This window comes from Vibrio sp. 10N.261.54.E10 (genome assembly GCF_002877735.2).
GTDB classification, from domain to species: domain Bacteria; phylum Pseudomonadota; class Gammaproteobacteria; order Enterobacterales; family Vibrionaceae; genus Vibrio; species Vibrio crassostreae_C.
Map to the genome: position 1 here is coordinate 1,499,004 of NZ_MCXE02000002.1, position 115,343 is coordinate 1,614,346.

Genomic DNA, 115,343 nt, shown 5'->3' on the forward strand with positions numbered 1-115,343 from the left:
AACGTGCTACTAACATTAGCGCCATTATTGTGGTTACACACCTGTTAAAAATGGAACATAAGATTAACCAAATGAGAATGCGTGTAACTTGAAAAACAGACCCAACTGCACTTATCTTCTTAACCGCGTTTATCGCAACTAACCGTATTTATCGCAACTAACAGCATTTATCGTAACCAACCTTACTTATCGTAAATAGCGTCCATAAAAAAACGCTGCACAATGGCAGCGTTAAAGTTGAGATAGGTTGAAGATTGCTTAGCTGTTTTCTAAGCCAACAATCTTGCGTGCAGACATCACTGCACTATCCAAATCGGTCAATCTACCAGCACTTGCTGGACCAAGAACTGATGAATACAAAGCCAACTGCTTCTCAAATGATAAATCTAATTGGTTATATAGATTTTGGCGGATTTGAGCGTGTTGCTGTGGCTTTGCGCTCGATAGGCCTTCCAACGTATCGTAGATGAGTGTAGTTGTATCCATAACTGTCCTTAGTACATCTTTAGAAAATTTTGCATATTATGCACTTGGTATCATCTTTGTTCTGCGAGATTGATCGCATTATGTGCAGCTCTGCTTAATTGTGTAATCAGTTAGTTACAATTGTGTTGTACGGCAAAGTGTCGGAACTCGGGTTTGGGCAAAAGAAAAGGAGACACAGTGGTCTCCTTTTGGCTTGTTAGCAAAGATAAAAGTTACGTGCTGTTCGCTGTTTATTGAGCCAATCGGCTACGCACAGCTACAGCGCCTATCGTATGTTAATGTTCTTATCTCGATTTTCGTACATTTCAGGTGTGGTGTGTAATCCACCTGCATAGCCTGCTGCTTCAAGTGTTTCTCTTACCTCTCGAACATGCTCAGCCGTGACCGGTTCATTTCTGTCGCCAAGGTTTAAACGCACAAACGTGATTAACTCAGCTAAGCGTTGATCCGACAGTACATCCTCAAAACTTGCCATTGGCATGAAATTTCTGTCTTTGTCGAGATAGGTGGGTTGCAAGCCGCGCACCGTTACCGCAATGGTATTGAATGGGTCGCTGTGCATGATAATACCGTTGTTCAACAGAGTAGGGGCGATTGGATCGCGACCTTTACCATCGTCACCATGACAGGCCCCACAGGTTTGACGATACGTGGTGTAGATTTCACTGGCATACGCAGCTTCATCAAACCCTTTAGGCTGTAACTGAACGGCATCACTGGCAATGGTGTTGTTGATGTCCCCACTGAGTAGGTAATAGGACATCGACTCAATATCTTCACGCGTCATCAAGCTTAGGCTGTTTTTCACTACATCAGCCATACCCGCAAAAGCGGTGCCTTTGTCTGAATGTCCTGTGTGTAAAAAGTCTGTGAGTGTTGCTTCATCCCAGCCATCGATATAGAGCTCATTGGCTGTAATATCAGGCGCGTTCCAACCGTCGATCAAGTTACCTTGGAAAATACGTTCTGGTATCAGTGCTTGGGCAATATTTCGAGGTGTATGGCACTCCGAACAGTGACCAAGTCCTGCGACCCAATATTTGCCTTGTTGCCACTTATCGACATTCTCAATTTCTCCTTTGAGTTCCTCTGGCACTTCATAATCAATAGGGTCGGTATCCATGAATACGATGTTCCAGCCAAGCAAACCTAAGCGAATATTGGATGGAAACATCATGCTGTTGTCATCATTGCGTCGCGGCACGGCGGTGATTGACTGCATGTATTCCCATAAATCCACCATGTCTTGGTCGGTGAGGTATTGATAGGAGGTGTAAGGCATTGCAGGGTACAGGTAACCATTCTTGCCTTTACCTGCGACTAACGCCGCTCGGAAATCATCGAAGTCATAAGTCCCAATACCTTCGGTAGTGTGTGGCGTTATGTTGGTTGAATACACGGTGCCGAAGGGGGTGACAAAGGGTAGGCCGCCAGCAAAGGGTTCGCCACCTTCTGCACTATGACAAGCCACACAGTCACCGGCATAAGCGAGATATTCTCCGCGCTCAACAGATGATGCTTTCAAACTCGCGAGCCGTTGTTGCTCTACGTCACCAGCGTGTCGGATATAAGCCCCAAGCGCGAGTATCTCGTTCTCACTGAGCTGCTCATCAAACGCAGGCATTAGGTTGTTCAAACCGTAATTGATGGTGTGCTGAATCTCTTCAATACTCCCTCCGTGAAGCCAGATATCATCGGAAAGATCAGGTACGCCAATCGCTGGGTTAGCGACAGCACCATCGGCATGACAAGACGAACAGTATTGGACGAACAAGGTTTTACCGAGCTCGACTTTAATCTCCGGCACATCGGTATGACGTTGGTTGAGGGAGGCTAGATAGTAGGAGACTTTTGCCACCTCGTCTGGGCGCATGATTTCACTCCAACCCGGCATCGCTCCATTTCGCCCTTTGGCAATCGAATGGATCACAGCTTCATCACTGCCGCCGTATAACCATTCTTGGTCGATAAGATTAGGGAAGTGTTTCTGACCTTGTGCATTATCTCGGTGACAAGCGGCACAGTGAGTTTGGAATAGAATCCTACCGCTGTTCACGATCTCTGGGACAGCAGCTAATCCCTCTAACGTGGTTTCGCTGGTTTGTGCAAATTGCTCATTGAGAGTGGTGGATGGTGAACTGAGCTTATCGTCGCTTTGTTCCCAATCGACTAAGCCTTCCCATTCTCCAAGCCCGGGGTAGAGCACCAAATAACCCGCAGACAAAAGAAATGCCACTGCATAACTGATAAATAACAGCTTAGGTGGAGGCGCATCTTTCTCTTCAATACCATCAAAGGTGCCAATGGTGTGGTCGTGATCGGCCTTGTGATTGCTACGCCAGTATTTAACGACAACAGACACCATCAGAACAAAGAATATTAAGGTTAAGAGTACCGCCCATAGATTCCAGAATGTGCTCATTGTGATACCTCCTGTGACGTATCTTTACCCAGGCTTTGTAAATAGCGAATCAGAGCTTCACCTTTGGTTTTGCCTCTTACTTGCAAACGGGCATCACCAATTTCTTGATCGGTATAAGGCACACCTAAGGTACGTAACACTTCCATTTTGGCGCTAATATCATCGCCAGTCAGAGTCTGCTCAAATAGCCACGGGTAAGAGGGCATGATCGAGGTCGGTACGACTTTTCGAGGGTCAATTAAGTGAATAGCATGCCATTGGTCAGAATACTTTCTACCTAAGTTAGTGAGGTCAGGACCAGTACGTTTAGAGCCCCACAAGTTAGGAAACTCATAGATATCGTCTGCTTCTTGGTTCGGGCGACCATTACGCTTCACTTCTGGCTCTAGAGGGCGAACCATTTGTGTGTGACAAACATGGCAGCCTTCACTGATGTATATGTCTCGGCCTGCTAACTCAATCGGTGTGAGAGGCATCGCTAAGCTGCCTTTGGCAATATCATCGCCACGGACAATGCTTGGCACTACCCAGACCAATAAAGAGAAGGAGGCCACGACAACAGTGGTCAAAATTAAAATGACGATTGAATGTGTAAAGTCTTTACTCATCATTTAAGCTCCTTCATTAACAGTGTGTTTAGCATCATTTGTTACGGGCATACGAACCGTTTTGTACAAGTTGAAAGCCATTAAGAACAATCCAAGTACAAACAGCGCGCCACCAAAGAAACGCATGAATAGCCAAGGTGCTTTAAAGTCCATAGCTTCTACAAAACTGTAAATCAGTTCGCCATTTTCATTTTGAGCGAGCCACATATATCCCTCGCCGATGCCTGCGATCCAAAGTGCTATCGCATAGATGGCTACGCCAGCATGAGCGAGCCAAAAGTGCCATTTAATCAGTCGTCGTGACCAAAGATCGGTTTGGCCCCACAAGCGTGGAATGAAATAGTAAAAAACCGCTATCCCTGACATTCCAACCCACCCAAGAGCTGCGGAATGTACGTGACCGATGATCCATTCGGTGTTGTGTGCCACCATGTTGAACCAGCGGATAGCGAGTAGCGGACCTTCGAATGTTGCCAAGCAGTAGTAAAGAATCGCTGAGAAAAAGAATAAAAGAATGTAGTCGGACTTCAGCTTTTCTTTGTTTTGTAGGAGGGTCATTGCGCTATTAAACGCACCGGCCCAAGAAGGGAGCCACAGGATCAAAGACATTACGATGCCGATGTTCTGAATCCAGATAGGAACGGAAGAGTAAACCAAATGGTGCGTTCCGGCCCACGTGTAAAAGCCGACCAAGCCCCAGAAATGGATCACAGACAAACGGTACGAGTAGATAGGTCGATCCGCTGCTTTGGGTATGAAATAGTAATTCATACCAATCACACCAGCAGTCAGCAAGAAGCCGACGGCATTATGTCCCCACCACCACTGAACAATCGCATCTTGAGCGCCTGCAAACACAGAGTAAGACTTCATAGCCAACACAGGCATCGCGAGGTTGTTCACGATGAAAATCATTGCAACGACGATGATGAAAGCAGCAAAGAACCAGTTAGCCACGAAGATATGGCTGACCTTACGCTTAGCAAGGGTGCCAAAGAACAACACCGCATACAGCACCCAAACCAACACAATCATCAAGTCGATTGGCCACTCAAGCTCCGCATACTCTTTTGAGCTGGTGTGTCCTGCGGGTAAGGAAATGACCGCAAGTAACAAGATGAATTGCCAGCCCCAAAATACCATCCATGAAAGGCTTTTGTTGAACAAGTCACAATGGCCCGTTCGTTGGGCAATGTACAAAGACGTCCCCATCAAGATATTCACGACGAAGCCGTAAATTACTCCAGAGGTATGTAGCGGACGCAGTCGACCAAATTGGAAATATTGAGAATCAAAGTTTAAGACTGGCCAATATAATTGCGCGGCGAGAATCACGCCGATGATCATACCTACAATCGCCCACACTAAGGAGGCGATGATGAAGTACTTCACGACCTTAATGCTGTATTGCGTTGTCACTTGTTCCATAACAAGGCTCCTTGCCTAGATATTTTGATTCGCTGACTTAATTTGAATCGCTGAGCGAGCTTGCTTCGTTGCCGAGCACTGAATAGAAATAGGAAATATCACGAATGTCTTGGTCCGAGAGCGTGTCGGCTTGTTGTTGCATGAGAATCGCTAAGCCACTGGTTCTTTCTCGAGTCTGGTAATCTTTCAATGAAGAGATGAGATAACCCACTTTTTGACCGCGAAGGTTCGGGTAGGGGTCTTGTGTTGAGATGCCATCAGCGCCATGACAGGTCATACACACTTTGGCTTTTTGTTTACCTAACTCGAATTGTTCTTGGTTAACTTCGGCAGAAACAGGAAACATGACCAGCGTCATTACCAGGGTAGAAAGTGTGGCCATGGGGTTAAATTTTTTTATATTCAAACTCATTCTCGATTCCCTTGATTATGAAATGAGTAAGCTTTCTAAGATCAATACACGAGATCAACTGGTGAAGTAGAAACGACTGGAACTCGTTATTAAGTCTCTTAAAGCTGCTTACGTTCGATTAAAGGTTATGCAGCAACCAGCATTTTCGCTACTGACTTACTCATATTTATTGTTAATTTTGTTGTTTCATACGTATTCATAGGGCTTATTGGTTTACTTACGCAGAGTAAAATACGAGTTTTTGTTACTAGACGGTTGAGAAGGAATACGTCAAGCGGGTAGGGAGTGCTGAACGAGAGCGGTGATGGAAGAGACAGAGAAACGGCGAAGTTATTGAAAAACAGCGAGGTGTAGGGGCATTAGGGATAAAGCGATACCAATCAATCTGAGTGGTATCGGTACAAGTTAAATGGTCAATTTATACTAGACTCAAATTAGTGACCTTTTTAAATGGAGTTTAGAATGAGAACTGTATTCTTGTTGATGCTTTGGCTTTGCTCGTTTTCGATTTTTGCAGCCTCAGAGTTAACGGTTTTCGACCACTCCGGGCAAAAGCATGGTTTTAGTAGAGAGCAACTCCTGTCACTTCCTCAAAAAGAAATTACTACCACCTTGCCTTGGGTCGAGGGTCTGACCGTTTATAGTGGTGTGACGTTACAAACGGTGCTTGAAAATATGGATCTACCGATATCATCACAAGTCACTTTCGTAGCATTGAATGACTATAAAATTGCGGTGCCCAAAGAAGATTTTGATACCTATGAACCCATCATTGCGATTAAAAAGAATGGGGAGTTTATGTCTGTGAGAGAGAAAGGCCCGTTTTGGTTGATTTACCCAATCTCTGCGAACCCTGAAACCAATACCCCTGATTTCCATGCCAAGATGATTTGGCAGATTCGTGATATTCACCTGTAGAGGCTAATTATGAAGAAGCTGTTGTCTATGGCCGCAATCAAAGTCGTTGTTTTGTCTTTGGCCGTGGTTGTTCTATCCGTCAATATCTACAGTGTCACTCGAATTAATGACATCAACAAGAGCTTTTCTAACCGCCAAAATGAGGCCACTTGGTTTGTTTTTCAACTCGTCAAAGAGTATGCAAACTTCTTGATGGTTAGCCATGCAAAGACGATTGATTATGATGAACTTTGGTTGGCATATGACATTACTTGGAGTCGTTTTGATATTCTGATCAACAGCACTGAATCGTCCAATTTTATTCGCTCAGCAAACTTTAAACCGTACTTTACCGCAGAGTTTGAAAAGTTTAAGTCGTTAGAATCCTCAATTAAGTTGGTGAATCAAGGCGCTTTGCCTAAGGAATCACTGCAGAAGAAAATTGATATTTGTTACAACACGCTGGTCGAATTTATTAACGAAAAGTTTCGACTTCAAAGCCCGGTTATTGAAGAAAACACCACAATGGTCGACAAGTTGGTGATGATGCATCAGTTAAGCAGCGTATTTCTGGTGTTGCTACTGCTTGTGACAGGAGCGATTTTTTACGTCGACTTTGCAATCAAACGAAAACTTCATTCTACCGACTTCATTACTGGCTTTCGCAATCGAGTCTCGCTCATGCAGTTTGTTAAGAACAGCTATCCAACAAACGGTAATTTCGACCTTTACTTTGTAAGAATCAGAAACCTTAGTGAGATAAACCAAAAGTATGGACTTGAATATGGAGACTTGGTGGTGAGTTCAGCTGCTAAGTCCCTGACGGCAAAGGTACCGGAAAGTACTATCTCGTTTCGTAGTAGTGGCAGTCAGTTTCTATTCTTCATTCCTGAGCAATTGTACACAAGTGATGAGATACAGGAAAAATTCAATGACGTGCTTAAGGATTATATCTCTGCGGGGAATTTAGAATTGATGATTGACGCTGTAGTCAGGCATAAGAAGAACATCAGCTCTAAAGATATGATGGAGCTACTAACGACAATGCAGAGTTAATCCCCGCATCAGCGATAAGTTAGATCATTAGGTTTTGTTGACTGTACGCTCACCATTCTCCCGCTTCACTATCATGGCTTTTGCCATTCTTTATTTGCCTCCTCATTCAATGTGCAGCCAATAGAGAGCTCCTGCTCTGATGAAGATAGTTCTACTACTAGTTATAGCTATAGTGGCTTTCCGCGCTTGAATAGGAAGAGAGGCTTTGAGGTTTAGGTTTAAGGTTACTGCTTTTGAGTGAGTGCAACGATTCGCTCGTTAGATCTCGAACTGCTAACAGACTGCGGGTTTAAAATTGCTTGCGGGTTATGGTTTCGAACAAACTCGATGAATTCCAGATAAGTGAGTGGCTGACTGAAGAAGTAGCCTTGTATTAGGTTACAGTTGGCTTTTCTGAGGTAATGATACTGTTCTATCGACTCAACACCTTCTCCGACGACTAGCGTGTCACAAGAGTGGCCTAAGTTAACCATAGATTCGACCATCTTGCGGTCGGCCTTGTCGTCTACCATGTTATCGATAAAGCTCTTATCAATTTTGAGCTCATCCACAGGGTAGTGGAGAAGTTGGTTAAACGCTGTGTAGCCCGTACCAAAATCGTCAAGGGAGACCTTTAAACCTAAGCTTCTGAGGCTCTCGATAGTCTGCACCGTAAGCTTGGTACTTTTCACGTAACTGGTCTCGGTAATCTCTATAATAATGTTGCCAGGTGGCACTTGATAACGTTCGAGTACTTTACGGATGTTGTCGGCAAAATTACGGTTGTAGAGCTCCATCGCCGAGATATTAATTGACAGAGTGCCCTTGTATTTATGAAGTTCTGAAAGCTCTTTATAGCTTTTGATCGCGGTGCCAATGACCCACATGTCGAGCCTGGCAATAAGGTTACTCTTTTCTGCAACTGGGATAAATTCTTCTGGTCCCGCATCGATATCGAATAAGGCTGGGCAACGAATCAGGCACTCCGCGCCATCTATCTGAAGTGTCTTGGCGTTAAAAATAGGCATAAAGCGAAGTTCAAAGTTGTCACTTTCGCAGCACTCTAAGAGTCTTTTCTCTACAACGTCATGGCGTTCCAAGGTATGTAACAACTCTTCGCCATAAACAATACGACTTTCGCCATCACTATGAGACTTCGCATTAGCTAACATTTCATCGATGCATCGGTGCCAAATCTCATCGAACTTTGGCGTGTCGAGCGGTAAAACACCTGTTGCGAGTGATAATCGAAACCCATAGTAGTCAAGGAAGGTGGTGCCGGTCAGCGTATTGTTGATGTTCTCAATTTCTTCGTTTATCACTTGGTTCTTACCCATCTCCAAGATCGCGATAAACTGATTCCCTCCCAGTCTGGCTAAAGAGTAATCACTGCAACTAAAGCCCAAAGAGGCTTGTTGGTTTTGTAGTGTCTCTTTCAGTGCTTGAGCTAAGCTTATCAGTACATTATCACCAACTTTTGCCCCGTAGAGATCGTTAATTTTACGAAAATCGATGATGTCCCAACAAACCACATAGCAGTGTGGGCTCATCGAGCTTTTTAGTCGTACATCAAGGTGTCTGATGAAAGAGCGTCGGTTAGCTAGCTTGGTGAGTTGGTCGAATTCGGCTTCGAACTTCAACTCTGTTAATGAGTCTATGTACGCGTTCTTTAAACCATCAACTTCACTTTGCCCTGATGAGCGTTTGAAGTATCTAAGTTTGAGCCCGCCGATCGATATCTCTTGCAGTAAGTCTTTAAGCGGGCGCACGAGTTGGTAACGTACCACTAAATGTACGATCAACATGATCGTAAAGAGAGTACCAAAGCCACCTAACAAGGTTTGTTTAGCGATGATGGCTTTCTCATGGTTGAACTTTTGTTCTCGAATATTTACTTGCGCGATGAGATGTCGGCTGGTCATCTGCACATTGATATTATCTTGGGTTTGCTCAATTGATTTGATAACGAATTGGGTATTTTCAATGTTGGCAGCGTCTGAGGATGGCTCGATTAAGAACTGAATATTGTCATCGTCATTGTATTTGATTAGCAGGCTAGAGAGTTGCATCAGAGGCCCGTCAGCAATCAAGATGTAGCGATTTAAACTGTTACTTGCACGTTTGTCTTGAGGAAGGAGGTAAGGGTCAATTGCTGCAACATACGAGTATCTGAGCTCTCCACTGATCGAGATATAAGAGAAGCCTTCGTAGGAGAGTTCATTTTTGCTGATTAACGAGGTGTATATATCGAAGACTCTTTCGTAAATCTTGTCAGGGATCTTTAGCCCCTCGAAAGGATCGGCTCTGAGAGTCGAAAGCGTTAATTTGAACTTAGGGTCCACGATATAAACATTGCGTTGCCCAAATTGATAGACGTGATTCTGGCTTAATACTCGGAGTACTCGTTTTTCCAATAGCGATAGAGTCGTGTAGTCGCCAGGATTTTGAATGTAGCGGAGGAACTGCAACGAAGAACCGATATCTTTAACTAGTAAGGACAAGCCGAGCTGCTCGTATTCCGCCGCGACTAAAGCGGTGTTCACATCAGATTGCACCTTGTCCAAATACATGTGCTTAGCATGATTTGATGCGAAGTTGTACATCACGATTCCTGCTATCAGGAGCACAAATGTCAGCGTTGGTAAAAGTACAAAATAGAGCTTCTTCAATACTGGCATGAGTTATCTCAAACTGTCGACAATACGATTGCGAATTTGAATGCTACTCGGTTCTAACGGCTGATAAAGGTAGCTGCGATCTAATACTTCTTTATTCGGGAAAAGCTCGGGATCGTTTTGATACTCCTGAGAAGTGAGTGCTTTTGCTTTTGAACTTGGCGTTGCAAACCATGAATCCATTGCGTTTTGAGCGGCGATTTCGGGTTGCGATAAGAAGGAGAGAATCGTGGTTGCCTGTGGAGATCGCTCTCCGTTGTTAATTGCAGCCATACACTCTAACCATAAGGTTGTTCCTTCTAGAGGCACTGTGTAGGCCCAAGATGCCTCAGGTTCGGCATCATTAAGCACATAGCTGTCACCAGAGTATCCGTAGGCGAGGTCGATATTGGCTAGGCGCTCAAGCTGGTGGATGTGGTCGATGACATACTCATTGCTTTCAAGATGTGGCTTCTGCAGTTGTAGCGTTTTGTAAGCAACACGAAGTTCTTGTTCATTGTTGGTAAATGGGTCAAATTGATTGACCAATAACGCAGTACTTACCAAGTCGGTGGGGTCGTAGTACATACTTATACGGCCACTGACTTTGGAGTCGGGCTCAAGAATGGCCATCCAAGATTCTGGGGCGGAGATTTTATCACTGCGATATAGGATACCGGATGTTCCCCAAGCGTAAGGAATACCATATTCACCGCATCCATCCGCCCACCTGGGATCAAAATTGCTTTCAATGGATTGTTGTAAGTCACTTAGGTTATGGAACAGGTTTTGCTTGGCTAATGCCTTAAGTTTTACGCTTTCGACGATGACCAGTTCAAAAGCGCCTCGACGTTCGCTTAATAGAACCTCATCCCTTATTGACTCATCAGAGAAGAATTGTTGCTTTAGTGATATGCCGTAGGTATCACTCAACTGGGTAACGACGCTGTCAGATAAAAATTCATCCCAATTGTAGAGATAAATATCATGCTGCTGGCCAAATACAGGGCTAGCCAAAAAGGATGTTGACGCGAGAATTGATACACAAAACGCTTTCACTGACGGATTCCCTTTCGTACGTGATAACTAAATCGTAGCCCAAAATCTGCGACATGATTCAAATTTAGGCACTTAATTTAACTTCAACTTCAACTTCATGCATTTCATGCAAATAGCAACTTGCTACTCCTACTTGATACCGAACCTTTATCGTGTGAGGCAAGGATGACTCCGTCGTATCGTATTCAACACAAGTACGTATTCCAGTTTATTGTCCGTGAATGGATTATTTAAATTAATATTCATCATAATATCCATTCTTAGAAGTTATTATGCAAATATTAAGCATTAAATAATGATGCGGTGATTACCTTTTTCGGGTTTTCGCTCGCATTAATCGTCGTTATTCCTTTGTTTTGCCATCGCGATTTACTCTTATGTTCAATGTTCTTTTATCCCTAAAAACACTTCTATAACGTTTTGTTTATCATTTGTTTCGTTTCTCAATAAGTATCGATAAAGTTGTTGCTAAAGACTTGTAGCACAAGGTGATTGTGCTTATTGTGGGCAGCAATATCTAGGTTATGTCCCAACGAGCCATGATTGCCGGTTTGGGAAATGTTGTGCATTTAGGAGCCATTGTGGATTTAGAGATATATCAAGTAGATTCGTTTACAACTCAAGCGTTTAAAGGGAACCCTGCCGGGGTCTGTATCTCCAAAGAGCCGTTGGATGAGTCGTTAATGTTTTCAATCGCTGAAGAGATGGCGGTATCTGAAACGGCTTTTCTCGCGCTTAACACTATGACGCTTAAATGGTTCACTCCCGAAGTCGAAGTGAAGCTGTGTGGACATGGCACACTGGCAACGGTTCATGTGATGAAAGAACAAGGACTGCTTGAGACAGGTGATAAGGTCGTGTTTAACACCTTATCTGGGGAATTATCTGCCGCCGTTTGTGAATCGTCTATCGAGCTTGATTTTCCTAGTACACAGCTATCATTGCGTTCTGAACCCAACCTCACGCTGCTTGAACACCTAGGTTTAGATCCGCATCAAGTAGTTTCATTCAGAGAATTTGACTCTAAGCAGTTAATCGAAGTTTCCAACGAACAAGTGTTATTGGAGCTTTCACCAAACTTTGATGCGTTAAAAGGTATTCAAGGGCGAGGTGTAGTGGTGACAGCATTGGCAGCAAATACGGAACTTGATTTTGTTTCTCGCTACTTTGCACCTTGGGTTGGGGTTAATGAAGATCCTGTGACTGGCTCGGCACATTGCGCATTGACGCAACACTGGGCAGAAAAGCTCAACAAAAGCAGTTTCAGTGCTTATCAGGCGTCTCGTCGTGGTGGCTATATGTCGACTGAATTATTGGCTAATGGGCGAATAAAGTTAATCGGCTCTGCGACCACTGTGATTAGTGGTGTGTTGAAGCTTTAGATTTTTATAGAAGCTTTAGAGCGCTGTTTGCTCTGTTTTGTTGTAACCGCCTAGTATGTTTTATTCGATTATTCACCGTGAAAGAAGCGGCTAGGGCGGAATGTTATTATTGAAGGAATCACCGTGTCTGCCTTTTATCTTTCCCAAGTATTAGTCGCGATAGCCATTTGTTTTGATCTTCTGTCATTCCAATTCAAGGAAAGGAAGAAAATCGTCACTTGTCTGTTCTTTGCTGGCGTTCTTATTTCGAGTCACTTTATCCTTCTTGAACAATGGACAGCGGCGAGCTTAATGACGATTGCCACGATTCGCTATTTGACGAGCGTATTTTCTACCTCGTCTAAGTTTAAATATTTGTTTTCTTCGATGTCGGTGGTCGCAACCGCAGTGACTTACTCAGGGCTGACCAGCATATTGAGTTGCTTTGCCTCCGTATTTCAGACCTTTGCAGCCTTCAATAAAGATGACCGTCGATTAAGAGAATTGATGATCATCGGAACCAGCTTTTGGTTGGTTCACAATTATTTAGTTGGTTCGCCAACAGCGGTTGTTATGGAGGCGCTGTTTATCTGCAGTAACTTGGTGGGCTATTACCGTTTTTACTTCAAAAAGAGTGCCGCTGCTTAGGTTTACAGTACAGCTAAGGCCCAAGTTGTTAATCAATTCAATGCTAGCTAGGAGAGCTTGATGCCAAACATTTACAATGATGTTCCTTCATCAATACCCAATGAAATATTCAATGACCTGATTGCCAACGACAACATTCGAATCGAGAGAATACTCTCATATGGTCACAGTTCACCAGACGAGGGTTGGTATGATCAAGATGAGAATGAATGGGTAATGGTGATCGATGGGCAAGGGGTGATTGAGTTTGAAGATGGTCGCATTGTTACCTTGTCTAAAGGGGATTATCTCAATATTTCCGCAGGTGAAAAACACAAGGTGCTGAGGACGGATAAAGATGCGGTGACGATCTGGCTCGCTGTGTTTTATCGTTGATATCTTGCTCTAAAGCTGAGGCTGTTAGGTTATAAAGCTTGCTGATTCAGCTGTTTATTTTCACCTCAGAAAGGACTTAAGACAAAAAGGAGTATGTTGTGATTAGAATTCGAAACTATCAAGCGAATGATGACAAAGCACTGTGGGAGATCTTCTTTCATACGGTACGTAACGTGAATGTTCGAGATTATTCTCAACAGCAAGTCGAAGCTTGGGCACCCAGTAGCTTTGACTTTGCGTTATGGCAAAAGCGTATGAATGGGTTACAACCCTTTGTGGCTGAACTCGATGGTTGCGTAGTTGGCTATACTGACCTGCAACCAAGTGGCTTGATTGATCACTTTTTCTGTCACCACGAATATCAAGGGAAGGGGGTAGGGAAAGCGTTGATGGAACATGTTTTCACTGTGGGTCGAGTTCGTGGTATATCGAGATATTTCTCTGAAGTAAGTATTACCGCAAGGCCTTTCTATGAGCATCTTGGTTTTAAGGTGGTGAATGAACAGGAAGTCGAAATGCGTGGTGTAAAGCTGACCAATTACGTGATGGAAAAGGTAGTTGAAGATAGAAAAGTCAGTTGAATAGGCGGGCTAGTGTTCGTAGGGATACAGAAACCGAGTTTGAAATATTAATGAACCTTTTTAAGGATAACTTTTCCTGATCTATTGATATTGTCGATGAGTTCAAATTGTGTGCAAGATAATTTGTCTAATCTAAACATTGAATGAATACAAGGAGTGTTGTTCATGAGTCATGTGAGTAGATCTAAACTATATACATTGGTGTCGATGTTGTCCTTCGCTGTTGGCGTTCTTGCCTTAGATGCTGGGGTGTCGGGGCTATTTCCTCTCTTTGTTGTCGTCATCTCATTCTTTTCATTTGTCATCAACTCGTTTCTTTGTTTGTTCGGAGGTAAACGCGAAGATGGCTTTGATGCCTATCAAAAAGCAAATCAGACTCGGTCGCGAGCACTGGTCAAAGGCTTAGAAGACTCGAACAAATAAACCTATGCCTTCAGACGAACGGTAATCTCATTTTTGACACAGTTTTCACCTGCTTTTTGTTCTCTTATTCAAGAAAAATCATCACTTTAGCGATAATATTCACTGCAACTAATTTGAGTGAAGGAAGTAACGTGGGAATTGAAGCTTTAGTGTTTGTGATGGACGCATTAATCACCGCATGTTGTATGTACATCGCCTCTAAAATGTCTTTCGTGGTCGCAGATTTTAAATCCCTTCTTACTATTGCTGTTATCGTTGCTCTAGTGTCATTGATTCCAACAGTAGGCTGGGTGTTAGGGTTGATTCTGTTTGTGTTCTTACTCGGGAAAGCGACGCACTCTAGTATTGGTGACTGCATCTGGGTGGTGGTCTTCACGAAGGTGGTATCGATGGCGGCCTTTCTGATATTCGGGCGCTTGTTTATGTAATCCGGGTTCTTGCTTATATCAAGGCAGGCTTGGCTAGTTTGATACCGATCTTAACTTGGTATTTAAACGTCAAAAGGGTGTGAGCCTGTCACACCCTCTAAGAACCTTTGATTTGTGTTCATCTTTATTATTTAGGCAGTAATACAGCATCAATCACATGGATAACACCATTGCTTGCTTCAACATCTGCCATCACGACCTGCGCTTTGTTGACCATCACGTTGCCGTGATCAATTCCTACCATTACCGCTTCGCCTTGCACTGTTACGGCACTATCAAGTTTCATCACTTCAGACGCCATTATTTTCCCTGGCACCACATGATAGGTCAGTACTGCAATCAGCTTGTCTTTGTTTTCTGGCTTCAACAGCATATCAACCGTTCCTTCTGGTAGCGCAGCGAACGCTTCATCCGTTGGCGCAAACACTGTGAAGGGACCGTCACCTTTCAATGTTTCAACTAAGCCTGCCGCTTTTACCGCTGCTACCAAGGTGTTGAAAGAGCCGTTTTCAGCCGCCACGTCAACGATATCTTTCTTCATTCCGTGGTGATCAGCGTGAGCAAAAGCCGTAAAAAGAAGCGTCGCAACTAGCACTGACATGGTTTTGATTAATTTATTAAACATATTGTCTTCCTTTGAGTTTTGTCCGTTATTTTCGAGAGGTATTACGAAAGCCCAATCGTGATAGATCAATTTGTTGTGTCTTTGAGTGAATGGTTAATTGCGTTTGAGATCGGTTATCGATATCAACTTTCTGGTGGCACCATATTGGATTTTTCTGTTATTCCTACGCTTATCTCGGGTAAGGCTTGGACGGATCCGTATGCTGTTGGCGTTAATCGAAATGAAACGGATGTGAAAGGTAATGTAGGACGACTGCAGCTCACTAATATCGGTGGAACTGGTTTTCGAACGGATCTCGCATTTGGGCAATCAGATGTTGATGAAGAGCTATCTGGTAGCCAAGGCTTATCTCCGGAAGATACTGTGCTGCTGGATAGGGAAAGAACCTATGTGTACGCCAAAGCAGGATACCGCTTTATCTTACCAAACCACGCAGGTCTATTTGTTCCTTCAATGGTGTATTTCCACTCAGACGCAGAAGGAGGAGCACTCAGCTTCGATAGTTATGGTATTGAATTAAACTACGCGAAGAGAATCGGTCGTCATGGTTTTGTTGTCACCCTAGATGCAAGTGATCGTGAATATGATGAGTCGAATCCAATTTACGGGCAAGTACGTGAAGAGAATGAATTCGGTGCATTCTTAGCTTATGAGTTTGGTGGTTTGATGGGCTATAAAGATTGGGCGTTCATTACTTTACTGGGTTTAAGAAGCATAGATTCTAATATCGATTTCTATAACTCCGAGCAAGTATTAGCGAGTGTGGGTGTGGATTATAAATTCTGATATTCACACTATTTTAAAAATACTCATCAAAGCAGAAGTTTAAGTTCAGTCTTACTATTTGTTTAATTATTTCGGTCACTTACACCTTTAAAGGTTGTAGGTTCCCGTTGCTATCCGTAATATGAAAATTAGCTTATGGATAGAAATAATAGGATAAGGAAACGCTTTGGAAATACAAATTAGACATTTAGAAGCAACGGATAGCCAAGATATTTTCGATATTTATCGCCGCCCTTCAGTTTCAGAAAACACCTCACAAAAGCCTTATCTTAGTTCTGAACAAGTGGAGCGACTGTTTGGTCATTCAGACCATTTCACTCTGGTTGCGGAAGTCTCCGGCAAAGTAGTGGGTCACATTACTTTATTCATGACCACCAAGGTAAGAGACAGGCACTGCGCTGGTCTTGGTATTGCTATTCACCCGGATATGCATGGTAAAGGGGTCGGTAAGGCGTTAATGCAAGAAGCGATCAATCAGGCGGATAACTGGCTTAATCTCGTGCGTCTTGAGTTAGAGGTTCATGCCGATAACCACGCCGCTATTGCTTTGTATGAACGTGTAGGCTTTCAGTTAGAAGGCACAAAAAGACTCAGTACGTTCAAAGCGGGTAAGTACATCGATATGTTGCTGATGTCGAGAATACGACCAGATTACCGTTGAGATCGATCCAAACAGGTTCCTGCTTTAGAAATCGGTTAATGAGCAATTGATTAGTGAAATTCCCATTAAACTCTGTATAGTAGCAACCGTTTGCTTCGTATAACCCCAATGATATGGTTTGGGGGTCTCTACCAGCACCCGCAAAGTGCTGATTACGAAGGGTTTAGATCACAATTGTGTTCTTACTCTTTGTAATGGCGTTCAAGAAAACCTCCTGTCTATTATTCAGAGTAAGTGCACACCTAAAATCCATAGTAGGTGAAATATGAACGCATTTATTCAAGGGCTCCCAAAAGTAGAGTTGCATTTACACATTGAAGGTTCGCTCGAACCTGAGTTACTTTTCCAGCTTGCTCAACGCAATGGCATTGAGCTGCCTTATTCATCCCCAGAGCAACTAAGACGCGCATACGAATTTGATGATTTACAGTCATTTCTGGATATCTATTATCAAGGTGCTGATGCACTGCGCACAGAACAGGATTTCTACGACTTAACATGGGCTTATCTAGAACGCTGTAAAGCCGACAATGTTATCCATACTGAGATTTTCTTTGATCCTCAGACACATACCGATCGTGGCATTGCATTCGACACCGCTATTAACGGCATTCATCGTGCGCTTGAACAGGGTCATAAAGAGTTGGGCATTACCTCTCAAATCATCGCATGTTTTCTGCGCCATTTATCTGAAGAGAGCGCCATTCAAACGTTCGCAGAGGTATTGAAGCATCAAGATAAGATCGTCGGGGTTGGACTGGACTCTTCTGAATTAGGACACCCACCAGAGAAGTTCAAGCGTGTATTCCAACAAGCAAAACAAGCGGGCTTCTTGACGGTGGCGCATGCAGGAGAAGAAGGGCCGGCTCAAAACATTGTCGATGCGATTGAAATGCTCAGCGTGAGTCGAGTGGATCATGGTGTCCAGTGCATGACAGACGAAGCTCTAATCGAAGAGCTGATTGAAACCAAAATGCCACTGACGGTGTGCCCACTGTCGAATATTAAATTGCGTGTATTCGATGTGATGGAAGACCACAACATTGTCGAACTGCTCAGAAAGGGTGTGGCTGTAACGATTAACTCGGATGACCCTGCTTATTTTGGTGGTTACATGTCGGATAACTTTAATGCGGTGAGCAAAGCTCATGAGATGACGCATCAGGAGTTAGCGCTGTTTAGTTTGAATGCGATAGACGCGAGCTTTATTGAAGCGCCATTGAAGCAGCAATATCGAGAGCTTGTTCAAGGTTACTTAGCTAAAGCTGGTTCTGACCAGAATTTCTAGCCGCTGTGCCCATTTACTAGCAGCTGAGTATAAAGCGCTAGGATGGCCAACTAAAGTGGATGGTAAAGTGTTATCGACTGAGTCTGCTTAATCTCTATAAGCCTAAATCATCTAGATGAAGACAAAAAAGAAGCTGGCAGTTTGCCAGCTTCTTTCATTTCTAAATTAAGCTCATTGAGCTACTTGTTCACGTAGTCTTTGAATTTCTGCTTGGTTTCAGCATCCGCTTTTTCGTACCAGAAATAGAGCATCTCTTCAGCTGTATTTGCTGCATTTCCGTCAATCTTTGTTGGAAGCGTTACCGGTTGTGCGACAGCAGCTGCTACGCCCGCGCTAGAACCTACTGTAAGTGCAGCGATGCCGCCTTTCTGGTTGTACTCCTTCGCTTCTTGCGGGTACTTACGACCAATCTGCATGCCATCTTTGATAAGTTTGTCTTGCTTAACACTGATTGCATTTTGGTTTTCATCAACCAGTTTCCAATCTAAGTTTTGAAGGCCTTTTTTCGCTTCGTTGGTGTTACGGAACTTAGGCATGTCAAACGTCAATGCTGTGTCTGTCGCATCAAAAGTAGCAATAATGGTATCGCTATCGACAAACTCTCGGTCGTTACCTTGGCTGAAAGCCAGTTGATATTTGAAAACGATTTGGTTTACGCCATCTGGAACGGTGATCGTTTTGCTCGAAGAGAAGAAACCACCGTCGAGATCAGGTTTAGCCTCATTAACAGCTAAGACTTCGACTAAAGCATCTGCGCTAGAAGGAACTTCAATTGTTACGTCAGCTAACACTTGTGGTGCTGCGATAATTGTGGAAAGCAGCGCGATGGATTTTAATGTTTTCATAATCATACAGTTGTTTATGGGCAGTTGAACTACAATCGCATGGTAAGAACTCCAATTCAAGTCATGTCATAAGGATTTGAAAAAATTTGCGAAATCTTAACGCAACGGTCATATATTAAGGTTCACATTGACTAGTGTGAGTTTTTATTTTTGAAAAATGAGAGGGTAGGTTGGGTGTGAATTGTACTAGTTGGCGGTTCGCGTCTTATGTTATTTGTATTGGATACTAAAAAGCCGCGGTCACTGCATTCAGTCACCACGGCTTCGTTATTACATTTTTAATCTAGAGTAGCTTATTTAGCTTGTGCTGCGGCTGCTTCTAGTTGCTTAAGTTTACCTTGAAGCATGTATGCATTCTGGTTGAAGTTACCTGGGTTCAGTACTTGGCTATTCTGCATAGGGTAATCTGGTAGCGTCGTCATAAACTCTTGAACCTGATTTCCTACTGGAACGAATAACCACATGTTGTCTGCCATCCAGCGTAGGTACATACCAGACTCGTGCGGTGCTTTCTCGAATGGGTCAGCACGTAGGTGAACAACTTGAGGCCAGTTTGGTTGGAAACGAACTGCATCCACAATGTTACCATCCATCACAGCAAACGAAATCTTGAAGTCATTCCAACGTACTGCGTTTAGCTCAGCGTTAGCAGAGAAGTAAAGCATGCTGTCACGAGGGCCTTTCTCTTCTTTACCTTGGAAGTAAGGCAGGAAGTTGTAACCATCTAGGTGTACGCGCCAGTTTTTACCGTTGTAAGTTGCACCTTTGTCAGATGCTAGCTTCTCAACCACTTTATCATCACCAGCGGCTGCTAGTAGAGTAGGAATCCAGTCTTGGTGGCCCATGATATCGTTGATTTTAGTTCCAGGTTTGATAGTCCCAGGCCAGCGAACTAGCTGAGGCACACGCATACCACCTTCGTAAGTTGTACCTTTCTCACCGTGGAAGTAAGTTGCGCCGCCATCAGGCCAAGAAACCGTTTCAGCACCGTTATCGGTAGAGTAAATTACGATAGTGTTGTCAGCGATTTTTAGTTCATCCAGCTTGTCTAGAAGCACACCAACATGGTCATCATGCTCTAACATACCATCAGCATAAATACTGATACCTGACTTACCTTGGTATTTCTCTTGTAGGCGAGTCCACACGTGCATACGAGTGGTGTTGTGCCAGATGAAGAATGGTTTGTCAGCTTTTACCGCTTTTTCCATGAATGCTAGAGATTCTTCTAGGAACTCTTCATCCGCATGCTCCATACGCTTACGCGTCATTGGGCCAGTATCTTCAATCTTACCGTCAGCAGTAGACTTGATTACACCACGAGGGCCGTAGTTCTTACGGAACTCTGGGTCTTTAGGGTAGTAATATGTTTCTGGCTCTTCTTCGGCGTTTAGGTGGTACAGGTTACCGAAGAACTGGTCAAAACCGTGGTTCGTTGGAAGGTGTTTGTCTTGGTCACCCATGTGGTTCTTACCGAACTGAGCTGTCATGTAGCCTTGTTCTTTAAGAAGGTCTGCGATCGTTGGAGCCCAATCAGGGATACCGTGGTCCGAACCTGGCATGCCGATAGTCAATAGACCAGTACGGAAAGGTTCTTGACCTGTTAGGAATGCAGCACGACCAGCAGTACACGATTGTTGACCGTAGTGGTCAGTAAATAGTGCGCCTTCGTTAGCAATGCGGTCGATGTTAGGTGTTTCGTAACCCATCATACCGTTGTTGTATGCACTGATGTTGAATACACCAATGTCATCACCCCAGATAGCAAGAATGTTTGGTTTTTCTGCTGCTGTTGCCGCTGAAGAAGCTGCTAATAAGCCAACACCTAATGCTAGTTTATTAATTTTAGTACCCATAAGGACTCCGATTCACTTTTAAGATTAATGCGTTAGAACAACGCATCGATGAGCAAATGTTATTCTCAAAATTCCGTTACGTCCTTTTATAGTGCTTATAACCAATCGTTATGATGCTTAGGTAACCTATTGATTAATATCAGCTCCAGTGGGTACGTAGAATAAAGCCTTAGTTTGTATGTGTGATCCTTATCATGTTTGTTGGCGTAAACCTTATCGATGATTTCTGTATCCGTATCTCAATAAAAATGACAAAAAGATTAATAGCTTAGGGTATCTCGCGCATGTGTAAAAAATGGACTATACGTTGTAGGGCAGGATGCAAATAACTTACGAAGAGGTTTCTATGACAGCGAAATATGGCGCTAAACGTCGATTAGCGATTTTGGGTACAGCGATGATGGCCGCGTCCAGCGCCACTTTTGCGGCTGAAAAGCCAAATATATTGGTTATTTGGGGGGACGATATTGGTCAATCCAATGTGAGTGCATACACCTTCGGTCTCATGGGTTACAAAACCCCGAATATTGATAGCATCGCGAAAGAAGGGATGATGTTTACGGACTATTACGCAGAGCAATCTTGTACTGCGGGTCGCTCTACCTTTATCACGGGACAAAGTGTATTACGAACGGGTTTGAGTAAAGTAGGTTTGCCGGGCGCAGACATTGGCTTACAAGCAGAAGACGCGACAATCGCAGAAATGCTGAAACCTATGGGTTACATGACAGGTCAATTTGGTAAAAACCACCTTGGCGATAAAGATGAATTCCTTCCAACAGCACACGGGTTTGACGAATTTTTTGGCAACCTTTACCACCTAAATGCTGAAGAAGAACCAGAGAATGAAGATTACCCAACCGATCCTGAGTTTCGTAAGAAATTTGGCCCTCGTGGTGTCATTAAGTCATTCGCTGATGGCAAGATTGAAGATACCGGTCCACTGACGCGTAAGCGTATGGAAACGGTTGATGAAGAAACACTAGACGCGGCACTTGATTTTATGGATCGCGCAGTGAAAGCGGACAAACCATTCTTCGTGTGGTGGAACGCAACACGAATGCACTTTAGAACGCACGTGCAGCCAGATAGCAAAGGTGTAACCGGCATCAGTAACTACGCTGATGGTATGGTTGAGCACGATCGACACGTTGGGCAACTATTGAAGCAAGTGGATGAGTTGGGTATCAAAGACAACACGATTGTTTTCTACTCAACGGATAACGGCCCTCACATGAACTCTTGGCCTGATGCGGGTACAACCCCGTTCCGTGGTGAGAAAAACACCAACTGGGAAGGCGCATACCGTGTACCAGCAATGGTTCGTTGGCCTGGTAAGATTGAACCAGGAACCGTATCTAACGAAATCATGCACCATATGGACTGGATGCCAACCTTCGTTGCCGCCGCTGGTGATGACCAAATCAAAGAGAAACTACTCAAAGGTCATACTGCCGGTGATAAAACGTTTAAGGTTCACTTAGATGGTTACAACTTCCTTCCTTACCTAACGGGTGAAGAAGAGAAAGGCCGTCGTTCGGAGATCTTCTACTTTACCGATGATGGTGATTTAGCGGCGCTTCGTTACAACCAATGGAAAGCGGTGTTCATGGAGCAGCGTGCAACGGGTACCATGCAAATTTGGGCTGAACCGTTCGTGACGTTACGTCTTCCTAAGCTGTTTAACCTGCGTATGGACCCATACGAAAACGCAGACATTACATCGAACACATATTACGACTGGTTGTTAGACCATGCTTATATGTTCGTTCCAGCACAAGCGTATGTGGGCAAGTTCCTAGAAACCTTTGCTGAATATCCGCCACGCCAAAAAGCCGCGAGCTTTAGCTTGGATCAGGTAATGGAAAAACTTCAGGAATCTCATAACAAATAAGTAATTGTTTGAGTGAAACTGAACAGATTGAAGAGCTCTTAGGAGCTCTTTTTTTATGCGCATATCGATGAGTAAATCCCGGTCGTGAATACGAATCACAACAATCGAGCTCATTGCCACTAAATAATTGTAAATTCGTTGTTTTTACGTCTACCTTATTAAGCATAAGGATGTATAAAAACAAGGAATGTTATGTCTGCATGGTTGTGCTCACTGGTAAACGGATTGAAACACCAGCGAGTCGCAGTATTATCCGCAATCTTGTCTTCACTGATGTTGTCGCTGTTCAGTCTGAACGCCTATGCCAACGAGCAAGATCCTAATATCAACTCTGATATTTCAAAGGCCAACTCTGTAGCGTCACCCTTTAGCTCTGACGCTTTACCTATCGGTTCTAAAGCCAGCTATGTCGGTTCGGAAGCATGTGTTGATTGTCATAGTGAAGAAGTCGCAGCGTGGGAGGGCTCTCATCATGATATGGCGATGAAGCACGCTACAGACGAATCTGTATTAGGCGATTTCAACGATCAAACATTCACTCATGACGGTAAACCCAACCGATTTTTCCGCAAGGGCGAAGAGTTCTGGGTCAATATTGAAGGGCAAGACGGCCACTTTAAAGATTACAAAATCAGCTATACCTTTGCCTTTGAACCACTACAACAATACATGGTTGAATTTGAAGACGGCCGTGTACAGTTGATTCCTTTCGCTTGGGATTCTCGCACTGAGGGCGAAGGCGGTCAACGCTGGTTTCACCTCTATCCTGATACCACCAACACCGATGAATTCTACTGGACCAATAGCGGTCAAAACTGGAACTTCATGTGTGCTGATTGCCATTCAACGAACCTAGAGAAAAACTACGACAGCGCGAGTAATACCTACAACACTACTTGGTCTGAGATTAATGTCGGTTGTGAAGCGTGTCATGGCCCTGCAAGCGAGCACGTTGAACAGGCCTTGTTAGCAAATAAACAGAAAGCAAAAGCTAACGGTGGAAAGGATGCTCCAGTCTCGGCGCATTATGGTTTTGACCGCGACTTGTCGAAGTCGGTCAAAGAGTGGATCTATCAAGAGGGTAATTCAACCCTGCAACCAAAAGACATCATCCATACCAATCAAGTTCAAACCTGTGCTCAATGCCACAGCCGTCGTACTCAGTTAAATGAAACGGGTGATCACGTTAACGGGTCTTTCTTTGATAAGTATCGCTTGAGCTTGATTACCCCAGAGCTTTACCACAACGATGGTCAAATCTACGATGAAGATTACGTTTACGGATCTTTCCTTCAATCCGTGATGGCTGAAAAAGGCGTCACATGTACTAACTGCCACGATCCTCATACCGCTGAACTAAAAATTGCGGAAGAAGCCGTGTGTAGCCAATGTCATATTGCATCAGAATACACGCCTGAAAAGCACACATTCCACGAAGCGAATACTGAAGCTTCACAATGCACGACTTGTCACATGCCAGAGACGACTTACATGGAGGTCGACCCAAGGCGTGACCACAGTTGGCATATTCCACGTCCTGATATTAGCCAACACATTAAAACGCCGAACGTGTGCACTAGCTGTCATGCAGATCAAACCGACCAGTGGGCAGATAAGCAAATCGGTGAGTGGTTCCCAGATTCTAAGTATCGTAATCAGCAGCACTTTGCCGTTGCCTTTTATGCTGACTCGATAGGGCACAGAGGTGCAGAGGATGCGTTGGCATACTCGGCTCAGGACTCTAGCTTAAGCAATATCATTCGTGCATCGAGCTTAGAACGTTTGGGCGGTAATACGGGTAAGAATACGCTTATTTCGCTGGCAAGAGCGGTGAAACATGATGATGAAATGATCCGTTTGGGTGTGGTACAAGGCTCGTCTGGTTTCCCATTCACTGACCGTTGGCAAATTCTAGAGCCGCTACTGAAAGACCCTGTATTGTCGATTCGTTCAGAAACCGCAGGTGCATTGGTACGTTATTGGGGAGAAATGAACCCTCTGCAGAAAGATCAAATCAAGCCTGCATTGGAAGAGTACATTGAGATACAGCAATTTAATGCCGATAGAGGATTTGGACGAACTAACCTAGGCAACGTTTACCGCGATCTAGGTCAGCACGATAAAGCGATTGAGTTCTATCAAGGTGCTATCGAGATTGAGCCTTACTTCGAAAACAGCTACGCCAACTTGGCGGATTTGTATCGAGCGCAAGGTAACGAAGCAAAAGCGTTGTCGACCTTGAAGCAAGGTATTGAAGCTCAGCCTAAATCGAGTGTTTTGCCATACAGCACAGGATTGTCTCTGCTTCGTGTGAAAGATTACGAACAAGCAACGGACTACCTTAAACAAGCCGCTGAAACTGCGCAAACCGACCCTCAATATTGGTATGTGTACGGATTGGCTTTGGAAAAATCGGATGTGCTTGCGGCAAGTCAATCACTGCATAAGGCTTACCAATTTAGCCGCAACCCACAGCACCTGTATGCCCAGTGTGAAGTGTTGGCGCGAAACAGCCATATACCAGGCGTACCAAAGGCGTTTGAGCAATGTATTTCATCATTGAGCAAAGTGGCACCGCCGGAAGCCATTAACCAATTGAAAGCTAGGTTTAAATAAAGCGATGAGGTGAGCTTGGCTATCGAGCTTGCTGCTTATTCCGCTTGTAACCAATTATCGCGTTTATAACTAATAGTTATGGAGCTTGTGAGTAGGATGTACGCAGCCAGATTGAATTAAGGGAAGACCTATGAACCATGCGCAACAAGCAATTAACCAACTGATTGAACAAACAGAGAAAAGTGTTATCGGTCAGAGCCACGTCGTTCGGGCTCTGGTGATAGGGTTATTGACTAATGGGCATGTGCTTTTAGAGGGACTTCCCGGTACAGCGAAAACTCGTTCAGTGAAATCGCTGGCGAACCTACTGAACACCAGTTTTGGTCGAATTCAGTTTACGCCTGACCTGCTGCCATCAGATGTAACCGGTACAGAAGTGTATCAAGAGCTTGATGGAAAGCCTCAGTTGCACTTTCAACCGGGTCCTATTTTCAACAGTATTGTTTTAGCCGATGAAGTGAACCGTGCTCCTGCAAAGGTACAAGCGGCTCTGCTTGAAGCCATGGCGGAAGGAACGATTACGGTGGGTGGTCAAACTCATATCCTACCTGATCTATTCATGGTGCTCGCTACGCAAAACCCAGTCGAGCAAGAAGGTACGTATCCACTGCCTGAAGCACAGATGGACCGTTTCATTATGAAAGTCACGGTCGACTATCCAGAAGATGAAGCTGAACGCGACATCATTCGACTTGTGCGCAGTGAGGAACTCGGTAGCGAGACCAGTTCAGAATTAGTCACGCCACAACATATTGAACCTGAGTTGGTACTTGAAGCTCGGCGCCAACTTCCAGACATTGCCGTTTCTGATTTAGTTGAGAACTACATTGTGGCCTTGGTGATGGCAACTCGTAAGCCAGAGCGTTACCCAGAATCAAACTTGTCTAAATGGATTGAGATTGGTTCAAGTCCGCGTGCTTCCATCGCGTTGGATAAATGTGCTCGCGCTTATGCATGGTTGCAAGGACGTGACCATGTCACGTTGGACGATGTGCGTGCCATGTTACCAACCGTATTAGGTCACCGATTCTCGTTGTCTTACGACGCATTGGCCGATGGTGTTGACCATCAAAGAGTGGTTGAAGAACTGCTCGATAATGTTGAGATTGGATAACTAGGGGGCGTCATGGCGAAGCCAACACAAGCTCCCAAATCGCAAGGCCTTGATCCACGACTGTATTGTGATTATTCAAGGTTAGTGCGAATTCAGGCTCAAGCTGAGTCGTTTTCACTGTTACCTCATTTAAAAGCGGGCAGCGTACTTTCAGGCAGACATAACTCTTTGTTCCGTGGTCGTGGTTTGAACTTCGAAGAATTACGTCATTACCAATTGGGTGATGATATCCGTAATCTCGATTGGAAAGTTACGATGCGAACGGGTAAGCCTCATGTTCGTAGCTATACCGAAGAGAAAGACCGTAATGTGATGATCTGTGTCGATCAGCGCAGTTCGATGTTCTTTGCGTCTCAAAACACCATGAAATCTGTTGTGGCTGCCGAAGTGGCGGCATTGTGTGGATGGCGAGTGCTGAAAGATGGTGATCGAGTTGGTTTCGTTTTGGCGTCGCACCAAAAGCTCTTTCATACCAAAGCGCAGCGTTCTCAATCGGACTTATTGGCTCAGTTAAAACATCTTACCAAGGCTAATCAAAGCTTAGGTGTCAGTGTGAGCGATAGCGAAGGTGTTGGATTTAGCCAGTGGATTGAACTGATAAAACGAATGAGATTAAAGCAATCGACCTTAATCTTTATTAGTGATTGGCGAGATTGCCAAGAGCAACATCTTGACCGACTAAAGCAACTGCAACAACACAACGACATCTTAGCCATTATGGTCACCGATCCATTAGAACAATCATTGCCTCAAGATCTGGCAAGCGCAAACTGGGTGGTGGGTGATGGTCGCTTTCAACTTAATCTGGATAGCCAATCTAAGGTTAACCTCGCAAGTGAAAGCCTTGCCCAAAAAGCGGCACTTCAGAAACTGTCCCTTGCTAAATTGATGGCGATGAAAAACCTCCCTTATATAGAATTAGACACGTCGGGCAATCACATATCACAGCTGCAGAAACTAGTGGGAGGGCGCTAAATGGCTGTTGAACATGCTCCCCCAAGTACCTATATCCTCCGCGAACTGCACGATGTAGCGATTCCTGACATTGTGAGCTGGGCTCCTCAAACGATCGGCTGGAAGATCCTTGGCGTTATTCTGTTATTGGTCGCTATCTATCTGGCTTATCGCTTGGCGTTAAGGTGGTGGAATAACCGTTATCGCAAAGAAGCGCTTCAAGAACTCATGGTACTGGATGCAAGAGACAAGAACTCAACCGAACGAACCTTTAAAGTCCTCAAAGTGGTGCTTCGTTACCTAGACAGCAGTAATGCCAAGTTGTTTGGCCAAGCTTATGTGAACCGTTTGAACGCTTATCTGCCTGTTAGCGCCAACACGAGTGAAAACAGCAATGCGTTCTTTGCCGATGAAGTTTCGGAATTATGGATGCAAAGCCTAATTGACTCTAATGTGCGTTTGAGCTTTGAACAGCGTTTAGAGGTAATTCAAACCGCGATGATGTGGCTAAAACTTCACAAGCCGAATGTACAGGTAACGGTTGAGGGGCAAGACAATGTTTGATGTTTTATCTGCCAGTTTTGAATTTGCGCATCCGCTGTGGTTTATTGCGCTGCCTTTACCGTTGTTGGTCTACTTTGCGGTGCCAGCTTATCGAACTAAGCAAATGGCGATTAAGGTGCCATTTTTTCGAGAATTGGTAGAAGCGATTGGGGAAGCACCGTCAGAAGGTGCAAGCCAGTTAACTCCAAGCTGGTGGCAACGAACCACGCTCATTATTACTTGGGTACTCGTGGTTTGCGCGTTAGCTAAACCAACCATCTTAGGTGAGCCACAAGTTCGTGAACAATTAGGCCGCGATGTGATGGTGGTGGTCGATTTGTCTGGCTCAATGGCGGAGCAAGATTTCACTTCTAAACAAGGCGATAAAATCTCTCGTTTAGATGCGACCAAAGAGGTGCTGGCTGATTTTGCGAAAACCAGAAAAGGTGACCGACTCGGTTTGATCTTGTTTGGTGATGCAGCGTTTGTACAAACGCCATTTACCGCGGACCAAGATGTATGGCTTGAACTGCTTAATCAAACCGATGTCGCGATGGCAGGGCAAAGTACGCACTTGGGCGATGCAATTGGCTTGGCGATCAAGGTGTTTGAACAAAGTGAAAAGCAAAGTGCTGCCGTTCAAGATTCAAACGTCGACACCAACGAAAAAGAGAAAGTCGTGATCGTATTAACAGACGGTAATGATACAGGAAGTTTTGTTGAGCCTATCGATGCCGCAAAAGTCGCCAAGGCTAAAGGCGTTCGAATTCACGTTATTGCGATGGGCGATCCGCAAACCGTTGGAGAGGTTGCTCTGGATATGGAAACCATCAAGCGTGTCGCTCAAGAGTCAGGTGGCGAAGCCTTTGAAGCACTTAACCGCGACGAACTGACCAAAGCCTATGCTCAGATTGGTGAGCTTGAACCTCAGTTATATGAAAGTACCACTTATCGCCCTAAACAGGGGCTGCACCACTATTTGATGGCGATTGTTGTAGTGATGTATTTGACCGCATTCAGCTTAGCAACGATACGCCGAAGATCGCTGCTCGCTTCTTCTGTTAAGAATTTGAAAGGAGAGAGTGATGCCTGATTCTCTCACGATACAACAGTTTTTTACCCAGTTTCATTTTATCCGACCATTGTGGTTGTTGGCCTTTATTCCAATGTTTTTCCTGTTATGGGTTCGTTGGAGAGAAGAGACCAAACCAACGTGGAAAGACATTATACCTGCACATTTACGTGATGCATTGACGATTGGCGAAACAGGCTGGCGCAAGCAACTGCCGTTGAAGCTATTGGTGGTAATTGTGACTATCGCCATCATTATCTGTTCTGACCCAACATGGCAACGTGAAGCATCGCCTTTTGGTGAAGACAAAGCGTCGATGTTGGTTGTGCTTGATAATAGTGAATCTATGCTTGCTAAAGATTTGCCTCCAAGTCGCTTGGAACGATCTAAGCAGAAAATTAGAGACTTATTGGCAGCTCGCAAAGGCGGTAATACGGGCTTAGTGGTTTATGCAGGCAGCGCACACGTGGCGATGCCCGTCACGCAAGACAGCAAGGTGTTTGAACCGTTTCTAGCGGCTATCACACCCGATATCATGCCTGTTTCAGGTAAGTCAGCAGAGGAAGCACTGCCACTGATTAATCAGCAACTGTCTGGTGAGTTAGGCTCTTCTGTACTGTTGGTATCAGATGGTGTAAACCCAAGCACCATTAGGGCGTACGAGAGTTTCTTTAACGACAATCCGTATCAGTTGCTCATTCTCGCCGCAGGAAACAGTAATGTGGTGAGCGATAACCCTGTCGACCTAGATTCACTGCGTAACTTAGCGAGTAAGACGGGTGGACGAGTGATTGAAGTGACCGTTGATGATTCGGATATCCAACAACTGAACAGAGCGGTTGAAAGAAACATGCAGCTCAACGGCGAATCTTCAATGCCTTGGAAAGACATGGGCTATGGACTGCTTATTCCAATGGCTTTCATTATGTTGCTATGGTTCAGAAAAGGGTGGTTGGTGCAGTGGTGTGTTGTTAGCCTAGTTATTTCAGGCAGTATTTATTCACCAAGCACTTTGGCGAAAACAGTCAACTTAACTGCTGAGAAACCCGTTGTGGTGGAGTCGTTTACAGCTTTGGATAAGACCACTCAATGGTGGTGGGACTTATGGCTAACGCCCGACCAACAAGGTCAACGTTTGTTGAACCAGAAAGAGTACCTTCAAGCTGCCAAACATTTTACTGACCCAATGCGAAAGGGCGCGGCTTATTACTATGCTCGTGATTTTAAGCTCGCTCACAGTGCGTTTTTGCAAACCAAAACTGACCTTGGTTTGTACAATGCAGCGAGTGCGTTAGCTAGGCAGCGTGAATACCTTGCCGCACGAGACCTCTTGAAATCATTAAGTGAGAAAGAGGATCTGTCACCAGAACTAAGAACGGATGTGGAGAACAATCTTGCTGTGCTTAGTGGAATTGTCGAAGAGGTAAACCGAACCAGTGAAAGCCAGTCTGGAACCACAGATGGCCCTGAAGAATCTTTAGAACTCGAAGACGATCAGCCGCGAACGGGTGATGGCGCTGAAGAAGAAACGGTAGCGGAATTGATGCTTAAGGAAACACTTAACGCCAATGAAATCTTGGGCAGCCAAGAGCTTGCCGACAAGTGGTTAAAGCGAGTAGAAGCCGATCCTAAGTTCTTCTTGAAATCCAAATTCCAAATTCAGTTAAGAGATCCTGCGCCTTCTATCGAACAGACACCAAAACAGGAACAGGCATCAAAACAGGAGCAAACGCAATGAGTCGATATGATTTAGCTCTTGAATCGATTCAAGTAAAGGTAGGGCGCTCAGAGTCCTTTAAACTAACCAAGACCTTGCTTGTGTCGATGGTTCTATTGATTAGCACTGTTTTCCCTACTTTTGTTTCTGCTGCAGATATCTTCGATCTCCAAAAAAGTGGTGACGTTGAGCTTATCGCTTGGGTAGGGGAAAAGCCAAAGTCAGGCGATAAGATAACGCCGGGCAAAGTCAGCGTAAATGAGCAGGTCATTCTGAACATTGAGGTGGCGACACCGCGCTGGTTAACGGGCGGCACTCGAATCGGCAGTATCGAAATCCCTAACGTTATCGCTAAGCAGCGTAACCAACTCGCGACGAACTACACAGAAAGAGTCGGTGGTACTACATGGTCACGTCAGCGTTGGGAAGTGACGCTTTATCCGATGACTTCCGGTGAGTTTGTTATTCCAACCGTACCGGTTCGTATCCAAGTTTCTGCTCCTGATGGTTCAAACGTGGGCGGTACGCTTTACACGCAGCCGATTAAGTTTGAAGCTTCGTTGCCTTCAGGTTTACTCGATAATGAAACGCCTTGGTTTTCTGCGACAGAAGTAGATATAGAGCAGCAATGGCAACGCTCAAGTGAAGAGCTAAAAGTTGGCGATGCTATTACTCGAACTATCACGATTAAGGCAAAAGACAGCTTTTCTGTGTTGCTGCCAGATGTGTTGAACAATGAATCGACCCAGCAGTACCAAGCTTACCCGCAACCTAATCGTTTAGATGATACTCAAGATCGTGGTAACTACCGTTCCAGTCGAATTGAGGAGACGGTTTATGTTATTCAGCAGGGCGGTGAATTTACGCTGCCAGAGTTTTCATTTCAGTGGTGGGACAGCAAAAATCAACGCCTTGAAACCGTGGTGATAAAAGGGAATCTGTTTGAAGCCAAACACACAGTCCAATCTTTCATCAAGGCTTACATGTCAGTGTTTATTAGCGTTGGTCTGGCACTGTTGTTCAGTGTGGCGTGCTTTGTTTCGGTTAAACGTTATTATGCGAACCGCCCAACACCAGGTTGGTTGGTACTACGTCGTTTACTCAAGCAAGGTAATTGGGCTGCATTAAGAACCTTTATCTACCGTCAATTGCGAAACGAAACCTCTCAGTTAGAACTGAATAAAGCGCAACATGATAAAGCGAAAAATGGTAAATCAAATGGGCAAAAGCGTTGGCTAGAGGATAGCGAAGCCCTTCAACAAGGATGTGAAGATAAAAACGTATTCACTCGTTTATGGAAAGGGTTACGTAACTTGCCCAACGAGAAATCAAGCCAGAGTCAATCTCGTTCAATTGCCGCTCGCTTGAAAATCCCTAAAGCCTTGCCAAACTTAAAAGATAGAACTAAGTAGCAAACTTTAGTTATTCGCATCGAACATAATCGGCAGGTTCTCTACTATGGGGAACCTGCTTCTTTAATATGGAACTGTATGAAAAGTACCGAACTAAATCTAATTCCTATATTTGTTGCTATCTATGAAGAGCAGAACTTATCTAGAGCTGCTAATCGCATGGATATAAGCCAACCAGCAGTGAGTAAAGCACTTGCAAGGTTGAGAGATATCTATGATGAGCCACTGTTTCATCGCACCACATCAGGCGTAGAGCCAACCACATTCGCTATTGATATCTATCCTGCAATGGCCGCTGCACTTAAAAACTTTACTTCTACCTTATCCGCATCAAGAGACTTCGATCCTAAAACCTCAGGCCGCGTGTTTTCCATTGCCTGCGTCTCGGCGGCGAGCTACGAAATGATGCCAAAAGTCATGCGGTTAATCAGCCAAGTCGCACCAGGTATCGCGTTAGAGGTTCATCCTCTGTTTACCGAAGACTATGAGTCTGATTTAAGGCTGCAAAGACACGACGTGATTGTTGATATGACGCCTAAAGGAAGAACCATGCTTAAGCACGAGGTGATTTCTACAGAAGAGCTGGTCGTGGTGTGTAGTAGTGATCATCCTACGGTTGGCGATACCATCGATATGGAACAGTTCTTAGCACTCGAGCATGTGGTGGTCTCTAGGTGGCATGCGCGCAAAAGCTTATTAAGCTCTGAGCACTATAGTGACCTTGAGAAACGTAGAATCGTGTATCGCGCAGCGGGCGTTGTAGAGATGCTTCCTGTTATCGAAGGCTCTGAGTACATCGGAGTAATGCCTATTTCATCAGTGCGTTGTTTTGCTGAAAAGTACGCGGTAAAAACACTACCATTACCCTTCGAGTTGGAAGACCTCGATATGTGTATGATTTGGCATCCAAGCCGTACTAATGAACCAAGCCATAAGTGGTTACGAGCTAAGATCAAAGCGGCAGCAAAAGAGTTATCAAGTTAGCCTATACAAGGACATAGCCATGGACAGCATTCGCGTGATTTTAAACGGAAAGAAAGCCAATATCCCGGAATTAAGGCAAGCCACCTTTGCGGCGAGGGACAATGATATTGACCTGCAAGTTAGAGTGACTTGGGAATCGTCGGACATGTTTCGTTTGGTAAGCGAGGCAATATGCGATGATGTTAAGCGTCTGATTGTTGTCGGTGGCGATGGAACGGTGAATGAAGCCGTTAACGCGCTCAACCTGCTCCGTGCCAGTGAAAGACCACAACTGGCGCTTGTCCCAATGGGCACTGCGAATGATTTTGCTACCGCAACGGGAATACCTAACGATATTTCGGGTGCTTTTGAACTAGCGCTGGAAGGCAAGGCGTTTGCGGTGGATAGCGCGCGTGCGAATGACCGCTATTTTATGAATGTCGCTGCGGCGGGTTTTGGTGCTGAAGTCACAGCTGAAACGCCAGTCGAGCTTAAAGATTTTCTCGGTGGCGGTGCGTATACACTAACAGGTGTGGTGAAAGCACTTGGCTTTAAGCCCTACAGTGGCACGTTGCCCATAGACAAAGGCAGCTTTACCGGCGAGATCCTTGTTGGTGCTTTTTGTAATGGTCGCTTAGCGGGTGGAGGACAAGAGTTAGCACCCAATGCATTGATTGATGATCGCTGTTTACCCAGTCGGGTATCGAGCTATCACGCGCCACCATGGCAAGGTGGGTTATCCAAGTCAGTGAGAAGTTCGCCCCGCTGTATGTGGCCTTGAAGGAGAACCTACTTCAACAAGTGGTGGTTCAGGCGGATGAAACGCCGCTCAATGTGCTCAAAGAAGAGAAGCAGTGTTATATGTGGCTTTACTGCTCAGGCGCTGACTCGCCCGAAGCGGCACTGCCGAATGTGAAAAAATCGCCTTGTACGACTATCAAAACAGTCGCGCGAGGGTGTGCCCCGTGGACTTTTTAGGTGACTACAACGGTTATCTACAAACCGATGGCTACACGGCTTATCATGGTCTGCATCACGTCACTAATGTGGGGTGCTTAACGCAAGTTCATGGACGCGAAGAAGCTTCAAGGGGAAGGTAAATCGGGCAAGGCTGATAAAGTGCTGGCTAAACCCCAAAAGCTCTACGGGATAGAATCACGCTTAAAAGGTGCGCCTGCCGAAGAACGCAAAGCAGAGCGTTAAGCGTATGCCAAGCCGATACTGGATGAGCTTTACCAATGGATGACAACCCAGAAGGTGATAGGCTCTAGCCCACTAGGCAAAGCAATAAAGTACTAGCTCGGGCAATGGCCTAAACTCATTCGTTATATCGACGATGGTCACTTATCTATCGATAATAATCGCGCTGAACGCGCAATTAAACCGCTGGTTATTGGCAGGAAAAATTGGCTATTCTCCAACACACCAAACGGTGCTGATGCGAGCGCGATGCTTTACAGCATCATCGAGACCGCGAAAGCCAACGGTCTTATCCTCTAAGACTACATGGTCAAGTGCATGAAAGAGCTGGCGAAAGCAGAGCCTGATATCGACGCACTTCTATCTTGGACCTCTTCGGGTCAAGTCAAAACAGACCTCAACAATATTGGCTTTGGCCTCGAAACTTACGTTTGGTGCTAGCTATGCCATCAGACTCTAATAACATATTTGGGTTCTTTGATGAGTTTGAAGCTTCAGAAGGAGAGTCACAGCAACCCCCTATAGAGCTGTTTCAAGAACCCGTTGAAATTTTATCAACCCTAGATAGTCAGCCAAATAAGGTACAACAATAAGTCTTTGTGATAAATAAAAAGCGACATCCACTCACGGTAGTGAATATATGTAGGGTCACGTCCTGCATAAGCGATTTATTCAAATTTAAAGAGTGAATTAATATCGCACCATAAAGAAAAAATACTTCAAATACTCCAGAAATGAGCATGGCTGAGCATAGGGATTCTCAGGTTTGATGATACCAATATCAGGTCAGATGGCCGAACACATTTATGGGTACAACCATGAATTTAACGCATCGCTCACTCATGGTTATCGCTATCACTGTTGCTCTTTCTGCGTGGGGTAGTGATGAAACCAGCTCACGTCCTATTAAGCCAGAACCGCTTCAGACATTACCAACAGAGCAGGTTTCAGTATCCATCGGGGACGCGACTCTTTTCGCAAATAGAGAGTCTGTTGTGATCAATACCTTAGCAGGTGACGAGCAACGCGTATCCATTGAAGCGTTTAAAGGAATCACTTACGCCGATCAACAACGTTTTCAGCACAGTCACTCCGTCAATTAGAAGACAATGCTGATAGCGCTATAGATGCGACACAATTTGGCGTCGTGTGCCCACAGCTTAAAATAACCCAGCAAGAGCAATCTGAAGATTGCTTGAATCTTAATATTTGGCGTCCTTCGGAGATCAATGGTTCAGAGTCATTACCCGTGTATGTCTTTATTCATGGTGGGGACTTTGAATATGGCGCAGGTTCTGATACCGACATTAACGGTGATACCGTCGGGGCTAAAAGATACCATTCGATATACGGGTGGCGTTGGCGCTGGAAAGGCGAACCTCGATATTTTCAAAGAGTTCAGTATAGGTGCGTCGTACAACAAAACGATTCAATTCGGCACAAAAAACTCGGGAGTCGCTGCGCTTCAGCAGCTCCAGTTTCGAGTGGCAAACACACCATTGATGCTGGGTGTGAAACAGATTATTGGCCAGAGCTCGGTAGAGTTTGAGACCAGTAATGAAGATGTGAATAACGCTATCAATGGCGTTATTCAATATTTTATGGGCGAAAGCTCGGTGACCTCTGGGCTGGGTGTTGTCGCGGAATACGATAATGCGATTGATAATCGTTGGACCGTTTCTGCGTTTTATGGCCTGGGTAAAGCGACAGTAGAGGGCAGTCTGTCAGACGATGAAAGTGTCGATGCGTATGGTGCTGGATTTCGCTATCAGATAGCTTGCCGATATGGGTTACACATGGGGGTAGACCTCGCTTTTAGTGACGTTGACAGCGCGTTTTATATAACGGTTGGCAGTGGATTCTAATGATGGAAAGGTGGGTGTTAGTCAATCGATTGATTTTTCTACATGCAGCATAGTTTTCATAGCAATCATGAACTAGTATTTTTTTACAACAAACATAACAGGTATCAATATGAAAAATTACGACCCAAATGAATTGGACGCTACGCAAGTATTACTTGATGGTGTCGATACAGATAAACGTTCGACTTTGACTAAGTTAGCGGTTGGGGCTGCGGCACTGCCTTTTGCCTCTGTTTTACATGCAGCCCCTGAAAAACTGGTTGGCCAAAACATCAAACTGATGCCTAACGAGAAAGGGCCATTTGATATCGTTATCGAAAATGGCCGTGTTGTTGATCCTGAAACTGGACTCGACGCAATTCGTCACGTCGGTATTAAAGGTAAGCGTATTGCTGCAATCTCAGACAAAAAGCTGCAAGGCAAAACAATCATCGATGCTGAAGGTCTCGTGGTTGCACCTGGCTTTATCGATATGCACGCTCACGGACAACAACTTCCTGCTGCCCGTGCTCAAGCATTCGATGGCGTAACCACCGCTCTTGAGATGGAATCTGGTCTATTCCCAATCGGAACGTACTACGATATTACTGCTGCTGAAGGTCGCCCGATTAATTACGGCGCTTCTGTAGCATGGACTTACGCTCGTATTCAAGCAAAAGAACCTACGATGCCTGCTCCTGATGGTACGATTGTTTGGTTCCAGAAAGCTTTTTCTAAAAACAATTGGCAAAATACCCTAGCAACCCCAGATGAATTAAAACAAATTCTGGGCTCGGTTGAGCAAGGTCTTAAAGAGGGGGGCTTAGGCATTGGTATTAACGCGGGTTACGCACCAGGTTATGGCCACAAAGAGTACTATGATCTTGCTAAACTAGCAAAACGCTATGAAGTACCAACCTACACTCACGTTCGTTACCTAAACAGCGCAGAGCCACAATCAAGCTTTGAAGCATACCAAGAACTCATTAGCCTGTCGGCGACAACGGGTGCACACATGCACATTTGTCACCTCAACAGCACGTCAGTACAAGATATCGAAGATTGTGCCGATTTAGTTCAATCCGCCATTGATCAAGGTTTAGCCGTTACTACTGAAGCTTATCCTTATGGTGCTGGCTCTTCCGTTATTGGCGCAGAAGTTTTCCGTGGTGACGATTGGTTACAACGTTGGGGTGTACCAAGCGCTAGCTACATGGAAGCGAATGGTAAAGCACTAAACCAAGAAAAAGTCACTGAACTACAAGCATCAGCGCCCGGTACCGTGGTTGTCATGCACTTCTTAAAACCCGATGAGAACAAAGAAGATCGCGCTAAAATGGACCGTTCAGTATTGTTCCCAGGTGCAGCTATCGCTTCAGATGCAATGCCTTGGATGGATGATAAAGGCGTATTAATTGAAGGTGATGTATGGCCACTTCCAAGCAACGCAATAGCTCACCCTCGCTCACTTGCTTGTTTCTCTCGTTTTATTGAAAAATATGTCGAGGAATACAAAGCGGTAACACTAGTAGAAGCGATGGAAAGAACTAGCTTAAACGCATGTCGTATTCTTGAGGATGCTGTGCCACAAATGGCAAATAAAGGTCGTATTCAAGTAGGTAAAGATGCTGATTTAGCTATTTTCAAACTTGATGAAGTAAAAGCCGTTGCAACATTTGATAAACCAAATGCCCTTTCTACAGGCATGAAATACGTACTTGTAAACGGGACACCTATCATTGAAGCTGGTGAAATGTTGTTAGATTCAAACCCAGGTGAAGCGGTTCGCAACAAAGTTACTGGCTAAGTTATCCTGACTTAAAAGGTTGGGCATTAGCTCAACCTTTTTTATTGCTTACCGAGTAAATATAGACAACGAAAATCGAAAGAGAGCATGCTATGAGCAAGAAGCCTATTCCAGTAACAATTTTAGCCGGATTTTTAGGAGCAGGGAAAACGACCCTACTAAACCATATATTAACCAATGCAAATGGAATGCGCATGGCTGTGATCGTCAATGATTTTGGATCAATCAATGTTGATGCGGAGTTAGTTAAATCTGAAAGTGAAAATATGATCAGCCTAGAGAATGGCTGTATCTGTTGTAACCTTGCAGAAGGACTAGTCGTTTCGGTAATGCGTTTACTCGCATTGGAGGAACGCCCAGACCATATTATTGTTGAAACTTCAGGTATCGCAGAACCCAAAGAAGTGGCACTTCAATTTGAAGATCCGGAACTGCAAGCACACGCACCTTTAAATGCAATCGTGACGACGATCGATGCGGAAAACATTTTAGGGCTAGAAGGCCCAATGGAGACGTTGTCGAAGCAGCAAATTCAAGTGGCTGACATTGTTCTGGTTAATAAAGTTGACCTAGTCGATGCTGATAAACTAGAGCAAGTCAAAGCATGGTGCCGAGTACAAGCTCCGTTTGCTAAATTGATTGATATTTCATTCGGCGAAGTGGATTTACCTATCTTATTTGATGCCCCTGAAAGTACGCGCTTTGTCACTAACAAAATAGCGGCTGATCAAAGGGAATGCCAGCACCATGATTGTCATGATGAGCACTGTCATCACGTGAACCATGATTTCGAAACATTCAGCTTTGAAACTGATCAACCGCTTAATCTACAAAGTTTGTATCCTCTACTGCAACAGTTTTCAATTGATGCTTATCGCATGAAAGGTATTTTAAATTTAACCGATCGTCCTGATCATCGCTGTGTATTTCAGTGCACGGGCCAGCGAGCCAATGTGACGGTTGGAGATGCATGGGAAGATGATGAATCTCGTTCGTCACGGTTAGTCTTCATTGGACCTAAAGGTGGCCTTGATAAAGAGAGTATGCGTAAAAAACTGAACGCACTGGTGGCGTAGTTAGAGCGGAAATGGAGTAGATGGCAAGCCTATCAACCTAGCGCTTGCCTATACCTAGCTTACCTCTGCCTACTTTGCATTGACTCATCCTAAGCATCCTTATCTTATTGAATTATTGGCTACTTTCGATTCTATTCGGTTTTTCCAAATCCATATTGCTCATTCCCCTCGCCATCTGAAACAAAATAGTCTTATCGATTTTCGAGACTCTGTTCATCAGTACCTTCTCAGAATCGGTTAACGTCAAAAAGCAGATAAAGACTCAATCGTGGGTTATTGGGGCGTGTTGATCAGCGATTGTTAGCTCGATGGTTAGTCCTCAATGATGGAATCAAAATGACGACTAAATATAGAATAAACCATGATTTGTCCCGCCATAATCGCGCCAAACATCAGCAAGGCGGACAGACCAATATTCGGAATGGGTAAAATGGAGGTCGCAAAGAAGGACTCACTTGCTCCGACAATGATTCGACTACCGGGGACAAGAATGATGATCCCTTGAATAATGTATATGAGTGGTGGAACGTGACGCAATTTTCCCATCCCCAACCCGTAAAGCGTAATGAGTATTGTGCTTACCCATGTACCTAGAACCCAATCGGAAGTAAACCAATGTGGCCCCCACATGCCAATTGCCGCGACAGGAAGGCCTAAGAGAATTTCTGTCATACTTGCGTTGAAAATAAGGCCAATAGCGACAGAAATCCCGATCAGTGCGGTGACATGAAGAACGAATGGGATTTCATCAATAAATACCGGTACCGATAATGGTTGATTGATTATGTTGGCTAAGCCTAACCCCATAACAATGCCGATGAATATTTTCATTACTATGAGTGCGCTTTGTGCAAGCAGTTCGATACCTGACCGAAAGTCATTGAGAGCAAGACTGGCTAAGCCGTTGGTGACGGTTAACCCAGGAATAAAAAGGACAATGGAAGAAATGCACAGTGCCAATGTTGGTAAGCCGGGAACCTGTGCCGCTATCATACCGGTTAAAAAACTGGCTACTAAGGCGACAAAGAACTCGACAAGAATGCTTCTTGGCCCAGTCAGGAAAATTTGTGCTAGCCAGGCTATAGCGCCCAGAATAATGGATAAACCGACCGCCAGATAAGTACTGCCAACTAACATTAAATAACATGGCGGAAGCAATAAATTGGCAAAGCACAAGGTACGATTCGAGTAGGTTTCTGAACCTTCGTAATGGGAATGAGTCGAAAACCCTTTAAGCGTTGCGACTAAATCACGTAAGTTAACCGAGGGTGGTTTTTTGTTTTCCATCACGACTTTTTGCGTGGGTTGCTCAAAAATAGTGATGACTTTTGTCGGGGTCACATCAATAGAGACATCAATGTTCTGGCGTTTTGCATAAGCTTGAGTGTATTGAGCTACCGAGTAAGGCGCACAACCAGATTGATGTAATCGGTCCGAAAAGCTCAAAATTTCTTGCTGGCATTGTTCGATATGATTTGTTTGTTTCATTCTGTTTGTTTCTCAATCACCAAGGCGATATATGTTTGAGGGGCATTCTAATTCAATAGTATCCTCATTCAAGCGTAACCAATAGTCGTGTATAGAGGACGGGCCCCTACAAACGAACAAGGCAATGGTTAAAAAGATAGGATTCATTGAATGAGAGGTTATCAGTTTATCGTTGAGGTAAATCAGTCATTGTTGAAGCTGCAACCTCAAAAATAGATCCGCTCACGCAGCTATTTGAAGGCGTAAAACTCCAAATCCATGAGGTGATTGATTTAACTCTGAGGCTTTTAGAAAAGCTCGGTAATGAGTAAAGGAAACTAATATTTAGGAAATGGAAGCCTAAATAAGATTGATGATGAGCGTTAGAATCACAACTAGAATGGAACCGACATAAGCAATTTCAATAATGTTTGAATCAATCCAGTTGCAGTATGCTTGAATTGCTAAACTCAGTTTGTTTTTCATAATGGCCTTTGGAAAATTAACCGAAATCTACTGTAAATAATAGCTTATTATGAGTGAGCTTTGATGACGGTTTCAAAGGTTCCTTAGCGCTAACAGTGTGATTGCGGCGCTCACGTATTAACAATATCGTCCCGTGGGTTCATGGGGCGGATACAGTCGATAAGGTTTAAGAGCAGAAAGTTGGGCTAAAAAAGAGCCGCTTATTTGTGGTTCATCGCGGCTTTCCAAGAAGTAGTCGGTATCTCGATACCCATATCCCATTCGCTTGATTAGCTTTATCTTGTTGTTTATCCCTTCTAGGGTGCAGGTGTTTAGCGGATAACTTGCCGATGCGATAATACCGTGAAGATAAGGACTCAGTTTTCGTGCGAACTCTTTCAATGGCTTAATTCCACTCTCTTGTACTTGTGCCCACCACGCCTCCCAGAGCCCTTTAGCATGTGCTTCTGATTCACAATACCAAAGCTCTTTGAGCTGTGCCCCGAGTATATAAGTGGTCATTAAGTCCTTATTGATATTCAATATTTCTGTAAGATAGCTGTCTTGCCGTGGATTTAAGTTGCCTCTATTTTTCAACAACACCCAGCGTGAGCGCTTGACCCATTGCCTCGCTTTTTTATCTTGCTTGAGCTTGTTGGCTTGGTCGACTCTGACTCTATCCATGACCTCACGACCGAACTTAGCGACAACATGGAATAAGTCGTAAACGATTTTTGCGTTCGGGCAATGCGCTTGAACTTCAAGGTCAAAAGCCGTATTCATGTCCATCGCGACCGCTTCGATATTATTGCCATGCTTGCCTAACAGCTCGAAGAACGGTCGTATGTCCTTGCGGCTACGGCCTAACCCTATCCAAATAACTTGGTGAGTCTTAGCGTCAGCGATGACCGTGGCATACCGATGTCCTTTAAAGATAGCGAACTCGTCCATGACGAGTTGCCTTAGCCCCTCCCATTTCACTGACGGCACCACTTGTCGAAGTCGGCGTTTATCTATCTCTTTAATGGTGTGCCAATGTACGCTCGTTAACTGGGAGATATGCTTAATGGGAAGAAGAGGCAGCAGTTGTTCTATATAACTTTTTAGGCGCTTCGTTATACGAGCATAAGGCTCTAACCAAGATAGAGACTCTGTTTTGATGCCGCAGTCACGACACTTAATTCTTCGTGTTTGAACGGAAAGTTCAACAGGAACACCGAGCAACATGGCTTCTTTCACATGACGCCATTGATACTCATGAATAGCCTCGGCCTCGAGACCACAAAGGCACTTAGCCTCAGAGTTAGGTTTAAGAGTCAGGGTAATAAGTGATGCTGTCTGGTGAGACTTTACTATTTGAAAGCCTTCCCAGAATGAAGATAGGAAAGTATGATTCGGCATGAAAACGGTAGTTTGTGTATGATTTTTGTTTGGCGACTAAACCATGTCACTTACTACCGTTTTTGTTTTTAGTTCCCGCTAATGCGCGATGAACCTTATTTGTTTCGACCTAGTGAGTCAGAAACAGATAAACGGCTCTTTTATTGAGTGGGTGCTGGATTCGAAATCTAGCTCACGAAACCTTAGAGATTGAGTCTACTCAGTGATCTCTTGCAGCACTTCTCCGATTGACCCGCTTGGTTGGGTGATACCCAGTTTGTTCGAAAGCGTTGGCGCAATGTCATATGGCGTCACTGGTCGCGATACCTTCTTAGCTTCAACGTCGTAGCCTGCAAAGATCACAGGCACATGAGTGTCGTATTTCCACGGAGAACCATGTGTAGAGGCAATTTGGAGGCCTTCCATGTCGTTAATGTAGCTGCGCGGTGCAAATACTACGTACACGTCGCCAGAACGAGCAGGGTGGTAGTTGTTTTTAATTAGCTGCATCACATGCGTATCCGGTACTCGGTTAGCCGCAATGTCACTACTTGATACAGCAAACGCAACACCTTTCACTTTTGCAATTTCATCCGCAATAGCTTCTTGGACCTTAGCCAGATCAAGCTTCTTCTCAGCGATCAGATCATGATTCAGATAGATGTAAGGTTGTGCGTACAAGCGAATCGCGTCTTTGGTTAAACCAAATTCATCCTTCAATCGTTTCTCAACACCACTCGAGAGTAGTGTGTCTTTATTGAAGTATTGAGCTTGATTGAAACCAAGCGCATTTGCCGCAGGTGAAGATTCAGGTACACCGTGGTCGGCAGACAGCACAATCAATGTGTTTTCTAGCCCGACTTGGTTATCCACGGTTTTGAAAAGCTTAGCGAGAGTCTTATCAAGTCGGATAAGGTTGTCTTCTGTTTCTAGGCTTTCAGGGCCGTAAAGGTGCACCACGTAGTCATTTGATGAGAAACTCACTGACAGATAATCGGTCACGTCGCCTTGGCCAAGCTTCTCTTGCATCAACAAGGTGCTAGCGAAGTTTTCCGTGATTTCGTCACCCGCAGGGCTGACGGTTAGCGTTGTGCTGTAGTACTTGTAACTTGCCGGGCCATAAGGATGAGGGAAGGTGCGTTGGAAGTCACCGAGTTTCACTTTGTGTTCGGTATCGTGTTCTTGCAACGTGTATTTATCACGCGGTAATGAGAGCTCCCATTTCTGTTTGGAATACTGAGCAGCAATCGCTTTCTCGTTCCAGCGTGATACCCAATCTGGATACTCGTCATAGTAATAGTTACTGGTGACAAACTCCGATTGTGCTTTGGAGAACCAGAAGGCTTTACCACTGTGTCCTGCCAATGAGATTGCGCCGCGGTCTTTCACTGATACACCGAATACTTTTGATTTGCCACTATTGGAAATCGTCAGTTCGTCACCAAACGTGGTGGAGAGTATTGGCTCTGGAGAGCGGCCATCGCCTTGTGCTGTCTTCTGCGTTGGGTCGATCTCTGTTGCTTTATCGACACCTGCACCAGAGGTCAGCATTTGGTAGTTACCGTCTTCTACGTTATACACCAAACGTTCTTCGCTACGGTCATACCAAACGTTACCTACCATGCCGTGTACGCTCGGTGGAGCACCTGTTGCAAGCGACACATGGCCCACGATCGTTTCCGTGTTGCCATGTTGGTAGTTTGCGTTGGTGTAGTAGGTACCATCATCCATTAAGTACCGGAAACCGCCTTCACCGAAGTTGTGCTTATATCGTTCGATTAGATCTGCGCGCAGGCCATCTACCGTGATTTGAAGGACTAGATTTGGCTTTTCCTCAGCTGAAGCTGGGAGAGCGCAGAGTAACGCGAGGGTTAGTCCTGAAAGCTTGGTGTATTGCATAGAGTTTCCTTATTCACAGTTGCCGCTGAGTTCTAATGTTTGGTCAGGTTTCCAACGTTTGGCCAGATTTGTAACGTGTGTGCAGTGCGAATCGTATTTTTAGTATTGTTGGTGACGATTAGTGAACCATAACCTTCGGCATCTTTAGTTAGTTCGCTTCGTTAGCTAGTTCACATCCTTAACTAAACGCAGCCCCATATCTGACATAGTGATCGATTGGCTTGCGAAGTCACGACGGTAACTTTCAGATTCATTTTCGTCATAAGCAAAGCTGCCACCGCGAACCGATTTGTGTGATAAACCGACGTCGCTGTGTTTTGCGTTGTTAGGGTTGTCTGTTGGACCGAATCGGTAGAAGGTGTCATCGAAGGCATCGATAACAAACTCGCCCACGTTTCCTGTCATGTCATATAAGCCTAGTTCATTTGGTTTCTTTAGCCCGACTGGATGTGCGCTATTTTTAGAATTTGCTGAGTACCACGCAACATCATCTAAGTTATTGGAACCACTGTAAGTATAGCCTTTACTTTTATTGCCACCTTTGGCTGCAAATTCCCATTCAGCTTCAGTAGGCAGACGGTATTCTTCACCCGTTAATTCATTCAACTGCTCAACAAAATAGTTTGCTTGCTGCCAACTAAGGTTATTGACCGGAACTTGTGGGTTTTGGAAATAACTGAGAGATGAACCCATCACCGATTCGAACAATTCTTGAGTCACCTCAAACTTCGCAATATAGAAACTATCTACAGTTACATTACGTGCAGGACGCTCTGCTTTGGTCGCTTCTGGACCGTTCGACCCCATGGTGAATGTGCCGCCTTCAACCAACACCATCTCTTGGTCAATTTGTTGGGCGATGGGGTGTGTAGGCACGCTTGCACAGCCACTCAGAAGGATAGTCATGGTGACGCTGCTAATTGTTGCTAACTGTTTGTAATTAAGAAATTTCATCACGTGCCTCAGATGTTCGAAATAGGGTCTAATTCTAACGTTTAAGGTCATTCCTATTGGTTATAAAGGGTATAACATGTCACCTGATCGAATAGGAATTATGATGGGTCCAGAATACTAAAATAGGTAGGTAAATCATGCATATTACTCAAGGTCCACAATATAACGGTAAAGCGTCTAAGCGCTTGCATGTCATGGCTAAGCCGATTGGCGCAGCATGCAACATTGACTGTAAATATTGTTACTACCTAAGTAAGCAAGATTTGTTGGAGTACAAGAAAGGCAGTTCTCCAAGAATGGATGATGAGACGTTAGAAACCTACATCCGACAATACATCGAAGGTCAAAACACGCCAGAAATTATCTTCTCATGGCAGGGCGGTGAACCGACAATGCTAGGTTTGGCGTATTTTGAACGCGTGGTTGAGCTACAGAAAAAGTACCAACCTGAAGGTGTATTGATTTCAAACGATTTACAAACCAATGGTACCTTGCTGAATGATGATTGGGCGGAGTTTCTTGTGAAGAACAACTTCCTGATCGGTTTGAGTATTGATGGTCCCGAAATGCTGCACAATGCCTATCGTGTTAACAGAGCTGGCCGTGGCACATTTAAACAAGTGATGGCGGCTGTGGAGCTGCTGCACAAACACCAAGTGAAGTTCGCAACGCTTACCTGTGTGAATAACCTCACCAGTCAAAATGCACTTGAGGTCTATCGCTTCCTACGTGATGTTGTGAAGTCACCGCAAATGCAGTTTATTCCTATCGTTGAACAGAAAACGTTCCGAACGGTTGCACCACAAACATCCCAAGTGAGCGAACAGCTCAAACAAGGCGACAAACGCCTGATCCCCGGCCATAAAGATTCGATCATGGAATCGTGGTGTGTGTCGGATTTGGCTTGGGGTAACTTCTTGATTTCTGTATTTGATGAGTGGGCTAAGAACGACATCGGTAAGGTGTTTGTTCAGTATTTTGAAGCAAGTTTAGAAACGTGGATTGGGCGTCCGAACCCATTGTGTACCTTGAACGAGATATGCGGAAAGGGTTTGGCAATGGAGCCAAATGGCGATGTTTTCTCATGCGACCACTATGTTTACCCTGAGTACAAAATTGGCAATATTCATCACGAGAAACTTGATGATTTGGCGTACAGCGCACCACAGCAAAAATTTGGTTTTGCTAAATCCCACACACTGACCAGTCAATGTCAGCAGTGTGATTACAAGTTCGCTTGTCATGGTGAGTGCCCTAAGAACCGCTTTATCAAAACTCGTGCAGGCGAACCGGGCTTGAACTACTTATGTGCAGGTTGGCATAAGTTCTTTTCTCATGTCGATAAGTCGATGGCGTACATCGCTCGCGCGATGGGGCATCCGGTTGCTCATGGTAAATTCAGCGACTCAGTATTGATGGCGCATCGAGCAAAACAGGCGCAACAAGCTACGTTCGAGACCAAGTTTTAACTCGTTCTTTGGATCAACAGGTCCAAGATAAATTTAATCAGATACGAGTCTAAGGACAGGCTAAGTTCTCCAGTTTAAGGTAATACTATGATGAAGAAGAGTTTAGCGACGGCTGTTGCTTTATTGATTTCAACGTCCGCATTAATTTCAACGTCTGCGATGGCTGCGAATAGCGTACAACAAACGGTTGACGCGCCAGCACAAAATATCAATCAAGTGCTTGAAATGACGGACACTCAAACCCGCATTCAACAGTTGTCTTACATGGCACAAGATCAGAATCAATCTGTTGAAAATCGTACTGGTGCACTGCAAGAGCTTGCTTCATATCCAAGCCAAAATGCGCTGGTGGCGGTGGCAAGAGGCTTAAAAGATCAAAACCCTGAAGTTCGTGAAGCGGCGGTTATCGGTTCTGAACCTTACCAACTTGAACATCGCTGGGCGTTAGTTTCACCCTTGCTAAAAGACAGCGATACCATGGTTCGCCATACGGCAACGTCAAACCTAGTCCGTGACTTCAATGCATTGGATGACGAGCAGAAAGCACAAATTGAACCACCAGTCATAGAGCTTATTAGCTTCTTGGAAACGCAAGAATCTGAAAAGTACCAATTACTGTTTGCTGATGTGCTTCGTTGGCACAATGACTGGGATAAGGCGGAAACGGTTTATCTAGAGCTGATCAATACGCATCCAAAAGAAGCGCAAGTTTGGTTGAGCTACGCAGATAATTTTCGAGCTCAGAACAAAGATAAGCAAGCAGTCGAAGTATTAGATCGTGGTTTGGAGAGCGTGCCAAACAACGCCGCTCTGCATTATTCGAAATCGTTGACTCTGGTTCGCCTTGAAGACAAAACTGCGGCAGCCAAAGAGATTGAAGTGGCAGCGAAGCTAGCGAAAGATAACAGCTACTACTGGTACCTAAATGGGGTATTACAAGAAGAGTTGGATATCGACAAGTCGACTAAATCGTTCGAGAAAGCATATTTGATCTCTGGTTCTCCAGAGCAGCTATACGCGGTATGCGATATCTATGTGCGCTACGGAAATGAAAAGACCGATGATTGCTTAGGTGAGCTAGGTAAAGTAGCTCCTGACTATGTTATTGATCAGTTGAAAGATAAACGAGTAGCGCCAAGCTCATAATCTTTAGATGGGTTAATGGTAAGCTGATAAACCGTTATTGAGAAAGCCAGTCGAATATTCGACTGGCTTTTTTGGATCTTAATTGCTGCAAGTGACCATCGATTTGAATTCGAGCTAAAAAACAAAACTCAACATGATGGTGTAGAGCAATGCATCTTTATCGGTTTTAGGGGCGTCAATAAAGGCACCGTTTGACCTACGAGCTTCGAAGAATTGCATTTCACCATTGATAGATATATTTGACATCAAGTCGTAATCTACACCAACTAAGTAGCTACTCCCTTCTAAGTGCTCATTGGCGTTAAATTGCGCGCCGTATACTACGTAAGGTGTGAATACTCCTAAATGGTAACCTAGGCTGGCGTACATGGATGAAGAAACGTCACTGATTTGACCTTCGCTCGCCAATACCGCTTGGCCAAATTCATATTCAGCGCCTAGCGACCAAAGTTGGATGTGTTGGTTGTCTGCTGTTGGAAGCGTGCCAACGTTTTCAATTTTTGTCGTTTGATCGAAATTTGAATCAAGGAAAGATAAGTTCCAACGATAGTTATCACCACTTAATTGAAGGTTTGCACCGAACATTCGGTTGGTTTCAAATTCCAGTTTTGTAGTCGAGTTGAAATCTACGTCATTTTTATCTTTTATGCCGATAAACGGAGTAAGTAAAAGAGTAGCTTCGTCACTGACATCATGAGTCCAGCTCACTTTTATACCGTTGAAAGCTGTGACTCCGAGAACGCTGTTATACACCTCTGTCGGTGGCCTTGCTGTCATATAGGCTTGGCCCACATAGTAGTACTCAGAGGCAAGGAATAATGGTAGTCGTAATCGACCAATGCTGACATCAAAGTCATTAAATTCATAACCTAAGTAAGCCCACTCTAGCTGCGGCTCACTCCAATCATATTGGGGTGGCTTAACAACTTGCACGGAAGCTTTGAATGAGTTGTAGAAGTAATCGAGTTGAACACCAAATGTGGTATCACAGTCGTAACAGCTCTCATCAGTAAAACCGCGGTTGATGATTAATGGATTATCGTTATCCGATGTTGCCCAAGACGTTGAGCCAAAGCCACTCAAGGATAAATTATCGGTAAGTTCGATATTCGCAAAAGCCGGAGAGGCCATTGAAGCACATAACACTGACGTAATTATTCTTTTCATATTATTTCTCCGAACTTATAACGTAGAGAACGTTGGCATTTTGAGGAACCGAAGAGAGTGGGGAGTAACCAATACGGTTTGGTTTGTCATCAAGCCAGTCGACTAAGCTGTCGGTTGACGCCGTTTTGATTTCTCTTGGATAACGCGCTTTTCCTGAAAAAGATAAACCAGCCCAGTGTGCATTCATTTGAGCGGCATTTTTTCCAAGCAAAAGCTGATAAAAGTCCTCTCTTTCGGCACTGTTCTCAGGCCAATCAGACAGTTCAACACGTTTGCCATTGAGGTGCTTAGTTTTCCCTCTATAGAGCTTTCGCGCTTTGTTTATTGATATCTCTTCAAATCCGGAGTCTAAAGAAAATATGGCATAATCTTCAGCGGCATGAGCGGGGCTGAGAAGAAGTAAGCTTCCTAACAACCCTATCACTGCGGGTAGCAGCGCTCTGCACGAGAGTGTTTTAATTGTTTTGATCCAATCCATTGGTTTCTCCTAACAAGTCGCACTTTCTATTTGGTGGAACAGTTTTTCTTTTCTTACGGGCTTCGCTACGTACCCATCCATTCCGGAATCAAAGCACTTTTGAATATCATCATCGATAACACTAGCGGTTAACGCGATAATAGGAGTTTTGCTTAAGCCTTGGTTTTTCTCGTGTTCTCGAATCTCCTTAGTTGCCGTGAAACCGTCCATAACAGGCATCATGCAATCCATCAAAATAATGTCGAAGCTACTGTCGTTCTGGTACATATCAACGGCAATTTGTCCGTTGTCTGCAATTTCAAAGGCATATCCGGCCTTCTTCAGCATGATAGAAGCTACTTTTTGATTGACGCGGTTGTCTTCGACTAGCAAGATTCTCTCTGATTTGCTCGGAATTGCGTTTTGTTCCGCTTCTTCAGGCAAAGTACGTTTGGTCGCAGCCCCGTTGATAATTGGAGTGACAGTTGCAGGTTGTTTCTTAGGTTGAGCTTTATAGGAAGCTGGTAGTGGCATAGCTTCTACCGCGGTGAGTACTTTCTCTTTAAGCATTTCGAACTTGAATGGTTTTGGTACATAGTCATCCATACCAACGTCGAAACACCTCTGAATATCGTCATCGATGACACTGGCGGTCAATGCAATGATAGGGATGCGTCGCGTCGCTTCCGTTTCTTTTTCAATTCTTCGGATGTTGCTTGTTGCATCAAAGCCATCCATAACCGGCATCATGCAGTCCATGAGTATCGCCGCGTAATGAGGATTAGCGGTGAACATGTCCACAGCTTCTTGACCATTATTAGCGAACTCGAATTCAAAACCACTTTTACCGACATGAAGACCAGCAATTTTTTGGTTGATCTTGTTGTCTTCAACGATGAGGATTTTGTGTTGGATCTCGACTGATGTCTGGCTTGCTTCTGATAGTTCCGCCAAACCTCGAGTATCACAAAGCTCAATAGCTTTAATTAAACGCAAGCCGAGTAGGGGCTGTGCGACTTGTGCAGTAACGCTGTCACCAAGATCCGCTGGCTCACTTAAGAAGGAACGTATCAAACAGATAGTGATGCCGTTTTGGTGCAGCTTTTCTAAGTTATCTGCGTGGGTATTAGCTAGGAATGCGTCATCTTCGGCGAAAACAACAGTAATAGGTTTAGTGTGTTTTTGAGTGGAGAGCTGCTCTGTAATTGCCGTTATATCATTCGTTTTATCGGTAACCTTCAAACCATAAAGGTTAAGGTCGGACTCTATTCGCTCGGAGAGCATGTTTTCGTTACCCAGCACATAAATATCAGCCGTTGCTGTACTTGGTTTTGGCAGTATCAAGTCAACAGGCAATACCAAGTCGAAGTAGAAACAGCTTCCTTCACCTTTGACGGAGTCGAGTTGAATTTGACCACCCATCAGCTCTACCAACTGTGTACTGATGGCTAGGCCAAGACCGGTACCACCGAATTGTCTGGTTGTTGAATCATCCTCTTGAGCGAAGGGTTCAAATATTTGTTTTTGTTGCTTTGAATCGATACCAATACCTGTGTCGCGAACGGCAAATCGAATGGTGACATTATCGTCAGATTGTTCGAGCGTTTGGATTGATAATGTGACGCCACCTTCTGCCGTAAACTTCACTGCATTCGACATAAAGTTCATTAGGATTTGTCTTAAGCGGTGATCGTCGATCATCACGCGAGCTGGTGTATCTGGGCTGATATCAACGTTAATCGATATTCTTTGTTCTTTCGCTTTTGGTGCCACAATAGAGGCGATGTCGTATATCGACTCTCTAATCGATGCAGAATGCGGGCTGATTAATAGCATGCCAGACTCAATTTTAGAGAAGTCTAAGATATCGTTGATTAAGCTAAGGAGCAGTTGGGATGAAGTTTCGATCGTATCAACATAGTCACGTTGTGTCGGTGTAAGCGGCGTATCTGCGAGGATTTCCGAAATACCAATAACACCATTGAGCGGGGTGCGAATTTCATGAGACATGTTGGCCAAGAAGCTACTTTTTGCTTTGCTGGCTTGTATTGCGTGGTCTTTCGCGTGTTCGGCATCCTCTTTGGCTCTCTCTGCGTCTTCTTTTGCTACCGTCAATCTCTCTTTCGCGAGCTCTCGTTCGATGGTCAATCGTTCAACTTGCTGAGCAAACAGACTGAGTTCATCTTTACCTTGGATTAATTTATCTAAAGAAGGGCGCGTGTCATCATTTTCGCTTTTTAAGAAAGCTAACACCAAATTAAGGTTGTTAGTGACTTGTCTCGCCAAGCTAAGAGTTAAACCCATAACAATCGCAGCCAGCAAAGCGACGATTGAAATAAACAGGGTTCGTTGTATTTGCGCGTCATAGATGGCTTGCTCAACTTCTTGTTGAAACTCTTGCTTGATTACGCCGCCAAGGCTTTGTAATAAGTTGAGCCGTGCGCTCATCGCTTCTAAGCCGACAGACACTTCTTGTGGCGTCAGTTGGCTGATTGTATTTAGGTCGAGTAGCGCGCTTCTTATCTCTTGGCTTTGAGCAAACACATCATTTCGAAACACTTCAACCATCAAAGAAACTTGATGTTCGTTGGCGTTCAATGAAACAAAGCGCTCTAAGAACAATTGCTGTCTTTCACTCAAGGTTTTGATCTGTTCGGCGAGTTCTGGGTCGTACTCTTGGCTGATTTGGAAGATCTCAATCAGTGAACTACCAAGCTTGAACTCTTCGTTCGACCAAAACATCAACCACTCAAGTTGTTGAAGGGCAGTGAGGTGCTGTTGAATTTCACGTTTAGTGTTTTCAAAAGGGACTTTCTCTACTTCAAGTAACAGTTGCTTGTATAAATCGCTCTGCCATTCGAGGGCATCCAATTTATCGTAAGTGTCAGTCACTTGCATCGTCGATAAGGTCGCTTCGCTGAAATCGGCAACAAGTTGATTCATTTCATCAGATGCGTCTAAAAAAATGATGGGAGACAGGTTTTTAAGTTCTGCCTTTACTTGGTTGCTTTGAGTAGCAAACTCTTCAGGGCTAGAGGCTAAGGTACTTCTATACAAAATAGAAATATCTTGAAGATAGACAGATAACTGATTGGTTCGTTCAAAATCGGTTAACTGAGTCGTTAATATATAAGCCTGTCTACCTGCTAGGAAGAGTAATAATGAAATGGGAAGTAGAACTAAGCCAAAGAGTTTATGTTTGACTGAAAGGTTATTCCAAACCGTAATCGCCATATAAGGATCCATCCAACTGTCGTTATATAAAAACAGTAGAATAAAAATGCCGATATGGAAACTTTGAAACGGTAAATTTTACGTAAGTGTGGGAGAGGTATAAGTTCTTGTGATTCCAGAGCTTATTTGGAAATGCGTTCTTTTATTAGTAATTTATAGCGTTTGGCAGTTTGTTTAATTTTATGCTTATTGATGAATCACTTAAAAAGCTTACTAATGAGGACGATTGTTATCGAGGCTTAATTCGAAAAGAAGTTGCTCTAATACGGTTTTTGCAGAGGGTTCTAATGTCCAAATACCGAGCATTCTGTTAAGTGCGGCGCGATACACTCTGTTTTTTAGTAGGAAGGCGAGTGTGCTCGTATCATTGCTGAATACGTGCATTTGTACGATGGTGAGCTCTGCTTTGTTCTCAATGTCTATTTTCTGAAGATTGAAAGCGGGTAGGAAGGCAGACTCATACCAAACCTCAACGATCTCTCGAAGCTCCATCTCTTCTTCAGGTACATCGCACTCCTGAAGTTGGTGGTTTTCAGGAATTGCGGATAAGTAAGCTACATCAAGCTTGTCTGCAACGAATGTGTACATATTCTTCCTTGTTACCTGTGGTATTGGGGCGAATCATCCCTCTCGCTTATGAATTTGTCAATTATATCCATTTCCCTAAATAGCGAATTGTGATTAAGCGTTGAGGTTTTAGCTTAAGCTGTTTAAGTATTTGTCTGTTAAGCCAAAATATTTCAAATTTCCATCCGGCTCTAACACTAAACTCATGTTTGATGTTGCGATCAAACCAGGGTCGTTGGTCGAAAAAATGACTGTTTTATTCAGCAACTTATCGCTGAACAAACGGTTAAAGTACTGCGCATTTTCATTTTCTGCACCATTGAATGGCTCATCAATAATAATCAGAGATTGCTCACAGTTACCTAAGCCGAGTGCCAGACGCAATTTTTGTTGAATTCCATTCGGAAGACTTTTGCATTTATCCACGCTTAACTGAGTAGCCAAGCCTTCCGGAAGCCATTCATCTAATTCGAAGAAGCTGATCATCTCTTGCATCTTGTCTGTTGGAATCAGTCCGTTGTGTAAAATGAAGTTGGTCTCAAGTGAGCCTTCAAAAATATGCAAATTGAAAGGGATGTAGTTAATCGACGTGCGATAACGGTAGCTATTGAACTGTTTAATGTTGTAACCATCGACAGATACAGCGCCTTGATAGCGGTCTTCTAACCCAGCAATGATTGAAATTAAGGTGGTTTTACCGCAGCCCGTAGGGCCACAAATGACCACTTTGGCACTGGGTGGGATTTTGAACCCCAAGTTAGTTAAACCCGTTGCGGCTCCTGCATATCGGTGACTGACTCCGCTGCCCACAATGCTTCCTTGGAACAGGCGAATAGGTGGGCTTTTTTCTAAGGTCAATTTGTCGTCATTCATCGACATCAGGTTGTTTATCTGTGCTGATGAAGCCTTGATCGATTGGAACTTGGAAATTGAGTTATAGATACCCATGATTGGGCCTAACGCTTTCCAAACCAAAATAACGGTTGCGAGCATGGCACCCGCATCAGAAGTACCTTCCATCACGCCGATTACCGCGGTCACGATACTTGCTGTACCAATCACTTGAATCAAACTGCCACCAGCGGCCTGAATCTTACTGTTAGTCACGGCAACGTTCTCTGCATCGCTGGTGCTTTGCATATGCGATGCACTGAATCGAGATTGAACGACACGAAGTAAAGGCAGGCCTTGGATTGTTTTGATACCACGAAGGATTTCGTTCCATTGATACGAGACCATCGCATTGGCGCGCGAACTTTTGGATGTGGCTTGCGAGTAGATATAGCGAGAGTAAATACAGAACACTAACATCAGGATTAAACCACCCATCACCACTAATGCCGCTGTACCAGACATCAGAGCAATGGCGATGATAAATACGATCACAAACGGCATATCAAAATAGCTGAGCGTCGATTCGGCAGTCACCAAGCGTCGGAAGGTATCGATATCTTTCAAACGTGCTAGCTGAGAAGAGACCCCAGCAGTAGATGTCATCGCATAGGGTAGCCAAAGCAACTTAGATATAACGGCTTGCGAGATGTGCACGGCGAGGTCTTTACCGGAAGTGGCAATGATGTTGACCCGCATTTTCTTAAAGAAGTATTCAGAGAAGCCGACAATAATGGCGAATAAGGTTAGCCAATAGAGTGTGGCTTCGGAGCTCGAAGTCAGTGCGAAGTTATATACACTCATAATAAAGAATGGCTGCAATGCACCGAGAATACTGATGACGAAGCTGAGAATGATCAGGCTTTTAAGTTCATTGTTATAACGATAGAAAGCGTATTTAATCCAATTGCTTCTGTCTTGCGATTCCGGAGGTGGCTCGCGGAACAGACGAGAATATTCGCTAATCGCAATCAGCAAACAGGGCTTTTTGCACATTGGGTATTCAATGGTGTTGTTGTTCGTGTAATCAAACAGCAGCAACTTTCCATCTTTGGTGCCTAAGAAAATCGCACTTAGATTCTCTATTTCAATAAAGCATGGCTGAGGGTGTTTATCTATATTCTCGAGTGTCTTTAATTTGGTCACATCACAGCGATACCCAAGACGCTCTATGGTTGCTGTAAAGCTGTCGCTGTCTTTGTGTTTCGGAATAAAAGCATCGCTGAGTATCGCGGGTGTGCCTTCCCATTCGAGTGCTATCAAGGTGTAGGCCAAACCGCGGATAAGTGGCGATTGACTGTAACGTTCGTCGTATCCGCTGGATTCAAAATCCAAGACACGTTGCGGTATATTATTGAAGTCGACTAAGATACTCATTGGTCACCTCCGGTAAGTTTTACGCGTTTGAGGCGATGGTTAAGCTTGTCCATTTTATTACTGGCGATGATCAAGATTTTGTCGTTGGCTCGATAAGCCGTACTGGTGAGAACCATTCGTGCAAATTCCTCATCAAACACACAGTCGATGTCATCAAATATCAATACGCGCTTACTGGCGAGCAGGGCGCGAACTAATAATAGGGCGTAGCCAACTTGGCGTGAGAATGGGTTACGCATATGGCCTTTGAGTTCTGTATAAAAACCGGCAGGAAGCCCATCAATTTGAGCTTTGATGTTCATGGTTTCACACAGTGCAAACGCCGTGTTATTCAAGCTTGGGCGGAAACAGGTGAGGTTATCGATAATCGTCCCTTCTACGAACGAACTGGTCTTATCAACCATCAGAACACTGTTACGCCAAACGTTGTAATTGACGTCATCCAAAGGCGTGTCGTTAATCATGATATCTAGTTTGCTATCACTGTTCTGACGCGTAATACAGTTAGCGAGGTGGGTCTTACCTGAACCACTTTTCCCTGTCAGCAAATAGGCTTGTCCGAGTTCGAACTCGATACGCTGCTTTTCAGAATACTTAACCGAGATACGTTCTACTTCTGTTGTTTCATGTTGGTGTTCAACAGAGGCGGCCAATTCAAGGAGGTCAACGATACGCTGAATATGGAGTTTGTTTAACTCCCAACGGCTCGCGGTGCGCATCACTTGTTGGTAAGGCGCAAAATAACGGTTGGTTAGCATGATGATCGCGGCCATGATGCCTTGGCTAGATTCCATATTGATAACGGCCGTTGCCAGTACCACAACAACACAAGCTATAGAAAGCTGTTGGATGAGCGCCAATATTAGGCTGAAGTTAGATTCAATCTGCTCATATTTGATGTTCTCAACTTCGCGCTCTTCGACCATTTGTGTCATCAGGCTTTCAACGCGGTATTCCATATTTCGAGCTTTGATATCAAGCGGGCTAGAGATGATCTCAATGATTTTGGAGGTAGTTAACCCTTCGATGTCTGACTTATTCTGCAAGCTACCAATTTTCTGTTTGGAAAGGCTCCACGCGAAAATAGCCAAGATGACAGAGGCAATCAGAAGTGTAATACCAGCCCATATGTTGATGAGCCCTATGATGAGGATAGTGATCACGCTGACGGCAAGGTTGATCAGTGCTCGAACCGACTCTCCACCAAAGAAAGTCTTAAGTTCAGGAATGGTTGAGATTCGTTCTAGGTATTCGCCCGGTTCTAAACGGCGGAATTTAGAGATCTCAGCCAAACAGATGGATTGAAATACCTTGTTGGTTAAGTTGGTCTCAAACTGCCTCATGATGACAGAGGATATCTTCTCTTCCTGATTTTTCAGATGATAGTCGAGGAAGATGGAAATCAAGATAATCGCGAACAATAAGAACAGAGTATCTTGTGCTTGGTTGGGTAACACTCGGTCAAAAATGATCAGAATGGAGAAGGGCAGTACCAAACCAAACAGGGTCGATATTATCGTTGAGAAAGTCAGATAACACTTATCTGCCATGTTGATCTTTTGCGAAAACTGCTCAGTTTGCATTGCGACCTCCTTTCCTCAACGACTCCGTTGAGAGAAGATGTTTAGGCACCAAATCTTGATTGTCTCGTCCCTCAATATCGCTCATTAATTGCATCACGCTTTCGATAGATTGAATTGAGAGTATTCCCTTAATTTGCTCAAGCTTGATGGTCTCGATGATGTAGTCGTATCGTGCGCTTTCGTAGTCTCTTAAGGCGCTGAATAGTTTACTTTCCGCCGCCAGCAAGTCGGTGATAGTACGCGTGCCCAATTGGTAGGCTCTTTGGATCCCTTTATAAGACGCGTAGTTGGCGCGAATGATGTTTTCGTAACTGCTTATAGACTGCGAGAAATCGTTAATGTTGAGCACGGAGGTATTCACACTGTTACGTGTGGTGTAAAGCGAATCTTGGTAAAGCAGCTCAGTACGTTCGATGGCCGTCGATGATTTTTGATAGCCGTAGTAATCAGAGCCACCAGACAAGATAGGAACTGCTAGGTTTAACCCAACACTGGTTGAGTTACTTTCGCCTGTCGCTGTAATGTCGGTTTTGTCGAAGTTATTGGCGTCATCGTGTCGATAGCTGGCTGAAAGCGATACGGTCGGTAAGAAGTTCGAACCGCTCTCTTTTAAGCTTCTGCGGCTTCTCTCGACGTTTTTCTTAGCCACTAACAAGTCGTTGTTGAGCTTTAACGCTTGATCCATGATTGATCGTTGTTCGGTTTCGTTTATCTCTTTTAAAGGCACACTTTCGTAGATATCTTGAGACGGAGTGATAGGGTATTGAATTTGAATAGAGAGCCCGTTGAGAATGACGCGACGATCTTTCTGCAAGGTTCTTAATCGGTTCGACACACCTTCTTTCTGAGCTATTACTTCGTACAGCTCACTAGCGGCTGTATTGCCGAGCTCCACATTGCGTCGCATCTGATGTTCACGCGTCTCAGACGATTTAAGTTCGACCTTAGTCGCTTTTATCTGTGCGTTGTTTTTCAAATACTCAAAGTACTGTGAGCCAATTTCAGAGATGGTGCTTTGGATTTTGTTCTCGTGTTTAATCTCTTCGATATTGAAGTCGAGCTTTGCTGTCCCATATTTGAAAATGTCACCAAGGTTGAATATGGATTGCGATAACGAAAGGCTGTAGCTGTTTGAGTTATAGCTAGAGGTTTCATCGGGTACGCTCGATAGCAAGGTTTCATTCTCGTTCCATGTGGTATCGGCAGCACCATTGAGTGAAGGCAGAAACTTAGAGCGACTGATACCAATGTTGTACTCGTTTTCTTCCACGCCCTTATCACTAGCGCGAAGAGACAGGCTGTTTTGCAGGCCGAGCTCTACCGCTTCAAGCAGGGTAGTCGCCGATGCTGAAGGTGTCGTGCTTAATACAAGCGCAGCCATGATGCTGCTAGTTAAGTTTTTGTACCGCCACATACTTGTTGATCACCTTGATGATTTGGTCGCTTTTATAAGGTTTGCTGATCACGTAATCCATTCCGGCCTCAATACAAGCCTGGTGTTCGTTACTGCTGGTCAATGCGGTTGCACCTATGATGGTACAAGGGTTTTTCTCGTTTTGTTGTTCGAATTGGCGAATACGTTTTGTTGCTTCGATGCCGCCCATCCCCGGCATGATGCAATCCATGAAGATGATGTCAGAGCGCTTATTCATGAAGTGCTTCACAGCATCGGCGCCATCGCCAACCATGTCGGGTTCGTATTCTTGCTTGGTCAAGATTCGTTTCAGTAAAATCTGCTGAACTCGGTCATCCTCTACGATCAGGAATGAGCTGTTCTCCATCTGTTCTTCCGATGCTTCCGCTTCCATAATGGTGAGTAGGTTTGGAATGAACTCATAAGGGATAGCAGGGGCGTTGATGATTTTGTCGACGAAGCTATGACACTCTTGTGCTTGCTGAGTGTTGGTCACTGACAACAGTAACTTGGTATTTGGGTGGTTCTTAAGCTGAGATTTCACAGTCTTACTTAGTGAGGGCAGTTTGTTGGGTTCAAAGGTATCGGTGAGCATAATCGCATCGTAATCACCGAACGTTTTCGCCGCTGAGAAAAGCTCATTTGCAGTGCGAATCTCGGTGATATCAAGCCCCAAGTTACTGAGCATTTTCTTCATCACATCGATGCGAACTTGAGTATTAGCACACAAGAGTAAACGCTTGCCATCAAAGCGAGTTTTCTCTGTGTGGAAGTTTTTAGCCTTAAGATCAAGCTCGATCTGAAAACGTTCCTGAGCCCCTGACTGGAACCAGTGGCTCTCGTAATATCCGTAATCCTTCAGAACGCTTTTCGCTAAGTCATCTGTGCTGGCTGTATGGTCTTTGTGTGCGCTCCAATGGAGTTTATTGAGCTTGGCTACAGAGACATCTAACGTTGAAAGGAAGTTTAGATTGATGGTAACTCGGGTATTTTCCATGTCTGAAGCCGCCCCAGATTCAATCGTCACAAATAGTTTCTTATTTGATTTGAGTTGAATGGCATTGGAAAGCTGCAGGAACAATATCCAGAACAAGCTGGTGGATTGGCCTTCTACGCGATTGGGTAAGTTGTCGGAAATAAAGCAGTCCAGTTGGCTTTCATTACGTTGTACTTTGGCACTGATATGAATCATTAATTCAGATAACACGCTCAGCAGAGAAAACTCTTTCGACTTGCTTTCCGTACCCTGTGAAATCAATCGATTATAGTTTTCTGCTAGCTCAGATAGGGTGCTACATGCAGAGGTAATATCCTTCGCCATCAATACGCCATTTTCATCGGTTTCTTGAACCAGATATTGGACACCACCGTTGATGGTGTTTGTAATTCCGCGAATCTCATAACCGATCAGCGCATACAACTGTTTGTAGAGATCGTTATTGCGCTTTTGGTCTTCTAATTTACTGAAAATAAGTTTGAGATGAGAGTAAATCTGACGCTGCTTGGGGTTGATGCTAACTTCATTAAGAAGCTCTTCAAGACGTTGTAAATCTAGCTGCTTCAGCTCTTGATACAGGGCATCGAATTCATAGTCGATTTCGCGTTCGTTAGAACTGGATTTCTTTAGCTTCAACATAGCAACTGAGTTGGATAGAATCGTAATCACAGCCAATATCACGACCACCATAAACAACCAGATAAAGAACTCGTTTTTTTCTGACATTAAGTCATTTGCATGGTTGTTAAACATGGTGCGATAGTTGTCGTCCATCTGCAGATAGTTATTGGTCAATGAAAGGTACAAGCCTAATACGTCGTTACGTGTTTTTGCGCTATCGGAGAAACGATTAATCGCCAATTCCAGTTGTGTGTATTCAGTTGCCCCAACCAAGCTGAACTCGGTTTTGTTCAACGAGGCTAAAGAGCGAAATTCATCAATTTCAAGCTTCAAGTTAACCAGGTTGAATTCGTTAGTGCCGCAAGTGTTGGTACTTAAACACTGTTGCAGAGTTTGAATATCTTGTTCTATGGTCTGATTAAGCTTCTGGGCTTGTATGAGCAGTGGGGCGCTTTGCACTTGTGCGACTGAATCTATTTTTGACCAAGAACAGTATAAATAGAAAGCGAGCGCAGCCAATACCACGCTAAATAGTATGCTTAGACGTAGGGCGGGTATGGAAATATTGTACGAAGGTTTACCGCTCATTGATTATCTCTCATCGAAAGCATCCTCGATGGCTGACATCACCGGTTTCGCAGCGTATTCGATCACGCGACGCGAGCCTGTTTTCACATCAGCGGTAAACTCCATGTAAGGTGATAACTTGTATTGAGTGCCTCCTCGTTCAAGAAAGTTTCGGTCAATTTCAATCTCAGCTAAATAGAATTCAGCGTCTTCTTCTTCGTATGATGAACGGCTGATTGAGGCGATGGTTCCCTCAACAAACCCGTATTTTGCAAAGTTATAGGTATCCATTTTTACTTTCACTGCCTGACCAATTTCGACAAATCCCATGTCTTTACGTGGGATCTTCGCTTCACCGTGTAACGAATTATTTATTGGGGCAATATCGGCGATACTTTCTCCTGGCGGAATCACAGCAGAACGGAAATTGAAGTGAAGTTTATCGACCACACCATCGACTGGCGAGTAGACGACTAGGCGATCAACCTTGTCGGAATGCTGCGGTTGTAAGATTCGCTTTAGCTTGAGGTCTTTGTTCGCTTGAATGATTTGTGCTTGGTACTCAGAGTTTCGATTCTCAACCAAGTCACGGTGTTGCTTTTCCAGTTTGTCGAGTTGGAAACGCTCATTCATCACAGATTCGTCAAGGTTCTCAATCTCACGCACCATATTCGACTCTTGTACTTTCATGTTAAGAACGTCGACATAAGACGCCATCTCTTCTTTATAGAGGGTGTTTTTGATGTTGAGCTGCTTACGTATCAGAGAGAGTTGATTCTCTGAACTTTTGCGACGCTTTAACATTGAACTGATCAACGAGTTCTTGTGCTTAATATCGTGTGTAATGAGTTCTTCATTTGAACGGTTTTTAGAGAATTCTTGTCTCCAGGTATTCATGTTGACCTGAACTTGCTCAGGGTATTTCTCAATGAAAGCGTCGAAGTTAGGCTCTATCATGTCGCGTAAGCTTTCATAACGAATCTTATCGAGCTCTATCTGAATAATTTCAGTATTGACGGTATCAAGTTGAGTGTTACGGTCAAGTGAGCGTATTCGAGCGATAGGTTGGCCCTCATAAACGACTTCCCCTTTTCTGACTAACAATTCTTCTAATATCCCGCCTTCTAAATGCTGAACTTTCTCAACATCCGATTCCAATAGCAGTTCGCCACGTACAGAAACAACAATATCGATACGTGCTTGTGACGCCACCGCAATAGCGACCAAAGCGAGCAAGAATATAATGAGCAACGTTTTGTGAACGCTGGTCATGGCACTAGCAAGCACAATAGTGTCATCAGCTGTGACCTTAGAAGCCTCGTTATTGGAAACGAGTGCTTTTCTGAGGTGATGTTCTATTTGGTTATTGCTCATGACTGACCTCGGTTACTTGCCATCTATTACTTCCTTAATATCCAACAAGTGGTTGATTTGTCGATTGACGTTGTGCAATTCAGTTTTTACATCCTCTATTAGATCTTCCGGCGCAGGAAACTCGTGTCTACTCAAGTGTTCCAATTTGGCCATTTTTGGCGGAAGGTCTTGGTCGCAGAGCAACGTTAAGATGGTCTTCAATCGTTTTGAGTAACTATTGAGTTCATCAAAATGATTACCGTTATGAAGCGCTTCTATATTTAGGGCTGCGTCAGAAAAGTCATTGTAAAAGTCGCCTAATAGCAATTGCAGCCCTTTGTGGTTGTTGTCGACCGAGCGCAACAAATTCGTCATGTCTATCATCGCTCCACTGCCTTAATTGCTTTAATCACAATAACTAAGGATCTTTAAAGGCAGTTTTCAAATTTTTTTTGATTCTTTCTCTTTAAAAAGAAATTATGAAAAATGTTGTATAAAAAATTGGTTTTTCAAAATGATGTCCTTTAATGCCTCTATAAATACGATCAGTTAGCTAGTAGCAACGGAGGCTGTAATGGCAGGCGAAAATAACCAAAACAACCAAAATGAAGATCTAAATGACGCGGTAGAACAAACGGACACGAACGACGCGGGTACGCCCTCCCAACAGCAGAATCAACAAAATCAACAAAACACGATTGCGTCGACAATAGCGACGGGTGCTGAAAATGCGGATGCGGCAGACGAAGTTAACCAGGCTTTAGACGAAAATCCGAGTGGTGCAGGTAATGCTGAAGATGCCTCTGCTTCTGGTGCGGCTGTGCAAGAAGAGACGCCAGAAAGTGATGGAGATTCAGACGCTGCACAATCCAATGTAGTTGGTGGAGCCGCTTCTGAAGCTGGCTCGGATAACGCTGCTGGCAGTGGTGGCGGTGCTGGAGCGGGCGCACAAGCTGTAGGTGGTGATATCGCAGAGGCTGCGACAGGTGGTGTAGACGCTGAAGGTAATGAAGAACAAGGCCAAGCTGCGCGTACTTCAGCAGCGCCGAGTGCGACATCTTCAGAGTCGGGTGACCAACAAGTTGGTGATGAGCTAGATTCACAAACAGTAGAAGAGACGTTTGCAGTTGATGTTCAAGCTTCTGACGAAGAGACCATTAGCGAAGTAGAGGATGACTTTGATTCTGAAACGGTAAGCGAAACGTTTAAAATCAAAGTGGAAAGTGAAAATGATGCGCCAGAAGCTGAACAAGATCTGGCTTACATCATGGATGAAGATGGCTCCATAACATTCACTCAAGAACAATTACTCGAATACGCAAGTGATGTAGATGGGGACGAGCTTGTTGCTTCTAACGTTCAAGTTGGTGATGATGCAACAGTTCAAGACAATGGTGATGGTACTTTCACCGTTGTTCCTTCAGCTGATTTTAATGGTGAACTTGACCTTACTTTCGACATCAGTGACGGCCAAGAAACGATTAGCAGCGCAATTGATTTAACGGTACGCCCGATTAATGACGCGCCTGTTCCTGAAGATAAAACGTTTGAAATAGAGGAAGATGGCACACTCATCTTCACCGATGCAGACCTGTTAACAGGTGCTACAGACATTGAAGGTGACAACCTTACTATTGAAAGTGTGACCTACGACGGTGGCGACGGTATTCTTACCGACAACGGTAATGGCACATACACCTTCGCACCGAATGAAAACTTCAATGGTGACGTAAACTTCGGCTTCGATGTGTCAGATGGCACCGATACGGTCTCTGCGAACATCGATGTAAGTGTAACAGCGGTTGATGATGCGCCTGTGTCTGGTGACCTAGCGTACTCAATCGACGAAGATGGTTCGATTCGTCTAAGCCAAGAGCAATTGCTATCGCAAGCGTCAGATGTTGAAGGCGATGACCTGACAGCTAGCGACCTTACGGTTGGTGGAGATGCAACGGTTGTAGCTAATGATGACGGCAGCTTCACCATCACGCCAGATGAGAACTTCAATGGCGACATCGATATCAGCTTCGATATCTCAGATGGTACCAATACCGTTCAAGCTTCGGCTGACCTTACTGTTAATCCAGTTAATGACCTGCCAGTGCCTCAAGACCAACAGTTCAGCGTTGAAGAAGACGGCACACTTATTTTCACTGATGCTGACCTATTAACAGGTGCGACTGATATTGAAGGCGACAACCTAACGGTTGAAGGTGTGACCTACGATGGCGGTGACGGTATTCTTACCGACAACGGTAATGGTACATACACCTTTGCGCCAAATGAGAACTTCAATGGCGACGTAAACTTCGGCTTCGATGTCTCTGACGGCACCGATACGGTGTCAGCAAACATCGATGTGAGTGTAACTGCCGTTGATGATGCACCTGTGTCAGGCGATTTAGCGTACTCAATCGATGAAGATGGTTCTATCCGTCTAAGCCAAGAGCAACTGTTATCACAAGCATCTGATGTTGAAGGCGATGACCTTACTGCTAGCGGCCTAACGGTTGGTGGTGATGCGACGGTTGTAGCTAACGATGATGGCAGTTTCACCATCACGCCAGATGAGAACTTCAATGGCGACATTGATATCAGCTTCGATATCTCAGATGGTACCAATACCGTTCAAGCTTCTGCCGATTTAACCGTTAACCCAATCAATGACCTGCCAGTTCCTCAAGATCAGCAATTCAGTGTTGAAGAAGACGGTACTTTACTGTTCACAGACGCGGATCTGCTTACAGGCGCGACAGACATTGAAGGTGACAACCTAACGGTTGAAGGTGTGACTTACGATGGCGGCGACGGCATTCTTACTGACAACGGTAATGGTACTTACACCTTTGCGCCGAATGAAAACTTCAATGGCGACGTAAACTTCGGCTTTGATGTGTCTGATGGCACCGATACGGTCTCTGCGAACATCGATGTGAGCGTTACGGCGGTTGATGATGCACCAGTGTCTGGCGACCTAGCGTACTCAATCGACGAAGACGGTTCGATTCGTCTAAGCCAAGAGCAACTTTTATCACAAGCATCAGATGTTGAAGGCGATGACCTGACGGCTAGCGGCCTAACGGTTGGTGGTGATGCAACGGTTGTAGCTAACGATGACGGCAGCTTCACCATCACGCCAGATGAGAACTTCAACGGTGACATCGATATCAGCTTCGATATCTCTGATGGTACCAATACGGTTCAAGCATCGGCTGACCTAACCGTTAACCCAGTAAATGATTTACCAGCACCTCAAGATCAACAGTTCAGCGTTGAAGAAGACGGTACACTTATCTTCACCGATGCAGACCTGTTAACAGGCGCTACTGACATTGAAGGCGACAACCTAACGGTTGAAGGTGTGACCTACGATGGCGGTGACGGTATTCTTACCGACAACGGTAATGGTACATACACCTTTGCGCCAAATGAGAACTTCAATGGCGACGTAAACTTTGGCTTTGATGTATCAGATGGTACCGATACAGTCTCTGCAAACATCGACGTAAGCGTAACAGCGGTTGATGATGCGCCTGTGTCTGGTGACCTAGCGTACTCAATCGACGAAGATGGTTCGATTCGTCTAAGCCAAGAGCAATTGCTATCGCAAGCGTCAGATGTTGAAGGCGATGACCTGACAGCTAGCGACCTTACGGTTGGTGGAGATGCAACGGTTGTAGCTAATGATGACGGCAGCTTCACCATCACGCCAGATGAGAACTTCAATGGCGACATCGATATCAGCTTCGATATCTCAGATGGTACCAATACCGTTCAAGCTTCGGCTGACCTTACTGTTAATCCAGTTAATGACCTGCCAGTGCCTCAAGACCAACAGTTCAGCGTTGAAGAAGACGGCACACTTATTTTCACTGATGCTGACCTATTAACAGGTGCGACTGATATTGAAGGCGACAACCTAACGGTTGAAGGTGTGACCTACGATGGCGGTGACGGTATTCTTACCGACAACGGTAATGGTACATACACCTTTGCGCCAAATGAGAACTTCAATGGCGACGTAAACTTCGGCTTCGATGTCTCTGACGGCACCGATACGGTGTCAGCAAACATCGATGTGAGTGTAACTGCCGTTGATGATGCACCTGTGTCAGGCGATTTAGCGTACTCAATCGACGAAGATGGTTCGATTCGTCTAAGCCAAGAGCAGCTGCTTTCTCAAGCATCAGATGTGGAAGGCGATGACTTGACGGCCAGCAGCCTAACGGTTGGCGGTGATGCAACCGTTACTCAAAACGATGACGGCAGCTTCACGATTACGCCAGATGAGAACTTCAATGGTGACATCGATATCAGCTTCGATATCTCTGATGGTACCAACACGGTTCAAGCTTCGGCTGACCTTACTGTTAATCCAGTTAATGATTTGCCAGTCCCTCAAGACCAACAGTTCAGCGTTGAAGAAGATGGCACGTTAATCTTCACCGATGCCGACCTATTAACAGGTGCAACGGACATTGAAGGCGACAACCTAACGGTTGAAGGTGTGACCTACGACGGTGGCGACGGTATTCTTACCGACAACGGTAATGGCACATACACCTTCGCACCGAATGAAAACTTCAATGGCGACGTAAACTTCGGTTTTGATGTGTCAGATGGCACCGATACGGTATCAGCAAACATCGATGTAAGTGTGACTGCGGTTGATGATGCGCCTGTGTCTGGTGACCTAGCGTACTCAATCGATGAAGATGGTTCTATCCGTCTAAGCCAAGAGCAACTTTTATCACAAGCGTCAGATGTTGAAGGCGATGACCTAACAGCCAGCGGCTTAACGGTCGACGGTGATGCAACCGTTACTCAAAACGATGACGGCAGTTTCACGATTACGCCAGATGAAAACTTCAACGGTGACATCGATATCAGTTTCGATATCTCAGATGGTACTAATACGGTTCAAGCATCAGCTGACCTAACCGTTAACCCAGTTAATGACCTGCCAGTACCTCAAGATCAACAGTTCAGCGTTGAAGAAGACGGCACGTTAATCTTCACCGATGCCGACCTGTTAACAGGTGCTACAGACATCGAAGGTGACAACCTTACAGTTGAAGGTGTGACCTACGATGGTGGCGACGGTATTCTTACTGATAACGGTAATGGTACGTACACCTTTGCTCCGAATGAGAACTTCAATGGCGACGTAAACTTCGGCTTCGATGTCTCTGACGGCACCGATACGGTGTCAGCAAACATCGATGTGAGTGTAACTGCCGTTGATGATGCACCTGTGTCAGGCGATTTAGCGTACTCAATCGATGAAGATGGTTCTATCCGTCTAAGCCAAGAGCAACTGTTATTACAAGCATCTGATGTTGAAGGCGATGACCTTACTGCTAGTGGCCTAACGGTTGGTGGTGATGCAACCGTTACTCAAAACGAGGACGGCAGTTTCACGATCACGCCAGATGTGAACTTCAATGGTGACATTGATATCAGCTTTGATATTTCAGATGGCACCAATACAGTTCAAGCATCTGCAGATTTAACCGTAAATCCAATTAATGATCTGCCAGTACCTCAAGATCAACAGTTCAGTATTGCAGAAGACGGTACGCTTATCTTTACTGATGCAGACCTGTTAACAGGCGCTACAGACATTGAAGGCGACAACCTAACGATTGAAGGTGTGACTTACGATGGTGGCGACGGTATCCTGACCGACAACGGCAATGGCATATATACTTTTGCTCCAAATGAAAACTTCAATGGCGATGTAAATTTCGGCTTTGATGTATCAGATGGTACCGATACGGTCTCTGCAAACATCGATGTGAGTGTTACGGCGGTTGATGATGCGCCTGTGTCAGGCGACCTAGCGTACTCAATTGACGAAGACGGTTCGATTCGTCTAAGTCAAGAGCAGTTGCTTTCACAAGCATCAGATGTGGAAGGCGATGATCTAACAGCGAGCGACCTAACAGTTGGTGGTGATGCGACGGTTTTAGCCAACGATGACGGCAGCTTCACCATCACGCCAGATGAGAACTTCAATGGCGACATCGATATCAGCTTCGATATCTCAGATGGCAGCAATACCGTTCAAGCATCGGCTGACCTAACCGTTAATCCAGTAAACGACCTACCAGTCCCTCAAGATCAACAGTTCAGTATTGCAGAAGACGGTACTTTACTGTTCACAGACGCGGATCTGCTTACAGGCGCGACAGACGTTGAAGGTGATAACCTTACTATTGAAAGTGTGACCTACGACGGTGGCGACGGTATTCTTACCGACAACGGTAATGGCACATACACCTTCGCACCGAATGAAAACTTCAATGGTGACGTAAACTTCGGCTTCGATGTGTCAGATGGCACCGATACGGTATCAGCAAACATCGACGTAAGCGTAACAGCGGTTGATGATGCGCCTGTGTCTGGTGACTTAGCTTATTCAATCGATGAAGACGGTTCGATTCGTCTAAGCCAAGAGCAGCTGCTTTCTCAAGCCTCTGACGTGGAAGGCGATGACCTGACTGCTAGCGGCCTAACGGTTGGCGGTGATGCAACCGTTACTCAAAACGATGATGGCAGTTTCACGATTACGCCAGATGAGAACTTCAATGGTGACATCGATATCAGCTTCGATATCTCTGATGGCACCAATACGGTTCAAGCTTCTGCAGACCTAACCGTTAACCCAGTAAATGATTTGCCAGTACCTCAAGATCAACAGTTCAGTGTTGAAGAAGATGGAACGCTTATCTTCACCGATGCAGACCTATTAACAGGCGCTACTGACATTGAAGGCGACAACCTAACGGTTGAAGGTGTGACCTACGATGGCGGCGACGGTATCTTGACCGACAACGGCAACGGGACTTACACCTTTGCGCCGAATGAAAACTTCAATGGCGACGTAAACTTCGGTTTTGATGTGTCTGACGGCACCGATACGGTGTCAGCAAACATCGACGTAAGCGTAACTGCCGAAGATGATGCGCCTGTGTCTGGTGACCTAGCGTACTCAATCGACGAAGACGGTTCGATTCGTCTAAGCCAAGAGCAGCTTCTATCGCAAGCTTCTGACGTAGAAGGCGATGACCTAACAGCTAGCAGCCTAACGGTTGACGGTGATGCAACAGTCGTTGCTAATGATGACGGCAGTTTCACGATTACGCCAGATGAGAACTTCAACGGTGACATCGATATCAGTTTCGATATCTCTGATGGCACCAATACCGTTCAAGCATCGGCTGACCTAACGGTTAACCCAGTAAACGACCTACCAGTACCTCAAGATCAACAGTTCAGTATTGCAGAAGACGGTACTTTACAGTTCACAGACGCGGATCTGCTTACAGGCGCGACAGACGTTGAAGGTGATAACCTGACGGTTGAGGGCATCACTTATGAAGGCACTGATGGCGTACTGACTGACTTGGGTGAGGGATCATATAGCTTTGCTCCAAACGAAAACTTCAATGGTGATGTGAGCTTTAGCTTCGATGTGTCAGACGGTACCGATACCGTGTCTGCAAACATTTATGTTAGCGTGACTCCTGAGAACGATCCGCCTGTTGCGGGCTCAACGTCCTACACGGTGAATGAAGATAATTCGATTACCATTTCTGATGCACAACTATTGGCAACATCTTCAGATATTGAAGGTGATGTATCGATAGACAGCGTGACTTACTCTGGTAGCGACGGTGTCCTCGAAATCAATGGTAACGGCACTTACACCTTCTCGCCAAATGAGAACTTCAGCGGTGAAATTGCACTGGATGTGGTTGTTGCTGATGAAGATGGTGCGACCGACTCAACGACCGCGGGCATCAATGTTCTTGAAGTGAACGATCCGCCGGTTGCAGGCCCTACGTCTTACACCATTGATGAAGACTCAGTACTTACCTTCAGTGAGTCTCAAGTGTTGCTTAACGCCTCAGATGTAGAAGGGGATGTTGATCTTGTTGGTATTAGCTACGATGGCCCTGAGGGTATCTTCTCAGTAAATGGTGACGGCACTTGCAGCTTCGCTCCAAATGAGAACTTTAATGGCCAAGTTCAGCTTGATGTCACCATTCGTGATGAAGATGGTGCAGAAGTGGAAACCGTCATCAATGTTGACGTATTACCAATCAATGATGCGCCAGTGTCTGGTGATTTGGCTTACAACGTTAACGAAGATGGTTCAATCACACTGAGCCAAGATCAGCTGTTGTCTCAAGCGTCCGATGTAGAAGGCGAAGATCTAACCGCAAGTGACTTAACAGTTGGTGGTGATGCGACGGTTGTAGCTAGCGATGACGGCAGTTTCACGATTACGCCAGATGAAAACTTCAACGGTGACATTGATATTCAATTCAACATCACTGACGGTACTGACACGGTTCAAGCAACCGCCGATCTTACTGTTAACCCAGTTAATGACTTGCCGGTTCCTCAAGACCAACAATTCAGTATCGCAGAAGACGGTACGCTTCAATTTACAGACGCCGACTTACTTACCGGTGCCACCGATATTGATGGCGACGACTTAACCGTTGAAGGTATTAGCTATACAGGTGGTGATGGCGTACTGACCGACCACGGTGATGGTACTTATACCTTTGCGCCAAATGAAAACTTCAATGGCGATGTGAACTTCAGTTTCGATGTGTCTGATGGCACAGAAACCGTTAGCGCTAACATTGATGTGAGTGTGACTCCTGAGAACGATCCGCCAGTTGCGGGTTCAACCTCATACATGGTCAATGAAGACAATGCCATCACAATTTCTGATGAACAGTTGCTAGCTAACTCTTCGGATATTGAAGGTGCGGTGTCGGTTGATACTGTGACTTACAGTGGCACTGATGGTGTGTTCCAAGATAACGGCGATGGCAGCTATACCTTCCTTCCTAATGAAAACTTCAGCGGTGATATCAGCCTTGATGTGATTGTTGCAGATGAAGAAGGTGCAATTGATGAAACCACAGCAGGTATTACCGTTCTTGAAGTGAACGATCCACCAGTTGCGGGTCCAACGTCATACACCATTGACGAAGATTCGGTTCTGACGTTCAGTGAATCTCAGATTCTTGTGAATGCTTCGGATATCGAAGGCGATGTAGAACTTGTTGGCATTAACTACGATGGCTCTGACGGTATCTTCACTGTAAATGGTGATGGTACATGCAGCTTTGCACCCAACGAAAACTTCAATGGTCAGGTTCAACTGGGTGTGACCATTCAAGATGAAGATGGCGCAACGGTTGAAACACACATTAACGTTGATGTATTGCCAATCAATGATGCGCCAGTATCGGGCGATTTGGCTTACACCATCAATGAAGATAGCTCCATCACGCTAAGCCAAGAGCAATTGCTAGCAAGAGCAGGTGATATCGATAGCGATAACTTAGAAGCTATCAATCTATCTACTGATGAAAATGCGACCATCCAACACAATGATGATGGCAGCTACACCATCACACCGAACGCAGATTACAACGGTGACCTAGATCTGAACTTCGATATCATCGATAACGATGGTGGTTCAGTTCAAGTTGGCCTAGACATTACCGTGAATCCGGTTAATGACTTGCCACAAGCGCAAGATCAACAGTTCACGATTGAAGAAGACGGTACGTTACTCTTCACCGATGCTGACCTGCTTGCAGGTGCGTCGGATATTGATGGTGATGAACTGTCGATTGAAAACGTACTCTACACAGGTGCAGATGGTGTTCTTAGCGATAATGGCGACGGCACATATAGCTTTGCTCCAAACGAGAACTTCAATGGTGATGTTCAATTCTCATTCGATGTCTTTGACGGTACTGATTCAACATCAGCTGTTATTGATGTCAGCGTAACGCCTGAGAATGACCCACCAGTAGCGGGCTCAACATCGTACACAGTTCAAGAAGATGGCCAAATCACGATCAGTGATGAGCAATTATTGGCAAACTCTTCCGATGTAGAAGGTGATGTTTCACTGTCTGGAGTATCGTACTCCGGTGATGATGGCTCTTTTGTTGATAATGGCAATGGTACTTACACCTTTACGCCAAATGAAAACTTCGATGGTGATATTTCACTAGACGTTGTTGTCGTTGACGAAGACGGTGCAACCGCAACCACAACCGCTGGCATCGATGTTATCGCTGTGAATGACGGACCTGAAACTTCGGGCATTCAGGCTGAAGTCGATGAAGATAATTCAATCACCATTACTCAAGAGCAGCTGCTTGCAAACGCAACTGATGTTGAAGGTGATGAGTTAACGGCAACTAACCTACAAACCAACGATCCAGATGCGACAATTGTTACTAATGACGATGGTTCATTCACCATTACGCACACAGAAAACTTCAATGGCGAGTTGGATTTCACATACAACATCAGTGATGGTGAGAATGAAGTTCTGACGACACTCGACTTGACGGTTAACCCTGTCAACGATGCGCCGGAAGCGGGCGATGAAATCTTCATCCAAGCACAAGAAGACCAAACCGTTGGTGTGACACTTCGTGAAGAACCAGCACTACGTTTAGACCAAGCGCCAGAAAACGGCATCATTGAAGCGAATGTGAATGACGAATGGGTGGTACTGGAAGTAGGACAAGAAGTTCCTGCAGATACCGAAGTCCGCTTTGTTCCAAGTGAAGATGCTCTTGCTGAAGGTACACACACCACACAAATCGGTACGTTTGACGATAACGCGAGTGTGGATGATTGGGGTACAGAAGTTGACCCTTATACGCGTGAGTTCTCAGATGGTGACTTAACGGTAACCGTTCAAAGTAACGATGATCCTCTTGGTGCTTGGAATGGTAACACCCACATTGGTCACGGACTTGGTGATACCGACCGCCAAGGCCTGAGTGGTGATGAGAAACTGACTGTTTCGGTTGAAGGTCAAGACATCAATGAAATCAGTTTCCACCTAGATGGTTTGGGTGGTTGGTTCATGGAAGAGTCTCGTCATTTTACAGAAGTCGAAATCAAAGCGTTCAATGAGGATGGCGACTTAATTGACTCGATGACTTACCACAAAGAAGACCGTGGTACTTTCGAGACAGATTACACGCTAACGGTTGATCAACCAGTGTCTTACTTTGAGCTTGGTACCGTGCAAGGTAATGGTACTTACGTCGTTCAAAACATGACAGTGTCACAAACTTGTCATGATGAAGCTGTGTTTACATCGATTGGTGTAGATGGCTCAGAGATTACTGAAACGGTTGAGTTGAATATCCATGCGGGTGACAACGAAATCGAGTTAACGGCTGATCTTCCGAATATTACTGTCGATACCGATGGTTCTGCCCAGTTTGCTTCGGTTGTAATTACCGAAGAGCAACTACTGGCGCAAGCATCTGATATTGATGGCGACGACCTTGATATTGAAAATCTCGAGCTAGTGGGTGAAAACTCAGAGCATGCAACACTCACCGATAATGGTGATGGTACTTGGACGGTAACACCGGATGAAAACTTCCATGGTGAAATCGAACTTGGTTACCAAGTTACCGATGGTGAGCTGACAGACAGCAATATCATCAATATCAATTTCGAATCAGTAAATGATGCGCCAATCGTTTCTGGCCCGATTGTTCTATCGACAGATGAAGATGAAGGTATCACGTTCAGTGCAGATGACTTGCTAGCGAATACCACAGATGTGGAAGGCGATACGCTGTCTATTTCTGACATCACTTACGGTGGTGATAACGGTGAGCTAGTTGATAACGGCGATGGTACGTTTACCTTCATGCCGAATGAAAACTTCAATGGTGAAATCGACATCGACTACAAGGTGTTTGATGGAACTGATGAAGTTGCAACGCATCTAGACCTAACGGTCGTACCAGTCAATGATGTGCCGGTTCCGGGTGAACCATTGCACACCCAAATGCTTGAAAACGGCTCCATGATCATCGAAGCGAAAGACCTATTGTCTGGTGCTACCGATGTTGATGGCGACATTCTTCATGTCGAAAACCTATTACTTGCAGACCAAACGCAAGGTACGTTAACGGATAACGGTGATAATACCTTTACCTTCGAACCTGCAGAAGACTTCTACGGTGAAGTGAATCTGACTTTCGATATCAGTGATGGCCAAGCAAGCGCACCAAGTACAGCAAGAGTTGACGTTGAAATTGTCAATGAAGGCCCAGAGGTTGGTGGTCCAATTGAAGCCGCTGTTGATGAAGATGGTTCAATCACTATCACTCAAGAGGATCTGTTAGCGAATGCGACGGATGTCGATGGCGACAACCTTGAAGCCGTTAACTTAGCGACCAACGATCCAAATGCGGTTGTTGTAGAAAACCCAGACGGTAGCTTCACTATTACACCAAGTGCAGATTTCTTTGGTGAGATTGAGTTTACTTATGATGTCACTGACGCGATCGAAACTGTTGCGGCTGACCTCAACCTAACCGTAAACCCTATCAACGATGCTCCAGACGTGCCTGACATGTCTTTCACTACGGAAGACGGTCAAGCGATTACCATTACCGAAGCTGAACTATTAGCACAAGCGACAGACATTGAAGGCGACGAACTGTCAGTTGTGAATGTGACGAGTGCAAGCGACACGGTAGAAGTCACAGACAATGGCGATGGAACATACACATTAACACCAGAGCAGGGCTTCTTCGGTAACGTTGACTTAGCGTTTGATGTGAGCGATGGCACTGATGTGGTTGCCGCAAACATCGACCTAAAAGTTGAGTTCGTCAACGATGCGCCAGAAGCGACGCCAATGGTGGCAGATGTCGACGAAGATGGTTCAATCCTCGTTACACAAGAAATGTTGTTGGAGAACGCGAGCGACCAAGATGGCGATGAGTTGTTTGCAAGCGCGCTTGAAACTAACGATCCAAATGCCAGCATTGTAGACAATGGTGATGGCACGTACACAGTGACACCTTCAGAGAACTTCAATGGCGATATTGCATTCACTTATGAGGTGAGCGACGGTGAGCTGAGCACGTCTAATGATATGACATTGACCGTTAATCCGGTGAATGACATTCCAATTGTTGCTCCAGGAATGTACCACATCGAAGAGGATGGCAGCATCCTGTTCACTCAAGAAGATCTATTGAGTGCTGCAATTGATATTGATGGCGACGACCTAAGCGTTACCAGCATCAATTACTCTGGTGATGAAGGCACAGTAACCGACAACGGCGATGGCACGTTCAGCTTCGTTCCTGAAGAGCACTTCAGTGGTGATCTGCAGTTCAGCTTTACTGTGACAGACGGTACGGATGAAGTTGAACAAGACATTAATGTTCACATTGAAGCAGTTGCTGATGCGCCTGACTTAGTTATCACGGATGGTGATGGTGTTAACGTCGACGACCAGGCGATTTTGGTTGAGCCAGGCGGTATTGTTGAACTGAACATTGCTGCGGCACTTGTCGACCAAGACTTGTCTGAAACACTCACTGTTACAGTAGATGGTGTGCCAGAAGGTTCGGTTATTCAATACGATAACGAAGGCGTTCTGAATGACCAAGAGAACGGTATCACCAGTTACAACGACACTGAAATCACAGTAACGTTTGAAGGTGAGACGGCTGGCTACCAAAACGCTGCGGGTTACTACAAAGTAGACGAAGACGGCAACATCACAGGTGTTGAAGTTGTTTACGAAAACGCATCACAAGTTGGTGGTGGCGGCGACCTTGTTCCAGGGCAAGATCAATTCAGCTTCCAAGTCGAGGAAGGCGAAAGCTTTAACCTGTTCTTAATTCCAAACGGACATCAGCACAACGACTTTGATGCGATGCAAGACGGTCAGTACGAGTTCCGTGCTGAGGATGGTTCGCCTGCGAACATGGATACGGTTGATCCTCAACTTGTCTTTGTGGCTGCTGATGGAACCGAGACAGTGATTCAAGGCCAAAATGGTGACGCGATCTTCCATGGTGGTTCAAGCTCTCAGCTAAACCAAGATGGTATCGAACATACTCGTACTACGGTTAATGAAGACGGCGAGCTGGTTTACGGATTTGAAGATTTGTATGGCGGCGGTGATGCTGACTATTCTGACTTCAACTTCACAATCGATGTCGGTGAAGTGAACAGCCAAATCTACAGCGGTGAAGTAACGGTTGGTCCTGATGGTACGGTGAACTTACCAACAACGGCTATCGAAAATGCGTTACAAATCCAGTTACCAGAAGACTTCAATGAGCAGCTTGAAGTTCATGTAACCGCAACTGCGACAGAGTTATCGAATGATGATTCTGAAACGGTATCTCAAACCATCTACATTAACGCGACAGGCGCGCACATTGAGCACGCACCTGAAGCACTTCCGGTTTCTGCAACGGTTGAAGAAGATGGTTCAATCATCATTACGCAAGAAGACTTATTGGCTAATGCGCGTGATTTAGATGGCGATCAGTTGACGGCTCTGAATTTAGCAACCGATGATGAGAGCGTTACGATTACCGATAACGGTGATGGTACGTACACATTAACGCCAGATGCTGATTTCAATGGCGATGTGAGCTTTACGTTTGATGTGTCTGATGGTGATGATGTTGTCTCTACCAACCTTGAGTTAACAGTTTCACCAGTAAATGACGGTCCAGAAGCACAAGACCACGCATTCACAGTCGGCGAAGATGGCGTGTTAACGTTCAATGACCAAGACCTATTAACAGGTGCAACGGACATTGAAGGGGACGACCTAAGTGTTGAAGGTGTAACTTACACTGGCGCAGATGGTGTCCTAACCGATAATGGCGATGGCACCTACAGTTTCGCGCCGAATGAAAACTTCAATGGCGATGTGAACTTCTCGTTCAATGTATCAGATGGAACCGATACGGTAACCGCTAACATTGATGTGAGCGTGACGCCAGAGAATGATCCTCCGGTTGCGGGTAGCACGTCTTACACGGTTCATGAAGACAACTCTATTACGATCAGTAACGAACAATTGCTAGCGAACTCTTCGGATATCGAAGGCGAAGTCGCAATTGATAACGTGACTTACAGTGGTAGCGACGGTGTTCTGGAAATCAACGGTGACGGCACATATACCTTCTCTCCAAACGAGAACTTCAATGGCGAAGTTAGCCTAGATGTTGTCGTGACGGATGAAGATGGAGCGACTGAAGCAACAACGGCGGGTATTACTGTCCTTGAGGTGAACGATCCGCCAGTTGCTGGCCCTACGTCATACACCATCGATGAAGATTCAGTACTGACTTTCAATGAGTCTCAAGTTCTGTTGAACGCTTCTGATATTGAAGGTGATGTTGAGCTTGTTGAGATCAACTACGATGGCCCAGACGGTATCTTCTCAATCAATGGTGACGGTACATGTAGCTTCGCTCCGAATGAAAACTTCAACGGCCAAGTTCAATTGGATGTAACCATTCAAGATGAAGACGGCGCTCAAGTTGATACGTTTATTACGGTTGATGTATTACCAATCAACGATGTACCAGTATCAGGGGACCTTGCATACAGTGTTGAGGAAGACGGTTCGATTACCTTGAGCCAAGAGCAGCTTCTTTCTCAAGCGAGTGATGTAGATGGCGACGACCTTACTGTTTCTAACTTGATTGTTGATGGAGACGCGACGGTTGTTGCTAACGATGACGGCAGCTTTACCGTTACGCCAGATGCGAACTTCAATGGTGACATTGACCTAACGTTCGACATTAGCGATGGTACAGATACGCTGGTTGCGACGGCTGACCTAACCGTTAACCCAGTCAATGACCTTCCACAACCACAAGATCAAACGTTCAGCATCGGCGAAGACGGCATCTTGAACTTCACTGATGAAGACTTGCTGACAGGTGCGACTGACATTGATGGGGATGATCTGTCGGTTGAAGGCGTTACTTACACAGGTGCGGATGGTGTTCTTACTGATAATGGCGATGGAAGCTACAGCTTTGCGCCAAACGAAAACTTCAATGGTGATGTGAACTTCAGTTTTGATGTGTCAGATGGCACGGATACAGTTCAAGCCAACATTGATGTCAGCGTGACACCAGAGAACGATCCACCGGTTGCAGGTAGCACGTCTTACACCGTTCATGAAGACAACTCAATTACCATCAGTGACGAACAGTTACTTGCTAACTCTTCTGACATTGAAGGTGATGTGGCAGTCGATAGCGTGACTTACACTGGCGCTGACGGTGTCTTTGAAGACAACGGTGACGGTACTTACACCTTCTCACCAAACGAAAACTTCAACGGCGAAGTTAGCCTTGATGTTGTCGTAACTGATGAAGAGGGCGCAACTGAAGCGACCACCGCGGGTATTACTGTACTTGAGGTGAACGATCCACCAATCGCAGGCTCAACCAGCTACTCAGTCAACGAGGACGAAGTTATCACCATCAGTTCAGAGCAACTGTTGGCAAACGCTTCTGATATCGAAGGTGAAGTGGCGATTGATAGCGTTAACTACACAGGTTCAGACGGTATCTTTACCGACAATGGTGACGGAACATTCAGCTTCGCACCTAACGCTAACTTCGATGGCGACGTAAGCCTTGATGTTGTCGTTACTGATGAAGAAGGCGCAACCGTAGCGACCAACGCAAGCATTGATGTTCTGCCTGTTAACGATGCTCCGGTATCGGGCGACTTGGCGTACAGCGTGGACGAAGATGGCTCAATTACCTTGAGCCAAGAGCAATTACTTGCTCAAGCGAGTGATGTTGATGGCGATGACTTAACAGCGGCTAACCTAACCGTTGGTGGTGATGCGACAGTTACAGCAAACGATGATGGTAGTTTCACTATCACGCCAGATGCTAACTTCAATGGCGACATTGATTTGAACTTCGACATTACCGATGGCGATGCGACGCTTCAAGCAACGGCTGACCTAACGGTTAACCCAGTTAATGACCTGCCAACAGTCGGTGAGCCACAATTTGTGACTCAAGAAGACACCAGCTTTACCTTCACAGAAGAACAACTGCTGCAAAATGCGGGCGACATTGATGGTGATAACCTATCGGTTGAAAATGTGGCTTCAGATAGCGGTACTTTGGTTGATAACGGCGACGGCACTTACACATTCGCACCGAATGAAAACTTCGACGGCAATGTGAATGTGACGTTCGACGTGAATGACGGTACCGCGACAGTACCAGCAGAAGCGACGATTGATGTTCAATCTGTGGTTGATATGCCAGAGCTGTCGATTGCTTCTGACCTAGTGATTGCTTCAGACAACTTCGAGTCTGGCTCAAACGGTTGGAATACAGGCACAGAAAGCTCTCAAGGCTTCGAGTCGGGTGACATGCTAGGTCGTATTGGTGGAACGGGCGGTGATGAAGCCGTCAGCAAAACTTACGACATTCCAAGTGATGTGAGCGAAGTTAATATCTCGTTCAACTTCTACGAAATTGATTCTTGGGATGGTGAGTCGTTCCAAATCTTTGTCGGCGGCGAAGAGCTAACGACATTAGATAATTCTGCGTTCCAAACTCAAGATGGCACTACAACGTTGTACGATTCAGCGGGCAATGAAGTCGGTGAAGTTGTTCACGGCGTGTCGCAAGGTGAAGGTTTCAGTGGTTGGAACGACCAAGCACACCAAATCAACCTAACGGTACCCGTTGAAGACGGCCAACTTGAGTTAGGCTTCGGTTCAACCTTGAATCAAGGTGTAAGTGATGAGTCGTTTGGCATCGATAACATTGAAATCACAGTGTCTGACGCGGATTACCAAATCATTGGTACCGAAGATACACCTGTACCACTTGATATTGATGCGGCGCTTACTGATACCGATGGTTCAGAAAACCTTGCTATTTTGATTGAAGATGTGCCGGAAGGCAGCTCGCTTTCTGCAGGTACCGATAACGGTGATGGCACATGGTCATTGCAACCAGGCGAGCTAGAAGGGCTAGAGTTTATCCCTTCAGGTGACTTCAATGGTGATGTGGTTCTAACTGTAAATGCGACATCGACTGATGTTGATACGGGCACCACCGCGACGGCAACCCAAGATGTGACGATTCATATCTCGCCAGCGAATGATGCTCCAGAAGTTGATGGTGACATCAGTGCTGTGACAGCCGAAGACAACAGCATCACGCTAACTCAAGAGCAGTTGCTAGAGCACGCTGTTGACATTGATGGTGATGATTTATCAGCAATCAACCTAACTACCAATGATGAAAATGCGACCGTTCAAATGAACGACGATGGCAGCTTCACCATTACACCGAGTGAAAACTTCAACGGTAATATCGAATTTAGTTACGATGTAACCGATGGAGAAGACATGGTCGCGGCTGGCCTAGACTTGACGGTAACACCTGTCAATGATGCGCCAGAGCCACAAGACCAAGCATTCACTATTGGTGAAGATGGGGTTCTTAACTTCACTGACGCTGACCTGTTAACGGGTGCGACGGATGTTGAAGGTGATGACCTAACAGTCGAAGGTGTGACATACACGGGTGCTGATGGTGTGCTTACCGACAATGGTGACGGAAGCTACAGCTTTGCGCCAAACGAGAACTTCAATGGTGATGTGAACTTCAGCTTTGATGTGTCAGATGGCACGGATACGGTTCAAGCCAACATTGATGTGAGCGTGACGCCTGAGAACGATCCACCAGTGGCGGGTAGCACGTCTTACACTGTGCATGAAGACAACTCAATCACGATCAGTAACGAACAGCTATTAGCCAACTCTTCAGATATTGAAGGTGAGGTTGCGATTGATAGCGTGACTTACACTGGCAGTGACGGTGTGTTCGAAGACAACGGTGACGGCACTTACACCTTCTCGCCAAACGAGAACTTCAATGGTGATGTGAGCTTAGCGGTTGTTGTTACCGATGAAGAAGGGGCAACAGAAGCGACCACCGCGGGAATCACCGTACTTGAGGTGAACGATCCGCCAATCGCAGGCTCAACCAGCTACTCAGTCAACGAAGATGAAGTTATCACCATCAGTGCAGAGCAACTGTTGGCGAACTCTTCTGATATTGAAGGTGAAGTGGCGATTGATAGTGTTACTTACACAGGCGCTGACGGTATCTTTACTGACAACGGCAACGGCACATTCAGCTTTGCACCGAACGCAAACTTCGATGGCGATGTTAGCCTCGATGTAGTGGTGACAGATGAAGACGGTGCGACAGTAGCCACCAGCACAAGTATTGATGTTCTTCCAATTAATGATCCACCAGTATCGGGTGACTTGGCATACAGCATTGATGAAGATGGTTCGATTACTCTGACTCAAGAGCAGTTGCTGTCTCAAGCATCTGATGTGGATGGCGATGATCTGACCGCAAGCAACTTAAGCGCAGGCGATAATGCAACCGTTGTTGATAATGGCGATGGCACCTTTACGGTAACGCCAGATGCGAACTTCAATGGCGATATCGACCTAAGCTTTGATATTTCGGACGGTACTGAGTCAATTGTGGCGAACGCCGATCTGACGGTAAACCCAGTCAATGACTTGCCAACGACATCTGATGTTTACGCGAACGTTGATGAAGACAACGTCATCACTATCACGCAGGAACAGCTACTTGCGAATGCCGCTGATATTGAGGGCGATGACCTTGTCGCTTCCGACTTAACCTTAGTGGGTGACGATGCAACGATTGTCGATAATGGCGATGGCACGTTCTCAATCACTCCAAGCGAAAACTTCAATGGCTACATCGATGTTGCCTACAGCATCAGCGATGGCGACACACCAATTGCCGCTAACTTAGGCTTAACCGTTGACCCAGTTAACGACGCGCCAATTGTTTCTGCTGATGTGGCGATAACCATTGAAGAAGACGGTTCATACACCATTACTCAAGAAGAGCTCCTACAATTCGCGACTGACATCGAAGACGATGACATGACCGCAATTATCGGAGAGCAGGGCGATGAAACAACCGTAACCGGTACAGTGTTGGATGCTGAAACTGGCAATCCAATCGCAGGTGCGGATGTTACGCTAACCGACAACGCAGGTCATTCTTACACGGCGGAGACGGATCAATCCGGCAACTACTCTGTGAGCGGTCCTGTTGTTGACCAAGGTACCGTCACTATTGAACAAGAAGGCTCTATTACTAGCAGCTTCCTGGTTCCAGCAGGCGAAGATACCAACGGTGGCGTAACCGCTATATCCGAAGTACTTGAAGAAACAGATATGCGTATCGTGGTCACATGGGGTGACAGCCCACGTGATATGGACAACCACCTATGGCTCTACGATACAGAGAATGGCAATGAGCTAGACCATATTCACTATCGCGACATGAGCCATGATTTGGGTGAAGGTAATGTCGTTCAACAAGATGTAGATGACACAAATGGTGGCGGCCCTGAAACCATCACCATTCCAAACTACCAAGATGCGGACATGCACTATTCAGTACACAACTACACCAGCAGAAGTTGGGATGTAGATGGTGTTGAAGATGTACAGGTTCAGGTATTTGTTGGCGATACATTGGTTGAAACCTTTAGCCCTGATTTATCTGAAAGCCCATCGGGTGACCACTGGCATGTATTTGATATCGTGAACGGCGTTATTGTTCCAAGCCAAGATGTAGGCAGCGAGAATGCGTTTGATTTACCAACGGCAGAAGAAGCGCTCGCGAATGAAAACGGCATTGATATCTCTGAATTGCTAACCGGCGAGGAAGGTGATGATTCTGGTGAAACGGGTGGTAACGAACCAAGTGTTGGAGATGTTTCCATTGAGAACGCTCTTATCACTGACAATGGTGATGGTACTTACACCATTACACCGGAAGAGAACTTCAATGGTGAATTCTCGATTAGCTACAACGTAGACGATGGCAACGGTGGGGTTACTCCAGCGGAACTAGACGTGACCGTAACAGCAGTTAACGACCTTTCTGTAATTTACGACCACGACTACACCATTAATGAAGATGGTTCGCTGACCTTTACCGATGAACAGCTATTGGCTGGTGCAACGGATATTGATGGCGATGACCTTTCTGTCGAGTCGGTTAACTACGAAGGTACAGACGGTGTGTTCACGGATAACGGCGACGGTACTTATACCTTTGCTCCAAACGAGAACTTCAATGGTAATGTCGACCTAACTTACGATGTGAGTGATGGTACAGATGTTGTATCGGCGAATATTGATGTTCAAGTGGTTCCAATCAACGACGTACCGGTAGCGGGTTCTACGACTTACAGTGTTGAAGAAGACGGCAGTATCACCCTAAGCGATGCACAACTTCTAGCGAATAGCTCGGATGTTGAAGGGGAAGTGTTTGTCAGCGATGTAAGCTACAGCGGCACTGATGGTGTATTCACTGATAATGGTGATGGTACTTACACCTTTGCTCCAAACGAAAACTTTAACGGTGACATCAGTCTTGATGTCTCTGTAATGGATGAAGATGGCGCAACCGCTGAAACAACCGCAGGTATCGACGTTATTGCCGTTAATGACTTGCCAGTTGCAGGTTCAACGACCTACAGCGTTGACGAAGATAACGTGATTACCATCTCTGAAGCACAGCTTCTTGCGAACAGCTCAGACATTGAAGGTGATGTATCCGTTAGCGACGTTTCCTACTCAGGCGCAGACGGTATATTTACTGACAATGGTGATGGTACTTACAGCTTCGCACCAAATGAAAACTTCAACGGCAATGTCAGCCTAGATGTCACCGTTGCTGATGAAGAGGGTGCAACGGCTGAAACCACTGCGGGTATTGAAGTTATCGCGGTTAACGACGCGCCAGTGTCAGGTGACTTGGCTTACTCAGTGGATGAAGATGGTTCAATCACGCTAAGCCAAGAGCAACTGCTGGCTCAAGCATCGGATGTGGACGGCGATGATCTTACCGCGGCCAACCTAACCGCGGGTGATAGCGCTACCGTTACGGCAAACGATGATGGTTCATTTACTATTACACCGGATGCCGACTTTAATGGTGATATTGACCTAAGCTTCGACCTTTCTGATGGTACTGAAATGGTTGTCGCAACGGCCGACCTTACTGTGAATCCAGTGAATGACATCGCAGTTGTAGAAGATGTCGCTTACACCATTGAAGAAGACGGTTCACTTACCTTTACAGACGAGCAACTGCTAGCGGGTGCTTCTGATATTGATGGTGATGAGCTTTCAGTTGCCGACGTGTCTTACACTGGCGCAGAGGGTGTGTTCACCGACAATGGCGATGGCACTTACACCTTTGCACCGAACGAGAACTTCAATGGTGACGTAAGTCTAGACTTCTCAGTATCTGACGGCACTGAGACAGTCGATACAAACATCGACGTAACGGTAACAGACGTTAACGATGCACCTGTGGCAGGCGCAACGTCTTACCAAATGAACGAAGATGGCACCATCACATTGAGCCCTGAGCAGTTGATTGCTAATAGCTCCGATGTGGACGGGGAAGTGTCTCTTGATAGCGTGAGCTACTCAGGTGCAGACGGTATCTTGGTTCAAAATGAAGATGGTTCGGTAACGTTCGCACCAAACGAAAACTTTAACGGCGACATCAACCTTGATGTGACGGTTATTGATGACGATGGTGCTACCGCTCAAACCACTGCTGGTATTGAAGTTATTGCAGTTAACGACGCACCAGTGGCCGGAAACCTGGCTTACTCGGTTGATGAAGATGGTTCAATTACGCTATCTCAAGAGCAGTTGCTGGCTAACGCATCGGATGTTGATGGTGATGCACTAACCGCAAGCAATCTATCTGCAGGTGACAATGCGACTGTAACAGCGAACGAAGATGGTTCATTTACTATCATGCCGGATGCTGATTTCAACGGTGACATTGATTTGAGCTTCGATGTGTCAGATGGCCTTGAAACTGTTCAAGCTGGCGTCGACCTAACCGTTAATCCAGTCAATGACCTACCAACAGCAGAAGACCAAAACTTTACTGTTGAGGAAGATGGAACGCTAACCTTCACTGACGCTGACCTATTAGCAGGTGCTGCGGATATTGATGGTGATGACCTTTCTATCACGGATGTGTCTTACACGGGCGCAGAGGGTGTGTTCACTGACAACGGTGACGGCACTTATAGCTTTGCTCCGAACGAGAACTTCAATGGCGATGTCAACCTTGGCTTCACAGTGACTGATGGCACTGAGACAGTCGATGCTAATATTGGTGTGACGGTAACGGATGTTAACGATGCGCCGGTAGCGGGTTCTACGTCTTACCAAATGAACGAAGATGGCACCATTACAATCAGCCCTGAGCAGTTAATTGCTAATAGCTCTGACGTTGATGGTGAAGTGTCACTCGAAAGCGTGACTTACTCAGGCTCTGACGGCACCTTGGTTCAAAACGATAATGGGTCTGTGACCTTCACGCCAAACGAGAACTTTAATGGTGATATCAGCCTAGATGTGGTCGTGACCGATGATGACGGTGCAACGGCAACAACAACGGCAGGTATCGAAGTTCTGGCTGTGAACGATGGACCTGAATCTGAGGATGTGAAACTAACCACAGCCGAAGACAGCACCATTCTTATCACACAAGACATGTTGTTAGCTCAAGCTACCGACATCGATAACACCGCAGACGAGCTGTCGGCTTCTGGTCTACAAATCGACCCTAGCTTGGGTGAGTTGCTAGATAACGAAGATGGTACTTGGTCATTTACACCAAACGAAAACTTCAATGGCGATGTGCCAATGACGTTTAACGTTAGCGATGGCCAAGAGACAATTTCAGTCGACGGCAACATCGATGTTACGCCAGTGAATGATGCACCTGAAGCGCCAACCATTGAGATGCAAGGCGAAGAAGATGTGGTCATGGTGATTGACCCTGCTTACATCGCGGGTCAAGTGACAGACCTTGATGGCGACGAGATCAGCATTGAGAGCATCACAGTACGAGCACCAGCGAATGCGACCTTAACTCAGCAACCAGACGGCATGTATCACTTAGTGACTACTCAAGACTTTAATGGCTTAGTAGAACTCGGTTATCAAGCTACTGACGGTGAAGAAGTGGTTGATGGCTCGCTGAATGTGGATGTCATTCCGGTTAACGACGCACCATTCAATGTCGGCAACGCAATGATGACCACAGACGAAGATGGCGCGTTCACCTTCGATGCTGGCGACTTGATGAACTTGTTCGGTGACATTGATACCGCAGACCTTGTTGTTTCTCGCATTATCACCGCAGACGGTGAAGATGGCGGAGAAGTTACAGACAACGGTGATGGTACTTGGACATTCACACCAACAGGCGACTTTGCGGGTGTTTCTGACCTACAAGTTGTCGTGAGTGACGGTGAGTTCGAAACGGTTCTCGATGTTCCTGTGTACGTACGTCCTGTCGCAGATGGCGCGGTTATTTCAACTGACCATGACGGTCCATTAGTCTTCGGCGAAGATGAAACGGGTCACTTGGGACTGAACGTTGGCCTAGTCGATGATTCAGAAACACTAAGTAACTTGGTGATGACAGGTTTCCCTGTTGGATTCGAGGTAACAGATGGTGTGAATACCGTGATGATCACCGAGCCGGGTCAATACATCGACCTGTTCGACTGGGATATCTCAAACATTCAAATGACGCCGCCTGAAGACTTCCATGGTGAGTTCTTCGTAACCGTAAGCGCAACAACGGTTGATTACGGAGATGAGCCGGAAGCGTTTGATGATGGTATCGATTCAGGTGATTTCGAAACTGTGGCGGGTGATTCCATCATCCTAACGGCGGACGACCTAATTGGTTTGGCTGAGAATGTGGATGCAGACAGCGATGATGAAGTGAAACTGGTTCATCTTGCCGACCGCAGCCAAGGTGAGATTGTCGATAATGGCGATGGCACTTGGACGTTCACACCAGCACCAGGCTTCACGGGCGAAGCAGACATTGCGTACGTAGTTGATAAAGATGGCGTGCTTCATGATGAGCAAACTGGCGTGGTCGTGAAAGAAGGCGACTCGCAAGAGAATGCAGCACCAGAAGTTAACAGCATCACAACGACGGAAATCGCAGCGGATGCAACCTTGTCGTTCACTGATGAAGACATGTTAGCGAATCTGAGCGATGCAGAAGGCGATAGCTTGAGCATTGAGTCAGTAAGCTTGATGGAAGGTCAGGGCGTAATTGAGAGCGATAACCAAGGTAACTATCAATTCACTCCTGCTGAAGACTACACCGGCGATGTTCAAGTTGGGTTTATCGCGACCGATGGCGAAAATCGCATCGAAAGCTTCTTCAATGTGGATATCCAAAGTGGCGATGAAACAGCGGCGAGCGAAGGTTATACCTTAGCTGATGATGGTTCACTAACTATCACGGATGCACAGCTGGTGGATGAGTTGGGCGTGAGTGATTCTGCACAGGTTGTTGATGTTGCAGACGCGAACGATGCTGGCTTCTTTGCCGAATCAGGTGAAGGTGAGTGGACTTACTGGCCGAACGAAGACTTCGATGGCAATTTAGCGATGAATGTTGAAGTTAACGACGGCGGTGAAGTATCAAGTCACAGCTTAAGCATCCAAGTTGAAGATGATTCAGTACAAAGTGATGAACCACAAGTCCAAGCTGCTCAAGCAACAGAAGAGCAACAAGTGGAAGTGGCTCAACAAGCTGATGACCAAGCTCAAGATGCTGAAACTGAAGACAGCGCAGCAGATGTAACTGCGGCGCCGGGCGATACTATCTCTATCTCGATTCCAGATGAGGTGAGTGGTAACGAATCGGTTGATTACGCTGATATGTCTGGCTTACCTGAGGGCGCTACTGTAAGTAACGCACTGGATAACGGTGATGGTAGCTTCACAATCAGTGGCAACTTAGAGCAGCCTGTATCTGTTGAACTTCCAGAAGGTTACGAAGGTACTAGCGAGATCCAATTCCAAGGTTACGACGAATTGGGTAGCTCAATAGACGGTGCTAGCGGTTCTGTTGAAGTTGAGGTCGATGATCAATACACCATGCAAGGCTCTACGCAAGAACAGCAACCGGACATGGCAGGTATGGAATCTGGTGGCAGCGACTGGACAAGTGCGGGAGGTCAAGACCAAGGTGTCGACTTCACGGACGACTCTGGAAGTTTCGATTCAGATTCTCAAACTGGAACCGATCAAGGCAACGACTTCGACCAAAGCTCGATTTAATCGAGAGGGCTTAGTTTTAGTCTAAACCGACAAGCAGATAGGGCAGCGTAAAGTTGCCCTCATTAAAGCCATGTAGAGTTATTGATACATGGCTTTTTTTTATTTATTTTTTTGTTTCGCTAAATAAACTTGAGAACAGGTAAATATGTCCTTAATTATTAGAAGGGTCCGTTAGACAGGAGGGACGACATGTATCGTTATGTCAGTTCACCGCAAGCGTCGAAGTACATAGTGCCACCGCCTCAACATCGAGAGTTGTCGAGTGTGGATGTGCCTGAGTCTGAATTAGAGATGCGAGAAATATTGAATAATTGGTTTGCTGATGGTTTAGCGCCCATTATTGAAAGTGACGATGACTACATCTCTGCGAGCGATCACGTTCGATTTGAAAAGCTTAGCCGCACCGTTGGGATGTTGTTGAGAAACAAAGATTATTATTTTGCGGCTAAACGGATTTTATCAGTGTGGGAACAAGATTGTCTTGAAACCACTTATATCAATTATCTCATTTTGCGCAGTGAGCGAGTCACTTCTTTAAGGTAAGTTAATGGTGTGGCATTTGTCATTTGTCATTTTTCATTAGGCATTAGGCATTAGCGACTTAGGGTTCGTGTGCTTACGATTTTTTTATTTTTCTAACGAATCAGCAAACAAAAAGGGCAAGCTTGGAGGCTCACCCTAAAGGTCTTTGTTTTGGCTTAACGTTATTTTCAACTAATTCTCAACTGGGCTACGACTTACACCCAACCATCAAATTTGAGTCGTTTTTGAATTCTTTCGACCGCTTCTTTCTGCATTTGTCTAACACGTTCATTAGAAACATTCACATCCAACATTTCTCCGACCTCAGACAGCGTTTTCACCTTGTTATCAAAGAAACCAAAACGGTGGATGAGCACCTTTTGTAATTTTGGAGGAAGTGTATAGATGATTTGTTCTAGAGCTTGGGTAAAGGATTGATCCTCACAATCTTGTTGAGGGTCTGGGATATATTCACTTTCGCATTGATCAAGCACCATAGGCGCATGGCTAGTTCCAACCGTTGTCGTCACGTCAATAAACCCGCTTAACGCCACCAGTTGATCGACGCGTTCGGCCTTTACACCTGAACTGTCTGATAGCTCAGAAATTGAAACCTCTTTACTCATTTTTTTGCTTGCATCGAGCTTTTTTGAGGCGAGGCTGTTTATTTCTTTACACACGTGGGCTGGCAATCGAACGGTTCGACCCGTGTTCATGAGTGCGGCTTCAATGTTTTCGCGGATCCACCAAACAGCATAGGTTGAAAAACGATAGCCTGGTTCTGGATCGTATTTGTCGATGGCCTTAATCAAGCCAATGTTGCCTTCCTCGATCAGGTCGAGCAGGGTGAAATTATTGCCTTTACGTTTTAGGTAACTCTTTGCGATTTTCACAACAAGGCGCAGGTTTGATTCGATCATTACATCACGCGCTTTTTTGTCACCCGCGCGATTCAATTTTGCGTAATACACCTCATCTTCACGCGACAGCAGATCAATGCCAACAATATCTTTCAGATAATGAGCATAAGGGTCTGCACTGGTAGAAAATGATTCGGTAATGGGTGTTTCATCCGTGAGCCCCTGAAACGCAGCAAAACTATCGTTGTTCATTTCCTTGTCCTTATCTAGCCGACTGAACGTTTTAGTTTTTTTATTATGCCACCAAGTGATTAACGCTTGGTTTCATTAGAGTGTAGATAACAATTTCTTCTTTACCAATAAATAAAATGCAATTTCGTATGTTTATGTCACAAAAAGATCTACAAATATTTAACTATTTTGCATCTCATCAAGTGTGTTGGTTTTTCGTTTAAAACATTAAGACGGATAGTTTATAAAGCATGTGTTATACATCGGTTTATCTAGATAAATGACGTGAATTTATAGGTGTGGGTTAGAACTATAATTGAGAGGAGAAATGATGAGAAAAATGTTAAGAGTCGAGGTTCAATGTTTCCAAGCACCTCAACTCTTTTAGCTGTGTCGGCTGTTAAGTATCGCCATGCACGTTTTAATTCTATCGACTAATAAGTGCTAAGAACCTCATCGATTTGCTGATTAATGATCTTCATTTCGCTGTAGATAACCGAAAGATCATCATCTTGCGGCGCAAGCTTATTGAGTGTGTTTTGTTCTACTCTTTCCAATGCAACTGTGGCCGTTTCTTCACCAAAGCTGGCTAAAATGCCTTTTAAGGTGTGCACGGTAAAATGAAGCTTGCCCCAATCTTGTTGTTGAACCAACTCTTCGATCTCTTGTAGCGAATTGCCATGGTCTTCTTGATATGTAGACAAAACGGCGTAAATGACGTCTCTGTCATTGTCTAAATAGGCGTTTAAAGCATCAAAGTCTAGCATGTGGACTCCTGTCGGCTGAATGTTGAAAATGGGCTAGGCGGCTTAGTGGAAAAACCATACCTTGATGAATCACTAATCCATTGATTCCATTTTGGAGGAAGTTCTAACTGTAAGATTTCTTCTAGATAGTCGTCGCTAAGTTTCTCATCTATATGAGCTTTATTGACGGCGTATATATAGTCAAGTTTGGCGGCAACTGAATATGGGTAACTGTGAATGTAGTCCTTTATTTCTTGGATCGAACCCAAATTTTCAATGTTTATACACGTTGAAGGGTCGACATTTTTGGACTCAACTTGGTGATTTATGGCTTCTCCACGAGATTTGAGACATTCCACTGTTAAATGATAAAGAGAGTACTCACCAAAGTGGGCGAGCATGGGTAATAACTGAGTGAGCAAATAAGTCGGTTGGCTGTGGAAATTGTTCGCTAACAGTGTCGAAGCTCTAATCACTTTTTTGTGGGCAATCTGAGGGCTATTTTCGATGAGCAATATGCTGCTCTGAAATAGGGCAAGGCTGGCCAAAACTTGCTGCTGTTGTTTTACCGGAAGTTTCAGGTTTACCAACTCGGTGAATTGGTTGGCGTGCTCAAGCAAAATACGTTTGTACTTTAGTTGCGTCTCGCGCTGATACGTTGCTTTTAAGGAATTAAAGTGCGCACCAATGGAATGGATGACATCAATGTCAGCAGCTGAAATGTGGGTTGCATACATCTCACCTAACTTTATGATCATATGTGTGTTATCTGCGTTCTCAGCTAAGTCGATGGCCCTGATTGCACGATGGCTGATGCTGGGAGTCATCTCAAATGCACGAATCGCTAATTTAAGAGCAGGCAGCAGCATTTTATGTTTTTCATAGATACAGCTTAAGCAGTCAATCACGCTCAATGAGAGTGGCTGTGCTATTAGAAAATTGTGGAGCTTATCTATGGCTAAATTTGGCTTGCCTAAGCTGTCGAGAATCAGCGCCTCAGCCACCAATTTGGTTGGGTGCATGTTGGTTTTGGAGTTGTTAATGACGCTAGAGAGTAACTGCCATTTCTTACCTGCAATTAAATGTTCAATCAATGTCGCTTCGAACTGAACGCTAGTACCATTAGGGGAGATCGCCAAAGCTTGAGCTAATCTCTCTTGACTGGCAATGGGATACAAATCATTCAGTTGGGTGAGTTTCTTTGAAACGGACACGGCACTTTGGATCTTTTTACTCAACGTTTGAGTATTAATCGGTTTAGAAACGAAGTGGTGTGCTTCACCTGAAAGGGCGGTTAATACTGTTTCCTGACGCATATCCCCAGAGAGCAAGATTGTCGCCACAGTATGATCGATGAGGCGGTTTCGATACAGAATGCCCAACAGCTCAAAGCCAGTAAAAGACTGTTCTAAGTGGTAGTCAATGAGGAGTACATGAAAAGAGTGTGTCTCGACCGCTTTAATGGCTTTTCGATAGTCGGTCGCAATAAAAATACAGTCGCGCGAAACTCCCAAACTAGCCAGTTGCTGCTTAATAAGTATTGTTGCGCTTTTAGAGTCGTCGACGATCAAAATTCGAAGGTCTGTTGGTAAGGTCAAATCCATTTTCCTTAATACCAAATGTTATTTTTTAATTTAGGTGTCAAGTTGCACATTGTCAAGGTGCCTATATCACATACAAACACTCAATAAACTATTGGTAATTAAAGAGTATTAGATAACATTTATGAAAGCCTTCAAACGCAGGTGACTTTTACCTGATTTTAGTGGGGTTATACGTGTTTTAGAAATAAAAAAGAGGCAAGCCGATAAGCTCACCTCTCTGTTTTATTGTTCGAGTTTTTATTCGAAATGTTGTTCTTTGCTTGAAGTTTTATTTACCGAAACTCTAGCGTTAATCACGCATGTTTAGAATCAATACTGCCGCTAGAGCCAAGAACGCCGTCATCATTAAGAACACATCGTTGTAAGCCATGATGGCTGCGTCACGTTGCATTGTGCCGAGCAAACTTGCTTGTGCTTGTTGCATCGCAGTTGCGGCATCACTTCCTGACTGAATGAAAAACGCTTGTTGTTGCTGAAGCGTCTGCCAACCAAGTTGACTCACTGAAGGTAGCGACTCCTTGATGTGTGCTAAGTGCTCACGGGTTTTGTTATCCAATAGCGTAGCGATAATCGCGATGCTGAAAGCGCCCCCTAAGTTCCGCATTACGTTGGTTAACGTTGATGCGTCTGGCGTGTCCATTTTGCTGATGTTCTTCATGGCAACCAAAGACAGCGGAACCATGATGAACGGACTACCAATAGCACGCAGAACCATAGATAAAATCAGCTGTTGCCCGCCAAAATCGATTGTCATGTGTGTATTTACGTAACAACTAAAACCGAACATCGCGAAGCCAAAGGTAACCAAGTACTTAGGCTTAATGATCTGTGTTAGCTTTGGCACAATTGGGAATATCAGAAGCTGTGGGAAACCCATCCACATTAGCACTTCACCAATTTCCATCGCGTTATATTGCTGAATTTGAGTGAGATACATCGGTAGAACATAGATAGAGCCGAGCAATGCCATTCCTAGAATCAAATAGGCGATACAAGACATCGCAAATTGCCCTTCCCGCAATAGCCGCAGGTTAACCAATGGCTTCTTGTGTTGGAGTTCGTTTATCACGAAGTAAACCAAACTCACCGCCGACACGATACTCAAGCCAATAATAAAGCTCGAACTGAACCACTCTTCACGGTTACCTTCTTCTAACACCACTTCCAAACAACCTAGCCCTAATGCCATGGTGGCGATACCAAACCAATCGGCTTTTTTCAGCGTGCCAAGGTCGAGCTTTTCATCGTCCAAGCCATATCGGATCATGGTGATCACAAGCAAAGCTGGCGGAATATTGATGTAGAAAATATAGTGCCACGAGAAGTTCTCCGTCAGCCAGCCACCAAAGGTAGGGCCAATCGATGGAGCAAAGGTCGCGGTTACACCAAACAGTGCCATACCCACAGCACGCTTGTTGACCGGCAATAACTGAATCACCAGCGAGAAAGCAAGCGGGATTAGAGCACCACCACTGAAGCCTTGCATCGCGCGGAAAACGATCATCGAGGTCATGTTCCAAGAGAACGAACACAACAAAGATGAAATGGTGAAAATGGCTGTCGTCCACGTGATATAACGGCGTTTACCGAGCGCTTTAGAAAGCCAACCACTGAGTGGGATAGCGATCATCTCTGCGACTAGGTAAGACGTAGAGATCCACGAGCTTTCATCCAAGGTGGCTGATAGCGCACCTTGAATATCTTTGAGAGACGAGTTGGTGATCTGAATATCCAAGATCGCCATAAACGCGCCAATCAAGCCGCCAAATAGGGCGATCCAATGGCGTCTCGAAACCTCGTCATCATCATTTGTTTGGGTGACAACACCAGCGTTACTCATGGTCTAGCCTCGTTTATCGATGGTCGCTACCACAGACAAACCAGGAAGCAGTCGACCTTTCAACTCTTGCTGATCTGGAATAGTAATTTTAACCGGTACACGTTGAACGATTTTAGTGAAGTTACCGGTCGCGTTTTCTGGTGGTAGGAGCGCAAATTTAGCGCCAGTCGCAGGGGAGAAACTGTCTACCACACCTTCAAGAGGCTGCCCCGGGAACGCATCCAGCTCTACTTCAACCGTCTGACCTTTGTGAATACCACTTAGCTGTGTCTCTTTGAAGTTGGCTTCAATCCACACTTGGTTGTTTGGTACCAAGCTCATCAGTGGTGCGCCTGCTTGAATCAGCAAGCCTTCACGTACGCTGCGTTTACCAATCACGCCATCTGCTGGCGCGTAAACTTTGGTGTAATCAAGGTTAAGCTGTGCTTGATCTCTCTGGGCTTGAGCTTCGGTCACGGATGCATTTGCTTGCTCAATCTCACTAGCGATAACGGTTAATTGGTCATTGGTTGCAACGAGGTTTGCTTTTGCTTCTTCTAAATCTGCCTGAGTTACTTTTTGTTGTGCAACCATGCTATCGACTTCATCTTGAGACGCGTAGTTACGCTTTAGTAAGCTACGAGAACGTACCACTTGTTGAATCGCGCGTTCGTATTCAGCTTGTGCAGAATCAACGCGGCTTTCTGCTTGATTGATCTTGCTACGTTGTAACGTTTGTTGTGCCACTAGATTTTTGACGTCTGATTGCACGACGCTTAAATGGGCGTTTGCTTGAGCGAGTGCTGACTGGTAATCACGGTCATCGATTTGAACCAGCAAATCACCTTCTTTAACCGATTGGTTATCACTCACATAAGACTTAACAATATAGCCAGAGACCTTAGGGCTAATATTCGTGATGTCGCCTTGTAGGTAGGCATTGTCGGTAGATTCAAAGTACTGGCCATAGCCGTACCAGTATCCAGCACCGGCTAAACCCAATGACAGCATGATCGCAGTAGCAATAAGCGGAGCTTTTTTACGTTTTTTTGTGCTTACTGTTTGCGAAGCGTTGTTGTTCTCTGTCATTTTTTCTTTCTCATTTTGTTTTTATTTAGATGTAACGAATTGTAAATGAATTCGATTGATTGATAAGATAGGAAAAAAGGGAAACACTGTTGCAAAAATCTAACTAATGGCGCTTTGGGAGAAGTACGATGGACTTAAATGCTGTGACTGTTTTTACACAAGTTGTTGATTGTGGGAGTTTCACGCACGCAGCTGAAGCATTGAACATGACCAAGTCGACCGTCAGCCGAAAGCTAGACGAGCTGGAACAGCATCTAGGTGTGAGGTTGCTCACTCGTTCGACACGAAGTTTAGTCTTAACGCCAGAGGGTGAGCGCTTTTATCAGTCGAGCATGCAGATGCAAGAGATCATGAACCAAGCTGAGCTAGAGGTTTCAGCCAATCAGGATTTGATCCGAGGGCAGTTGAATGTTGTGTTGCCTGTCGAATTGGGGCATCAAGTATTAGCCAAATACATCCACAGCTTCCTAAAAGAGCACCCAAACGTGACTTTGAACTTAGAACTGTCGAATCGAGAAGTCGACATCATTGCGGAGGGTATCGATCTTTACGCACAAATTGGTGAGCTAGTGGACTCGAGCTTGGTTTCTCGCTACCTCACAACATCAAAGCGTGTATTGGCAGCCAGCCCTGAGTATTTAGAGCAGTTCGATGACGTCTCTTCACCCGATGATCTTGAACCGCCATTCAGAATGATTGAGGTGGTGAACAAGGCCGCGCGTCTACCCAAGTGGCATTTACAATTAGAAGGCGGTGAGTCGATTTTGATCGATCTGCCGTGTCAGTTACGGGTGAATACCATCACGGCATGCCTAACAGCTTGTGTGGATGGGCTCGGCTTGGCGGTGCTTCCTGAATTCATTTGTCGTGAGCACTTCAAGACAGGCAAGTTGATTCGTTTGCTACCTGAATATGAGATGCCGGAAGTTTCAGTAAGCCTAGTGTATGCAGACAGGCAGTTGATGCCGAAACGTAAGAAGGTCTTTATCGACTATCTACTGACTGCTTTTCAAAATAGGAAGCAAAAGTAACGGGGAAAACCTTAGCGGTTAAGTGCTTAGGCTTCCTATTATTCGTTATTGTCTAAACCGTATCGAAGCTAACTATGATCGGGCTGCCAGTCGACGACTTGCCCATTCGCCAATATAGCTTTGACCGATAGGGCAGCAATATCGACACCGTTGTAACGAAATGCCTTGTTAGAAAAGTTAGCAATGATCTTACTTCCGTCACTGAACTTCGTTTGTTGAACATCGCCGTTCTTAACTAACCATTCGAAATCGACCAACTGTTTATCCCATAACTGTTCGTGCATTGGTTCAAAGCCATCTTGATAGTGTTTGAGTGCTTTGATTCTCTGGCTTGAACTTGATAAAGCTTCATCTCTGGTCAAGTGAACCATCGGTGGTGTGTTGTATAGCATGGCGGTTAAGTCACGTTCTGCTTGTACATTAGTGAACTTGAGGCTGTCTGAATGCCAATGGTGCGTATTGATTACTTCATCATGGAAAACGGCTTGGTAAAGTGGAATTCGATATTGTGGCGAAAATAGTAGCGACTTGTAGGGCTCTTTAACCTCGGCCGGCTTAAAGAAGAAGTCAGGCTTGTGGTCTGGGTACCAACGACCTAAGTAATAGGGAGATTGGCGGTTCTCTTTCATGTCTTTGTCTGTCCATCCAAAACCAACCGTTTCTAAGCCGTGTGCAAACGCGATGCCTTTTGTTGTTAGGCTGTTGCCGTCTTCAGAGCCTAATACTAACGAAGGTTGCTCGCTAAGCCACTTCATTCGGTTGTTGAACGCAGAAAGCATGTCTGATTCGTCGTTTGTATTGCCATTACTGTCTATAGAGACGCGGTAATCTTCACGTGCCATGGCGGTTGCATCAACATCTAAGAACAAGCTGTTGAAGTTGCCGAATCTCATAATGTCTTGAGCACGCTGTTTTACGTATTCTAAATGGCAGTTCGGGTTTAAGTAAAAGCCGTTTCCACGAAATCCTTTTTTCAAACTCCCATCCGCTAGTTCAATCGCACAACTTTGACGCATCGGCTCTGGTAATTGAGCGGTTAGCCAGTTGTCATTGAGCTTCGCAGGAATTGCGGTGTTGTAGGAATCGTAAGTACCGACCAGATATCCGGACTGTTTTGCCAGACCCACAGCGTTAGGTTGATAGAATGCTGGCATCCAATTGTCGAATCCTAGCCACAGTTTTTTTAAACCTGCCTTATTTAGATTAGCGACCATGTCTGAAGACAACGCTTGTCCCCAAGTATCTGACGAGTTTAGGTACGGGGAAGCGTGCTTTAGCAACCAGTTCTTCTTATCCTGTGCTGCTTTGTATTGCGCTTTAATCGTGTTGTCTTCGAGTGTCGGATTACCAACAGGATATAACACCTGCAATGACTGGATAATAGAGTCCAACAATAGTTGTTTGTGGTACTGACTGAACCAATCTTTCCCCTTGGAGAGTGACGATAGCTCTCTTTTCGCTTCCGCAGAAACGCTTAGTTTAGAGCCCTCTAGATACCATGTTTTCAATCCCCACCAGTCACTCACATCTTGGATGCTTAATGGGTCTTTGCCAAATAGGTAAACGTGGCTCGCGCCGATCAACTTAGTCACATCTGGATTGCGCTTTTGCTTTGCTACAAGCGTATCAGACTGGTCATTATTGATGCGCCAATCTCGGTATTGTTTGGCACCATCTAACCACGAGTCTCCGAGGGTGATACGAACAAGAAAAGGTTGTGACTGATTGAGCATCGTAAATTGGTGTGCTGCCTTCATATCAATTTTGGTTTTTGTATTTGAGGAAGCATTAGAGGATGCATCTGAAAAGAGCAGTTGATTGTTGGTTGCATTAACCATTTGATAGCTAATGAAATGATTGTTTTGCTGTACTGTCCAAAAAGGCATCTTCAAGTCTTGAGTAGTGTTACTTCCAGAATGGTTACCGACGAGATAACTTGCCCAAAGCTTGTTGTCAGTAGGCACGCGCATGCCTTCACTAAAGGGTAGAAATAGTGTCTGAGTTTGTTGTTCTGCGAGATCAAACCACGTCAACTCGATGGGATCGTTTCGCTTCACCTGAATATTTGAAGGCAAGCTGAACTGAAAAGTGAGCTGGTCTTGATTAAGCTCTGCCTCAAGGTTTATCCCACTGGGTACTAAGGTCCAAGTGGCGATTTTTGCTGAGTCAGCTTTATCGGAAAAGCCAATGACCAGATTGGTCGCTTTCTGTGGTTGGCTATCAACGGTGAGAGCAGCGCTGTTAACGCTTAAGCCGTTCCAATCTATCTCTAAAGTATTCGATGAAATAGAGATTGTATTGTTGGTAGTGGTGTTAGTGCTGACGCTGCTATTACTGGTTAGCGTTATTTGGCTCGCTTGTGCATTGGATGAAAACAGACAAGCTGTTGTTAAAGCTACAATGGCACAAGTAGAAAGATTGAGTGGGTGACGTACGCTGAGCATATCTAGATTCCGTAAAGGGTAAGTACGGTCATTACACCCAAGTAGCGTTAGTGCTTTGTCACCTATATGTCTCTATTTTCTGCATTACCTAGTTCTAATCTTCTTCTGAAAGCATTCCATTAGAAAGGCACCGCGACACGCTGCACATATTGGACTTCAATAGCGCCTTGGTATTCAAACATTTCAACCGAAGCACTCAAGTGCTTGGCTTTGGTTCCAAGTGGACTTTCTGTGGGAACGGGTGCTTGCGCTGTTTTGATTGGCACTTTGTAACCCAGCAGGTTGTAGTTTTCATCAAACCATTGCCAACTCACGTTAGCGTCGGGGCAGTTGTCGATCACCTTTGGAGGCGAGAGCACGATATGTGGTTCGCTGAGTTTACTTTCGAGCGTCAGCCATCGATTACTGTTATTTAAAGCGACAATAATAGGGTAGTGATTTGAACCTATCTTTAGTTGATAAACACCAGATTCGGGTTTGATGAACATTTCATTGGTTTCAATCTCTTGATACTCATTATTGGAAGCGAGTTGACCATCGAGAAGGACTTTACCTTTAGGCGATACCAAAGAAAGAGTTTGAGTTTCTGAGCCTTTGCTGAGTTGCTCGGCAGAGACTTTGATTTGATAACCGTGCGACGACAGGCCGTAGCGTCGAATGAAGCTAACTTGAATGTGATGTTTCGTCTCAGTGTCTTGTCTTAGTGAAGTTCCGCATTGAGTTTGGCTCAGTATCTGTTGTTTAACTGGCAACCAAAGCTCACTATCAAGTGTTTGTTGATTGAGTGCGATTTGAAGCTCTTGCCACGCGACTTGAGGTTGTTCATCAAGCAGAGATTGATACGTATGTTGTAATGGCGTGTTGGTAAACCAAGCGGCGTGACACGCAAACGGCAAAGCGCAGATCAATGCGATTAACGAAGTGACTCTCATTATGATTCCCCAGCTAAGCGGTAACCAACGCCGCGATGTGTTTCGATCTTTAGGGTTGGCAGCTTCTGGCGTAAGCGCAGTATGTGATTATCAATAGTTCGGGTACTAGGAAAAGCCTGATATCCCCAAATCTTATTGAGTAATTCATCTCGGTGAAACACACGACTTTGGTTCTGAACAAACAGTACCAATAGCTGAAACTCTTTAGGTTTTAGTGTTACAGGGCTTTCATCCAGATAAGCGATCCGTTCCGACAAGTTGATTTGGATATTTGCGTAAGTTAAGAGGCTCACACCTAACGGACGTAGCTGGGTAATGACTCGAGCGAGTAATTCGTCGTTCGAAAATGGTTTAGTCACATAGTCTTTGGCACCCGCCATTAAACCTTCAACACGTTGTTGAACTTCTACTTTAGCGGTCAACACAATCACAGGCAGCGCTTTGAGGAGCAACCAGTTTGGAAGGTGTTGCAAGCTGTCCCCATCTTCAAGCTGTCGATCCAGTATCACAAGATCGGCTCGAAACCATTTCTTACTGGCATTCTCTGAATCCTTCGCCCAAAGGCATTGGTAACCATTGGATTCAAAGATGCTGACGAGGCCTTGTCCAAGCAGTTGGTCGTCTTCAATCAGCAGTAGGGTGTTCATAAGCAATTTCCAAAATACATCGGGTTGGGTTACGAAGAATAATGAGGCGGCCATTCGCTTGCTTCATCAAGTGCTCGACAATAGTCAGGCCAATGCCCATGTTATCCAGTTCGTGCGTTTCACTTGGCGTGACACCAGACATGAGCCGTTGTATCGGTGAAGGGAAGTGCCCCTCGTCTTGTACCTCAATCGTCAGCTTGTCACCGAGTTCGACCTTTACCAAAACCTCACCTTTACCATGTTGTTTGGCATTCTTGATTAGATTATCCAAGCAGATGGTTAGCCAGTAATAGGGAAGGTTCAGTTCAACTTCACGCGCTTCACATTGATAAGAAATATTGTGCTTTTCACAGACATGATCGAGCCACTCTTCTAATGAAGCGTTTTGCTTCAACAAAGGCTCTGACTGATCCGAACTTAGGTACACTTTGCTGTTTTCGGTGAGCTGAGAAAGCCTTTGATAGTCAGATATTAAACGCCAAACCGCACTTTGAGTTTCATCAGAAAAGTCATCGTAGCGATTTCTAAACATTTCGACGGTTAAGCCTAGGCTAGTAATAGGCGTGCGCAGTTCATGAGTAAGAAGCTGTAAAACGAACTGCCTCTCTTTTCGTTGTTTTGTTCTTAGGTATAAGACTCTAGCGAGCCCGGAAAGCAACGTTAGCAGCAATGTAAAGATCAAGGTTTTCATGATCAGATTGTCATTGCTAGGCTCGTTTAAGCACACGTTACTGTAACGAAAAGTACAGGTTTCACCTGCCAAAGATACCTCTTGTTGCTCTGCGATAGGTTGCCAAACATCTAAGGGAATAGCTTTCCAGCCTTGTTCGCCACTTAACCAAAGCACATCATCTTGTTGCCAAGCGCGGTATCCATTGAGCAGTGCTTCTCTGCCTTGTGCACTTAGGCTTTCTAGTTTGTTATATAAAGGGTGCTGAGGGTTGGTAAGACTCAAAAATGGGCGTATCTGCTCGGTCACATCTGGGTAAGCGGCTAAATAACGACCAGCAAAGCTGCCACCGGCAGGGTGACGTTTGGAGTGTGCTGCAAACCAAATCGAATCCAATGTTTGTTGCTGACACAGAGCGAGCTCGAACTCGATGGCTTCATGTAATGAAGGGTTACTGCTTTCAATCGCTTGGCAGTGATCTTGTATTGACGCTAACGCTGCGATGTCGTCCCAACTGAATTGGTTGAAATCAGGATAGCGGCTATTTTCATGGAGCAGAACTTTCGGATACTGAGCCAACTCTTGTTGAGATACTAAGAGTGGGGATGATTGCCAGCTCAGTTGATACAGAGTTTGCCACTTATCTTGCAAACTTTGGGCATTGACTAGGGTTGGGAGCCAAAAGATCAAGCAAAGAGCTAATGTAAACCTGCGCATCCAATCATTCTCGTTAAAAGTCGTGGGGCGAGTCTAAAGAGTTTTGGGCGCGATTTGTAACCTGAATGTCAACAAGTGTTCTTTTAACAACAAATTGTCGAGTGGGTCATGCTTTTAAATAATAAAGTACAAATACAGTAAGTATCATTTATTTGAAATAAAATAGATAATTGTGTACTTACTGTCATTATTGGGCGAAATGAGGGGACTATACTGGGCTCATACCTAATAAGAGGAACCATCATAAAACTCATCATCAAATCAGTATTGGCAATCAGTATTTTGGCTACAGGCTCTGCTCATGCGTTCGAATTAACCAGCAACGATATTCAAGAAGGTCACCCAATGGCAAAGACTTTTGAATACTCTAGTTGGGGTTGTGACGGCGATAATCAATCACCACAATTGATGTGGAAAGATGCACCAGCAGGTACCAAAAGCTTTGCTATCACAGCTTATGATCCAGATGCACCGACTGAAAGTGGCTTCTGGCATTGGGTTGCGTTTGATATCCCTGCAACTGTGAACGAGCTACCTCGCGGTGTCGACATCTCTAAAGTCGGTGGCAAAGAAGGTCGCATTGATTACGGTACAGTTGGCTACGGTGGCGTTTGTCCTCCAGAAAAAGATGGTATGCACCGTTACCAGTTCACGGTTTGGGCATTACCAACGGACAAACTTAACCTCGACGAAAATACGCCGTCGGCTGTGGTTGGATTCACGTTGAACAGCATGGCTTTAGACAAAGCTAAACTGACCGCAACTTATACACGTTAATAGCTTATGTACGTTAAAGCTTATACACGTACATAATAAGTAAATAAAGGGATGAGATGAATCATCAATATCAAGTGACGATCTTTCGTGCAGAGCAGTTACAAAAGCTGCGTAATGTGAGGATTCTATCCCCTAGTATCATTCAGATCATTACAGGAAGTAAGCGCCTGTTTTGGAAAGATTCAGCGGCAGAGCTCTCACATTCTGATCTGCTGTTGTGTGAGGCATCAGCTTCACTAAGTTTTGAGAACATGCCCCACAAAGGGCGCTTCTTGTCGCGAGTGTTCAGCTTTCAATTCCAACCTTCTCAGGCGATGCTTGATTTAAGTGAGGAACGGTCGAATGATCTGGGACTGCCTACAGTAAAAGTGGATCGAAACTTACAAGACTCACTCAATGCTCTGTTCTCTTTTGATACACAGAGCATGAGCAAAGAGACTCAACAGTTTTGGTTGCAGGGCTTGTACCAGCAATTAGCTGAAAAAGGGGTACTGCATCGATTGTTTGTCAGTGCCAACGTCTCGTTTAGCCAAAAGCTCAGCCATTACCTTTCACATTCACCAGATGAGAAACATCCATTAGAGTCGGTGGCGGAGCGATTTGCGATGAGCCGAGGGACATTGATTCGGAAGCTCAAACTGGAAGGCATGCAATATCGAGAGGTACTGGCTGAAGTTCGCTTGAGTCACGCGCTTTATCTGATGCAAAACGGACAGCAGAATGTGGCGATGTTGGCTCAGTCTTGCGGTTACCAATCGGAAGGGCGTTTTAGTCAGCGCTTTAAAGGCAAATTTGGTTTGTCGCCAAGTGAATACATCAAAACCGTCGTCAGCCATAGAGTCGCGACGCCATAGTCATTATGTTTGGCTTAAACGCTCACTTTCTTATCTCGTGCTGCCAATGCCGCGAAAATCGTGCACGCAAAGGCAACAGATGCGATCAACAGAATCGGCACACTCCAAGAATCTGTCTGAGCATGAAGCTTACCCACCAGCGTTGGACCAGTGGCTGCCAACGCATAACCGATTCCCTGAGCCATACCCGACAATGATGCGGCTTGGCTGCTATTCGATGTACGCAAGCCAACAAAAGAGAGCGCGATAATAAATGTCGAGCAGTTGGCTAATCCAAACAGTCCCACCCAAAAGATCGCAAACTCAGGCAAATACAGAAGACCAATCAATCCAACAAATACACTCGATGCACATAGAGTGATGAGCCATTGTTGATTGTCACTTTTGGCTAAGAACGGCAGTAACAGCAGCCCCGGAACCATAGTCGAAAATTGCAGAAATCCATAAATGTAGCCCGCGTCGATTTCGCTGTAGCCAAGATCGTTCAATATCTGTGGCAACCAGCCAGCCAAAGAGTAGAAGGTAAATGAGTTAAGCCCAAGAGCTAGTGTCACTTGCCACGCTACGCCGCTTTTAATCATCTGTTTCATCGGCAGAGGTTTGTCTTGTTGCTTGTTATTGCTGGCCGAAGATGAGCGTTTTCTGATTTTAGGCAACCAGATCATCAAAGCTAATATTGGAAATACCAAGTTCATTAACAGCGCTAATTGCCAACCCGTGATCGTAAATAAGGTTAGATTTGAAAACGGCACCATCAAACTTGAGCCTAACGTCGAACCGATGCCCATCGTAAAGATGTACAGAGAAGTCACAGTAGCGATGCGTGTCGGGAAGCTAACTTTCACTACTACAGGCAACAACACATTACCAATCGCGATACCAAGCCCGATCATCACCGTGCCGATATACAAGGTTGGGGTTAACCCAGCAGAGCGCAGTGTAATACCCGTAGTGATCAGAACTAAGCCTAATAACAGGCTAGGCTCTAGACCAATTCGTTGGGATATCTTGGTGACTAATGGTGAGAATAAGGCAAAAGTTAACAGTGGCAAAGCTGTTAAGAAGCCTGCAGCCGATGACGTAAGGTTGAGGCCTTCCATAACCTGAGAAAGCACAGGAGCCAAGCTCGTAAAAGGCCCACGAAGGTTAAGTGCTAGGAATAGAATCCCTAACATGACGAAAATGCTATTACGAAGAGAGGCGCTCATAGGTTGTTCTACTGTTTGCTTATGAGAAGAAAAGCTAGCCTACAGGTCATTGAATGATTACACAAATACCGTTTAAATAGGTTTACTAATGACTGAACCAGCGTCGCGCGCGCTTTACCAAAAAAGGTAATCCATGACCATATTGAATATCCATAAACTCATCTCAGATTTCCCATTACTTCAACAATTGATTGCATTGGAAGAAGTGGTTTGGTTTAACCCAAATGTGACGACTCTGGAGCGCGGTTTGCCTTATGTGGGTTTAGGCGAACAAGATATTCATGATGCGAGTTTGAGGTTACAAAGGTTTGCCCCTTATCTGGTGAAGGCATTCCCTGAAACTCATGTGACGAATGGCATCATCGAATCTGAGCTTATCGATATCCCTGCAATGAAGTTAGCATTAGAAGCTCATTATCAGCAGCCAATAAAAGGGCGTTTGATGATGAAGAAAGACAGCCATTTACCGATTTCAGGTTCAATCAAAGCGCGCGGTGGTATCTATGAAGTACTAACGCATGCCGAGAAGCTTGCGATTGAAGCGGGGTTACTGTGTGAGAGCGATGACTACAGTAAGTTGCTCGAACCTGAATTTCGTGACTTCTTCCAACAATACAGCATTGCGGTAGGTTCAACGGGTAACCTAGGAATGTCGATTGGTATCATGAGTGCCAAGCTAGGTTTTACAGTGTCCGTTCATATGTCAGCAGACGCGAGAGCTTGGAAGAAAAGTAAACTGCGAGAGCATGGCGTCAACGTTGTTGCAAATATGAGCTGCTAAAAAGATAAGTCATGATAGAAGAGTGTTGTTTATAGCTTGTACACACTCTTTCTCACCTCTAAATCCCACCTTAATTCAAACAATAACTTGCACAGATCGTTATCCAAAACACACATTTTATAAATTAAGCTTCTTAGATGTTCTAACTATCAGTTAGGTTGAGTGGCATTCAACTTGATAGGGATTGAGCAATGTAGACGGACAAAGTGATACAGACAAGACACATAAACACACCAGAAAAATTACTCCAGCGTTTAGATGCTATTGGGGAGTCTTTGGAAGCATCGGGTAAGGCTCATGCTTTGCTGGGATTGGGCTCAGTAGGTATTGAAACAGAACGACTTGATCAGTACTCAGATGTCGATTTTTTCGCAATAGTGCAAACAGGGCACAAGCAGTATTTCTTAGACAGTTTGCATTGGCTATCTGATATTCACTCAATCGACTACGCAGTGAGAAATACCGTCGATGGCTATAAAGTTCTGTACGCTGACGGAATCTTTTGTGAGTTTGCAGTGTTTGAACCCCACGAGTTAGCGCACATTCCGTTTGCTGAAGGGCGTATTGTTTGGCAGCAACATGAATTTGATACACAGTGTTGTGTTTCACCAATAAAAGGGGAGACAGACACTAATTCCCAAGATTGGATCATTGGTGAGGCTCTAACCAATCTTTATGTGGGTATGTCTCGTTATAACCGAGGCGAAAAGCTGTCGGGCAGTCGGTTCGTTCAATCTTACGCACTCGATCGTTTGATCGATCTTGTGGATCAAACTGAACAGTCTGAGCCTGAATTCGTTGATGAATTTATGTCGGATAGAAGGCTAGAAGCACGCTTCCCTAAGTTTGCCCAATTGCTACCAACCTTTACCCAAGGCTACGAGCGCACCGCTGAATCGGCACTTGCCCAACTAGCATTCCTCAACACCCACTTCGCAGTCAACCAAGCCATGTGTGACCGAATCTCTGAACTGTGTTCCAGTAAAGATTAAGCTTATAGCGTGTGAATCCTCAAGCCTAACTGACACCACCTTTCAGATGATAAGCGGCGGGCAACCTAATTGAGCTCTCGAATTATTATTCTTAAGCACTAAACCCGTACGCTTTTGTTTACTCTTCAAGACCGTGACTGTTCGTGTTTACTCCGCTTATCACTGGATGTCGTCAGCCAAATAAAATACAATCGAACAATGTTTTATTAATTCGTGCTTTATCATTATTATGAGAAACTTACTCATATTCATCGTTAGCCTGTTCTTCTTAACAGCCTGTTCTTCAACGAGTAATCATCAGCTAGACGACGAGACATTGAGCAACGAAGACGCTATGTCGAAAAGTATAGAGGGAGAGAGTAATCTCGAGACTTCAAAGGATACAAACGCTGAGACCAGCGTTGATTCTTCCCATGATTCAATCGTTAATCATCAACCACTCACTAACCTTGATTCAAATAAAGACACGATAGCTCACGCCAATGCAGAGCCAGAATCAGTGGGACCTTCTCAAGTAGCAGCGACAGAAACAACGGAAAGCGATGCTAAGAGTGGCGGTGAAAAAGGCATCGGAAGCTATTTTATTCGTCATAATAAACCGACTAAGACGGTGATTAAATCACTAGAGGGCGTGACAGATGCATTGAACGTCATGACGTTTGGGATATTTGCCACCGGTAACGGTTAAATCGTTAACTTAGAACCACAACCTAATAGATAGAATGAAACGTGAAGGCGAGCCAGATGGTTCGCCTTTTTTGATCTTCTAAATCTGGCCACCGTTGTTGCTAAGAATCATGCTCACTTATCTGAGCGCTGAGTCAGGCGACGGTTAACGAAAATAGGAAATTATTCGTTCTGGAAGGGACTCGCCGAATTTACCCTGTTTGACTTGTTATATGCATCAAGGGTTCTAATACTCATCCCAAAGTAAGCAATGAAATCTAATCTTACAAAGACAAGCCTTATATTCACTTATGAGCATAGTAAGATGTTTGCTGTTAAGTCGGTTTGGGTTTAGTTATCAATATTCTAGGGAAGAAAAATGAAGAATAAGAGTGTGTTTTTAAGTGCCGCATTGGTGATGTTGTCAGCTCATGCAAATGCATCAGACGCGAACCATGAGTCTGTATCAGATGGTGTTATCGCAGAACAAAGAGCAAAGCTTTCTGAAAATACCCAAGGACAAGGTTTTGGACCGCAAGCTCCAAGAGATTTGGGTTCATTAGAAGGTACAAATACTAGGCTGTTCTCGGATGCCCCTGATTCAACAGCGATGAACTTATGTAATATTCACTTCCATAAAAATGCTGAGCATAAAGGTGGAGAGTTTACTCAATACGCTGGTAACGGTGATGGTAAGGGATTCCAGAGTGGCTTTAAATACACAGGCAAGCTGAGTTCTGCTGAGCTGAAACCATTTGAGGGCAAGGTTTGTCCGAGCGAGCATGGTTCTTTGCATTCGGGTGACACCATTGAAGTTCACTATGTTTATTCAACGGCGCAAGTTGAACCGGGTGAAACACTGGGTGCTTGTTTTAACGATGCGATTACCAACCCGCAACTGCGTGTAGAAACCCAAGTTTACGTATTAGTGAATGACGACAAAGCACCCGACTTTGAAGCGCTCGCTAAACATTCAAAAGTGAACGGCTTACACCAAGCACCAAACATCCCACAAGATACGGGCTCAGCGATCCAATACGCAGGTTCAACAACGGGCCCAGGTTACAACGAGCAAGGTTCACCTTTCCAAGTAACATGGAGTGTTCGTCCACAAGTAGCGAAAGTAAACATCGCGACAGTCGGGAACTGGTGTGAAGGCAATGACTTTAACGAAGACCACGCCCACGGTGTGAGAAACTTGGTGGTTAACCCTGAGCTGTTGTCACCAATGGCGAACTAATCTTGCTACGTTGATTCGTAGTCAATATTTTGTAGAGGCGAGCCATTAGGTTCGCTTTTTTATTACCTTAGATAAAACACTTGGTGCTTTGTGGGGAAATTACGTATGACAGTTATTCAAACATGAGCTTTTTGAATCTTCGCAGACCAAAACACTCTTTACCTGAATCGAAACTCCATGATACGTTCGTGATCAATCATGTTGGGTTATAAATAAGGACAAGCCAATGTCATTAGAAGGCGCAGTTACATTCTTTATTGCCATGTTTATATTTGGCATTACTCCGGGTCCCGGTGTATTTGCGATTTTGGCTCGTGGTATGGTCGATGGATGGCGAAAGTGCATCTCTCTTTCTGTAGGAATGATCTGTAGTGATCTGATTTATCTGGCGCTTGCCTGTTTTGGTCTAGCGACGATTGCTGAGAACTGGTCGTTTGCTTTTGAGGTGATTCGCTACGTTGGTGCCGCTTATTTGATTTACTTGGGCTACAAGATGTTTAAGAGCCTACCTGAAGTGCAAGGCACAGCTGAGCTCGCAGCAAAACAAAGTCAGAAATCGGAACTCGCCAGTTTCGCACAAGGCTTTTTGATTTCAGCATCAAACCCGAAAGTGATTTTGTTCTATATTTCATTCTTGCCAACGTTTATTGATCTGACTGTTTTGCGTTCACAAGATATCGTCTTGGTTGCTGTTTTAGCGGCGGTTGCTTTGATGTCCGGTTTAATGATCATTGCAATGGGCGCGGGCAGAATGGCAAGTTTACTTAAAACACCACGCGCTCATAAAAGATTAAACCAAAGTGCTGGTGGAATAATGATTGCGGCTGGTTCATATTTGGCGATAAACAGATAAACAGATAAACAGATAAACAGATAAACAGATAAACACAGTTCAATTTAGATAAAAAAGCGCGTTATTGCCGAGTAGCAATAACGCGCTTTTTTGTATTAGCTTATAGGTCTATCTTAGTTTAACAATGGAGTACTTGCTGGTGGCAAGTCACGCTTCTTAATTACGTATCGCAAGCGAAGCAACATCAACGCAGCTGATACGCTTAATCCCGTCAGAATACCAATCCAGAAGCCTTCTTCACCCATTGCTGGAACAATGTGGTCTGTTAAGCCCAACACCATACCCAGTGGTAACGCTAAGCCCCAGTATGAAGCGATAGCTAAGATCATCGGGATCTTGGTATCTTTATAGCCACGCAGAGCACCATTTGCAGAGGTTTGCAGAGCATCACTGAATTGGTACATAGCGGTAAAGGTCAATAACACTGCCGCTGTTGCACTGATTACTGGGTCAGTGGTGTAAAGCCTAATGATTAATTCAGGGAACAGTAGGAACATCGCTACCGAAAGCAACGAGATTAATGCTGCCACCAAAATACCGACTTTACTGCGCTCAATCGCGCCAAGTTCATCTTTTTCACCCAAAGCGTGTCCAACACGAATCGTAATGCCAAACGAGATACTCATCGGGATCACATAAGTTAGGCTCGATATATTGAGAGCGATTTGCGCCGCTGCCACATTCTCGGCACCAATACGGCCGATCATCAATGCGATAACCGCAAAGATACTGCCACACACTGCAATGTTCATCCCGATAGGTAAACCTAACCTTAAAAGATGAAGCATCTCTTTTGCTTTTGGCTTAGCGTCTGCAAAGCTGATGATGGTTTTGTAATGATGATGGCCTTTAATGTAGGAATACAGCATTCCCGACATTAGCCAATACACTAAGCTCGTTGCCCAGCCACAGCCAACAGCACCCATTTCAGGGAAACCAAACTTACCGTAGATAAGCACGTAGTTGACCGGAATGTTAATCAGCAAACCAATTACCGAAATGATCATCGGCACTTTGGTGTTGTTCATACCTTCACAGAAGCCGTTCAAGGTGTAGAACAGGGCAATACCCGGTACACCAAAGGCTAGGGCAAACGCATAGTCACTGCCAATTGGAATGATCTCAGCGGCTACGCCAATCCATTCTAAGATTGGTTTCGCACTCACCAAATAAGCGATAAGCAGTACGCTAGCAATTAATGCAAGCCATACCATCTGGAAGAATTCAACAGAGATACTTTGAAAGTCACGTGCGCCACGGTGGTAAGCGACAACAGGCGTTAGCGCCATAATCACACCACGCAGTAGCAGCAACACAGGAATCCAAAGGCTGGTGCCAAGTGCAATAGCGGCAAGATCAGCAGGGCTTACTTGGCCAGCCATTGTCGTATCGACAAATCCCATCGCTTGGGTAGCTATTTGAGTCAAAATGATTGGAATCGAAAGATGCATAAGCGCACCCGATTCACGAGTAAAAGGACGAAGTTTCGTTAGCATGGAAGTTCAAAACACCAATATAAATGCACCAGTGATGGCAGGATGGCCGGTGTGCATTTTAGGATGTGCCCCGTTGGACGGGCGACAATATAAACACCTTACCGTATAGGGTCAAGCATTGGCTTTATAGAGTTTCACTTACTCCGAGGTACGGATAGGTTCTGATGGTTACAACACGGGTCTAACGCACGTAAGTTCATGATTTAGTGGAAATCATACTAGACGGGTAAATTCTATATTTGCCGCGCTAATCACTAAGGTGACGGTATAAGTGATTGTTATGGAAAGACAAAGGCTAGTACAATTGGTGGCATAAAGAACTAGATAGAAGCATTCTGTATTTAAATGGGGAATGTTTCGGTCTAATAACTGTATACAATTGAAAATATCAACTGAGTAGTAATAGTATGATGCTTTATAAATATATGTCTTTTAACTCCGCAGTCCTCATGCTTAAGAATCTCTCGCTCGGTTTCACTGGGTTAGAGGATCTTAATGACCCGTTTGAGGGGACAAATTTTGGTTTTTCTGCCACAGGTAGTATTTCACCACGTAATGCTGTTCGAGTTTTCAAAGGGCATTTTTCGCGAAAATATGCGGTGTTATCGTTAACTAGAAACCCTCTCAACTCTCTAATGTGGTCGCACTATGGGGATAGTCATAGAGGGGTTGTGATTGGTATTGATGCTGAAGAATGTGGGCTTACTTCAAAACGAGAATTTATAATTCCTGCTCAATTAGGTGAGATAGTTTATGTCAGTACAAAAAATAAAGAATTAAATGGTGTACCATCTCAAAAGCATCTAGATGATCTACAAACTTCGATGGTGTTTAGTCCTGAGATTAAGAACTATTTAAAGCAAGCGTTCTTATATAAATCATTAGAGTGGGGTTATGAAGAAGAAGTGCGTGTCATAAAAAGCCTTACCGATTTTAAGTTTGGCTATCACTCTAAGGAAGAACAGCTTCTGACAAACGACGGAAGGTGGAATAAGGTTAGAAACAGTTATCTAGGACAACCCTTGTTTTGTTATAAAGTTCCCAAGTCAGGTATTAAAGAAATTTACCTTGGGGCCAATGTACACCGTAATGTTGCTCGCATCGAAGAGGGGGTACATGAAAAACGCGTTAAGAATAATCTCGATTTCTTAAAGTCATTTGGCTGTAAGGTATTCAGGTGCGAGCCTGACGCACAATCGTGGGATCTCATGCCTGTAGAGTTGTAAGCTAACAAACAACTATGGCGCCAATAGCAACTTGGCGCTATCTACCTTGTTCATACCATCACTTCTTAGCTTCAAACCTAGTGTGCATTAGCTTCCTACTGCCACAGATCCAGTAGAAACACTAAAAGACCAATCCCAAGCGTTACCTTCAGAAGCAAGCCAAGAGGGGCTCCACCTTTTGGGGCTTTGTTACAACATCCCATAATTATTTCCTAATTTGTCGTGACTGTCATTGCACCTTAAACCTTTCCCCTACGGTAAGGTCAATGCTTTATTGCCCTTAGATTTCAGACAACAAAAAGGCGAACCGTTTGGTTCGCCTTTTGTTATGTTTCGCTGCTAAGCGCCGCTACGAATTAGTCTTCGTAGTTGTCGATGCTTGGGCAAGAACAGATTAGGTTACGGTCGCCGTATACGTTGTCTACACGGTTAACAGTAGGCCAGTACTTCGAGTTCTTGGTTGCTTTCGATGGGAAACAACCAAGTTCGCGAGAGTAAGGGCGATCCCATTCTGTGCCAGCTAGGTCAACTTGTGTGTGTGGTGCGTTCACTAGAGGGTTGTTGTCTAGTGGCCATTCACCCGCTTTCACTGCTGCCATTTCGTGACGGATTGCGATCATCGCTTCACAGAAACGGTCTAGCTCTTCTAAATCTTCTGATTCAGTTGGCTCTACCATTAGCGTGCCAGCAACTGGGAAAGACATAGTTGGCGCGTGGAAACCGAAGTCCATTAGACGCTTAGCAATATCTTCTTCGCTGATGCCTGTGTCTTCTTTAAGTGGACGAATATCGATAATACATTCGTGCGCTACGCGGCCGTTAGTGCCACGGTAAAGAACAGGGTAGTGAGGACGTAGTTTCTCCATCACGTAGTTCGCGTTCAGAATCGCTACTTTCGTTGCGTCTGTTAGGCCAGGTTCGCCCATCATTGCGATGTAAGCCCAAGAGATAGGTAGGATTGAAGCACTACCCAAATCTGCTGCTGATACTGCGTAGTCAGAACCTTGTACACCATTTTCGATGTGACCAGGTAGGAAAGGTGCTAGGTGCGATTTAACGCCGATAGGACCCATACCCGGACCGCCACCACCGTGTGGGATACAGAATGTTTTGTGTAGGTTCAAGTGAGATACGTCTGAACCGATGAAGCCAGGTGAAGTTAGACCTACTTGAGCGTTCATGTTCGCGCCGTCTAGGTAAACTTGACCGCCCGCTGCGTGTACTTGTTCACACACTTCTTTCACTTGCTCTTCGTATACGCCGTGCGTAGAAGGGTAAGTGATCATGATGCTTGATAGGTTGTCTTTGTGCTTCTCGATTTTCGCTGCTAGGTCTGTCATGTCGATGTTGCCATCTTCATCACACTTAACAACCACTACCTTCATTGAAACCATTGATGCTGTAGCAGGGTTAGTACCGTGCGCAGAGCTTGGAATCAGACAAACGTTACGGTGAGCTTCACCGCGGCTTGCATGGTAACGTTGAATTGCGATTAGACCTGCATATTCGCCAGATGCACCAGAGTTAGGCTGTAGTGAGAAATCTTCGTAACCGGTGATTTCACATAGCTTCTCTTTAAGATCTTTTGCTAGTGCTGTGTAACCCGCCGCTTGCTCTAGAGGTGCGAATGGGTGAATTGAACCAAACTCAGGCCATGTTACTGGAATCATCTCAGCAGCAGCGTTCAGCTTCATCGTACAGCTGCCCAGTGGGATCATGCCGTGCGTTAGTGAGAAGTCTTTGTTCTCAAGCTGTTTTAGGTAACGCATCATTTGCGTTTCGCTGTGGTGCGTGTTGAACACTGGGTGAGTTAGGAACTCTGATTCACGACGACAGTTTTCTGGAATTGCCGCAAACTCATTTGATGCAATGTCAGAAGATAGCGCTTGAACGTCTTCTTTTACGTCGAAGATAGCGAATAGGGCATTCACGTCGTCGACTGTGGTTGTTTCATCTAAGCTGATACCGATCTTACCTTTAAGAAGGCGCAAGTTGATGTCTGCTGCTTGTGCTTTCGCGTACAGTGCATCTGTCTTCTCTTCAGAGTTGATTGTGATGGTATCGAAGAAGCTGTTGTTTGTTAGCTCGTAACCCGCTTTAGTCAGGCCAGCCGCTAGGATAGCTGTCATGTGGTGTGTACGACGAGCGATAGTACGTAGGCCTTCTGCACCGTGGTAAACCGCGTAGAAAGACGCCATGTTTGCTAGAAGTGCTTGAGCTGTACAGATGTTCGATGTCGCTTTCTCGCGGCGGATGTGTTGCTCACGAGTTTGCATTGCCATACGTAGCGCTTGGTTACCGTGAGTATCGATAGAAACACCGATTACACGACCTGGCATTGTACGCTTATGCTTTTCACGAGTACCCATGAATGCAGCGTGTGGACCGCCGTAACCCATAGGAACGCCGAAACGTTGCGCTGAACCGATTACTACGTCTGCGCCCATTTCGCCAGCTGGCTTAAGTAGAGCAGAAGCAAGTAGGTCAGTTGCAACCGTTACAAGAGTCTTGTTTGCTTGAGCTTTCGCAATGATGTCTGTTAGATCACGAACTTCGCCTGTTGTACCAGGGTATTGAACTAACGCACCAAATACGTCTTGCTCTGGAAGTGTTTCAAGAGCGCCAACCATTACTTCAAAACCGATGTACTCAGCACGAGTTTTAACAACTTCTAGTGTTTGAGGGTGAACATCGTCAGCAACGAAGAATACTTTGCTCTTGCTTTTACCAGCACGCTTACACAGTGTCATTGCTTCGCCAGCCGCTGTCGCTTCGTCAAGAAGAGACGCGTTCGCGATTTCCATACCTGTAAGGTCCATTACCATTTGTTGGTAATTTAGTAGAGCTTCAAGACGACCTTGAGAAATCTCTGGTTGGTATGGTGTGTAAGCTGTGTACCAGCCTGGGTTCTCTAAAACGTTACGTAGAATAACGTTTGGAGTGAATGTGTTGTAGTAGCCTTGGCCAATGAAAGTACGTTTCACTTGGTTTAGGTTAGCGATCTCTTTTAGAGAGGTCAGCATGTCCATTTCGCTCAGTGGCGCAGCAAGTGTCATTGGTTTTTCAAGACGGATTTGTGCAGGAACCGTTTCGTCGATCAGTGCGTCTAGGCTAGTCGCGTTGATCGCTTCAAGCATTTTTTGCTGGTCTGCTTTATTTGGGCCGTTATGACGAGTAACAAACTCGTTTTGTGTACCCAAGTCTTTCAGTAATTGGCTTTGAAGTAATTCAGTCATGATATGTTCTACTTTCTCTCTGGAGCCGTGAGCTAGCCCCTAAAATTAAGCTGCTCAAAAGAGCAGCTTTATCGTAATGAGGTTACCTATTAGTCTTCTTCGATAGAGCTTAGGTATTCTTCCGCATCTTTAAGGTTGTTTAGTTCAGACGCATCAGACATCTTCACTTTAACAATCCAACCACCTTCATAAGGTTCTTCGTTGATTAGCTCTGGGCTATCTTCTAATTCTTCGTTGATTTCTACGATTTCGCCAGAGATTGGTGCGTAGATATCAGAAGCAGCTTTCACTGATTCAACTAGAGAGAAGCTTTCGCCAGCTTCAATTTCGTCGTCAGTGTCAGGCAGGTCAACAAACACAACGTCACCTAGCATCTCTTGAGCGTGCTCAGAGATACCGATAGTTACAGTACCGTCACCGTTGTCTTTTACCCACTCGTGGCTGTCTGCAAACTTTAGTGTATTGTCCATTGCTTATTCTCCAAAAATTTATGAGGTTTT

At 45.0% G+C, this 115,343-nt stretch carries 73 protein-coding genes, 4 pseudogenes and 1 riboswitch; of the genes and pseudogenes, 40 read left to right on the plus strand and 37 right to left on the minus strand.

The features are described from left to right. Positions 1 to 258: 258 nt before the first annotated feature. From BCU07_RS17945 to BCU07_RS17965, 5 genes are all read right to left on the minus strand, one after another. The gene (locus tag BCU07_RS17945; protein WP_004730426.1) at positions 259 to 486 is read right to left on the minus strand and encodes a PAS factor family protein; all 228 of its coding nucleotides are present in this window, start codon (positions 484 to 486) and stop codon (positions 259 to 261) included. 265 nt (positions 487 to 751) lie between these two features. Next, complete coding sequence (locus tag BCU07_RS17950) at positions 752 to 2,908, minus strand: cytochrome c (RefSeq protein ID WP_102393760.1); 2,157 nt, start codon at positions 2,906 to 2,908, stop codon at positions 752 to 754. Then, complete coding sequence (locus tag BCU07_RS17955) at positions 2,905 to 3,519, minus strand: cbb3-type cytochrome c oxidase subunit II (RefSeq protein ID WP_017064719.1); 615 nt, start codon at positions 3,517 to 3,519, stop codon at positions 2,905 to 2,907. Before BCU07_RS17955 ends, BCU07_RS17950 begins: the two co-directional genes overlap by 4 nt. Then, entirely contained in the window at positions 3,520 to 4,944 is a 1,425-nt protein-coding gene (ccoN, locus tag BCU07_RS17960; RefSeq protein WP_102428310.1) for a cytochrome-c oxidase, cbb3-type subunit I, read from the minus strand. Between the two features lie 37 nt (positions 4,945 to 4,981). Then, complete coding sequence (locus tag BCU07_RS17965) at positions 4,982 to 5,356, minus strand: c-type cytochrome (RefSeq protein WP_059018733.1); 375 nt, start codon at positions 5,354 to 5,356, stop codon at positions 4,982 to 4,984. 462 nt (positions 5,357 to 5,818) lie between these two features. On the opposite strand from BCU07_RS17965, the gene BCU07_RS17970 reads away from it, so the two are divergent. Continuing rightward, a complete protein-coding gene (locus tag BCU07_RS17970; protein ID WP_017069847.1) occupies positions 5,819 to 6,274 on the plus strand; it encodes a hypothetical protein in 456 nt (151 codons plus the stop codon). Between the two features lie 9 nt (positions 6,275 to 6,283). Continuing rightward, the gene (locus tag BCU07_RS17975; protein ID WP_102428309.1) at positions 6,284 to 7,309 is read left to right on the plus strand and encodes a GGDEF domain-containing protein; all 1,026 of its coding nucleotides are present in this window, start codon (positions 6,284 to 6,286) and stop codon (positions 7,307 to 7,309) included. Positions 7,310 to 7,533: 224 nt separating this feature from the next. On the opposite strand, the gene BCU07_RS17980 is transcribed toward BCU07_RS17975, so the two are convergent. After that, positions 7,534 to 9,966, minus strand: a complete 2,433-nt coding sequence (locus tag BCU07_RS17980) for a putative bifunctional diguanylate cyclase/phosphodiesterase (protein WP_102428308.1) — start codon at positions 9,964 to 9,966, stop codon at positions 7,534 to 7,536. A 3-nt stretch (positions 9,967 to 9,969) separates the two neighbouring features. Then, positions 9,970 to 11,001 carry a spermidine/putrescine ABC transporter substrate-binding protein gene (locus BCU07_RS17985; protein WP_102428307.1) on the minus strand — a complete coding sequence of 344 codons (1,032 nt, stop codon included), beginning with the start codon at positions 10,999 to 11,001 and terminating at the stop codon, positions 9,970 to 9,972. A gap of 581 nt (positions 11,002 to 11,582) precedes the next feature. On the opposite strand from BCU07_RS17985, the gene BCU07_RS17990 reads away from it, so the two are divergent. The 6 genes from BCU07_RS17990 (at position 11,583) to BCU07_RS18015 (ending at position 14,817) form a co-directional block, all read left to right on the plus strand. Then, on the plus strand, positions 11,583 to 12,383 hold the full coding sequence (locus BCU07_RS17990; protein WP_065584627.1) for a PhzF family phenazine biosynthesis protein: 801 nt from the start codon (positions 11,583 to 11,585) through the stop codon (positions 12,381 to 12,383). A gap of 123 nt (positions 12,384 to 12,506) precedes the next feature. After that, the gene (locus tag BCU07_RS17995) at positions 12,507 to 13,010 is read left to right on the plus strand and encodes a YgjV family protein (RefSeq protein ID WP_017060023.1); all 504 of its coding nucleotides are present in this window, start codon (positions 12,507 to 12,509) and stop codon (positions 13,008 to 13,010) included. A 60-nt stretch (positions 13,011 to 13,070) separates the two neighbouring features. Beyond that, positions 13,071 to 13,385: a cupin domain-containing protein gene (locus tag BCU07_RS18000; RefSeq protein WP_065584628.1), complete on the plus strand. Its 315-nt coding sequence runs from the start codon at positions 13,071 to 13,073 to the stop codon at positions 13,383 to 13,385. 98 nt (positions 13,386 to 13,483) lie between these two features. Next, a complete protein-coding gene (locus tag BCU07_RS18005; RefSeq protein ID WP_017069854.1) occupies positions 13,484 to 13,966 on the plus strand; it encodes a GNAT family N-acetyltransferase in 483 nt (160 codons plus the stop codon). A 165-nt stretch (positions 13,967 to 14,131) separates the two neighbouring features. Then, positions 14,132 to 14,389 (plus strand): hypothetical protein, encoded by a 258-nt coding sequence (locus tag BCU07_RS18010; protein ID WP_017060020.1) that lies wholly within the window; start codon positions 14,132 to 14,134, stop codon positions 14,387 to 14,389. A gap of 131 nt (positions 14,390 to 14,520) precedes the next feature. Next, positions 14,521 to 14,817 (plus strand): hypothetical protein, encoded by a 297-nt coding sequence (locus tag BCU07_RS18015; protein WP_017060019.1) that lies wholly within the window; start codon positions 14,521 to 14,523, stop codon positions 14,815 to 14,817. 127 nt (positions 14,818 to 14,944) lie between these two features. Here the strand turns inward: BCU07_RS18015 and BCU07_RS18020 are convergent, their stop codons facing one another. Continuing rightward, positions 14,945 to 15,442 carry a fasciclin domain-containing protein gene (locus BCU07_RS18020; protein ID WP_017064709.1) on the minus strand — a complete coding sequence of 166 codons (498 nt, stop codon included), beginning with the start codon at positions 15,440 to 15,442 and terminating at the stop codon, positions 14,945 to 14,947. A gap of 96 nt (positions 15,443 to 15,538) precedes the next feature. Here BCU07_RS18020 and BCU07_RS18025 point away from each other — a divergent pair. The 3 genes and pseudogenes from BCU07_RS18025 to BCU07_RS18035 form a co-directional block, all read left to right on the plus strand. After that, positions 15,539 to 16,228: pseudogene (locus BCU07_RS18025) on the plus strand (DUF2860 family protein); the annotation flags it as partial. 166 nt (positions 16,229 to 16,394) lie between these two features. Continuing rightward, positions 16,395 to 16,889, plus strand: a complete 495-nt coding sequence (locus BCU07_RS18030) for a GNAT family N-acetyltransferase (RefSeq protein WP_017060016.1) — start codon at positions 16,395 to 16,397, stop codon at positions 16,887 to 16,889. Between the two features lie 75 nt (positions 16,890 to 16,964). Then, a riboswitch (purine riboswitch) is annotated at positions 16,965 to 17,064 on the plus strand. Positions 17,065 to 17,154: 90 nt separating this feature from the next. Beyond that, positions 17,155 to 18,177 carry an adenosine deaminase gene (locus BCU07_RS18035; protein WP_102428306.1) on the plus strand — a complete coding sequence of 341 codons (1,023 nt, stop codon included), beginning with the start codon at positions 17,155 to 17,157 and terminating at the stop codon, positions 18,175 to 18,177. 179 nt (positions 18,178 to 18,356) lie between these two features. Here the strand turns inward: BCU07_RS18035 and BCU07_RS18040 are convergent, their stop codons facing one another. Together BCU07_RS18040 and BCU07_RS18045 are read right to left on the minus strand one after the other, a co-directional pair. Beyond that, entirely contained in the window at positions 18,357 to 19,022 is a 666-nt protein-coding gene (locus BCU07_RS18040) for a DUF2057 family protein (RefSeq protein ID WP_102320967.1), read from the minus strand. A 293-nt stretch (positions 19,023 to 19,315) separates the two neighbouring features. Beyond that, on the minus strand, positions 19,316 to 20,878 hold the full coding sequence (locus BCU07_RS18045) for an arylsulfatase (protein WP_017064704.1): 1,563 nt from the start codon (positions 20,876 to 20,878) through the stop codon (positions 19,316 to 19,318). Between the two features lie 346 nt (positions 20,879 to 21,224). Between BCU07_RS18045 and BCU07_RS18050 the strand changes: the two genes are divergently transcribed. The 16 genes and pseudogenes from BCU07_RS18050 to BCU07_RS18125 all read left to right on the plus strand — a co-directional run bounded on the left by BCU07_RS18050 (position 21,225) and on the right by BCU07_RS18125 (position 39,090). Beyond that, positions 21,225 to 22,772, plus strand: a complete 1,548-nt coding sequence (locus tag BCU07_RS18050) for an arylsulfatase (RefSeq protein WP_102428305.1) — start codon at positions 21,225 to 21,227, stop codon at positions 22,770 to 22,772. A gap of 192 nt (positions 22,773 to 22,964) precedes the next feature. Next, the gene (locus BCU07_RS18055; RefSeq protein WP_102428304.1) at positions 22,965 to 25,388 is read left to right on the plus strand and encodes a tetratricopeptide repeat protein; all 2,424 of its coding nucleotides are present in this window, start codon (positions 22,965 to 22,967) and stop codon (positions 25,386 to 25,388) included. Between the two features lie 130 nt (positions 25,389 to 25,518). Then, positions 25,519 to 26,502 (plus strand): AAA family ATPase, encoded by a 984-nt coding sequence (locus BCU07_RS18060; RefSeq protein WP_017060007.1) that lies wholly within the window; start codon positions 25,519 to 25,521, stop codon positions 26,500 to 26,502. Between the two features lie 12 nt (positions 26,503 to 26,514). Further along, the gene (locus tag BCU07_RS18065) at positions 26,515 to 27,477 is read left to right on the plus strand and encodes a DUF58 domain-containing protein (protein WP_017060006.1); all 963 of its coding nucleotides are present in this window, start codon (positions 26,515 to 26,517) and stop codon (positions 27,475 to 27,477) included. After that, positions 27,478 to 28,020, plus strand: a complete 543-nt coding sequence (locus BCU07_RS18070) for a DUF4381 domain-containing protein (protein ID WP_102428303.1) — start codon at positions 27,478 to 27,480, stop codon at positions 28,018 to 28,020. Next, positions 28,013 to 29,092 (plus strand): vWA domain-containing protein, encoded by a 1,080-nt coding sequence (locus BCU07_RS18075; RefSeq protein WP_102332862.1) that lies wholly within the window; start codon positions 28,013 to 28,015, stop codon positions 29,090 to 29,092. Before BCU07_RS18070 ends, BCU07_RS18075 begins: the two co-directional genes overlap by 8 nt. Beyond that, positions 29,085 to 30,809, plus strand: a complete 1,725-nt coding sequence (locus tag BCU07_RS18080) for a vWA domain-containing protein (protein ID WP_102428302.1) — start codon at positions 29,085 to 29,087, stop codon at positions 30,807 to 30,809. Before BCU07_RS18075 ends, BCU07_RS18080 begins: the two co-directional genes overlap by 8 nt. Further along, positions 30,806 to 32,200, plus strand: coding sequence for a BatD family protein (locus BCU07_RS18085; RefSeq protein WP_102428301.1), 1,395 nt, complete (start codon positions 30,806 to 30,808; stop codon positions 32,198 to 32,200). Before BCU07_RS18080 ends, BCU07_RS18085 begins: the two co-directional genes overlap by 4 nt. A 78-nt stretch (positions 32,201 to 32,278) precedes the next feature. After that, entirely contained in the window at positions 32,279 to 33,184 is a 906-nt protein-coding gene (locus BCU07_RS18090) for a LysR family transcriptional regulator (protein ID WP_017064697.1), read from the plus strand. Positions 33,185 to 33,203: 19 nt separating this feature from the next. Then, a complete protein-coding gene (locus tag BCU07_RS18095; RefSeq protein WP_102428300.1) occupies positions 33,204 to 33,944 on the plus strand; it encodes a YegS/Rv2252/BmrU family lipid kinase in 741 nt (246 codons plus the stop codon). Beyond that, positions 33,845 to 34,804 (plus strand): annotated as a pseudogene (gene tnpC / locus BCU07_RS18100) (IS66 family transposase); the annotation flags it as partial. The gene BCU07_RS18095 and the pseudogene tnpC, both read left to right, overlap by 100 nt. A gap of 377 nt (positions 34,805 to 35,181) precedes the next feature. After that, the gene (locus tag BCU07_RS18105; RefSeq protein WP_017062010.1) at positions 35,182 to 35,466 is read left to right on the plus strand and encodes a hypothetical protein; all 285 of its coding nucleotides are present in this window, start codon (positions 35,182 to 35,184) and stop codon (positions 35,464 to 35,466) included. A 44-nt stretch (positions 35,467 to 35,510) separates the two neighbouring features. Next, positions 35,511 to 35,612 (plus strand): annotated as a pseudogene (locus tag BCU07_RS18110) (hypothetical protein); the annotation flags it as partial. Continuing rightward, positions 35,593 to 36,228 carry a hypothetical protein gene (locus BCU07_RS18115; protein ID WP_102429275.1) on the plus strand — a complete coding sequence of 212 codons (636 nt, stop codon included), beginning with the start codon at positions 35,593 to 35,595 and terminating at the stop codon, positions 36,226 to 36,228. The pseudogene BCU07_RS18110 and the gene BCU07_RS18115, both read left to right, overlap by 20 nt. A 109-nt stretch (positions 36,229 to 36,337) precedes the next feature. Further along, positions 36,338 to 38,014: an amidohydrolase family protein gene (locus BCU07_RS18120; RefSeq protein ID WP_017062008.1), complete on the plus strand. Its 1,677-nt coding sequence runs from the start codon at positions 36,338 to 36,340 to the stop codon at positions 38,012 to 38,014. A 92-nt stretch (positions 38,015 to 38,106) separates the two neighbouring features. After that, on the plus strand, positions 38,107 to 39,090 hold the full coding sequence (locus BCU07_RS18125) for a CobW family GTP-binding protein (RefSeq protein ID WP_032548688.1): 984 nt from the start codon (positions 38,107 to 38,109) through the stop codon (positions 39,088 to 39,090). A 312-nt stretch (positions 39,091 to 39,402) separates the two neighbouring features. Here the strand turns inward: BCU07_RS18125 and BCU07_RS18130 are convergent, their stop codons facing one another. From BCU07_RS18130 to BCU07_RS18145, 4 genes are all read right to left on the minus strand, one after another. Then, complete coding sequence (locus tag BCU07_RS18130; RefSeq protein WP_102429274.1) at positions 39,403 to 40,578, minus strand: threonine/serine exporter family protein; 1,176 nt, start codon at positions 40,576 to 40,578, stop codon at positions 39,403 to 39,405. Positions 40,579 to 41,160: 582 nt separating this feature from the next. After that, the gene (locus BCU07_RS18135) at positions 41,161 to 42,423 is read right to left on the minus strand and encodes an ISL3 family transposase (RefSeq protein WP_413286176.1); all 1,263 of its coding nucleotides are present in this window, start codon (positions 42,421 to 42,423) and stop codon (positions 41,161 to 41,163) included. 195 nt (positions 42,424 to 42,618) lie between these two features. Further along, positions 42,619 to 44,301, minus strand: coding sequence for an alkaline phosphatase family protein (locus BCU07_RS18140; protein ID WP_017069461.1), 1,683 nt, complete (start codon positions 44,299 to 44,301; stop codon positions 42,619 to 42,621). 165 nt (positions 44,302 to 44,466) lie between these two features. Continuing rightward, a complete protein-coding gene (locus BCU07_RS18145; protein ID WP_017060470.1) occupies positions 44,467 to 45,255 on the minus strand; it encodes a formylglycine-generating enzyme family protein in 789 nt (262 codons plus the stop codon). 137 nt (positions 45,256 to 45,392) lie between these two features. Between BCU07_RS18145 and BCU07_RS18150 the strand changes: the two genes are divergently transcribed. Both BCU07_RS18150 and BCU07_RS18155 read left to right on the plus strand, forming a co-directional pair. Continuing rightward, a complete protein-coding gene (locus BCU07_RS18150) occupies positions 45,393 to 46,724 on the plus strand; it encodes an anaerobic sulfatase maturase (RefSeq protein ID WP_102428976.1) in 1,332 nt (443 codons plus the stop codon). An 87-nt stretch (positions 46,725 to 46,811) separates the two neighbouring features. Beyond that, the gene (locus BCU07_RS18155; RefSeq protein WP_017060468.1) at positions 46,812 to 47,870 is read left to right on the plus strand and encodes a HEAT repeat domain-containing protein; all 1,059 of its coding nucleotides are present in this window, start codon (positions 46,812 to 46,814) and stop codon (positions 47,868 to 47,870) included. 114 nt (positions 47,871 to 47,984) lie between these two features. Here BCU07_RS18155 and BCU07_RS18160 read toward each other — a convergent pair whose 3' ends face one another. The 10 genes from BCU07_RS18160 to BCU07_RS18205 all read right to left on the minus strand — a co-directional run bounded on the left by BCU07_RS18160 (position 47,985) and on the right by BCU07_RS18205 (position 62,482). Beyond that, positions 47,985 to 49,037 carry a sulfate ABC transporter permease gene (locus BCU07_RS18160; RefSeq protein ID WP_102428975.1) on the minus strand — a complete coding sequence of 351 codons (1,053 nt, stop codon included), beginning with the start codon at positions 49,035 to 49,037 and terminating at the stop codon, positions 47,985 to 47,987. 1 nt (position 49,038) lies between these two features. Beyond that, positions 49,039 to 49,515, minus strand: coding sequence for a hypothetical protein (locus BCU07_RS18165; protein WP_017069467.1), 477 nt, complete (start codon positions 49,513 to 49,515; stop codon positions 49,039 to 49,041). A 9-nt stretch (positions 49,516 to 49,524) separates the two neighbouring features. Next, the gene (locus BCU07_RS18170) at positions 49,525 to 52,728 is read right to left on the minus strand and encodes a response regulator (RefSeq protein WP_102428974.1); all 3,204 of its coding nucleotides are present in this window, start codon (positions 52,726 to 52,728) and stop codon (positions 49,525 to 49,527) included. Positions 52,729 to 52,941: 213 nt separating this feature from the next. Beyond that, a complete protein-coding gene (locus BCU07_RS18175) occupies positions 52,942 to 53,316 on the minus strand; it encodes a hypothetical protein (RefSeq protein ID WP_017060464.1) in 375 nt (124 codons plus the stop codon). A 108-nt stretch (positions 53,317 to 53,424) separates the two neighbouring features. Next, positions 53,425 to 55,563, minus strand: a complete 2,139-nt coding sequence (locus BCU07_RS18180; RefSeq protein ID WP_102428973.1) for an ATP-binding cassette domain-containing protein — start codon at positions 55,561 to 55,563, stop codon at positions 53,425 to 53,427. Further along, positions 55,560 to 57,146, minus strand: coding sequence for an ABC transporter transmembrane domain-containing protein (locus tag BCU07_RS18185; RefSeq protein ID WP_017060462.1), 1,587 nt, complete (start codon positions 57,144 to 57,146; stop codon positions 55,560 to 55,562). The genes BCU07_RS18180 and BCU07_RS18185 overlap by 4 nt, the downstream gene beginning before the upstream one ends. Continuing rightward, positions 57,136 to 58,560: a TolC family protein gene (locus tag BCU07_RS18190; RefSeq protein ID WP_102428972.1), complete on the minus strand. Its 1,425-nt coding sequence runs from the start codon at positions 58,558 to 58,560 to the stop codon at positions 57,136 to 57,138. The genes BCU07_RS18185 and BCU07_RS18190 overlap by 11 nt, the downstream gene beginning before the upstream one ends. Beyond that, positions 58,535 to 60,766, minus strand: a complete 2,232-nt coding sequence (locus tag BCU07_RS18195) for a response regulator (RefSeq protein WP_102428971.1) — start codon at positions 60,764 to 60,766, stop codon at positions 58,535 to 58,537. The genes BCU07_RS18190 and BCU07_RS18195 overlap by 26 nt, the downstream gene beginning before the upstream one ends. A gap of 3 nt (positions 60,767 to 60,769) precedes the next feature. Then, entirely contained in the window at positions 60,770 to 62,119 is a 1,350-nt protein-coding gene (locus BCU07_RS18200; RefSeq protein WP_017060459.1) for an HlyD family type I secretion periplasmic adaptor subunit, read from the minus strand. Between the two features lie 12 nt (positions 62,120 to 62,131). After that, positions 62,132 to 62,482 carry a hypothetical protein gene (locus tag BCU07_RS18205; RefSeq protein ID WP_017060458.1) on the minus strand — a complete coding sequence of 117 codons (351 nt, stop codon included), beginning with the start codon at positions 62,480 to 62,482 and terminating at the stop codon, positions 62,132 to 62,134. 190 nt (positions 62,483 to 62,672) lie between these two features. Here BCU07_RS18205 and BCU07_RS18210 point away from each other — a divergent pair, with 190 nt between their 5' ends. Both BCU07_RS18210 and BCU07_RS18215 read left to right on the plus strand, forming a co-directional pair. Then, the gene (locus BCU07_RS18210) at positions 62,673 to 88,202 is read left to right on the plus strand and encodes a tandem-95 repeat protein (RefSeq protein ID WP_413286177.1); all 25,530 of its coding nucleotides are present in this window, start codon (positions 62,673 to 62,675) and stop codon (positions 88,200 to 88,202) included. 189 nt (positions 88,203 to 88,391) lie between these two features. Then, a complete protein-coding gene (locus BCU07_RS18215) occupies positions 88,392 to 88,745 on the plus strand; it encodes a hypothetical protein (protein ID WP_017060510.1) in 354 nt (117 codons plus the stop codon). Positions 88,746 to 88,939: 194 nt separating this feature from the next. Here BCU07_RS18215 and BCU07_RS18220 read toward each other — a convergent pair whose 3' ends face one another. The 5 genes from BCU07_RS18220 to BCU07_RS18240 form a co-directional block, all read right to left on the minus strand. Beyond that, entirely contained in the window at positions 88,940 to 89,836 is an 897-nt protein-coding gene (locus tag BCU07_RS18220; RefSeq protein WP_102429078.1) for an RNA polymerase sigma factor RpoD/SigA, read from the minus strand. A gap of 413 nt (positions 89,837 to 90,249) precedes the next feature. Further along, positions 90,250 to 90,582 carry an Hpt domain-containing protein gene (locus tag BCU07_RS18225; RefSeq protein ID WP_017060508.1) on the minus strand — a complete coding sequence of 111 codons (333 nt, stop codon included), beginning with the start codon at positions 90,580 to 90,582 and terminating at the stop codon, positions 90,250 to 90,252. Next, complete coding sequence (locus BCU07_RS18230) at positions 90,576 to 92,165, minus strand: response regulator (protein ID WP_102429077.1); 1,590 nt, start codon at positions 92,163 to 92,165, stop codon at positions 90,576 to 90,578. Before BCU07_RS18230 ends, BCU07_RS18225 begins: the two co-directional genes overlap by 7 nt. A gap of 289 nt (positions 92,166 to 92,454) precedes the next feature. After that, on the minus strand, positions 92,455 to 94,005 hold the full coding sequence (locus BCU07_RS18235; protein ID WP_102429076.1) for a DHA2 family efflux MFS transporter permease subunit: 1,551 nt from the start codon (positions 94,003 to 94,005) through the stop codon (positions 92,455 to 92,457). Positions 94,006 to 94,008: 3 nt separating this feature from the next. Beyond that, complete coding sequence (locus tag BCU07_RS18240; protein WP_017066726.1) at positions 94,009 to 95,073, minus strand: HlyD family secretion protein; 1,065 nt, start codon at positions 95,071 to 95,073, stop codon at positions 94,009 to 94,011. A gap of 128 nt (positions 95,074 to 95,201) precedes the next feature. Between BCU07_RS18240 and BCU07_RS18245 the strand changes: the two genes are divergently transcribed. Then, the gene (locus BCU07_RS18245; RefSeq protein WP_102429075.1) at positions 95,202 to 96,104 is read left to right on the plus strand and encodes a LysR family transcriptional regulator; all 903 of its coding nucleotides are present in this window, start codon (positions 95,202 to 95,204) and stop codon (positions 96,102 to 96,104) included. Positions 96,105 to 96,172: 68 nt separating this feature from the next. Here BCU07_RS18245 and BCU07_RS18250 read toward each other — a convergent pair whose 3' ends face one another. The 4 genes from BCU07_RS18250 to BCU07_RS18265 form a co-directional block, all read right to left on the minus strand. Further along, the gene (locus BCU07_RS18250) at positions 96,173 to 98,548 is read right to left on the minus strand and encodes a glycoside hydrolase (RefSeq protein ID WP_102429074.1); all 2,376 of its coding nucleotides are present in this window, start codon (positions 98,546 to 98,548) and stop codon (positions 96,173 to 96,175) included. Positions 98,549 to 98,667: 119 nt separating this feature from the next. After that, positions 98,668 to 99,480 (minus strand): DUF2861 family protein, encoded by an 813-nt coding sequence (locus BCU07_RS18255; protein WP_102429073.1) that lies wholly within the window; start codon positions 99,478 to 99,480, stop codon positions 98,668 to 98,670. Beyond that, positions 99,480 to 100,127, minus strand: coding sequence for a response regulator transcription factor (locus tag BCU07_RS18260; protein ID WP_102429072.1), 648 nt, complete (start codon positions 100,125 to 100,127; stop codon positions 99,480 to 99,482). The genes BCU07_RS18255 and BCU07_RS18260 overlap by 1 nt, the downstream gene beginning before the upstream one ends. Beyond that, complete coding sequence (locus tag BCU07_RS18265; protein ID WP_017066450.1) at positions 100,105 to 101,514, minus strand: DUF3404 domain-containing protein; 1,410 nt, start codon at positions 101,512 to 101,514, stop codon at positions 100,105 to 100,107. The genes BCU07_RS18260 and BCU07_RS18265 overlap by 23 nt, the downstream gene beginning before the upstream one ends. Before the next feature lie 243 nt (positions 101,515 to 101,757). Here BCU07_RS18265 and BCU07_RS18270 point away from each other — a divergent pair, with 243 nt between their 5' ends. Together BCU07_RS18270 and BCU07_RS18275 are read left to right on the plus strand one after the other, a co-directional pair. Further along, positions 101,758 to 102,291 (plus strand): YbhB/YbcL family Raf kinase inhibitor-like protein, encoded by a 534-nt coding sequence (locus tag BCU07_RS18270; RefSeq protein WP_017060498.1) that lies wholly within the window; start codon positions 101,758 to 101,760, stop codon positions 102,289 to 102,291. 56 nt (positions 102,292 to 102,347) lie between these two features. Continuing rightward, on the plus strand, positions 102,348 to 103,145 hold the full coding sequence (locus tag BCU07_RS18275) for a helix-turn-helix transcriptional regulator (RefSeq protein WP_102429071.1): 798 nt from the start codon (positions 102,348 to 102,350) through the stop codon (positions 103,143 to 103,145). Positions 103,146 to 103,159: 14 nt separating this feature from the next. On the opposite strand, the gene BCU07_RS18280 is transcribed toward BCU07_RS18275, so the two are convergent. Continuing rightward, positions 103,160 to 104,353 (minus strand): CynX/NimT family MFS transporter, encoded by a 1,194-nt coding sequence (locus BCU07_RS18280; protein ID WP_102320431.1) that lies wholly within the window; start codon positions 104,351 to 104,353, stop codon positions 103,160 to 103,162. Positions 104,354 to 104,486: 133 nt separating this feature from the next. Here BCU07_RS18280 and BCU07_RS18285 point away from each other — a divergent pair. The 5 genes and pseudogenes from BCU07_RS18285 to BCU07_RS18305 all read left to right on the plus strand — a co-directional run. After that, positions 104,487 to 105,116 (plus strand): annotated as a pseudogene (locus tag BCU07_RS18285) (D-serine ammonia-lyase); the annotation flags it as partial. 224 nt (positions 105,117 to 105,340) lie between these two features. Further along, the gene (locus tag BCU07_RS18290; RefSeq protein ID WP_241910072.1) at positions 105,341 to 106,126 is read left to right on the plus strand and encodes a hypothetical protein; all 786 of its coding nucleotides are present in this window, start codon (positions 105,341 to 105,343) and stop codon (positions 106,124 to 106,126) included. A gap of 226 nt (positions 106,127 to 106,352) precedes the next feature. After that, a complete protein-coding gene (locus BCU07_RS18295; RefSeq protein ID WP_102429070.1) occupies positions 106,353 to 106,814 on the plus strand; it encodes a hypothetical protein in 462 nt (153 codons plus the stop codon). A gap of 357 nt (positions 106,815 to 107,171) precedes the next feature. Then, a complete protein-coding gene (locus BCU07_RS18300) occupies positions 107,172 to 108,032 on the plus strand; it encodes a delta-class carbonic anhydrase (RefSeq protein ID WP_102429069.1) in 861 nt (286 codons plus the stop codon). Between the two features lie 226 nt (positions 108,033 to 108,258). Then, the gene (locus BCU07_RS18305; RefSeq protein ID WP_102429068.1) at positions 108,259 to 108,885 is read left to right on the plus strand and encodes a LysE family translocator; all 627 of its coding nucleotides are present in this window, start codon (positions 108,259 to 108,261) and stop codon (positions 108,883 to 108,885) included. Between the two features lie 113 nt (positions 108,886 to 108,998). Here the strand turns inward: BCU07_RS18305 and BCU07_RS18310 are convergent, their stop codons facing one another. After that, positions 108,999 to 110,381, minus strand: a complete 1,383-nt coding sequence (locus tag BCU07_RS18310) for an MATE family efflux transporter (RefSeq protein ID WP_102427967.1) — start codon at positions 110,379 to 110,381, stop codon at positions 108,999 to 109,001. Between the two features lie 407 nt (positions 110,382 to 110,788). On the opposite strand from BCU07_RS18310, the gene BCU07_RS18315 reads away from it, so the two are divergent. Beyond that, positions 110,789 to 111,607: a DUF2971 domain-containing protein gene (locus BCU07_RS18315; protein ID WP_241910039.1), complete on the plus strand. Its 819-nt coding sequence runs from the start codon at positions 110,789 to 110,791 to the stop codon at positions 111,605 to 111,607. 356 nt (positions 111,608 to 111,963) lie between these two features. Here BCU07_RS18315 and gcvP read toward each other — a convergent pair whose 3' ends face one another. Then, positions 111,964 to 114,843, minus strand: coding sequence for an aminomethyl-transferring glycine dehydrogenase (gcvP, locus tag BCU07_RS18320; RefSeq protein ID WP_102427966.1), 2,880 nt, complete (start codon positions 114,841 to 114,843; stop codon positions 111,964 to 111,966). A gap of 89 nt (positions 114,844 to 114,932) precedes the next feature. After that, positions 114,933 to 115,313: a glycine cleavage system protein GcvH gene (gene gcvH, locus BCU07_RS18325; RefSeq protein ID WP_017064654.1), complete on the minus strand. Its 381-nt coding sequence runs from the start codon at positions 115,311 to 115,313 to the stop codon at positions 114,933 to 114,935. Positions 115,314 to 115,343: the final 30 nt, after the last annotated feature.

Coding starts and splice junctions, on each gene's coding strand:
- gcvH (WP_017064654.1), bottom strand. CDS start 115,313: ATGGACAATACACTAAAGTTTGCAGACAGCCACGAGTGGGTAAAAGAC.
- BCU07_RS18090 (WP_017064697.1), top strand. CDS start 32,279: ATGAAAAGTACCGAACTAAATCTAATTCCTATATTTGTTGCTATCTAT.
- BCU07_RS18095 (WP_102428300.1), top strand. CDS start 33,204: ATGGACAGCATTCGCGTGATTTTAAACGGAAAGAAAGCCAATATCCCG.
- BCU07_RS18115 (WP_102429275.1), top strand. CDS start 35,593: ATGGTTCAGAGTCATTACCCGTGTATGTCTTTATTCATGGTGGGGACT.
- BCU07_RS18020 (WP_017064709.1), bottom strand. CDS start 15,442: ATGTTTAATAAATTAATCAAAACCATGTCAGTGCTAGTTGCGACGCTT.
- BCU07_RS18200 (WP_017060459.1), bottom strand. CDS start 62,119: ATGAGCAATAACCAAATAGAACATCACCTCAGAAAAGCACTCGTTTCC.
- BCU07_RS18190 (WP_102428972.1), bottom strand. CDS start 58,560: ATGTGGCGGTACAAAAACTTAACTAGCAGCATCATGGCTGCGCTTGTA.
- BCU07_RS18230 (WP_102429077.1), bottom strand. CDS start 92,165: ATGGATTTGACCTTACCAACAGACCTTCGAATTTTGATCGTCGACGAC.
- BCU07_RS18220 (WP_102429078.1), bottom strand. CDS start 89,836: ATGAACAACGATAGTTTTGCTGCGTTTCAGGGGCTCACGGATGAAACA.
- ccoN (WP_102428310.1), bottom strand. CDS start 4,944: ATGGAACAAGTGACAACGCAATACAGCATTAAGGTCGTGAAGTACTTC.
- BCU07_RS18245 (WP_102429075.1), top strand. CDS start 95,202: ATGGACTTAAATGCTGTGACTGTTTTTACACAAGTTGTTGATTGTGGG.
- BCU07_RS18310 (WP_102427967.1), bottom strand. CDS start 110,381: ATGCTAACGAAACTTCGTCCTTTTACTCGTGAATCGGGTGCGCTTATG.
- BCU07_RS18035 (WP_102428306.1), top strand. CDS start 17,155: ATGAACGCATTTATTCAAGGGCTCCCAAAAGTAGAGTTGCATTTACAC.
- BCU07_RS17980 (WP_102428308.1), bottom strand. CDS start 9,966: ATGCCAGTATTGAAGAAGCTCTATTTTGTACTTTTACCAACGCTGACA.
- BCU07_RS18205 (WP_017060458.1), bottom strand. CDS start 62,482: ATGATAGACATGACGAATTTGTTGCGCTCGGTCGACAACAACCACAAA.
- BCU07_RS17950 (WP_102393760.1), bottom strand. CDS start 2,908: ATGAGCACATTCTGGAATCTATGGGCGGTACTCTTAACCTTAATATTC.
- BCU07_RS18105 (WP_017062010.1), top strand. CDS start 35,182: ATGAATTTAACGCATCGCTCACTCATGGTTATCGCTATCACTGTTGCT.
- BCU07_RS18070 (WP_102428303.1), top strand. CDS start 27,478: ATGGCTGTTGAACATGCTCCCCCAAGTACCTATATCCTCCGCGAACTG.
- BCU07_RS18155 (WP_017060468.1), top strand. CDS start 46,812: ATGATGAAGAAGAGTTTAGCGACGGCTGTTGCTTTATTGATTTCAACG.
- BCU07_RS18175 (WP_017060464.1), bottom strand. CDS start 53,316: ATGTACACATTCGTTGCAGACAAGCTTGATGTAGCTTACTTATCCGCA.
- BCU07_RS18250 (WP_102429074.1), bottom strand. CDS start 98,548: ATGCTCAGCGTACGTCACCCACTCAATCTTTCTACTTGTGCCATTGTA.
- BCU07_RS18060 (WP_017060007.1), top strand. CDS start 25,519: ATGAACCATGCGCAACAAGCAATTAACCAACTGATTGAACAAACAGAG.
- BCU07_RS18305 (WP_102429068.1), top strand. CDS start 108,259: ATGTCATTAGAAGGCGCAGTTACATTCTTTATTGCCATGTTTATATTT.
- BCU07_RS18210 (WP_413286177.1), top strand. CDS start 62,673: ATGGCAGGCGAAAATAACCAAAACAACCAAAATGAAGATCTAAATGAC.
- BCU07_RS18075 (WP_102332862.1), top strand. CDS start 28,013: ATGTTTGATGTTTTATCTGCCAGTTTTGAATTTGCGCATCCGCTGTGG.
- BCU07_RS18275 (WP_102429071.1), top strand. CDS start 102,348: ATGAATCATCAATATCAAGTGACGATCTTTCGTGCAGAGCAGTTACAA.
- BCU07_RS18315 (WP_241910039.1), top strand. CDS start 110,789: ATGATGCTTTATAAATATATGTCTTTTAACTCCGCAGTCCTCATGCTT.
- BCU07_RS18280 (WP_102320431.1), bottom strand. CDS start 104,353: ATGAGCGCCTCTCTTCGTAATAGCATTTTCGTCATGTTAGGGATTCTA.
- BCU07_RS17965 (WP_059018733.1), bottom strand. CDS start 5,356: ATGAGTTTGAATATAAAAAAATTTAACCCCATGGCCACACTTTCTACC.
- BCU07_RS18000 (WP_065584628.1), top strand. CDS start 13,071: ATGCCAAACATTTACAATGATGTTCCTTCATCAATACCCAATGAAATA.
- BCU07_RS18180 (WP_102428973.1), bottom strand. CDS start 55,563: ATGAGTATCTTAGTCGACTTCAATAATATACCGCAACGTGTCTTGGAT.
- BCU07_RS18140 (WP_017069461.1), bottom strand. CDS start 44,301: ATGCAATACACCAAGCTTTCAGGACTAACCCTCGCGTTACTCTGCGCT.
- BCU07_RS18065 (WP_017060006.1), top strand. CDS start 26,515: ATGGCGAAGCCAACACAAGCTCCCAAATCGCAAGGCCTTGATCCACGA.
- BCU07_RS18195 (WP_102428971.1), bottom strand. CDS start 60,766: ATGAGCGGTAAACCTTCGTACAATATTTCCATACCCGCCCTACGTCTA.
- BCU07_RS18300 (WP_102429069.1), top strand. CDS start 107,172: ATGAAGAATAAGAGTGTGTTTTTAAGTGCCGCATTGGTGATGTTGTCA.
- BCU07_RS18045 (WP_017064704.1), bottom strand. CDS start 20,878: ATGGGTACTAAAATTAATAAACTAGCATTAGGTGTTGGCTTATTAGCA.
- BCU07_RS18055 (WP_102428304.1), top strand. CDS start 22,965: ATGTCTGCATGGTTGTGCTCACTGGTAAACGGATTGAAACACCAGCGA.
- BCU07_RS17975 (WP_102428309.1), top strand. CDS start 6,284: ATGAAGAAGCTGTTGTCTATGGCCGCAATCAAAGTCGTTGTTTTGTCT.
- BCU07_RS17945 (WP_004730426.1), bottom strand. CDS start 486: ATGGATACAACTACACTCATCTACGATACGTTGGAAGGCCTATCGAGC.
- BCU07_RS18120 (WP_017062008.1), top strand. CDS start 36,338: ATGAAAAATTACGACCCAAATGAATTGGACGCTACGCAAGTATTACTT.
- BCU07_RS18260 (WP_102429072.1), bottom strand. CDS start 100,127: ATGAACACCCTACTGCTGATTGAAGACGACCAACTGCTTGGACAAGGC.
- BCU07_RS18145 (WP_017060470.1), bottom strand. CDS start 45,255: ATGAAATTTCTTAATTACAAACAGTTAGCAACAATTAGCAGCGTCACC.
- BCU07_RS17970 (WP_017069847.1), top strand. CDS start 5,819: ATGAGAACTGTATTCTTGTTGATGCTTTGGCTTTGCTCGTTTTCGATT.
- gcvP (WP_102427966.1), bottom strand. CDS start 114,843: ATGACTGAATTACTTCAAAGCCAATTACTGAAAGACTTGGGTACACAA.
- BCU07_RS18240 (WP_017066726.1), bottom strand. CDS start 95,073: ATGACAGAGAACAACAACGCTTCGCAAACAGTAAGCACAAAAAAACGT.
- BCU07_RS18160 (WP_102428975.1), bottom strand. CDS start 49,037: ATGAAAAGAATAATTACGTCAGTGTTATGTGCTTCAATGGCCTCTCCG.
- BCU07_RS18185 (WP_017060462.1), bottom strand. CDS start 57,146: ATGCAAACTGAGCAGTTTTCGCAAAAGATCAACATGGCAGATAAGTGT.
- BCU07_RS18215 (WP_017060510.1), top strand. CDS start 88,392: ATGTATCGTTATGTCAGTTCACCGCAAGCGTCGAAGTACATAGTGCCA.
- BCU07_RS18225 (WP_017060508.1), bottom strand. CDS start 90,582: ATGCTAGACTTTGATGCTTTAAACGCCTATTTAGACAATGACAGAGAC.
- BCU07_RS18265 (WP_017066450.1), bottom strand. CDS start 101,514: ATGCGCAGGTTTACATTAGCTCTTTGCTTGATCTTTTGGCTCCCAACC.
- BCU07_RS18130 (WP_102429274.1), bottom strand. CDS start 40,578: ATGAAACAAACAAATCATATCGAACAATGCCAGCAAGAAATTTTGAGC.
- BCU07_RS18255 (WP_102429073.1), bottom strand. CDS start 99,480: ATGAGAGTCACTTCGTTAATCGCATTGATCTGCGCTTTGCCGTTTGCG.
- BCU07_RS18050 (WP_102428305.1), top strand. CDS start 21,225: ATGACAGCGAAATATGGCGCTAAACGTCGATTAGCGATTTTGGGTACA.
- BCU07_RS18135 (WP_413286176.1), bottom strand. CDS start 42,423: ATGCCGAATCATACTTTCCTATCTTCATTCTGGGAAGGCTTTCAAATA.
- BCU07_RS18165 (WP_017069467.1), bottom strand. CDS start 49,515: ATGGATTGGATCAAAACAATTAAAACACTCTCGTGCAGAGCGCTGCTA.
- BCU07_RS18085 (WP_102428301.1), top strand. CDS start 30,806: ATGAGTCGATATGATTTAGCTCTTGAATCGATTCAAGTAAAGGTAGGG.
- BCU07_RS18150 (WP_102428976.1), top strand. CDS start 45,393: ATGCATATTACTCAAGGTCCACAATATAACGGTAAAGCGTCTAAGCGC.
- BCU07_RS18170 (WP_102428974.1), bottom strand. CDS start 52,728: ATGGCGATTACGGTTTGGAATAACCTTTCAGTCAAACATAAACTCTTT.
- BCU07_RS18080 (WP_102428302.1), top strand. CDS start 29,085: ATGCCTGATTCTCTCACGATACAACAGTTTTTTACCCAGTTTCATTTT.
- BCU07_RS18235 (WP_102429076.1), bottom strand. CDS start 94,005: ATGAGTAACGCTGGTGTTGTCACCCAAACAAATGATGATGACGAGGTT.
- BCU07_RS17955 (WP_017064719.1), bottom strand. CDS start 3,519: ATGATGAGTAAAGACTTTACACATTCAATCGTCATTTTAATTTTGACC.
- BCU07_RS18010 (WP_017060020.1), top strand. CDS start 14,132: ATGAGTCATGTGAGTAGATCTAAACTATATACATTGGTGTCGATGTTG.
- BCU07_RS18125 (WP_032548688.1), top strand. CDS start 38,107: ATGAGCAAGAAGCCTATTCCAGTAACAATTTTAGCCGGATTTTTAGGA.
- BCU07_RS18040 (WP_102320967.1), bottom strand. CDS start 19,022: ATGAAAACATTAAAATCCATCGCGCTGCTTTCCACAATTATCGCAGCA.